Origin of the sequence: Paenibacillus sp. MER 99-2 (genome assembly GCF_023714095.1) — a bacterium.
In the GTDB taxonomy this organism is placed as follows: domain Bacteria; phylum Bacillota; class Bacilli; order Paenibacillales; family Paenibacillaceae; genus Paenibacillus.
This window is the reverse complement of the sequence record NZ_JAMAUZ010000007.1, coordinates 115,343-230,685: the sequence shown is the minus strand read 5'-3', so window position 1 is coordinate 230,685 and position 115,343 is coordinate 115,343. Positions and strand designations below refer to the sequence as shown.

Here is a 115,343-nt window from a genome sequence, read left to right as displayed (position 1 = left end):
TTTGCGCCGCGGCGAAGTGGAGGCAAGAATTATAGGGCGCTGTTGTACATTTTCCACAATAAATGGCTCCTTATGCTACAGCGACATCTGCTCCTCGTATCACAAAAATTGATGTCGTTGGTCTATTTTTTTCGTCATAATCCGTCATTCTCCTACAGTCTGCGGTACAACCACACGGCAAAAATAATGCCAAACAGACTTAGGAGGCTCATTTGAAATTGAAGTGAAATGTCATAACTAAAAATATCTAGATCAGCCTGAGGCGACCAACGGATGGTCGTGGCTTTAGTAAGAAAAGCTACAGCCTTAACGGGCTGTAGTGCCTTGGCGATCCAAGCTCCAGCTAACCAGCCGAGCAATAGGAACAATATTAACATGCCGAAGTTTTTTTTCATCGGTTATCTTCCCTCGCCATTTTTTGACACCCACATTATTATACGGGGTTTTGTACGTCAATACAAACACAAATCCGGCAAGGGGAACTATTTCCAGTTCCTTGCCGGACAGGGATTCCAAGCGACTGTTATAAGAAGAAAATTTATTGTTTCATCATCTCAATCCACTGCTTCTGTTCCAAAACATATTCCATCAAGTTAGCCTGAACCGTCCACATGTGCACATCAGCCGGATTTTTATTATATTCAGTTACAGCCGTAATTGCATTGTGCATTGACTTCTCCATGTTAGCAACGATCGCACTTGCCTCTTGATTAAGCCCTTGAGCCAAGCTGTTGATCCCACTCAACCACGATTGATGCTGGTTCTCCAATACAGTCATTGCTTCAGCAGAAACGGCCTGAGGTGTGGTTTGTCCAAGTTGACTGATCGATAGATTAGATAACTGATCTACCAGCGCAGAGCTGCTCGCAAATAGATTCTCCACATCCTTTTCTAATCCGCCCCATGCAGATAAATTAATAGCAGGTACTGCGATTTCTTTGACATACAATTCAACGCCCTCAGCCTTCAATCTTGTGCTTAGCAATTTGGCTTCTTCCCGATCTGCAGAGATACCTGCATACACCCGATTTCCATCCTCTGGATCAGTACCTGCAGCTATCCCCACCTGAGCCAATTCAAGCTTGGCTTGTTCCGCACGTTCAGGTGAACTGAAGACGCCATATTGCAGAGCATAGTAACTGCCCCCGGTCATTGCCGCCTGATTTACATCTCCTGCCCCCGTTGTTACTTCTTGCTCCGCCACGGTAGACACCGTCTGATTCCCTGGTAAGTTCACAATGGAGTCCGTGCCATCTTTATTAAAAAAGGAAAGGATCACTATTCCGAAAAGTGCCCCGGTTACTAGAGCACCTGTCACTGACCCAATCATTTTCCAACCTCTTGGAGGACGATTGCGCTTGTACGAATACTGATCATGGCTTGCTAACCAATCATGGTCTGTGTATTCCGGGTTGTTCCTTGCAGTTGCTTGGTCATCTTCAGGCAAGTAATCATATGGTTCTGAATACCCATAAGGAGACTCTGTAGCCACAGGCTTGTGATCTTGTCCTCTTTTGGAAATGGAACGAAAATCAGAATCAGGCTCGGGTGGGTTTACGCTAGTTAGAACCGTCTCCCCCCAATCTACCGGGATATCTTCTGGTTCCCATGCTGGTGTTTTCGCTATATGCAAAGGCTCTTGGTTCCGTGAAATCTCCTCTTTTAACACAATAGGTTCCCCTATCATTGACTGTCCCTTGTTTACAGGCTTGTCCGACTCCTTATCCCCAAAACGAAACGTCATTCTAGCATTACTCACCCCGAACCCTCTCCTTTGTCCCATAATAGAGGTTGCTCAAAAAGGATCATCTTACCTTTCCGAATACTGAAACCGGTCTTTTTGAACAAGCATGTATTACAGCTATATGCAGTGAACGGGTAGAATAGAACCTTTTAAAAGGTTGTTCAAAAATTCCATTTTTGATTACGAAAGATGCGCGAGCTGCAGATCAGCATCGAATATGGGATTCAGCCGAAATAAGTGGAGGCTTACGAAGCTTGTTTCCTTCGGAAACATGTAGTTGCTCACGTAGTTTTGCCTACGCTCCGCTACTCCATTTCTATCTTCATCCCATCTTCTCGGTACTGAAAACCGACCTTTTTGACACGCACTTTAAATGCAAAAACCGCCTGCTTCACGAAGAAGACAGACGGCTCTGAACACATATGTTGTTGATGACTTAATTATATTACACAGGAGTTACTTCAAAGATTTGGCCAACGTGTCGCCAACCTTCCAAATATCCCCTGCACCCATTGTAAGTACAAGATCTCCTGGCTGTAAACGGTGCTGCAGATCAGCCACAACATCTTCCTTCGTTGGAAGATATCGCGCAGAAGCATTGCTGTTCTGAACAATCAATTCTACCAATTTCGCAGAATGAACACCTTCGATTTCTTTTTCACCAGCAGGTGAGTAAATATCCGTGATCAGCACCTCATCTGCTTCGGCAAAAGCACGACTGAACGCATCCAGCAAGAAGAACGTCCGTGTGTAACGCTGCGGCTGGAACACGGCAATAATCCGTTTTCCTGTCGCTTTGGCTGCACTAATGGTCGCTTCGATTTCCGTTGGATGGTGGGCATAATCGTCGATAATCAACATATCACGGGCTTCACCCAGCACCTGGAATCTGCGTTTGGCTCCATGAAACTGAATAATCGCAGCCGTAATTTGCTCGAATGGAATACCTGCTTCCAGACAAGTAATGACAGTAGCCATCGCATTATAAACGTTATGTTTACCCGGTACAGACAGTTCGACGGTTCCCATCGCAGCACCCTGGTGATTCATCGTGAATGAAATGCGGCGATCGCCCAGTACAATATCTGTTGCTGTATAATCCGCAGCATGATCGATACCATACGTGGTCACACGTGACTTCAATGCCGGAAGAATGGCTTGCACATTCTCATCGTCAGCACATACAATCGCCGTGCCTTCTGGACGAATCTGACTTAGAAACTGTACATACGCTTTTTTGAGTTCCTCAAAGTCGCTGTTGTAGTTTTCCAAATGGTCAGCTTCAATGTTCGTCACAATACCGAGCCAAGGATGATATTGCAAAAATGAACCATCACTCTCGTCGGCTTCAGCAACGACCCAGTCGCCTTGACCAGCCTTCGCATTGGTGCCCACATTCATGATCTCCCCACCGATAATATACGTTGGGTCTGTATCGCATTTTTCCATAACAAGGGCAATCATGGACGAGGTTGTTGTTTTACCGTGCGCCCCAGCAACAGCTACTCCCTTACGCTCGTTCAACAAACGCGCAAGCATCTGAGCTCTGTGCAAAATTGGGATATTGAGCTGCTCTGCCGCAACCCGTTCCACATTGTCCGCCGGAGCTGCCGTTGAATAAACAACCAAGTCTGCTCCGTTGACGTGCTCTGCCGTATGTCCGATATATATTTTCGCTCCTTTGGCTGCCAACTTCTCGGTCAACTCCTGTGAAGCGACATCCGATCCGGTAACGGTGTATCCCATCTCAAGCATAACTCTGGCGATGGCACTCATACCATATCCGCCAATTCCTATAAAATGAACGTGTTCCGATGTATTTAACAAAACTTTCACCAACCTTTTTCAGAATCGGTTTGATGCAAAAGGGATGCTCGCACATCTGCAATTAAATACAGTGTACCAGACACTACCCCCAGATCCTCCGCTTCCGTCCGTGACTTTAATAAATCAAGTGCCTTCGCCCATTCAGGCTCGACGATGATTTCCAGCTCCGGCTTCGCAATGGCAGGACGTACCCGTTCGACGATCTGCAGCAGATCGGCTGCATCCATTTTGCGGCGGAAGTCTGGTTCAGTCAGGATCAGCGTATCCACTAGTGGCAGTATATGCTGCAAATACGCTTCGTGATGCTTATTCGCCAGCATACCCATCATCAAATTTAACTTGTTGTGGGGATATACGTCGATAATGCTCTTGGCTAGTGATTCGGCACCTTCAGGATTATGTGCTCCGTCCAGAACAATTCGAGGTTCATCGATGACTTTCTCGAACCGTCCTGCCCAGAAGGCATGCTCCATTCCAAGTAGAATATCTTCTTCATCCAACATAAATGCCATGTACTGGCGTAGCAATTCAAGTACCATAAGCGCACCCGCTGCATTGTCACATTGATGGACACCTTGCATACAGATACGTACGTCAAGCTCACGGAAAGGTCCTGTAAAATGGAAAGATTGACCCTTCACGTCGCTATCCAGCCTATGATAAGTAAACTGTCTACCAGCCAAGTACATGGTTGATCGGAGTCGCTCTGCCGTCTCTTCAATAACCCTCACTGCTTCAGGTTGAGTTGCAAGAGTAACGACCGGCACACCCGGTTTAATGATCCCCGCCTTCTCGCTTGCAATCAATTCAATGGTATCGCCGAGTACATCCGTATGATCCATACCAATGTTAGTGATAATCGATACGACAGGTGTAACAATGTTCGTTACGTCCATCCTTCCCCCCAGCCCGGTTTCCCATACCACAACATCGGGGTAACACTCTTCAGCGTAATAAAGGAGGGCAAGTGCCGTCGACACCTCAAACATCGTAGGTGAACCAAGCTCGGTAGCTGCCATATCATGTACCAAAGGATGTAATCGATTAGACAATTTCAACAACGTCTCTTCAGGAATATCTTCCCCGTTATACTGGAAACGGTTCGTAAACTTCGTAATATACGGAGATGTAAATGTGCCAACATCATATCCCGCCTGAAGAAGAACTGACGTCAAAAAAGCGCAAGTCGAACCTTTGCCGTTCGTTCCCGCGACATGAATAAATTTAAGACGTTGATGTGGATTACCGAGCCGGGACATCAGTTCTATGATTCGTTCCAGTCCCGGTCTGATCCCAAAAGGAATAAGGCCATTAATCCAGTCCACAGCCTCATTATACGTTCGTAAAGGCGTATTCACACCTGTCTCATTAAGTTCAGTCATCTGCTTCACCTTCGGTCATGAGTTTGATTGAAAAAAGCGGCCGGATGGCGTCATTCATCTCCACCCGACCCAGTTATTCTTAACCTTTCAGTTCCTTGATCCGGGCAATGACTTTATCCCGTTTATCCGAATAATCCGCTTGTTTGGCACGTTCTTCTTCAATAACTTTGGCCGGAGCCTTAGCAACAAAGCCTTCGTTTGCCAGCTTTTTCTCTACACGGAGTACTTCGCCTTCAAGGTTCTGCAACTCTTTCTCCAGGCGAGCCACTTCCTGCTCAATATCAATAAGTCCTGCCAGTGGCAAATACAGCTCAGCCCCTGTAATGACAGCAGTCATTGCTTTATCGGGTGAATTGAGATCAAGTCCGCTGTCGAACTCAGACGTATTACAGAATCGTTGGATGTAATGGCTATTGCGCTCAATGATGCTATACGCCTCTGGGCTGTTCGCTTTCACCATCAACTCAATCTTCTTACTCATTGGCACGTTCACTTCAGCGCGAATGTTACGAACGGCACGGATTGTGTCCATCAACAGATTCATCTCTGCAACGGCTTCCGGGTTCTCCAATGCTGGATCATATACCGGCCAAGCAGCCAGTGTAATGGTCTCGCCTTCATGCGGTAGATGCTGCCAAATTTCCTCGGAGATATATGGCATAAACGGATGAATCAAGCGCATGGTCTGGTCGAGCACATAAGCCAGTACGGACTGTGTCTTTTTCTTCGCCACAGGATCTTCGCCGTAGAATGACAGTTTGGCAAACTCAATATACCAGTCACAGAGATCATCCCAGATGAAGTTATACAGCAAACGGCCTGTTTCCCCAAATTCGTATGCTTCGATTAGACGCGTAATATCTCGGGAAGTTTCGTTCAGACGGTGCAAAATCCAATAGTCTGCTGTTCCAAGCTCTCCAGAGATGTCGCGATCTTCGAACGTGAAGCCTTCCAGATTCATCAGAGCGAAACGAGAAGCGTTCCAGATTTTGTTCGCAAAGTTACGCGCCTGCTCTACACGTTCCCAGCGGAAACGTAAATCCTGACCCGGTGTGCTGCTCGTTGAGATCATGTAACGCATCGCATCCGCGCCATATTTCTCGATAACATCAAGCGGATCTACACCGTTGCCCAGTGATTTGGACATTTTGCGTCCATCTGCATCACGAACAAGACCGTGCATCAGAACATCCTTAAACGGAATTTCATCCGTGAATTCCAATGCCGTAAAGATCATACGTGATACCCAGAAGTAGATAATGTCATACCCCGTTACAAGTACACTTGTTGGGTAATAACGTTGCAGATCTTCTGTGTCTTCCGGCCATCCGAGTGTGGAGAACGGCCATAGGGCAGAACTGAACCATGTATCCAATACATCCTCATCTTGTCTAAGTTTACGTCCCGCGTTTTCAGGCAAGATTGTTGGATCTTCTGCGGATACGATGATTTCACCTGTCTCTTCGTCATACCATGCAGGGATACGATGTCCCCACCACAACTGACGGGAAATACACCAATCGCGAACATTTTCGATCCAGTTCAGATATGTTTTCTCAAAGCGGTCTGGGACGAAGTTTACGCCATCTCCACCTTTTTGCTTCTGAATAGCTCTTTCTGCAAGAGGTTTCATCTCTACGAACCATTGTGTGGACAAATATGGCTCAACTACAGCTCCAGTCCGTTCACTATGTCCAACTTGGTGTGTATGATCCTCAATGTTAATCAGTACACCGAGTTCCTTCAGATCGGCTACGATCTGCTTACGGCAGTCACTGCGATCAAGTCCTTGATATTTGCCAGCCTCTTCATTCATCGTACCGGTCTCATCCATCACCGTGATCTGAGGCAGATTATGACGCTGACCTACTTCAAAGTCATTCGGATCATGTGCAGGCGTAATTTTAACCGCGCCACTTCCGAACTCTTTATCCACATAATCATCGGCAACAATCGGAATTTCGCGTCCGATAATAGGCAACACGAGCATTTTGCCAACCATATCTGCATAGCGCTCATCCTTCGGATGGACAGCAACCGCTGTATCGCCAAGCATCGTTTCAGGACGTGTTGTTGCTACAGTAACGTAACCACTTCCGTCTTTGAGTGGATAACGCAGATGATACAAGTGACCCTGTACTTCTTTGTATTCAACTTCAATATCGGACAAGGCCGTCCGGTTTACTGGATCCCAGTTAATAATACGTTTGCCTCTGTATATGAGACCTTTCTCATACAATTGAACAAAGACTTTACGTACAGCTTGAGACAACCCTTCATCCAGCGTAAAACGCTCACGGGAATAATCGAGAGAAAGCCCCATTTTACCCCATTGCTGACGAATGGTTGTGGCATACTGATCTTTCCAGTCCCATACTTTATCCAAAAACTTCTCGCGTCCAAGGTCATAACGAGTTAGACCTTCTTCACGTAGTTTCTGCTCAACCTTGGTTTGTGTAGCGATACCGGCATGGTCTGAACCTGGCAACCATAGCGCATCATAACCTTGCATCCGTTTCGTACGAATCAGAATATCCTGTAGTGTAAAATCAAGTGCGTGCCCAATATGCAGCATTCCTGTTACGTTAGGTGGCGGGATTACAATTGTGAAAGGCTCAGCGTCCTTACGTTGTCCTGCCTTGAAATATCCACGCTCCGTCCAAAAGGAGTACCATTTCTGCTCGGCAGCTTTTGGATCATAGGTTGTTGGCATTTCAGGTGTAGCTGAATTTTTTTGTTCAGACATGTGTCATTCCTCCGTTACTTAATCATCATCGCCAAAAAACAAAAAAACCTTTCATCCATCAAAGGACGAAAGGTTAGCTTTCGCGGTACCACCTTTGTTTCACGCAGACCAATAGATACAGATCTCCCTTACGGGTACACGTGACACTTCAAGCAGATAACGGCTGCTACCGGCCTATCCTACCTCACAATGAAATCATCCATCAGATCATTTCGTGAATTCAAATAGGCAACTCCCGGGCGACTTCGAACAGTTGGTTCCTGCGGAATTTCTCAGCGATACAATCCCACTCTCTGAAAGGTCATCCTGTCTACTACTCCCGATCCAAGTTATTCTTCAAAAAAACCTAAACACATCATACCCTGACCATGCGCGATAGTCAACCTGGCAACAGCGGAATAAGGCAAGCACGCTCACACTTAGCACTTAAGACGTCATCAAGAAAGTCTGCTTGAGATTATAAACGATGAATACACAGCACACCAGGTGACATAACCGACGTCCAATATAGGAGTTCAGCTATAATACGAAGGGATTAGGAGAATTGTTCCACTGCCACCTGGGAGCCTTACATGGCTCACATTCTTAACTTCGTTAGTTCGTTTCTAGATTTGCAGCATATCCTTACGAACAACCAGACCGTTGGAGCATACGGTTTCGTTTTTAAAAAAAGCAGCAAAAACCCGCCATCCCTGGGGATAACGGGTTAAGTTAACTTACTAGTTTCAATTACGGTATATATAAGATCTGTCCTTCTTCAACAACCTGTTCAGATAAACGATTGTAGAGCTGAAGCTCCCGTGTGCTTAACTGATACCGATCCGCAATCGTATCCAGTGTCTCTTCTCGCTGAACAATGCATAATTTCACTTTACGGAATGGAGTCTGTTCCACGATCGTACCAAGGAATAGATTTTTCCATTGTCCATCGTCAGACGAGTAAGCCTCGACGGGTACTGTATCTGTGGCTGCTTCATCTTCTCGATCTGTATCTGCCTCACGTACAGCTCTGCCAGAGGATAACAAGGAGGAGATGCCCACCCCATTTTCCTCTCTTAGAGAAGATTCCTTTTTGCTACCAAAAGCCACTTTAAGCTCCGGCTTGTCTTCCGTCTCAGCTACAGGTTCAGGGATCACTGCACTTGCTTCAGCGAACCCTTCCTCATCCGAAGCCTCCTGCAAAGGTCGGTCTGCTCCTGCCGTTTCTAATTCAGAAGGGGCAAACACTTCCTGCCAATTCTCCTGAGCCTCGGCAACTTGGGTATTATCCTGTTCAGGAGCCGATCGAGCAGATTCAAAATGCCACACATTAGGTGTCTCTTCTTGCACTGTCGGCTGATCTAATCCAGCATTCGTATGTAAGGTCTCCACAGAAGGCTCGGACCAAACAGACGATGGTTCTTCAGCCAGCGGCACTAAGGGTTCTGACTCAGGATAAGAGGCTAGACGATCCGCAGTTTCAGCCATAAAGGAAGATACCGGTGATGGTGTATCAGCGACATCATTCTGAGCCGGTTCCTCTCCTTGAAAAATGAAGGAAGTATACGCCTCGTCCACAGCATTTGGTCTGTATGCTTCTTCCTCGGCTTCCGGTTGCTCCGCATAGGTAGGTTCCGTGAATGACTGGGATACAAGCTCTGGGTGCTCTGCGTCTTCGCCGCGAATAGACTCATCCGTCGCTTGCTGTGAATTATCCTCGAACTGACCGGCCAACGCGGCATTGCCTGACTCGATCAATCCTTCCTCTTCACTACGTTGCAGCAGGTATTCTTGTGCGAAGGTATTCAGATTATTTTCCTGTTCTAACTCTGACTCTGTGGAACGCTGACCCTGCTGTGGGTCTGGTGAATGTACAACCGTAAACTCATCAGCTGTCCACACTTGTGGTTCTTCCACCGGGAAACCCTCAATACCTCGAAGGGATAGAACTCCAGTAATGTTCAGACTGCGATTCGTTAACAAGTCGACATCAAAATTTTCGATTTCGATAGAAATGTCCTCAATGGATCTTACTCGATTCAAGGGTACCGTGATTTCAACAGGAATAAAATGTTTCAGTTCCTCTGCCACTGTATCCTCACCGCGGTACGTACCTGTGAGTAGAAGATGGCCTCGCAGTGTGGCATGATCATCCTGACCGATGACTTGAATACGCGGGTATAACTCAATTTCCTCTAACTCTTCAATTGCAGGGACTCCCTCAGACAAATGAACGCGCTCATAAATATCGAACCGTAAACCATAGGGTTGATTCAACAAAGGTGGCGTCCTCCTTTCGGCATATGTTCACCATGATCCTTCTCATGGGACTGATCCATGGTCTAAATCCTTCGTTACCCAATCTATATGCCATGGATGAGATGAGCATGCCACCTTTGTTCAAACCTTCTGTATTTATTAACTATTACTTTTCACGATCAATCAGTTGTTTAAAATCCTCGGGCCAAGGATCTGTAACCTCAATTGTTGCTCCGGTAAGAGGGTGCTTGAACACCAATAGCTCTCCATGGAGAGCTTGACGTCCAATGCGATCCGGATTCCCTCCATACAGTTCATCTCCAATTAGAGCATGTCCCGCATAACTCAGATGAACCCGGATCTGATGTGTACGCCCGGTATCCAACGTAAGTCGAACTAAGGTCGCTTTTGGAAAGACTTCTACAATCTGAACGTGAGTGATCGCCTCCTGTCCATTCGGAGAGACACGTCTACGTTGCTTATGATGTCTGTCCTTGCCAATTGGCGCATTAATCAGCTGTAGCGTCTGGGGTACCTGTCCCCCAGCAATCGCCACGTAATGGCGTCCGATCTCTTTAGTACGCATCGCTTCATCCAGTTTGGAGAGGGCAAAAGCATTTTTGGCATATAACACAGGGCCAGTTGTATCCTCATCTAATCTATGCACATGCCGTACGCTCGCCTCAATACCGTTCATCTCATAATACGAAGCAACCGCATGATCCAGCGTAATTGCAGTATCTGCTCGGCTCCCATCGGGATGCAGCTTCATACCAGCAGGTTTGTGCACAACCAGACAGAAGTCATCCTCATATAACACATCAATCTCTGCCCACCGTGGTTCAACATCAAGTGGGCGAGATGCAAAAAGGGCCAGCCGAAGCCGGTCCCCTGCAAGTTGTATACCCTGATTCGCTTGTAGCTGACGTAGCATCTTCTCCGGGAGCTGGAGTTCAGATTGCAGCCATTGCTCCACAGCCATCTGCTTATCTGAACTACCTGTCACCACTTTGCCAGGCATCAGTTCAAGCCAATCGCCTCGGCGTTTCCAACTTTTGATGCTCATAAGGACAAGAGAGCTTTACGATTAGCTTCGATGGTATCATCGATGTCTTGCTCTGTGTGCACACCAGAGACGAACATTCCTTCATATTGAGAAGGAGCAACACTCACACCCTGATCAACCATTGCAGCAAAGTAACGACGGAATTGATCCAGATTGCTTTCTTTTGCGATATCATAATTTGTTACTGGAACGCTACTGAAGAATGGGCATACCATCGAACCCACTCGGTTAATCGTTATCGCCACACCCGCTTCTGCTGCATTCTTCTCAAATCCAGCCTGCAAACGAGCCGATAATGTCTCCAAACGATCATAAACCTCAGGGGTCAGCAACTTGAGGGTTGTGTAACCTGCTGCCATTGCGAGCGGATTGCCACTGAGTGTACCTGCCTGATAGATCGGTCCAGATGGTGCCATTTGCTCCATTAGATCACGTCGGCCGCCATATGCACCTACAGGTAGTCCACCACCAATGACTTTACCAAGACATGTTAGATCTGGTGTCACACCATAACGCCCCTGTGCACAGTTCAGACCCACACGGAATCCCGTCATCACTTCATCAAAAATAAGCAAGCTGCCATACTTGGTTGTTAAGCTGCGCAGCCCTTCAAGAAAACCTGGAGCCGGAGGAACAACACCCATATTACCTGCAACTGGCTCCACAATTACAGCTGCCAGCTCTTCACCAAAGCGTTCAAAAGCAAGACTCACAGACTCCAAATCGTTGTAAGGTACTGTAATCGTATTAGTAGCCACACCTTCAGGAACACCCGGACTGTCTGGAAGGCCTAACGTTGCAACACCTGAGCCTGCTTTGATGAGCAAGCTGTCCGCATGTCCATGATAAGAGCCTTCAAATTTCAAAATTTTGCTGCGTCCGGTTACACCACGAGCCAATCGAATTGCACTCATCGTTGCTTCCGTACCCGAATTTACCATCCGCACAATATCAATCGATGGTACACGTTCACATACAAGCTTAGCCATCTCGGTTTCAAGCAACGTTGGTGCACCAAAACTTGTTCCTTTGAGCGCTGTTTCCCGGAGGGCTTCTACAACGTCAGGATGTGCATGTCCCATAATGAGCGGACCCCATGAACCTACATAATCAATAAAGACATTGCCATCAATATCGTAAATCTTAGAGCCTTCGCCACGTTCTGCATAAATAGGCGTTAGCCCTACCGATTTGAACGCTCGAACCGGGCTATTCACCCCTCCCGGTATGTACTGCTTCGCTTCTTCAAATGCGCTGCGTGAGCGCTCATCATTTCGACGATTTCCTTGTTGTTGTGTAGTCATGAATATCCTCCTTTATATCCTGTAATCAAACGCAAGCCATTATTTCCCTGCCAACCAGCGAGAAGCATCTTTTCCGTAGTAGGTAATAATCATATCTGCGCCTGCACGCTTCATACTAAGCAGGATCTCCATCGCAACCTTTTTCTCATCAATCCACCCTTGGAGGGCTGCTGCTTTAACCATCGCGTACTCACCACTTACGTTATAGGCTACGAGAGGCAGATCGAACTGATCTCTAATCGTACGCAACACGTCCAAATAGGAAAGTGATGGTTTTACCATAAGCATGTCTGCACCTTCAAGCACATCGGTTTCGGCTTCACGTAGAGCTTCACGTGCGTTGGCGGGATCCATTTGATATGATTTGCGATCTCCAAACTGCGGTGTAGAGTCGGCAGCTTCACGGAATGGGCCATAGAATGCCGAAGCGTATTTTACCGAGTATGACATGATTGGAATATGACTGAATCCATTCTCATCGAGTCCAGCTCGAATGGCTTGTACAAATCCATCCATCATGTTGGAAGGAGCAATAATGTCCGCCCCTGCTTTAGCTTGGGATACTGCTGTCTTCACCAATAGCTCCAATGACTCATCATTTAGAACATCCCCGCAAGTATGACCATCTACCTCAAAAGTGTGCACCATACCGCAATGTCCGTGATCTGTGAATTCGCACAGACAGGTATCTGCGATAACGAGCAGCTCTGGATACCAGGATTTGATCAATCTCGTAGCTTCCTGCACAATACCATCTTCGGCAAAACCCGACGAACCAACACTATCCTTCGTCTCTGGAATACCAAACAGCAGCACAGCCGGAATACCTAGTTCCGCAATCTCGGTCACTTCTTCTTGAAGACGATCTAACGAGAAACGGAATACACCTGGCATCGATTTTATTTCGGATTTTACATTCTCTCCATACGTCACATAGATCGGCTGAATAAAATCATCCACACTCAACTGATTCTCTCTGACCATGTTACGGATACCTACAGATTGACGCAAACGACGATGTCGTACAATTGGAAAACTCATCGTTAAAACCTCCTTCAAAAGTTAAATAGAGCAAAAAGGGAAGCGCGCTGGTTCTTAACGAATTCAGCACGCTTCAGCCATCCGGATCTATGCAAACGCTACGTGAAATCGCAATGCATATCAACTTGCGATTCTGAAGTATTTAATCAATGTGAGGAAGATTCAACCGTCGTCGGTGTCCGCTTCCAATCACACAATACGGAGATCATACTCTCGATTGTTGCCTGTTCTGCCATCAAGGTCACCTTCAACCCAGCAGTTTCTGCCGTCTTGGCCGTGACTGGTCCGATGCAAGCAATCTCCACATTTTCTAATAAAGGTAGTGGATCTTGAATCCCCATACGCTTCAGAATGTTCATAAAGTTCGTAACTGTAGATGAGCTTGTAAATGTTACGGCATGAATACCGCCCTCTTCTAACAGTTTCAGTAATTCATCGTCATCCTCACCAGCAAGAATTGTATCGTAGATGATCGCTTCAGTGACATGAAGCCCTCGTTCCTTCAGTTGCTCTGGCAACCAGGAGCGCGCAAGGTCTCCATGAGGAAGCAACACACGCTGTCCTTCCTTCAACTCGCTTTCGAATGCTTCAAGCATGCCTTCCGCCTGGAACGGCCCTTTTACCATTTCGGCTGCAATGCCATGTTTGCGCAAAGCTTCTGCTGTAGAAGGACCTACAGCTGCAATTCGGGCACGATGGATGGAGCGAATATCTTGGCCTTCTTGTTCCAGATGACGGAAGAAAAATTCAACGCCATTCACACTCGTGAAAAATACCCAGTCAAATGTATTTAACGCATCAAAGGCTTGTTTGACACTTTGCTTGGAAGACTCGCTTGTTGGCATAATCGTCTCAATGACTGGGAACTCGTAAGGTTCGCCGCCAAGCTCCTCAATCCGATCTACTAATTCGCTGGCCTGACTACGAGCCCTCGTCACCAAAATCCGTTTACCAAACAACGGAAGCGCCTCCGCCCACTTCAATTGTTCCCGTTGATTCACCACATCACCAACAACAATGACAGCAGGAGGCTGAAAATTAGCAGCTAGCACTTTAGCTTCTATATTTTCAAGTGTACCCGTAATTGTGTCCTGCTCCGCTCTCGTCCCCCAGCGTACTAATGCCACTGGCGTCTGAGCTGGTCGACCATGGCGAATCAATTGTTCGCTAATATAACCAATTTTGGCGACACCCATCATAAATACAAGTGTGCCCGTTGCATTCGTTACTTTATCCCAATGGATGCTGCGATCCAGCTTGTCCGGGCTCTCATGTCCTGTAATAATAGAAATCGACGAAGCATAGTCGCGGTGGGTCACTGGAATTCCGGCATAAGCAGGCACACTAATCGCTGCTGTTACACCAGGCACGATCTCAAAAGGAACGCCGTTTTTACGTAACAAATCCGCTTCTTCGCCAACGCGTCCAAATATGGTTGGATCCCCTCCCTTGAGTCTCACAACCACTTTTCCTTCTAGCGCAAGATCCACCAACAACTGATTGATCTCTTCCTGTTTCATTGTATGTCGGTCAGGTCGCTTGCCCACGTAAATCTTGACAGCTCCTGGCTTCATTTGTTTCAACAGCCTTGGACTAGCCAAGCGATCATATACCACCGCGTCTGCCTTGCCAATTGACTCCCATCCTTTTACGGTAATCAGCTTAGCATCTCCCGGGCCTGCTCCTACCAAAAAGACCTTTCCCACCATGTCTTCATCCCCTAACTTCTGCCAGTATCTGCTCTGCTCCCCGTTCAATTAGCCTCCACGCGACTTCTTCTCCTAGACGAACCGGATCTTTACCGGTCAGAGCTTCTTTCAGTATCAGTCCGCCATCAGGCGTACCAACCATACCTGTTAATTGTAACTTGTTTTGTCCATTCGGGGAATCTGTATCTTCCTGTGGCACCCAGACGGCATGCGCCCCAATTGGAACCTGACAACCGCCATTCAACACGCTCAAGAAACGACGCTCCGCCAGTACAGGCCCGGCGGTCTCTGGATCATTGTACAACTGCAATAAATGCAACAATTCTGCATCATCTTCACGGCATTCGATACCCAATGCACCTTGACCTACAGCAGGTAGGCAAGCTGTCTCAGACAGATATTCTGTAATGCGATCCTCCCAGCCCATACGGTACAGCCCAGCAGCAGCCAATATAATCGCATCCAAACCTTCTGTCTCCAGCTTGCGTAGACGAGAATCAATGTTGCCACGCAGTGACTCCAGTTGAAGGTCGGGACGATAAGCTTTCAACTGGCTGGAACGACGCAAGCTACTTGTTCCGACTCTAGCACCCTCTGGCAATTGATCCAGTGTGAGACCTCCATTCGAGATCAAGGCATCGCGCGGATCAGCACGACGAGGCACTGCACCGTTAATCAACCCCTCGGGTAATTCGGACGGCATATCCTTCATGCTGTGTACAGCCATATCAATTTTGTGATCTAACATGGCTTGCTCAATTTCTTTTACAAACAGCCCTTTGCCTCCCACTTTGGACAACGTCACATCGAGAATCAGATCTCCCTTAGTCACGATCTTATGTACTTCAAAATCAAATGCTAATCCTTCTCGCTCACAAATCTGGCGCAAATCGTTAATAACATGGCCTGTCTGAGTTAAAGCAAGAGCGCTCTGTCTACTTCCAACTTTAATTGTACGCATGTCTATATTTCCTCCTGATTGCGGGATATCCATTCCCCGATTTGTTCTTCTGTCCACCATTGAAATCGTCCGCTGCGAATATCTTCAAGTACGTTCATTTCCGTCAATTGACGAAGTAAAATGCTGCGCTGACGCGAGGACGAGACACGCGCCTTCACTTCGCCCCTCATCTGATGCAAAAATTCAATATACGTCTCGTATTCATCTCCGAATTGTTCCTCCAGTACGGCACGAATCTCAGCCGCAGCCGCCGGTCCTGCTCCAGCTGTTGAGATGGCTATGCTCAATCTTCCTCGCCTCACGACACTGGGCGTAATAAATGAACTGTTGTAAGAGGAAATGGCGTCATTCACCAGTATGCCCTCATTCTTCGCCTCTTGGACTACAGCCGAGTTAACTTCAACATGGTTCGTCGCCGCATATACGAGAAAGGCCCCCCGCAAATCACCTTTGCGGTAGGACCGGTCTATCCACTCCAATCGGGAATCTTGATGCAGTTGTTTCAGCTCAGCTGTGATGTCCGGACTTATCACTTTGATATGTGCCTCCGCATGGAGCAGACCTTTAATTTTACGTTCAGCGACACGGCCGCCGCCAATGATACAACACATTTTGCCTGAAGTATTCACATATATCGGGGTGTACCGATCCATAGGATTCACTCTCCCGTCCAACGATGAAACGCTGAATACGCATTGGATAAAAAACTGATAATGACTAAGGCATAACCAATCAATGTCCATCTCGCCATAATGATCATGGAAAATTGTTTGCGTTGCTTCGCAACAAAGTATCCTACATATATCGCTATCGCAAGAAATGTCGCAATCACTTTAAGATCCAAAAGTAAACTCCAACGTGTCTCCGCAACAATTGATAATACCGCCAACATCACCGAAACACCTAACAGTGGGGTTCCGATTAACGTTGCTCCGTCCATATATTTGCCGATCACTTCAAGGCTAGGCATACGCCGTACGGTATCATTCCATTTCTTGTTCTTCAGTTTACGATGCAAAAACAGATATAACAGAGCAAATACCGTTCCCACCGTCAAAGCGGCGAAGCCTAGATTCGCTAGTGTAATATGCATGATCAGCAACCCGTGTACGGTCTGCCAATTATGCAAAGAAATCTCTCCGGCAGTAAACCATAACCGGTTCAGCACGGTAACCGAGAACCCAACAACATTCAGTAGCAAAATGGCAAACTCTGAACGCTGCACACGCGTCATCACAAGTGACATCATTACAATACTGAACGAAAATATAAATAAAAAATCAAACGTTGTGTAGATCGGAAAATGCCCTTCTTCCCACATTCGCATAATAACATGCGCGATCTGCAGCAAAAGTACAACTACAAGAAACCCTGTGCCCGTTCGCTTCGCCCCCGCATTGCGTCGAATGCAGTCCGAGAAATAGAACAGAAGGCTCAGGGCATACAAGTAAATTAGAGCTTCGTAAATTTGTTCAGCGAGGGTCAAGCTGCCCACCCGCCTTATACGCCTGCCGGGACATAAGCCGGCATAGCATCTTGCCGGTTGTCGTTAAGATGAACAGCGGCTGGTTTGCGTAAAGCTGAGGCGTCGCTTTGATTTACTTTCTCCGCGGCCGTCTCCACTGCATCCTCCAAGGCAAAAATTTGAGTGAACATGTTCAAAGCTTCATCACCATGCTTCGTACCAGCCATTTCCTTGATTCGATTAATCGGATCTGTCGTCATTTGGTTGACGATGCTCTTGGTCAAACGACGGATCACTTTGCGTTGATGTTCATCAAGCTCTGGCAATTTGTTGAACAGACTTTCCATTGTCTCTTCATGAATCGAGGCACCCTTCTCCTGCAAAGCACGAATGACAGGACGAACACCTAATGTTTTGAGCCAGTGATAGTAATCTTCCATCTCCAGTTCAATCATCTTCTCAATCTTGGCCGCTTCGACCTTGCGCATCTCCAGGTTGCTCTCCACGATTCCCTCCAGATCATCAATATCATAGAGGAAGACATTAGAGATCTCACCAATCGCCGGATCAATGTCACGAGGTACCGCGATATCAATCAAGAACAATGGGCGAGACTGCCGACGCTTCATGCTATCGCGAACAACGGATGCGTCCAATACATAGCGATCAGCCCCAGTGGAACTAATAACAATATCCACTTCATTCAGTCTCTCTAGTGCTCTTTCCATCGTGCAAGGCGTTCCTCGAAACTTCGCTGCAAGCTCCTCTGCCCGTGCAAGTGTACGGTTGGCAACGATCACCTCGGAAGCACCGTTGGCGTACAGATGTTTGACGGTCAATTCACTCATCTTACCAGCTCCCAGAATGAGAACCTTCTTATCCGTGAACATCCCAAAGATCCGCTTGCCTAGCTCCACTGCTGCATAACTGACAGATACCGCACTCTCGCCAATCGACGTCTCAGAATGCGCTCGTTTACCTAAGGTAACCGCCTGCTTGAACAGCATATTAAACCATGTTCCCGTCGCTTTCTCTTGCTGTGCAGTGAGAAAAGCCTGTTTCACCTGTCCGAGAATCTGCGTTTCTCCAATGACCATTGAATCCAATCCGCAAATGACCCGGAACAAATGACGGATCGCTGTATCATCTTCATATATATATAAGTGTTGCGTAAATTCTTCCCGCGGAACATTAAACCATTGTTCCATAAACGTACGAATGAAATAACCACACATGTGCAGACGGTCTACCACAACATACAATTCTGTACGGTTGCATGTGGCCACGATTACACCTTCCAATACACTCTTGGTCAGCTTGAGCTGCTGCAGCGCTTCGGATAAATCCTTTTCTGCAAATGTGAATCGTTCCCTAATCTCTACAGGCGCCGTGCGATAATTCAAACCAACAACAACGATGTGCATTGCAAGTTCACCTGCCTAATAAATTTCCAATCAAAGTGTTTTCTACATATATACATCCATCTATAACGGACATGGTTAATTATATCACACATCATGTCCCCCACCGGGGGATTTTTATGAAATGTTTATGAAATTCACATGTAAATCATCTTATGCATTGTCATTTATTGTAGTGTCTCACCAATCTTCGCCGTTATGCGTTACGATTCTATTTCGTAGATTTCCATATTATAATTCGATACTAAAACAAATAGCCATGGAATGTTTCCATGACTATAGTATGATCGTCCGTTCCCATTAAGCTTCGTTGTTTTCTTCGAGTTCAGAAGCTTCGAGAGCCTCAGGTGCATACTTGCCTACAGCCGCATGACGAGAGATGATCTCCCATAATTCCTCTTTGCCTATTCCTTCTTCTGATGAAAATGCTACAAACAGATCTCCCGAACGAAGACCTAGTCCTTCTTTGATGATCTTGATATGTTTTGGTCGACGAGTTTTGGGGATCTTATCCAGCTTGGTCGCCACAACAACAAGAGGAAGCCCGTGATGGCGCAGCCACTCATTCATCATCTTGTCATCTTTGGATGGCTCATGCCGAATATCTACCATCTGCATAACAAGCTTCAATTCCTTACGTTGTAGCAGGTATTTCTCCATCATTTTTCCCCAAGCAAAACGTTGCTCTTTGGATACCTTCGCGTAACCATACCCCGGGAAATCGACGAAATAGAGATCCTGATTAATTTTATAGTAGTTGAGTTGCTGCGTCTTACCCGGCGTAGAGCTTGTCCGCGCCAGATTTTTACGACTGATCAAACGGTTAATAAGGGATGACTTCCCCACATTGGAACGTCCCGCCAGAGCAATCTCTGGCAACCCGTCATCTGGGTATTGTTCAGGCCGAACGGCACTGATTATAAATTCGGATTGGTTTACTTTCATGATATATCTGTCCTCTCTTGATCTCCTGTAAAACGTACTGAAGGTATTATGCCATGGTTTGTTGTTCTATCATACCAAAAAAACCGTTCGTGCGGACGCCGAAGCCTCCGCAAAACGGTTTATTCTTCATACGCTCCCTTAGATGTTATGGATTACAGGTGAATTCCTGCCTGCTCTACAAGTGCGTGCTCTAACACCTGATCCATATGGGCAACCGGGACAAATTCCACATCTTCCTTGATGCTGTCTGGAATATCCCGTAAGTCCCGTTCATTATCTTTGGGCAATAATATTTTTTTGTAGCCTGCACGGTGAGCTGCGAGTGATTTTTCCTTCAGTCCACCAATCGGCAATACACGACCACGAAGTGTGATTTCTCCAGTCATGGCAATGTCTTTGGATACATGCTTGTTCGTGAGTGCAGAGATCAATGCCGTTGCCATTGTGATCCCCGCAGACGGACCATCCTTCGGAATAGCACCTTCCGGTACATGGATGTGGATATCATTTTTCTCATGGAAGTCAGATGCAATCCCTAGTTGAGCCGCTTTGGAGCGAGTATAACTGAATGCGGCCTGAGCCGATTCCTTCATGACATCTCCCAATTTACCGGTCAGCGTAAGTTTGCCTGATCCAGGCACAACGGTGACTTCAATAACAAGAGTATCTCCGCCTACCTCAGTCCACGCGAGTCCAGTTACGGTACCAATCTGATCTTCCAGTTCAGCCATTCCATAACGGAACTTGCCTGGGCCAAGATAATCCTTCACTTCATCCGCTGAAATATTAATCTGGCCTTCTACGCCAGATACAATATTCTTAGCTGCCTTACGGCATAAAGACGCCATCTGTTGCTCCAGATTCCGCACACCGGATTCACGTGTGTATTCACGAATGACTCGAAGTAAGCTATCGTCTCCTACATTCAGCTGATCCTCTTGCAGACCATGATCTTGCTTCTGCTTCGGCAACAGATAGTTTTTGGCAATCTGTAGCTTCTCCAGTTCAGTGTATCCAGGAATATTCAGCATTTCCATCCGATCCAGAAGCGGACGCGGAATACTGTGCACGGTATTCGCCGTTGTAATAAACATGACGTTGGATAAGTCAAACGGCAATTCTACAAAATGATCACTAAACGTATTGTTCTGTTCCGGGTCAAGCACTTCTAGCAACGCTGCCGAAGGATCACCACGGAAGTCTGAAGCCATTTTGTCAATCTCGTCCAGCAGGAACACAGGATTAAGTGAACCCGCTGTCTTCATCCCTTGAATAATACGTCCCGGCATTGCCCCAACATACGTCCGTCGGTGACCACGAATCTCAGCTTCGTCCCGTACCCCACCGAGTGAGATTCGAACGAATTCTCGTCCCAGCGATCTGGCAATGGAGCGGGCAAGTGATGTTTTACCTACCCCTGGAGGACCCACAAGACATAGAATCGGTCCTTTGAGCTTTTTCACGAGCTTTTGCACAGCCAAGTATTCAAGTACACGTTCTTTAGGCTTTTCCAAACCATAATGATCGGCATTCAGGACATCCTCTGCCTTCTGTATATCGAGGTCATCCTCCGTCATCTGACTCCACGGAAGGGCAAGCAGCCAATCCACGTAGTTGCGGATCACTCCGCCCTCAGCAGAGCTTGCAGGCATTTTCTCTAAGCGATCAATTTCTTTTTCTACCTTTTCCTTCACCTTCTCTGGCAGATCAAGAGCTTCCATCTGATTGCGAAGTTCCTCGACTTCACCAGCACGACCTTCTTTTTCACCCAGTTCTTTCTGGATCGCCTTCATTTGCTCACGCAAATAATATTCCTTCTGGGTTTTCTCCATCTGCTTTTTCACACGTTGACTGATTTTGCGTTCAAGCTCCAGCACTTCACGTTCATTGTTAAGAATATCGAGAAGTTTCTCCAAGCGTTCACGCACGTCCACCGTCTCTAAAATCTCCTGCTTATCCTTAATCTTCAGAGACAAGTGACTTGTAATCACATCAGCTAACCGACCAGGCTCTTCAATATCAGACACGGCTGCCAATGTCTCGGGGGTCACTTTTTTGGACAGATTAATATAATTTTCAAACTGGTTGAGAACAGTCCGCATCAGAGCATCCGTCTCTGGATGGTTATTCTCCTCCTCAGGCAGCTCCTGCGCCAGTACCTCGTAATATTCCTCGTTGTCCATATATTCAATGATTTCAGCCCGTTCCAAGCCTTCTACGAGTACACGAATCGTACCGTTAGGAAGCTTCAGCATCTGTCTGACCTTGGCTACGGTTCCGATTCTGAAAATATCTTCTTGTGTTGGTTCCTCAATATTTACTTCGGCTTGAGAACATAGGAGAATCAAATGTTCCTCTACCATCGCTTTTTCTAAAGCCTTGACCGATTTCTCCCGGCCCACATCGAGATGCAGTACCATACTCGGGTAGACGAGAAGTCCTCTTAAAGGCAGTAAAGGAAAACGACGACCTTTCGCTTTGCTCGGTCCCATCGCTTTCGCACCTCCAATGGCTCTCAGGTTGTAGTCATTCATTATTCTATCAAATGTTCACATAAAAAACCAATGAAGGGAAGCGCTTAGCAGCTTCCCGAATCCGTAACTCGCCCTGGACGAGGCACATCCGCACGTAAAAATGATGCTGAAGCTGGTGGAAAAATCTCGGTTGCTGGAACTGGAGATTCTTCAACAAGCTGTGCCTGCTCCGATGATTGTATATCTGGAACCCACGCGAAAACTTCACGAAATACATCTTCAACCGTATCTACTGCAACGACACGTAAGCCCTCCAAATTTTCAAAAATGGATTGCCAGTTCTCCGCGGGAATGATCACGGTCTTCGCTCCTGCCTGGAAAGCCGCCTCCACTTTAGCCAGTACACCGCCAATAGGCTTCACGCGTCCATGAATACTAACTTCACCCGTCATCGCCGTCTCATGATCAACAGGACGTCCCTGAATCGCTGAGGTAATCGCAGTTGCCATCGCAATCCCTGCAGACGGCCCATCAATCGGCGTGCCTCCCGGGAAGTTGATATGCAAGTCATAATCCGTTGGACGAAGACCCATCGCTTTTAGAACAGTTATGACGTTTTCAACCGAACCTCTGGCCATACTTTTTCGCCGGAGCGTGCGTGAACCGCCTCCAATCTCTTCCTCATCCACAACTCCTGTAATATTAATTACACCTTGATCCTTATGCACAGGCACAGCGGACACTTCAATTTCGAGGAGTGTGCCCATATTCGGTCCATACACAGCCAGCCCATTCACAAAACCAACTTGTGGTCGCGAGGGCACTTTACGATCTGGCCGTGGTTGAATCTGACTACTACCTGCCACCCACTCCACATCAGAAGCTTGAAGCGTTTCACGCTTTTCAGTTAATGCCAGTCCCGCAGCTAACTGTATGATATTAACCGCCTCACGACCATTCGTTGCATACCGCTTAACTACCTCCACGGCTTCCGGACAAGGGCTAAAGCCAATTTTCTGTACCGCATCCTTGGCAATTTCTCCGATCTCTTCTGGCAATAACGAGCGGAAATACACTTCCATACAACGCGAACGCAAAGCTGGTGGTAACTCATGAGGTGAACGGGTTGTCGCTCCAACCAGACGAAAATCGGCCGGTAAACCATTTTGGAAAATATCGTGGATATAAGCAGGAGTATGCGTGTCTTCCGAGTTATAGTACGCACTCTCCAAAAAGACCTTGCGGTCTTCAAGCACTTTCAACAGTTTATTCATCTGAATAGAATGCAATTCACCGATTTCATCAATAAAAAGTATTCCTCCATGCGCCTTCGTTACAGCTCCAGGCTTAGGCTGAGGAATACCGGCCACTCCCATTGCACCTGCACCCTGATAGATCGGATCATGCACCGAGCCAATCAACGGGTCAGCAATACCCCGTTCATCAAAACGGGCTGTTGTCGCATCCAGCTCCGTGAATTTTGCATCTGGTTTAAACGGAGAAGTTGGATTTTTCTTCGCTTCCTCTAAAACCACCCTCGCTGCTGCCGTTTTCCCCACTCCGGGAGGACCGTAAATAATAACATGCTGTGGATTAGCACTGCATAACGCCGCTTTCAGTGCACGTAGTCCATCTTTTTGCCCGACAATATCGTTAATTGTGGTTGGACGTGTCTTCTCCGCAAGCGGCTTGGTTAAGGAGATGGAGCGCAGCTTGCGCAATTTCTCCAGCTCTTTGCGTGACTCACGCTCGACCGCACTGCGGTTCGTTTTCTGTCCCCTTAACAGGTTCCAGAAATATAGACCTATCACCACACCAAAAAATAACTGAATCAACATGAAGACCATTCCAAAATCACCCATGTCTCAACATCCTCCTATTCTGTCTCCTATTCATATGTGATCATGCTAATACTTGGTAGTATGACCTTTTCGCGGAGACGTAAACGGGAAATTCAGAATTTCTGTTGGGAAACACACAAAAAGCCCGTCATGGCTGACGGGCTTTCTCCGTAATATATTAAGGTAAGTTCACAAATCGAGAAGCGATTCTCGAAACAACCTTTGTATAAATTAATTAGTGCGAGCGACCAGGAATGACTCCTGTAGCTTCATAGGATTCCACAATTTTATCGATTTCTTTTTTCAATTCTTCGACCATCGTTTCTTCCGGCACTTTACGAATCATCTTACCATGCCGGAACAACAGACCCTCGCCTCTAGCACCTGCTATGCCGATATCGGCTTCCTTCGCTTCACCTGGACCGTTAACTGCACAACCGAGCACGGATACCTTGATTGGCACCTTAAGCTTGGAGATGTACTCTTCGACTTCGTTAGCGATGGAGAACAAATCGATATCCAAACGACCACAAGTCGGGCAGGAAATCAATGTCGCTGCATTCGAAATCAGTCCAAAGGTTTTGAGCAAATCACGTGCTACTTTAATCTCTTCTACCGGGTCTGCACTCAGAGAGATTCTCATTGTTGAACCAATCCCCATGGATAACAGAGCCCCCATACCTGCGGAGCTTTTGATTGTACCCGAGAACAGTGTACCCGCCTCAGTGATCCCCAGATGCAACGGGTATTGAATAACCTGAGCGGCTTTCGTGTAAGCTTCAATGGCCATTGGCACATCCGATGCCTTGAGGGAAACGATAATATCATGGAAATCAAGCTCTTCCAAAATACCAATGTGATACAATGCACTTTCTACCATAGCATCAGCCGTAGGATAACCGTACTTATCTAGCAAATGGTTCTCTAACGAGCCCGCATTTACACCAATTCGAATAGGAATTCCACGTGCTTTACATGCTTTTACAACTTCTTCGACTTTTGCACGTTTACCGATATTACCCGGATTAATCCGTACTTTATCAATACCGTTCTCAATCGCCAGAAGAGCGAGCTTATAGTTAAAATGAATATCTGCTACCAGCGGAATGTTAATGCGTTTCTTGATCTCTTTGATCGCCGCCGCAGCTTCTTCATTATTTACTGTTACACGAACCACCTGACAGCCTGCTTCCTCAAGTCGCAAAATCTCTGCCACGGTTGCCTCAACGTCTGCCGTTTTCGTTGTACACATACTCTGGATTATGACATCATTATTGCCACCAATCGTTAAGTTCCCAACTTTGACTGGACGTGTATCTTGTCTTAAATACATGAGTGATTTCTCTCCCCACAACGTCAAATCTCCACCCTGACAGAGACATCAAATTCGTCTTCTGCCAAAGTGGAGGACTGACAAGTCTATATTTCAGAGCTTAACGGAATACGTCACCTAAATTAGGCGCTTTCTTCCTGCTTATCGTCCTTAGATTGGCCGAGTTCAGGCACAACTCTTTTCTCAACGACTTCTTCTGTGATCACACAGTTAGTAACATCTTCACGTGAAGGCACTTCATACATAATTTCAAGCATGATACCCTCAATGATTGCACGCAATCCACGCGCGCCTGTGTTACGTTTGATTGCTTCTTTTGCAATGGCGAGCAATGCACCCGGTTCAAATACCAAGTTAACATTGTCCAGCTCAAGCAATTTTTGATATTGCTTCGTAAGTGCGTTTTTTGGTTCGGACAGAATCCGTACCAATGTATCTTCATCCAGCGGCTCCAATGTGGAGATTACTGGCAGACGACCTACAAACTCTGGAATCAGACCGAATTTCAGCAAATCTTCCGGCAATACCATGCCAAGATATTCGCCTGGTTTCAGATCTTTTTGCTCTGCGACTGTATTGAAACCAATGACTTTTTTGCCGATCCGGCGTTTGATCATTTGCTCCAAGCCATCAAATGCACCACCGCAGATGAATAGAATATTCGTAGTATCGATCTGGATGAATTCTTGATGTGGATGCTTACGTCCACCTTGTGGTGGTACTGAAGCAACCGTTCCTTCCAAAATTTTCAGCAATGCTTGCTGAACACCTTCACCTGAAACATCACGTGTGATAGAAGGATTCTCGGATTTACGAGCAACTTTATCAATCTCATCGATATAAATAATGCCGCGCTCTGCTTTTTCAACATCATAGTCAGCAGCTTGGATCAGCTTGAGAAGGATATTCTCAACATCTTCACCAACATAACCTGCTTCCGTTAAGGACGTTGCGTCTGCAATCGCAAATGGAACATTGAGGATTTTCGCCATCGTTTGCGCAAGTAATGTTTTACCGGAACCCGTAGGTCCTAACAGCAAAATGTTACTCTTCGACAACTCAACATCTTCAATTTTGCTTTGGGTGTTGATCCGTTTGTAGTGGTTATATACCGCAACAGACAACGACTTCTTCGCTTGTTCTTGGCCAATAACATATTGATCCAGAATTCCACGAATTTCTTTTGGTTTCGGAATATCTTTCAGGTCGAGTTCTTCATCATGACCCAATTCTTCCTCAACGATCTCGGTGCACAATTCGATACATTCATCACAAATGTAGACGCCTGGTCCTGCAACCAGTTTACGCACCTGTTCCTGAGATTTACCGCAAAAAGAGCATTTCAGCTGCCCTTTCTCATCGTTAAATTTAAACATGAAACCACCCCTTTAGGAATTGATCGGTCTACTGAGCACCTGGTCAATAATGCCGTACGTCTTGGCTTCTTCAGCACTCATGAAAAAGTCACGGTCTGTATCCCGCTCAATTTTCTCAAGGGACTGACCTGTACGATCGACGTATATTTGATTCAGTTTCTGACGTGTTTTAATAATCCATTCTGCGTGTATCTTGATATCCGCAGCCTGTCCTTGAATGCCGCCGAGCGGCTGGTGAATCATTACTTCACTGTTCGTCAGCGCATATCTCTTGCCAGGTGCGCCGGCTGTCAGCAATAACGAACCCATACTTGCTGCCATTCCTACGCAGATGGTAGATACATCCGGCTTGATATATTGCATCGTATCGTATATACCCATCCCCGCAGTAACAGAACCACCAGGTGAGTTAATGTACAAGCTGATGTCCTTTTCAGGATCGTCCGCTGCCAAAAACAAAAGCTGAGCTATGACAAGATTGGCTACATCGTCATCAATCGCACTGGTTAGGAAAATAATGCGATCCTTCAGCAAACGGGAATATATATCGTAAGACCGCTCGCCTCGATTGGTTTGTTCTACAACCATTGGCACCAGACTCATGAGACCAACCTCTTTTCTACATGTAATTAGACATAGGCTATCTGTAAAGCAAACCCAAATTCATTTTATCACGTTCCTGTGCCAATGTCATTTCTCACAGGTCGTGTACAGCATAGGTGAGTTTACTTTATAGCCTGATCATATTTAACCATGTTTTCTATGTATGTGCAAATCGAAGCATTCCTATGCCGTTTAACCATTTTTTATTTGTATTAAGCACATAGGTAAGTATGCCATAAAAACATTATGAATATGTTAACTATCCATTTTATTAATCATTTTTCTATAAAATGGATGTCATAATTTAAAAATAAGGCACGCAATGACTCACGTGCCTTATCGTTTATTCAACTGTTCATTAATAACAGTTTGTCTTATTTTTCAGCAGATTCTGCAGCAGCTTCTTCAGCTGGAGCTTCAACTGGCTCAACTACTGTGCTGTTCTCAACGAGAACATCAATCGTTTTGCGCAGTTTCACTTCATCACGAAGGCTGTCGAGGGAACCATTACCTTCGAGAATGCCACGAATCTCTTCAACAGGACGTTTGTAAGATTCAGCCATTTTCTCGAGCTCTTGATTCACTTCTTCGTCAGATACTTCGATGTTTTCCGCTTTACCTACAGCTTCGAGAACGAGGTTGTTGCGAACACGTTTAGAAGCATCTTCTTGCATTTGTGCTCTCAGATCAGCTTGAGTTTGACCGGAGAAGCTCAGGAACATTTCAAGGTTCATACCTTGGTTGCGAAGACGATTGTCGAAATCGCGCATCATGTTCTGTACTTCGCTGTCAACCATTGCAGAAGGGATGTCCACTTCAGCGTTTTCAGCCACTTTTTCTACAACTGCGTTTTCTTGTGCACCTTTGAACTCATCCGCTTTGCGGGATTCCAATTGTGTTTTAAGATCAGCTTTGTATTCTTCAAGTGTTTCGAATTCGCTCACATCTTTTGCAAACTCATCATCCAATTCTGGAAGCTGTTTGCGTTTGATTTCGTGTACTTTCACTTTGAATACCGCTTGTTTGCCAGCCAGTTCAGCTGCATGGTAGCTCTCTGGGAAAGTTACTTCAACGTCTTTGAAGTCGCCTGTGGACAGACCCACAACTTGCTCTTCAAATCCTGGAATGAATGTGTTGGAACCCAGTTCCAAGGAATAACGCTCTGCTTGTCCACCTTCGAAAGGTACACCATCAACAGAACCGTCGAAGTCGATTACAGCAACATCGCCGTTTTGAGCAGCACCTTCGTCAACTACAGTAAGTTCTGCGTGACGTTGTTGGAGACGCTCAAGCTCTTCTGTTACTTCTTGCTCTGAAACTTCACCTTTAGCTACAGCAACTTCAATACCTTTGTAGTCGCCCAGTGTAACTTCTGGTTTAACTGTTACTTTCGCTTTGAACTTGAATGCTTGTCCTTTAGCGAATTGCTCAATATCTACATCAGGACGATCAACTGGGAAGATATCCGTTTGATCGATAGCTTCTGTGTATGCCTCAGGAAGCAAGATGTCAATCGCTTCTTGATACAAGCTTTCCACACCAAAACGAGCTTCAAAGATTGGACGTGGTACTTTACCTTTACGGAATCCAGGTACATTCGCTTGTTTAACTACTTTATTAAAAGCTTTGTCGAGTGCTTCAGTTACACGATCTGCACCCACTTCAACTTCAAGAACCCCAAGGTTCTTCTCTATCTTTTCCCAAGTTGCTTTCATTGTATACTTTCCCCTCCAAAATTCACATGTTCACGTAGGCGATCACGTACAAAATAACCATTTTAGTATAAACAAGATTACATTCTTTTTCAAGGGGAATCCCTTGATGCTGTTTGAGGAAAACGTTTCCCGCCGTATTTAGCCGTCCAAACCGGCAGAAACAAACTGTTTCATTGAACGATATGCTTGCTCCAAACGGAACCTCATAGATCCCGTCACAGCATACATAGAGCGCGTATCTTCTTCATTATGTGAGCCGCTTAAACTATCCGCAACAGTCATATGTAGTGCTGCAGCCCAAATGTCCGTCATGGAATCATTTTCCTCAAGCATGGAGGCATAATCGCGGGTACCATACACCGCCATGACAAACTGGATCCACAGTTCTTGGGCAAAATAAAAGAGCGTAGGTTCATGAACCTCCGTCTGATCCGCCACCCTTTCCAAAATACGAATAATCTGCAGCGGAAATTCTTCCGGCCTGAGAGGTACTGTGTCAATCTCGACTTCTACCTGCTCCTCATTTCTGCTAAATATCACTTCACCATGAGCACCGCGACGTCGCAAAGTCTGCAATACACGGAACTGTAGCAATGGATGAAGCGCCTTATCCTGCAGCCAACTCGTTAATGCATCGTCAATCTCTGGAAGATCAAGATAGGCAAGTTGTTCTAACGCTAACATGGTTTGTTCAGAGAGCGGCTCCTCCATAACTGTCCGAAGCAGCTTATCTGCATAACCATCATCCTGTTCCAGCTTGGATTTCGCATGATGACGAGCCATATCCTCTTCGCTGATTTCCTCTTCTTCCCGCACCTCACGAATGACCGGTGATTCTTCCCCATAATGAGGGAATGCAGCCTGAAGCCATTCAAGCAAAGCTCGCCATTCATCGTAATGCCGTTCTTCCTGTCCTTGACATTGCAACAAAAAACGAAGCAACGCGATCGCTTCACCGTAGCGTTCGTTTTCCAGCATCACTGTCAATTGAATCTGGTAATAGTCCAACGTTTTGGGAAACAGTACAATGTTGTTGCTGTTCTCGGTTTCCGGGGTTGTGGATTCTTTAATAAGAGCACCTCCTCTATATCCTGAATTTTTAATTGGAAACGATGATAAATAGATGTATCCACGTTTTGCATCATTCGATCGTCCTCTTATCGAGTTCACGGGATTATGCTGTAGATGATTGGGATCACCTTGAACTACACCGTGTTATCGAAAAAATGCTTAGCATGTATTGCAAAAGGCTCGTATATTAAGCAAAAAGGATCTATTTTCTGAGTTCTCCTGATATTCTAACATAACCTGAATTATAATGAAAAAAACACATTGGACGCCAAATATCATATACGAAAATAATACGTAAATAAAATGTTTGATATTCATCATTATTTATGATAAAATCATTTTTGCTTGAAAAATTTCATGTCTCAGTAGCTCAGCAGGATAGAGCAACGGCCTTCTAAGCCGTCGGTCGGGGGTTCGAATCCCTCCTGGGACGTATTAAGAAAAACTTCCTTTGGGAAGTTTTTTTGCGTTCTAGGGGTTTTCTTCCAAATTCATTGTCCTGGATTGACACAGAGTGTTATGCTTAAGGAATGGATATGTAACAATCCATACATATTAATTATCATTCTTTGGAGAAACAGGAGATCTAATTATGTCACCTTCAACACAACAATCCTCGTCAGTACATGACGAAACCAACCATACTTCCGCTACCAAAAGATATGGCTTATTGTTAGCAGGCATCATTGTCATAGCCGCGACTATGCGTTCACCTATTACAGCAACAGGCCCCGTCGTGGAAATGATCCGTGCAGATACGGGAATTGGGCATACGTTGGCTGGTCTTCTGACCTCACTTCCCTTGCTAGCTTTTGCAGCAGTATCACCGTTTGCACCGCGTTTGGCTAAACGACTAGGAATAGAATCTGCGCTATTAATGGCTGTGCTCATTGTAACGATGGGTGTGCTTTTGCGTCTGTTGCCCTCGGTTGTTTCTCTGTATATTGGAACTGGTATTTTGGGGTGTGGCATCGCGTTGAGCAACGTATTGTTGCCGGGTTTAATCAAACGTGACTTTCCACTTCGGGTAGGCATTGTGACCGGGTTATACTCCGTGTCCATGAACATATTTGGTGCAATCTCCTCAGGTGTCAGTGTACCCATCGCCGGAGCAACCTCTATGGGCTGGCGTGCTTCGTTAGGCATATGGGCAGTGTTATCCTTGCTAGCGCTCCTCCTGTGGATACCTCAAGCTACCGCGGGACGTCAACGCCGTCTATACGTTACTTCTTCGAGTGAAAGCACACCTGTGCGTCTACGAACCTCTTCGCTCGCCTGGTTTATTACGTTGTTTATGGGACTACAGTCTTTAATCTTTTATACAACGATTACTTGGCTGCCAGAGATTCTCACCGAGCAAGGTTTCAGTGCGACATCAGCAGGTTGGATACTTTCGCTTATGCAGATGGTGAGCGTACCCGCAACCTTTATCGTTCCAATCCTCGCCGGGCGAACTCAAGATCAACGTATACTGACAACAGTAACGTGTTCGTCGTTAATTATTGGTTACGCCTTATTGTTAACTGGAGTCTCTTCCCTTGTGACTATAGGTGTTATCTTGGCAGGAATAGGCGCTGGAGCTTCGTTTGGATTGGTGACCATGTTCTTCGTCCTTCGTACAAAGGATGCGAGACAAGCCGCCAATCTGTCTGGTATGGCTCAATCCTTCGGATATATGCTCGCAGCTGTTGGCCCATTGCTGTTAGGTATGCTTCATGACTGGACAAAAGGGTGGACTCTGCCTTTATTAGTTCAAGTAGTCCTTGCCGTCGGATTGTTAATCGTAGGCATTCAAGCCAGCAAGAATCGAATGATCGGTTAGTTCCACAAAATTGTATTGTCTGTTCTGTTTAAATAGAACGATAAATAAAACGGCCTCCATCCCGTAAATCCGGAATGGGGGCCGTTATGTTCTAACACTTTCCTTCATTAATACATTCTCAAGAGCAATAAAACTTTACCTTACTTTACTTTAACCGTAATCGTATCCGTGCTGGTCACTCCCGCCGCGTTGATCAGCTCTGCTCGATACGTGTATGTGCCTGATGCCTTACCAGACAATACGCTGACAGCAGTCTGAGCTTGAGGCGTTGCCGCTTTGAGCTCTTGTGTATCGATCAATTGTTCATTTTCATATAGGCGGTATTCCGTGGCATTGGTTCCCCACCACAAGTTCATCGTTACTTTGTAGTTCCCATCCCCATCCCAGTTGTCTTGGGAAAGAACAGCTTTTCCTGGCAATGCATTGGCAACCCGCACAGTCAGTGTCTGACTACGCGTTGTTCCCTTGTCATTCGTTAGCTCAGCTACATACGTATATGTGCCATTCGATTTGCCCGTAATTTTCGTCTGAGCAAATTGTGCGGCAGGAGCATTGTACGTCAGTTTTTGCGTGTCAATTAAAACTCCATCTTCATATAACTTGTAGCTCGTTGCGTTCTCGCCCCACCACAAGTTCATGCTAACTGTGTACGAACCTTCCAGCAGGCCATTGCCACCACCGTTATTGTGAGACAATACAGGTGTTGCCGGCGCTCCTTTTGCAGGAGTTTCCGGTTCAGTCACCGTCGATTGAATGGTCAGCGTAGTGATCGCTGTTCCGGAAAGTCCCTGTTGGTCTTTAACCGTCAATTCAACAGTATATTTACCTGCCGCGCTATCCTCCAACGCAAGATTGAAGTTGCCATCAGGTTGTATTTCGAATGAACCCTCTTTATCAATCGAACCATCTTCCTTTTTCACCACATACGAAGCATCTAAGGAAGCCGCTGGATCAAAATCAATGTTCCAGCCATTCGCGAGTGCATCTGCAACCCGGAAATACAAGTCTTCTACACTACCGTTAATAACAACAGACTCGTCTTGTTTAAATTCCAACGTTTCTGGTGCAGTCACAATAGGAGCTGTTTTCTTCACCAAAAATGGAGGTGTATCTTCTTTGTACGTCTTACCATCAGCACCAAGTGTAGTGATATCCACCGTGTATAAACCATCCGGAATTTCAGTCACTTCGTCGGTAATATAATCGGAATAGTTACCACTCCATGCTAGATTATATCTAGCATTGGCATTGAAGTTGAAATAGTTACCAAAGATAGATCCGATGTATCCATCTTCATAATATCCACCCTCTGGATCAAGACCATCATAGATTTCAATCAGTGCAAACGTCATTGGATTATAAAATTCCATGGCTACATTAAGCGTGTCTAATGTTCCATCAGCCTTCAATGGATAATGGAATGGATTTTTCACATTACCTGTAACTGTTTCAATGTACTTAACCCCACTCAACGTAACGTTGAAATGAGCAACATATGGCACTGTAAAAGTATTCGTTCCATTCGATAATTCAATATATCCTTGCGCCTCTGTTACAGCAGTAACTCCTTGAGGAACGGTAATTGTAACCGCCAGCTCTTCCTCACCATTCAGTGTGAAAGAAGTCTTGTCTACAGCAACGGATACACCTGGAACTGTACGAGTTGGATTAACATTGACTGTGTAATCACCACCACTACCGTTCAGTGCTTCAACTTTAATCGTTTTGGTAACTGTCTTTTCATCTGTTCTCAAGAAGTTACCGTAGTTAATACTTCCGGTGATGTTCTCTTTTTCGACAAGCGAGCCACTCTCTGTATATTGTGTTACATCCAGCACTTTAACCAGTGCTACAGGATCAATCGTATTTACAGCCTGGATACGACCTGCACCTTGATCAAACACATCAAATTTGTTCGTATCAAGCACCTTACCATTGTTCATAAGTGCAACTTTGATATCAAACGGTGTCCAATCTGGATGTTTCTCAATCAGCAATGCAATAAGACCTGCTACATGCGGTGTAGCCATACTTGTACCTGTTTTACGATCATAAGCTTGCGTGTAGTCTGCATCAGGCTCGTCTTTGCCGTAAGCCGGAATTGTAGACAGGATACTTGTACCCGGAGCAACGATATCTGGTTTGATATCCAGAGTTACCTTCGCTGGACCACGGGAACTGGATGAATTCATTTCATCGCCTGGTGTTTGATTACGTTCGAAATCACTAAAGCTTACTTCAACGGGTTGTCCCGCATCGAGTGCTGCCTTGATGACCTCTCCATCTTCCTTCGTCATACTCAGTGTTGGAATAAGCTCAAAATTATCTCCCAGACTTACCCCGATTGGCCCTGGAATATTGTTATATACAATAACAGCTACGGCTCCAGCCGCTTTAGCATTAGCGATCTTCTCAACAAATGCCAGTTCACCACGCTCTATCAATGCTACTTTTCCTGTAAAATCCTTACCTTCAAACTCAGCCGGTTTACCAAGTCCAGCGAATTCCAACTCATATTCGTCTGTCAAAACCGATTCAGGATCCGCTGACAAACTCCAGCCCATCAGATCGAGTCGGTACACTGACTCTGTAACAGCCAGCGGAGCTATTTCCGTTGCAGTCGGAGCAACAACCGACTCCTCTTCTACTGTAACAGCAGCTTCAATAGAAGCTTCTTCTGTGGCAGAAGGCGAAGCTGGTTGAGCATTATTTTCTGTGGCAAGCTCTTCTTCATTTAACTCCTCAACATCAGCAGTTGCTTCTGCTGCACTTCCATCTGTCTCTGAATTGGTAGAAACAGCTTCATCTGAAGTCAATGACTCCTCACTTGCTGTACTTTCTTCAGGGGCAGTCACTGCCACTTCTTCCTCAGGTGTGGATAGCTCTGTGCCTTGATCCTGAACAACAGGTACTTCTGTTTCAGGTGCTGTTCCAAGTTCCGGAGACTGCTCTAACTCAGGTTGTTGCTCTGGTAACGTTCCATCGCCCACTTCACCAATTGCAAAATGAGTATTAGCTGTAATCAGCTGGCTAGGCCCAGTAGAGTTACCCACCGTAATAGCCATAGCTGACGCACCAGGAGAACCAAGTGTGTACCGGTTAGGTCCACTGTTACCACTCGCTACTACCGCTGTAACACCAGACAGCATCGCATTGTTAAGGGCTACCGATGTAACATAACTTGGGTCATTCGCTGCATTTCCCAAAGAGAGGTTAATGACATCCATACCATCTTCAACGGAACGGTCTATTCCCCCAAGTACCCAAGAGGTTTGACCACTGCCGTAAGGCCCAAGAACACGATAAGCATAAACATCAGCTTCAGGAGCAACGCCCACAATACCATAATCTCCTGCTTCACGAGCTGCAATTGTACCCGCTACGTGCGTACCATGAGAGGTATAATAAGCACTTCCATTAGCATTAAACTCAGGTTGACCAGAAACTTTCCATTCTTGATAGGTCGCTTCATAAGGATCATTGTCGTTGTCTACAAAATCCCATCCACCCTTGTAAGCTTCCTGCAAGTTCGGGTGCTCGTAATCAATTCCTGTATCAATCACGCCGACTTTGATGCCATTTCCTTTGTAACCCAGATCCCATACTTCAGGCGCACCAATAAAAGGAGCTGTGTCTTTCATATACGGATTGACTTCATCCGTTTCAGGGCCCAGTGTAACTTCCAGATCCGGATAAATACTGACTACACCAGGTATGCGAAGCAATTGTCCCAATTGGTTTCCCTTCACTTCAATGGCTACACCATTCAGGGCATATGCGTAATTTTCCAATACTTCATGTTTGATTTTTTTCTGAGTGAGGCTATGTACAAATGACTGTTGTTGCTGCTCGACTTGAGTCACAGCCTTTGTTTCCATAGAGGAGGTAAAAGATTTTCCTTCGAGGGTTGATTCACCTTGCGCTACAGCGACGGGTTTATCGGAAAGCTCAACGATGACTCGTGTATTCTCTCCGCCTAGACCTTCCAAGCTTTCATCCAAAAATGGATCTGCTGCAAGCCTAGCCTCTCGCCCTGCAAGAATATCCCTCCACTGTTTCGCTTCGGCCTTGCTTGGCATATTCTCAAGCAGAACAACTGAATCTGCGGGAGCGGCTCCAGCCGCTGGTAGAATAATAGAAAACATCATAAGAACACTTAATAACATGGATATCAATCGTTTACTCAAGGCTATGCCCCTCCTTTATAATGTGAATACCTCACCAAATGATGGGTTCCTGCGCTAACAAGCACTGCAATACCTGCGACAATTTCACCTTCCAATCTGCAAGAGGATTGACCCTTGGTAAATTATTCTACCAAAATACCACATTTTCCTTCTAAATAATAACAAAAATGATATAGAAATTACTTATATGGTTCTTATGTACCTAAAAAACATTAAAATTGCATTTTTTGTCGATATCATTCCATGCCGAGTAGGACCAACCAAATAAAGGATCAAAAACCTCTATGAAAGAGGATTCTGATCCCTGGTCATTGTAATGCACAATCCACACAAAGGTTAGACTTGCTGAGATTATCCCTAATCCATTTTAATTCACATAACAACTTAATTGCCTTTGTTATCTAAATAACAGGTTTCACCGCTTCCACCCGTAAACGTTTATAATCAGCATAGATCGCATCTTCTTTCCAGAGCTGCGGCACAACGCGTTTGCTTGTTTCGAGACATATCTCTTGGATCTGCTTTGTATCTAGCCCTTGAAAATAATCTCCGCCAAATTGGGACAACCACCCCTCGATTCCCCGATCTCCATCGGATAGCTTAGTAGGTCGGTCATAATGATAGGCCTGTCGCACCATAAATCCCTGCTTCTCCAAAAGAGAGCTATATTCTCCGATCGTTGGAAAATACCACGGATTTCTAGCTGATGCATCCATACCTGTGCTACGCTCTATCACTTCTTCCAGTGCATGAACAATAATGTCAACGTTACCTTTCCCGCCAAACTCAGCCACAAAACGACCTCCCGGCTTCAAAGCATTCCATATGCTGCTGACCACAAGCTCGGGATCACGCATCCAATGTAGAGCGGCATTAGAGAAGATGGCATCAAAAAGCCGGTTTGTCTCAAAATAATGACCGTCCCCTGCCTTAAATTCCAGATGGGGATATTTATCACGCGCACGCCGAATCATATCTGAGGACGCATCAATACCAACTATCTCAACCTCGCACAAAGATATCTCATGTGTTAGATCTCCTGTTCCACAGCCCAAGTCTAATATATATTCCCCCTTCTTAGGCTGTAGCCACGAAATGAGATTTTTGCCGTACCCCGAAACAAAAGCCAGTTTATTGTCGTATTCATCTGCCTTCCATTGATTCAATGACTGCATCTGTACCACCTACGCTTTCATCGTTGATACATGTATTGTGGCACAAAACATCTTATTAATAAAATATATAAATATTATATATATGATAGGTAATAACTATAACAAAATCCTAACGAAGCCTATGCTCCGACGAACCGTCGGGGTTCTAATCCCCAGGACGCAAAAAAACTTCCCGAAGGAAGTCTTTTTTCTTACGTCCCAGGAGGGATACTCTCCTTTTAGTCGAGACTGCGAAGTAATCCTAACGAAGCTCATGCTCCGACGAACCATTGGGGTTCTCATCCCTTGAACGCAAAAAAACTTCCCGAAGGAAGTCTTTTTCTTACGTCCCAGGAGGGATTCGAACCCCCGACCGACGGCTTAGAAGGCCGTTGCTCTATCCTGCTGAGCTACTGAGACAAATATGTATTAAAAAATACCGCGTGATCTCTATTATACGCTCATTTCAATATTTTTCAATACTTTTATGAAAAAATTAATAATTTTCATCATTAATGCTTCAAACAACTCGTTTAACACACTACACTTTGTCTTCACAACAAATAACACATGTGCAATTAAACTAGCGAATATGATGGCAAAAAGCGGGCACTATGGATATCAAGCCCCCCATCTAATCAAATAACCGTAAGATCGGTTTGTGACCTGACCTAATGGGTAATCTTTTGCATACATACTTATGAATGAAACGAATAAAGGAGAGATCCGATATGAGACAGTTACTATCCGCATTATCCTACTTTAGCATCTTCTTTGCCCCTTTCCTGTTCCCAATCATTGTGTGGATTGTTGCACGGGATCGTTATATTGAGGGGCACGCCAAGCGAGCTTTATTTTCACACATATTCCCCTTCATCGCGGCAATTCCTTTGATTTACTTTTTCGTGACTGCCCAGAGCGTCGCTTCGGCTTTTGGATTTGTCATTCTGTTCTTTATTATTTACGGCCTGAGCTTTGTGTACAATGTGTTCAAGGGAATTCAAGTACTGCGTGAATATGCCTGAACTACCTATGCCATATGGCTCGTAGATAACACGAAAACCCGCTAAACTCAGCGGGTTTTTTGCTGTATTCCATCCAGATTAAGCTTGACCAACTAAATACCTTTGTAACGTGGGACCGAGCAAGCCAAATGCAAACAACTCACTTTGAAATTTGGCTTTGTCTTCTAACGCAGTCGTCCCTTCACTGTTTTCAAATGCCGTTTCAGTAGCATCTTCAAAGGCAGTATGCATATTATTATTGTACCAATCCAGAACAGCATCTGAGTGGTTACGGACAACTCGTACAATTTCCAATGTATTCGTTGGAGCAGTTGCAGCTACATATACAAGTAAAGAAGGATCTCCTGCGTTTCCAGGTTGCACCTCCACTTCAGCACAAGCCAATCCATCTACTTCGGTTAATCTACGTATTTTAGCATCCTGAATTGCATACATTCCTTATCGCGCTCCTTTGTTCATTCATGTACTTTGTTCAATGACAGAACGGGTTTCCGGTGTTCCTAACTCATAAATTTCCCGATACACTCGCTGTAATGCTTCTTCGTAGGCACGATTCACAGACTCCTCAGGAGTATCAGGCCAAGGGAACACCATTCCCGGAAAGGCCTCTTCTTCTTTTTCCTGCATCAGTTGAAGAAGCCCTCTTAAATGCTCAGCCTCCTGAAGTGTCGCCTGAATGACCCACTCATAGGTTGAAGTGTGCTGATCAGGCAGCACGGAACGCCCAACCACGGATACATAATAGGTGGTACCTTCCATCACAATTCTCTCCTTCACAGCATGCTTGAGGCTGTTATCCCTAGAGGTAGTTTCCGAAGAGGACAGACATTTTATGCCTACTTTCGGCATATATTTGTTACGAACTCTGACGGAAACGAACATATTGGCAGAGCTTAGCTCTGCAAACACCACTCAGATCAACGACTCGACTAAGAAAGGATGAACAACCATGTGCGGTATAACCGGCTTCATACAGTGGAATCGGGATTTGACCCAGGAATCGGAGCTGCTGGTCCGAATGACGGACAGTTTGTCGAACCGAGGACCTGACGCTTCAGGTACATGGATTTCCAATCCTTGTGCTTTTGGACATCGGCGACTCAGCGTAATGGATCCAGAGAACGGAGCTCAGCCGATGCATGCGTTACAAGGAGACAGCTCCTATACCGTTGTGTATAACGGAGAACTATACAATGCTCCCGAACTTAAAAAGGAACTGCTTCAGCGTGGGCATCACTTCCGCACGCAATGTGATACAGAAGTATTGCTCGCCTCTTACATCGAATGGGGACCGGCTTGTGTTGACCGGTTTAACGGCATATTTGCTTTTGCTATCTGGGACGGCGGACGCGAGCAGGTATTTATGGCGAGAGACCGGCTTGGCGTCAAACCTCTTTTTTACAGCAATGAAAAAGATGCTCTCGTGTTCGGCTCTGAGCCCAAATCACTATTGCATCATCCAGATGTAGAAGCTGCTGTAGGGCCGGAAGGGCTGGCAGAAGTATTTATTGTTGGCCCTGCGCGGACACCGGGACACGGCGTGTACTCTTCTCTTCACGAACTGAAACCTGCTCATGCACTTATCTTCAACAGGAACGGAATCCGAACCTACCCTTATTGGAAGCTGGAAAGCGTACCCCATGAGCATGATCTAGACGCAACAGCGGCCGAAGTACGTCGTTTGTTACAAGATACCTTGGAGCGCCAACTCGCCTCTGATGTTCCGGTATGTTCTCTCTTATCCGGAGGTCTCGATTCCAGTGCTCTGTCAGCACTCGCAGTAGACTATTACAATCGGACCGGTCAAGGCCAAGTGAGCACATATTCGGTTGATTATGTCGATAACGCGAAGCACTTTCAGGCTCATTCCTTCCAGCCCGGTGCTGACGGCCCTTGGATACAGCGTATGGTAGACGAACTGAAAACAGATCATCACTGGATTGAGATTGAGAACGGTGAGCTCGTAAAGGCTCTGACTCAAGCAATGCTTGTACGTGATTTACCAGGTATGGCGGATGTGGATTCCTCGCTCTATTTGTTCTGTAAAGAAATCAAGAAAGGAGCCACCGTAGCTATCTCAGGAGAAGCTGCAGATGAAGTTTTTGGAGGATATCCATGGTTCCATCGGGATGAAATGCTTAATTCAGGTACGTTCCCTTGGTCCGTTGCTCCAGATATGCGAGCGGGATTGCTATCCCCAGATGTACGCGAATGGATTCGGCCACTGGACTATCTTGCGGACCGCTATTCCGACGCTGTAGCTGAAGTACCTTTACTCGCTGGTGAAACAGGTAAAGCTGCTCAAATGCGGGTGATGTCCTATCTTAATATCACGCGATTCATGCCTACACTGCTTGATCGTAAAGATCGAATGAGTATGGGCGCAGGACTGGAAGTACGTGTACCTTACTGTGATCATCGCCTGATTCAATACGTATTTAACATTCCCTGGGAAATGAAAATAACCGGTGGTAGAGAAAAGGGAATCCTCCGTAAAGCACTCGAAGGCGTACTGCCAGACGATGTTTTATACCGTAAAAAGAGTCCATATCCCAAAACACATAATCCTGAATATTTGGCTGCAGTCAAACAACAAGTGCTTGAGATTCTGGACGATGCCAGCTCTCCAATATTGCCTTTAATCGACAAAGCGCAAATTCGCAGACTCGCCTCTTCTCCAGATGCAGCTTCGAACCTGCCATGGTTCGGGCAATTAATGTCCGGCCCACAATTATTTGCTTATTTAACTCAGATCAACTCTTGGCTACGGACGTATAACGTGGCGATTCGTTAAAGCAATAAGGATTGCTCATGCGTAAAAAAGGTGCCTGGTGAAACAACAGACTTGTTGTTTACCAGACACCCTTTTACTGTTTTAGAGCTTACTGCTGCTAACGAATGAAGCCAATGAACCTAATCTCGAACGCAAAACGTAGTATCCATTTTCTTTTATAATATCTCATCCATCCCATCACACTTTGAAACGATTAATAGACTGCTGCAATTCTTCCGCCATAGACGATAGGTCATTCGCCGCCGAAGCAATCTCTTGCATCGCGGATAATTGTTCCTCCGAGGTCGCGCTAACCTCTTCCGTTCCTGCAGCCGCATTCTCCGTCACTTCCATAATGGTTTGCATGGACACATTAATCTGCTCCACGCCCGCAGCCATTTGCTCAATAGATGCAGACACCTCCTGAGTTTGACCCGCGACATTACTTACCGCTTCGCGAATCTCCTCAAAGGTACTGCCTGCTTTATGAACAAGCTCTATTCCTTCTTGAACCTCTGTATTCACATTTTCCATAGACTGCGCTGCGTTATCCATCCCCGTACGGATCGCAGCGACAAGTATACTAATCTGTTCAGCAGATTTTGCCGATTGATCCGATAACTTCCGTACCTCGCTAGCAACAACCTCGAACCCACGACCATGCTCACCAGCTCTTGCCGCTTCAATCGCCGCATTGAGGGATAGCAGATTCGTTTGCGCAGAGATTTCGGATATACTCTCCACCATGGTTCCAATCTCCTGAGAATGTTTGCCCAACTCTTCAATGACTGTAGAAAGTGTTCGCACAGTCTCATGTATCGAGTTCATTTGCCCAACAGCAGATTGAACGGCCTCATTACCATGCACTGTTCTGGCTGATGCACGAGTTGCTTCATCCGACATATTCTGTGTGTTCACAGTCATCTGTTGAAAACCGTTCGACAATTCAGTGATCGTCTGGAATCCATCTCCAACCATTTTCACCTGCGTATCCATTCCTGTTGCAATTTCCTCCATCGTTACAGCAACCTGCTCTGTCGCTGAGGCGGTCTGCTCTGTACTAGCTGTTAGCTCTTCGGATGATGCAGCCACCCGATCCGCATTGTTACCTACTTGATGAATTAGAAGACGTAGGTTATCCACCATCTTGTTGAATGATTGAGCCATATCTCCTATTTCGTCCCGGTTACGAACAACAATGGCTTCACCTGTCAGATCTCCATCGGCAATCCGGCTTGCCGCATGGGCTACTTTGGCAACGGGTTTGGAAATCATTCGCCCCATCACCAATGCAACAACTGTCCCCAGTACAATAGAGGCGATCCCGATAATAACGATCAACCGGAGAGTTTGTTGAATGAGTGCATTGGCATTGACAATACCTGTGTTGAGCGAATTCTGCTGATGCGCTTCCATAGCGGTGACGATTTCCTCAAATTCAGCAACGAGTGAAGGCCCCGTTTCCAACATTAAGCTTGTCATCTCGCTAGTTCTACCTTGCTTCTTGGACTCAATCACATCTTGACCAAATGCATAATATTCCTCTGCAGTGCGATCCGAGCGATCCAACAGGTCGATCATCGTTTGAGTGGTGCTATTTGCTCGTAACTCTTCACTTAATTTATGATAATCCTCATAGTATGATGTGAACGCTTGCTCGCTCTGATCATTTTCTTGTGTTATGAAGTTTCTTAATTCTACTTGCTGGGATTTCACATCAATGACCATGTTTTTGACCGTTAACAGTTTGGATGTTCGCTCGTTAATTAAATCCGTAAACGTTCGCTCAACGGAGATAAATTGCATATACGAAATTACAACCACGGCAGCCAATAATGTAAGCACTGTCAAAAAACTCAACAAAAGTTTCACGCTAATGGATATTCTTTTCATGTCTTTTCCCCCGCCTGCTTAAAATGCCTTGCTAGTCTCCATATGTATTAAGCCTGACTAAATCACCCCTATCCCCCTTTCAGTGCAGATCTGGATAAATAAATTTGCGACAATTTAATTTTGTTAGCATACTCACACACAACAATTAGGTCTTAAGTATCAATCTATACTATATTTCATATTTATTGAGACGAATTCGACATTATACTACACAACTTATATCCAAATTTTATAACTTTGAAACTTTAGACCTAAATAAAAAAGACTTTACTCAGCTTGCCCGGCTGAAATAAAGTCTTTAGTCTTATAAATGAGTGCCAATCATGATCTTAACGGTGGATCAACTCTGGATTTCGCTCAAGAAGTCCGGTGCCGAAAATGTCTCTAAACGGTGAATCTTCCATATGAATGTAGCCAATATAACAACCACATTTCTTCATGCTACAAGGACGGTCTGCCGCCAAAGCTTCTAAACCATCGCGATACAAATGTCCAATGATCCGGCGATCTTTGTAACATCTCTTTACATGTCCTGACCCTTGCACATAAAACACATTAGAACCAGCCGCACAACGCTTGCCCAAGCTGTCATAATCCTGCAGATTACCTTCAAAAAGCGGGTCAATCTGCCGCAAAAACTGAATTTCCTCTGGGGTGTAATACTTGGGGCGATCCTTGAAGGCATTGACCCACATATACACATCGCTCGGTAGATGCTCCCTCATCGATTGAATAGCAGGGAAGGCGCTACGTAATCCCACCGTGCCTACACTGAATCCAATGCTCATTTCTCGCAAAGTCATACACTGTTTCACAAAGGAAGACTCTTTCGTTTCACGCGGATGATATGTTGCCCAGAATGCCGCTTTGTGCTTGTTAAGTTCTCGAGCCCAATCCAGTTTGACAGATAGATTGGTCTGCACAGCAATTTTATCTACATGAGGCATATGGGATAGCTCTACCATCGCTTCACGGTACCAACGCCGAACCAATGCTTCTCCATACGGATTAAAGAAAATGGAAAATTGGTCTCCTGTACCCTCCTGTTCTCTCACCCAGTTTACAAATTGACGTAGTTGCTGTTCGTCCAGCGCCAGCGTCTCTTTGGAATCTACCGTTTTACTGAACGGACAATAGGGGCAGTCGTAGTTACAAGATGACAGCTTGCCGCGATAATATAAGGTGGCTCTCATGAGAATACAAACCCTTCCATTTGTTCACGGATTTCGGATGATATTAACCAATCTCCAATGGCATCCGAGTACCCTAGCCCTTCTTCTGTCAAACGTAAGAATTCCACACCCATTTCCGTCTTAAGCTCCGCCATTCCTTCGGTCAGCAATTCACCAAGCCAGCTGTAATCGGACATCACATTTGTTCCAAATCGCTGATCATAATCCTGTAACGCTAAGCCCTCTCGGTGAAGAAGCGCTTTGAGAATGAATCTCCGCTTCTGCTCCTCATGACTCAGCACAATTCCATAGTCAGCCACATCATATCGCTCCGTAGCCACATAATCTGCTATGATGCTCTGCGTCGCTTTGTAACTAACCCCGTACTTCGAAGCATAGTGCACTTCGCTTGTATATGAGCGAGCCCCGCAGCCAAGTCCGACCATGCCTTCCTCCTGACAGCTATAAGGTAAAAGTACCTTCGCTCCCGTAGAGGATTGTTCCTTGGCAAATCTGCGCATGGAATACTGCACATATCCGCGATTCTTCAAGGTCTCCCGTGCCGCTCTGTATAGCTCCATCCGAATGTCCGGCCCCTGGCGCTCTATATCATCCGGTTTCACAATCGTATTCTCTCGCGTATAAAGTGGATATATGAAAATCTCACCCGGTTCATACGCAAGGACACGTTCCAGCGAATACAGCCATGATTCAACGGTCTGTCCAGGTAGACCATAGATTAGATCCAGATTCAATAGTGGAAAATCATATTTTGTTAGCTTTTCGAGAGCTCGCTCCACTTCCTGCGGTTTCTGCGGGCGATAGATCGCCGAAGCCTCTGCTTCAATGAAGCTCTGGATACCCATACTCACACGATCGACACTTCGCCCCTTCATAATGGCAAGCTTGGCATCTGTTACCGTATCGGGAGATGTCTCTACTGAGATGGAGGCTTGTTGTGGGTTAAGACCCATCACATTTTCCGCAATATCAAACAGTCGATTTAACTGTACTTCGTTTAATAGCGTAGGTGTTCCTCCACCGATAGCGAAACGTGAATAGGGTCTACGTGAAGTAATTGGTGCCCATTGTTTCGCTTGACGCTCCAAGGCATCCACATAACGCTCATGCGTATCATCTCGCCGATCTGGTAATGTAAACAGGTTGCAGAATCCACAACGTGCTGCACAAAACGGGATGTGCATATACAAAAAATAAGTATCTGTGTTCTCACGTTCCCATAACGGTGCGAGTGGCATAGGTGGATCTAGCTCACGATAGGCTGTCTTATGAGGATAAGAGTACAAATACGAACGATACGGCGATGTAAGGACTTCTCTAAGACTTGTAGCTGTATTGGACGACCCGGACTTTACGGAATGACCTGTTGTCATTGTGTAATCTTGACTATCCATCGGTTTCCTCCTATCTCCGGTTTATTTTAAGTACGACTTTGATTACAAAGGATGCCAAAAGGCATCCTCAGCATCGAATATGGAATTCAGCCGAAATGTCCGTTGCTCACGTAGTTTCCCTACGCTCCGCTACTCCATTTCTACCTTCATCCCATCTTCTCGGTACTGAAAGTCGTACTTTATTGAATATTCACTATATCTATAACACAAATTCACGATACGGCACGTTCCAGACGACATCATGTGCCAAGCGATGTCCTTGATAGCCATCCTCACCATATGCGGTTCCATGATCGGAAAACGCGAGGCAAAATGTAGGCCTTGAACGTTCCCTCATCGCTTCAAATAACGGTCCGAGCGCTTGATCGACATAACGTAGCGCAGCTCGCTGCGTCTCAATGGAGTCTTCTCTGGCTCCCTCTACAAAATACCGATTCGGACCATGAATAGCCGAGACATTCAGGAATAGAAACAGCTTCTCCTCCGGCGGAATTTGCTTGAGCAGTTTCAATGCATGCTGCACCTGATTCTCGGTTGAACGAGGGTTCGTCACTCCAAAGTTCATACGCCAATAGCTCTGCTGGAAATATCCAGGGAGCACTTTGGCAAGCGGGTTTTTCTTTGTAAAAAAAATAACACCGCCAATGCATACTGTGCGATATCCCTCAGCCGCAAGTCCAGACACGATATCGGGCGTATCAAATAGCCACGTATGAGGATGAGTCTTCAATCCCGTATTCCGGGAATGAAACAACCGCACATGAGAAGCTTTGTCCGTATTGGCAGGCGTTGGCATAAAACCACCAAAAAAAGCATGGTGTGCCGCATAAGTGAAGCTGCCGGGCGTATGCCGTTTCTCCCATGAACCTGTGCCGCACAAGTTGGGACAATTCGATTCTTCCAATTTGGCCACGTCATACCTCAACGTATCGAGCGTAATCATTAATAGATCATGAGAGCCCACGATGGTGTTCATATCAGGCATAGTAATCGGGCTCCTTTCGTAACAGTTCCATTTGCCAATCATATGTACCCAGCCCATGATGCTGTACCCGATATAAGAGATCCCCAAACGGGTTAACATCCAGAACGTAAGCACGTGGTTCAGTTCCACTGAGCATGACATCGATTCCTGCAGACCATGAGTTCGGAAATGCAGACAGTGCCGCTTGGGCAGCGTTCTGAATTAATAACATCTGTTCATCCTTCAATCCCGCCTCCGTAGGCAGCAGACGATCATTCCTTAAATGAAGGTTCGTGATCGGTGTCTTGCTTAGACGAACGATTGCGTGACCCACCTGTCCACCAGCGACAAGCTGACGAACATCAAATACACGTGAGCCTATGGTTGATTTCGCCATCCAGCGTTCAATCTGTGCTCCTTCCGCACATAACCAGTCCAAAAGAATTCTAATCTCTTCCGTACGGGTATATCTGCGCATGCTACCTTCATTATAAAAAATCACTTCTGCCCCATTCCGCTCCATTCCCACAGTTGTTATAGCAATCTCAGCACCCGTTCGTGGGTTGAACTGATATGCTACTACACCTGAAGCGCCTGAGCCACAAGCGAGTTTAACAAATACACGGTGCATCCCTTCAGACTTCATAGCCGTACGTAACTCGCCATAACTCCGAATCGGAACATCAGCTTGAAGCGAAGGCGGTATGGTCACACCGTTAGCATGCAATTGCTGCTGGCATCGCCTTTTATCAAACATGGTTATGATGTCTGTAGGATGATTCAAAAAGCGAGCAGATGGGAAGAATTGCTGAACTTCCTTGTCTATTCGTTCCAAACACGCCTTCCAGCCTTCAAACCATTGAGCAGGAGCGTAGATCCTCCCCCACTCCTGCTCTAGCAACAACGCCTGTTCCTGCGGAACCATCATACGGTGATCTTCCTGATGAAGCGCCGAGTATACGCTCGCACCCAGAGACAAGAGTTCACGTTCCACATTCCAGTTCTCTCCCGGTGCATCCATTCGTATGAAGAATGAATAATCGTCAGCATCTTCTTGGCCTACACCTTGTGAATTCACTTCTGAGACTGCATCCCTGAGTGTCCCTCCTTGCCTCCACGTATGTAGCAAATCAATATAGGACAATACCACTGCAGGTTTCAACCCTTGCCTCAATCTCGCTTGCTGCAAAGCAAATGTACGCCGATTATCCGGATTCCCAATAAGCAGAAAAGGTCGTTCTTCGCTCACCTTTATTCCGTCAAGGACGGATACCGCCAGTCATCCTCATCGCTTTGCTGCTGATCACTCACATCGACAGAAATCCCCGAACGTTTCCATTGAATGAGCATTTCGTCCGTCATATAGTGATAGCTCAGATCCAGATGCTTTAATTTTTTGATCTTGTCGCTAGCTAGAAGAGCCTTAGCTCCTGCATCCGATAAAGTGCCCTGGGAGAGATCCAACACTTCAAGTTGATCCAGAATAGGAGCCTCAGCAATTGCCTGTGCGATCTCATCCTGAATTTCACTATCTTTCAGACCCAGATACACGAGTTTCGGAAATCTTCCCTGTTCAAACAGCGGGCTTACATCCTCTAATGAACCATCGAAGCCATAATCTTCGACACCTAAATATAACTCCAGCTTCCGTAGCTCAGGTAAATTGGCATGAGTAACGGAGGATATTACTTTTTTCGGTAAGCCCCCACAAATAATCACCAGTTCTTCAAGGTTTGCATGCTCCAACGGTTCCAGACTAAGGTCATTGCTTCCTTTAATCCAGAACGATTTTAATTGAGGAAACGTTCTTAATAATGGCGTTAGATCTGTTTGGATAATCCAAGATACTTCACACTCTTCGAAACCCATATCCCCGATAAACAATTTCTTCAGCGACGGAAAATTTGGAGCCAGCTCAACAAGCTTAGCTATGAAATCATCAGGTGAAGTCTCGTAAGCTTGTCCCCAATCTCCAATGACCAAACTTTCGAGTGTGCGACTTTCCGGTTTAGCGGCAAGTTCTTCAAGTAAATTCTCAATTCGAATTCCATTCTCATAGTCATCATAAGATACTGTAAGCTTCACTTCCTGCATAAGCCAATCCCCTCCGTTTGAGTTCAATAATTGGTCGTTATCATGAATGTTACCCCATCCCGTATGAAGCTTGCAACTTCTTCCAACTCTAGTCCCAACTCGATTCTCAAACGTGCAAAACTCCAATTGGTGATCATAGGTATAAGAACTCACGTTCTCATCAAAAGCACAAAAAAAGCACGAATAGCAGAATGGTCATTGCATAAAATGACGTGTCCTACTATTCATGCTTTCATTCTTGCAGAACCGATATAGACTTACCCATAAGTCTGTTCATTGCAAACCAAACGTTTGGATAACCTCTTTAATTCGCCAGTCTGGAAACGAGTGCTCTAAGTGCATGGCCGCGGTGACTGATGGCTTGTTTCTGTTCAAGCGTCAATTCAGCCATAGTCATCTCGTACTCAGGCACATAGAAGAGTGGATCATATCCAAAGCCACCAGCACCTGCTGCTTCAGCCGTAATCCAGCCTTCCGCAGTGCCTTCCGCCTCAAACTTATCTCCGGTTGCTGGATCGTACAACACCAACGCACAGACAAAGCGTGCAGGACTAAGCAACGGTTGCTCTGTATCTTCCCCAGATTTCAACGTTTCAAGCGCATCCAGCAATTTAGCATTGTTCTGCTCATCCGTTGCCCCTTCACCTGCATATCTTGCTGAATATACTCCTGGATCTCCGTCTAATAGATCAACGCATAACCCGGAATCGTCAGCGAGTACCGGAAGACCAAGCGCATCGCCTACGGTTTTGGCTTTCTTCCACGCATTCTCCGCAAACGTTACGCCATCCTCAACGACATCTGGTAGTTCAGGATAATCAAACATGCTCTTGACCTCTTTGCCAAGGGGAGCAAAGGCATGAGCGAACTCTCTTACTTTCCCTTGATTACGGGTAGCAACAATGATAATGGAACTATCCAAGCTCATGCTTAAGCTTCCCCTAAGCCGCGTGCACCAATTTTGAGTGCGATCGGTCCAAGCACTTCTTTTTGCCGCTCAATCATTTCCAGGATCCCTTGCTCACCAAGTTCCAGCATCGTATTCAATTCACGACGGTCGAACGGAGCTTCTTCACCTGTTCCCTGTAATTCTACGTACTTCCCGCTACCTGTCATGACCAAGTTCATATCAACTTTAGCTTTGGAATCCTCATCATAATTCAGATCCAGCACAGGCTGTTCACCTACAACACCCACACTTACCGCTGCAATGAAGTCTGTGATTGGGAATACTTGCAGTTTGTGCTGTTGTGCAATTTTGTTTACAGCGAGCGCCAGAGCAACAAACGAACCGGTGATGGACGTTGTACGCGTGCCTCCATCTGCTTGGATCACATCACAATCCAGCGTAATCGTGCGCTCACCAAGTGCCTGCAAATTAACAACCGAACGCAGTGCCCGGCCAATCAGACGCTGGATTTCCATTGTGCGTCCAGTTAATTTACCACGGTTAGCTTCACGTTGATTCCGAGTGTGTGTTGCACGTGGCAGCATGGAATATTCTGCTGTGACCCAGCCTTTTCCTTGCCCTTTCATAAAGGGTGGAACACGTTCCTCCACTGTAGCTGTACATATCACTTTGGTATCTCCGACTTCTATCAGTACAGAACCTTCGGCGTATTTATTCGTGTTAATTGTTAAATTCATCGGCCGCAGCTGTTCGCTGTTTCGTCCGTTAGATCTCATCATTTCTGCCTCCTACGACTTAAGCATCCTGTAATGTCGAGCTGTATCACACTTTCACTAATCTCTTTTATTTTACCAAAGAGTTCTTGCAAAAGCACCTATATCCGTTGAATGTTACTTCAACGTGTGCCGCTTCAAGGTTAAAAGGACTGTAAATATGCTCATCCCCTAGATTGCTTAAATCGGAATTTCATTGATATGCTCTGGCTTAGATACAGGCGCACTATAATCCTGATTATCATCACTCATGACGGTTTTTTGCCCATTCCATTCGATCTGCACTTTGGTATCTTTGCTTACCGTATTTTCTGCCGTAGTGAGCACCACGGATTGCAATAATTCACTTGGCACGATATCACCCTCGGTAAACATATCATCCTTAAGCGCAACGGTTACTGTCCCGTCTTCTGATGTTTTGACCGATTGCAGTTCCGTACCGCCCGTCATGACCTCTTCCAGCTCGCCGCCTTTTGCTGGGCCTTTGATCAGTTCGTTCAGTGCAGCTTGTACCCGGTCTCCCTCTGGAGTCACGAGACGTGTCACTGGAACGTAATACTGGACTCCTGCTGGTGATGCGGCTGAGAAATAAACGGTGACCGGACTGCTGTTCGTAGTAAAGCTATCGCCCAAATCGAGATTAATACCTACAGCCCGGTTCAACGGCTCTGGCAATGGCGTGCTGTTTACCGGCATTTGTGATAGCTTTTTGCCATCTACCCAGATCTGCACGTTCTCCACATCCGGTGTACCTGTCAACGTCCATGTTACAGCCTCCAGCAATTTGCGCTCATCCTTGGCATCATACTTGGCAAAATTGCCAGAGAACTCAACCACCGCGAGCTTATCCTCTGCATGAATAGTGACATTCTGCACGACAGTTCCCTGAGGAAGCACACCTTGGAACCCTTCAGGAAGCATCCCCGCATATGGGCCACCTGTGACTAATGTATCGAGTGCCGTTTTGGGACTACCTATATCCGTACCGGATGGAAGCGTCAGTGACACTGGAGCGAGTAATCCCTGCTGATTTTGCAAATAAACAGTAGTGAGCGGGAGTGTAGCCAATACACCATTTCCCTCAGCGGCTTGAATCATGGCAGCTTCTTGGATCGGCGGCGGTGGATCTACTGCTTCGGAAGACTGTGCATTAAACATACTACAGCCAGACAACACCATTGGTATGCTCAGTAGTGCAGCTGCTGATGCTTTACGGAAATTACGGATCTTACTCATGATCTCGTTCCCCCTCATCATTTTTACAGTTTGTACTACCATGTATACGAGCCTTCGTTCAAAAAATAACTAAAAAATAATAAAGAAACCTGAAACGGTTAATAACGTATTAGGAGACAAGAATAGTGGCATTGCTAACATCAGAGGAGGAATCGCCCATGGAACATCCTGAGCAAGAAAAAATCCCTTATAGCCTCAATAGCCGCAAAGTCGCAGAAGCAACCCGGGAATGGCTACATAAACGGGGCGTTACGATCCTTGAGATCGCGGAACTCGTCATGTTTCTTCAGAAGAAATATTACCCAGACCTTACCATGGAAGAATGTATTGAAAATGTGGAGATGGTGCTGAAGAAGCGTGAGGTTCAGAACGCTGTACTGACAGGAATTCAACTCGACTTGCTGGCAGAGCAAGGTCAACTCCTTGCGCCTTTGCAAGATATGATCGAAAATGATGAGGGGCTCTATGGAGTCGATGAGATTCTCGCCTTTTCCATCGTGAATGTATACGGCAGCATTGGCTTTACCAATTACGGGTATGTGGACAAGCTAAAGCCAGGGGTGCTTGAACGTCTAAACGATAAGAGCCACGGCCCTGTGCACACGTTCCTTGACGACATTGTAGGTGCAATCGCATCCGCAGCAAGTAGCCGTATTGCCCATCGCAAACAATCCGAGCGTGAAGAAGAGCTTGGTGAGAAGCCCGTAAGCGATGATGCCATTTAAGAGGTTGTCATAAAAACGCTTTTGATTACGATTGATGCCTGAAGGCATCTCAGCGTCCCTTTTTGAACACACCATTTAAGTCATAAACACACATTTCCCACTCAAGCTAATCTATCCTTTCTCTTCGACTAACTAGAGACAGGATGATTAGCTTGTTTGTCATTTTTAAGGAGAGAGACTGATACGTAGTGGGTGCAAAAGATGGGTGCAGGAGATGTACCTGCTACGTGACGGATGATAAGAGCTGTTCAAAACTACGCACAAAACAACAAAAAAGTTGGCTCCGTAGAGCCAACTTTGTCCACAAAACTATTTCAAGTGCTCCTGTCTGCCTACGCCGACTTTTGCCAACTGATATAGCTCATTCCAGTTCCGTTCAACGCTGGATTCAGGTTGTACGGGGTTGCGACCGATCGTAATCTCAGGACCCTTACGCTCCCGCAATAAACCACGCAGCACGGTCATGCCGATAATGCTTAACCCGGTGAATACGTACATCAAACGAATCAATACGTTGCTAGAATCCGAGCCTGTCACAAATCCATGGATGAGTAAACCGATGAACACCGGATAGGACAACATATGGAAGATAAACCACCATTTGCGGCCAAGCTTGTTACGAAGATCACTAGAGAGTAGAACAATGACCAGCCCATAAAAGGATAACGTTCCTAGTCCACTTCCAATCGGATGCACCGAGGCTGTAAAAGGAATTAACAATTCACTCCAGCTAAACGGACTGTAATGATCAATATACAGGATTAACGCATGGGCAATCCCCAGCCCAAAAGCTAGCCATGTGGTTCTCGTATGCCATTTATACATCGCCGCTTTTGGCTTCCCCTTTGCTGCCGGCATGCCTTGAGCAATGCCTAGAAACACTCCTGCAAAGAGCAACAGATAAGCGGCTATACCACTAATTCGAATTAAACTCCAGGTTGGTAGATAATCTACAATCCATTGTGCCATAAGCGGCTCCCCCACATCCGATAGAATTGTTTTTTAAACTGCGAGCTCAAGCGACTTTTTGAGCAACCTCTTAAATCAGGCTAAAACGGTGATCGGGATCAATGCCAGGCCAGCGCTCAGCTAGTTTATCTGTATTTCCTCTGAACCACATACTGCCGTCCCGTGTTACCCATAACACGTCATGACGGTCATAATGCCGATTCAACCAACGAATCGCTTCTTCACTTCCCAGGATGCAAACGGTCTTCGCTATAATCTCGCATTGGGAGGTGTGTTGTCCCAGAACAGTACACTGTACGATATCCGTATTCGCGGACTGCAGCGTTCGAGGGTCGATTAAATGATGAGCCATTTGACCATTACCGCTAGGATGTAGCCATTGTCTCCGTACCAGACTCGACGTCGCGACTGCTCCACGATTTAGCTGAATGCTGCCTGTTAGATTGCTCTTCTCCAAGAACGGGTCAGTGATATAGACCGTCCAGCTGGAGTGAGCAGGGGTGCCCCAGACCTGAATATCGCCACCAGCATTAATCATCCCAGCAGGGATATGAAGTGAACGTTGCAGCCAATCCGCTATACGTTCTACAGCCCATCCTTTGACGATCCCCCCAAGATCGAGCTCAGTCCCAGGATCCAAGTGAACCATTCGACTTCCCTCTCTGTGCATCCAACCCGGACGACAGTAATCGAACCTTTCATCTGATGAGGTAGAAGACAACTGCTGTGCTGTATGGCTATAATCCAGCTGCGTATTAAACTGGTCTGATTGCAACTGCTCAAAGCTTACATCGTATCCTTGCTGACGAAGTGCTTGGGCAATACCTGGCTGAAAGATACCTTCTGTCTGACCAATGTATCCGTAGGCGAGACTCAGCACTTCATCCATCGCAGCCGATACAGGCAACCACCCTGTAGAGCGATTTAGCCGGTTAAGTTCACTATCTGGTACAAAGCGGCTAAAACGTTTCTCCTGTGTTTCAAACCAATTCTGTACTAGGTCTGCAGCATGCTCAGCTTCCTCCTGCCCCGTGACTAAGTGCACCTCAATCACCGTGTTCATCGCGTGGAAGCGAGAAACTAGCGGAAGGACTGCCTGTTGCTGCTCAACCCGGCTCATGATGCACCTGTGCGTGACTGATAACTGCCACTATAGGATCTGGAATCGTTTTGCTGATTTTGTTGGTTGTTTCCGTAATCCTGGTTGTACCGAAGACCCGGATCTGAGCTGTCCGTTCGACATTGTTCCATTCATCCATTACATCATCGCGTGTAGCCACCACATTGTTGGGGGTGTTACTTGTATCTATTCCATTAGCAGATGCATAAGCGACGTCAAAAGCATCCGAAGATCTTACATATTGAAAGAGTGCAGCCACCGCTAATGTTGCTGCGGCCGAGGCTTGCCATTTTCTCCATTGGTTACGTTTTTTCTTCATCATCGATCTTCCCTACCTTCTATGGTGAAGTTCATGTTCCTATCATAGGCAGGCTGGCTTAAAAGTAGATGAATGAACCGTTAAGAAAGGCTAAAGCTTTACAGTTAGATCAAGGAATTTACGATACAGGTTCCGTCACAAAAGGTTCAAAACAAAAAGGCTCTGGTCAGAGATCCTCTCTGGTACCAGAACCTTATGGTTAAGCGCCACGCTAGCAAAATACGTAAACATCATAATCCGCTCACTTTTTGATGTTAAACAAAAACATACCCTCGCTCTGTTCCTGCTGAACAACGATTCCTCGCCGGATCAACTCCTGAAGATGTGCTAACGTTTCACTCATCGCAAATCGCAGCTGATGGGTGCTCAAGCGGTCGCTAAACATAAATATGCAAAGGTCATAAGCACTCACAGGTGCCTCCGCTACTCGCTCAGCCATCTTCTGAAGTCGTTCCTCATGATGCGTGAGCAGGTGGATCGTTCGTTCATTGAAATGAAGAAACGGATTACGATGCCCAGGGTAAGCTCGCTCCACATCCAGAGCCCCAAGACGATGCAAACCCTCCATATAGGATAGTAAGGGCTGCGTATCACTTCCGGGCTGAAGACTGACATTAGGTGAAATCTGTGGCAAAACGGCATCCCCGCACAGGATCTCTCTCGACTCCGGAGAATAAAAGGATAAATGTCCTGGAGCATGTCCTCCTGTTTCCACCGCCAGCCACCGCTGGCTCCCCATCTGCAACCACTCACCATCTTCTATAGGAGTTATCTCTGGAAGAGGGGTAATCTGCGAATCAAAGCTTTCCATGTGCTCATGAATCTGTTTTGTCTTATCTGCTGGCATCCCATGCTGTCCATAATATTCAGGTAGCACGACATTAATGGTGGCGTTCTGCCCCCACATGTACTCCGCTTCTTTCATGGATCGACTAGACATGCGTACAGGAGCACCTGTCTTTTGCTGCAGCCAGCCAGACAAACCCAGATGATCTGGATGGTGGTGCGTTAATACAATTTGGCTAATGGATTGAAAGGATAATCCTAAATTCGATAGCGCTTCCTGCCACTCTAGTTCAGTCTCACTGCTACGCGGCCCTGGATCTACAATCGTAATCGTTCCATCGCTCTCACGTAATACATAACTGTTCACCCAACGCAAAGGAAAAGACATCGTTATCTTGACCCGGTGTATGTATTCCGGCATGGTTATCGCTTCTGATCTCTTCATAAATGATTACTCTCCATTCCTTACTCTTCAGGACGATGACCCACAAAGATCATACGTGACGATTCCTGTTCATCATATTTCTCTTCATCATATCCTCCATGAACCTGATCGACGATCAGACCTGCTTCATGTAACAAATGGTTTAATTGTTCACGGCTGTACAACTTGACCCGTTCATGATACACACGTGCTTTCTGGTCGGGTATGGTCGTGTCGGTAATACGTATTTCCTTTTGTACAAATCCATCCTCTATCTTGCGAAACTCTTCAATGTACTGTCCTTCGTCTTCACGGGTTGATTGGGATACCAGATGACGAGTCACGTAGGCTGTATTCATAAAATCAATGATAAAACTGCCCCCTGGCTTCAGCATTCGGCGAATAACCTGTAGTACCTTGAGCTGCTCTCCGTCTTCCTTAAAATAACCGAAGGATGTAAACAGATTGACTACAGCATCATAGCCACCTTTTAATGGTAGATCTCGCATGTCCGCATGAACCCACTCTACACGGTTGTCTGTATCCATATCTCGCGCTTCGCGCAAAAGTACATCAGATAGATCAATACCTGTCACTTGGAAACCCGCGTGAGCAAGTGCCAATGAATGTCGCCCCATGCCGCAGCACAGATCCAGCACTCTCGAATTAGGCTCAAGCCGTAACCAGTTGATCATTTTATGTACTTCATGAACTGCACCTTGAACATCGCGATGTTTGTACACCAGAAGATAGTCCTCGCCGAAACTCTTTTCATACCATTCCGTCATTGCTTCTCGCCCTCCATATGGTCAATAGCCTTTCTATCTGTCATATGCTGGTACACTTTCATTTTCATGATAAGCTTTTAGCCATTGTATCGTCTTTATCGTTTAAACTCAAAGCTGCCATCGGCGTCCCTCATCCACATTGAACGACCTGAAACGTCACGATATAATGTTAAACATAGTCGAAGCGATTCGAACCGGGTAATTATTCAGATATCCCTGCATTTACACTGGAGGTGAACATCATCATTCGGATTGGACTCACCGGATGGGGAGATCAGGAAGATCTATATGCACATCGTACAAAAGCCAAAGACAAGCTTGCCTTATACGGGCAATTTTTCTCAACCGTTGAGGTCGATAGCACCTTCTACGCCGTGCAACCCAGGGATCGGATGGCACGCTGGGCGGCCGAGACACCAGATTCCTTTGCTTTTATAGTCAAGGCGTATCAGGGAATGACAGGGCACCTGCGGGGCAAGCCCTATTTCAACAGTACATCTGAGATGTATAAAGCTTTCAGGGAGTCACTGGAGCCGATGATGGAGGCTGGTAAAATGCAGGCAGCCCTGTTCCAATTCCCGCCCTGGTTTGACTGCAATCGAGAGAATGTAAATGAACTGCGTGAAGTTAGGTTAAGAATGGAAGGTATTCCATGTGCCATTGAGTTCCGTCACCGCAGTTGGTATGAAGATGCCATGCGTGAACGTACGTTATCTTTCCTGAAGGAACAGGGCTGGATTCACAGTGTATGCGATGAACCCCAGGCAGGACAAGGCTCAATCCCTATTGTACCTCGGGCTACAGATCCAGAGATGACACTGGTTCGTATGCATGGTCGAAACGTCTCAGGCTGGCATCAGAATGGTGCGCCTAATTGGCGCGAGACCCGTTATCTGTATCGATATAATCAGGAAGAACTACAGGAATGGAAAGGTTATCTAGAGCAATTGCAGGAGCAGAGCAAGGATGTATATGTTATTTTCAACAACAACTCTGGTGGTGATGCCGCAACAAATGCACGTATGATGATGGATCTGCTGGATATTCCATTAAAGCCATTTCCCGATAAGACGATTGTCGAATTGGAGCCAGGGCCAGAACAACTCGAATTATTTTGAATAGGTTGTTCAAAAAGTCCGCTTTTGATTACGAAGGATGCACGAGCGGCATCTCAGCATCGAATATGGGATTCAGCCGAAATGTCCGTTGCTCACGTAGGTTTGCCTACGCTCCGCTACTCCATTTCTATCTTCATCCCATCTTCTCGGTACTGAAAACCGACCTTTTTGAACACGCACTTAAATAAGATTCCTTTTGTTCCTCATCAGGATCTTCGTTGTGTTTACACGTAGAAAAGCGGCCAGCTCTTGAGCTAGCCGCTTTTCTCATTTCATAGCATAAATAGTCTACATGCACTGCCATTACACGATATCCTGCTTCATATCACAGGAGGCATGTAGAACGTTTAGCGTTGACCTGCCGTAAGTGAGGTAGTCAAACCAATTTGGCTCAGTTGCTGGTTCATCCTGTGAGCCTCAACCCCAGCAAGCAGCACGATACCAATGCCATGTGTATCATTCAGATTCCAGCCCAGATCATCTCGATAATATAAAGCTGTGAAGGAGTAACCTGATCCACGACATACGCCATACACATTCCCCTGATAATCAATAGAGATACGTGTAATCCCTTCCCAGCCTTTACGCACAGCCTCCAAATATGGTTCAAAGTCTTCTAGCCAACCCTCTCGGATACCACGAGCATAGGCATAGATAAACATCGAAGTACAGGATGTCTCTTCATACGAATCAGGCCGATTCAATACCTGGTGCCAGAGACCATTCTCCCCCTGCAATGACAGGTAGCCTTGACACAAATCACGATAGAACTGAAGCAACTCCGGTCGCTTTTCATGATCATTCGGCAGAATCGTCAGCAACTCGGTTAGCGAAAAGAGCACCCAACCGTTGCCTCGCCCCCAAGGAATACCCGTTGCCCGTCCACGCACAAAATCATACACATGAGACATGATCTGTTGCTGTGGAATATATAGATATTTGCGGAACAGCAAGAATTGATTAATAGCATCGTCCCAATATGATGTTTCTCCCGTGAGCTGACCATAACGCATTAAAAAAGGTGTACTCATATAGAGGTCATCACACCACATCGTTTCATGACGCATCTCTCCGCTACCCCGAACTCGATAGAATGCACCATCCTCCAGCCGTTCCTGTTCATCCGTAATATAACGAGCAATCCGGTGTGCAGTATCGAGTCCGCCGCGAATCTCACCACTTGCCATGGTCGCCAGTAACGTAGAACCGAAGGAGCCACAATCATCAAGACTGTCAATGGCAGACAGCTGATTGTTGATGCCGGCTGCACCATAATGGTCTCGATCCCATAATCCATAACGGTCAAAAGAGGTGCTCAGTTCAATATGCGCTCGTACATACTGCACGTAATCGTCTCGCTTCAGCTCTTGACCTGTCTGAAGCAAACCAAGCAGGGTTACTCCCAGTGGATAATTCCATTTGCCATAATGCGTATTCTCCAAATAAGGACGAACGCTGGTCTCGGGCAGATCTACATGCCAGTAAACTCCGGTACCGCCGTTATCAAACACCCTATCGGTTACAACGATCTCACCCGCAGTGGGTGCAGATTCGAGGGGAAAACTTCCCGTATACAGCCAAACATCCGTGCATCCCGCAACCGGATGTGGAGACGTTAGCCTCCACCCCCTAGAGGATGCAGCTTCAGAGGTAGCACCACCTATTGTGAAGCCCCAGCTGTCCTCTACCACCAAGCATTCGCCTTTGGCAACTAAATGAACAGCCCCATACTTACGTGGAAGTTCAACCTTGAATTCACCACTTGTCTTCCCCGAATATACTTCCTGATCGTTCACAAATAAGGTGAGTCCACCTGTGTGTGTACCTTGCAAAATGACTGGGGTAGTTCCGGGTACCGTAACATCAAGTTTGGTCCATGCATACGCAGCAGCAGGCTCTTCTGTACCAAATATCCGGCCAAAGTTACCAGCGTTCAGCTCTTGCTCTGTCCACTCCCTCTGTGGAAACCATGTAAGTCCTGTCTCCGCTTCGGTCATGCCTTCATGCGGAAGTGAGGTGAGTGGTTCATCCACAGGTTCCGAATACAGCCATCCTTCCTGACCCTGACGGTCAACGCCAGGCGTCAGAAAATGAAGAGGGAAGTTTTTGAACGATGCGGTTCCATATATGCCACCGAAGCCTACTTCGGTTTTTACAAAACATAACAGTACATCATTCCAGCCGTATTTTACATGGATCGGAAATTGAGTTCTACGCTCTGGATACAGCTCCTGAAGCAATTCGGATTTGAAGATCTCTTCTCCATTCAAGTAGACGGTCACTGGACTATAACAGTTCAGACCTGTATTTAATGTGGCGTCCTGCTGGCTCCATAACTTCCCCCACACATATACATATTGTCCTGCACGTGCATCGTTCCATTTCTGATCCAGATTCAGATCGTAACGGTAGTCTGCTAGCCTGCGGAAACCACCGCGGTGATAAGCTCTGAATAAAAAGGAATGCTTGGGATGATCCCCCATATAACGCTGAGCCACTGTCGTCAATACGTCGGGTATTGAATCATGAACCTTGCCTGCAATCGCCTCGTTCTCATGAAAATAACGGATGATTGTCAGCTCCTTTCCCCAAGTTGGATCAGCTCGTTTAACCGCAGCGTCTCTCCGCCTTTCACTTCCACCACTTGTTGATCTGCCGTTAGCCAAACTGAAATCGAAGACGGATTATGAATCATCGAACGATCTGCTGAGCATTCCAGCCGCTTCACTGCTTTCCAGTAGGCAATAATCTCTATATTAGTCGCATACCAAATATCATCTCTGCCACCAATCCGCTCTCCGAACCGCTCGATGATCTCCCAATTATCGTTATCATTGAATTCATAGCTGTGACCCCATACGTAGAAGAGTAGTGGTGTACCTGTCTTTGTATGTTGAATAAATCGTTCAGTAAGAGATTCCAAATCATGGTTATGGTGGCATGTCGGATGCCATTCCAGCGGTCGTTCAGGCAATGTGAATTGTCCATGGGATTCGACAGTTCGTGCATAATCCAGACCTAGCCATTCCAACTTGGTGCTGAGTGAACGATCATATCCACCATTGGGATAGGCCATTCCTCTCACAGGATAATCAACAAGCCGTTCCAATGCTCTTCGATCTTCCATAATTTCTTCGGTGAGCAGTTCATCCGGAACATATGGCAACGTAGGGTGAGTGACAGTATGTACAGCCACTTCATGACCCGCATACAGCTCTGCAACCTCATCTTCACCAATTCGCCCCACTTTACCGAGCACACCGGAATTGAGATTAAATGTTCCACGCAACCCATAACGATTGAAAATATCCACCAGTCTGCGATCATGCACCACACCATCATCGTAACTAAACGTCAACGCTTTCATTACTCCACCCGGATACCGGTCAAACTGGATACGATGTCCCATATGTTTCTCCTGTCTCCCTCCGAATTAGCGGACATTTCACTAATCCCGCTTAAAATTTCACCAAATCATCTATGCGTACAGGCAGCCCTGTACGGATCGCCTTGTTGGCTGCAATACCCGTAAGAATAGAGCGAGCTCCGTCCACATGGTCAGCAGCACGGTTGAATTTGTCTGGTACCGGATCACCAAAAATATCATTCAGCAACACTGGATCACCACCGCCATGACCGCCTTCTCCCTCTTCAACCTCCACCTCGTAAGGTGCATCAAACATTGGGAATACGGTGATACTGCGACCTTTAAGCGCTCCTTCATTAGCACGGTCACCACCCGCATTAACATACGATTGCTCTACAATATTCATTTCGATACGTCCTTTACTACCGTTAAAAGCGATGCGATATCCTTCCCAAGGCATATAAGCATTCAGGGAATATGTTAGAACCGCTTTGTTCTTATAGCGAACAAGTACACCGAGTGTATCTTCAATGCTGATTCCATCGCCAAACACATTCTGATCCCGCTGATAACCATCCTCATGCTCTGCATCCAGATACATTGCCTTCAGTTGCTCACTCTGATCCAAATGTAATGCGAATGGATCGTTCTCTGCCTGCGGATTGCCTGTCGCTCTCGCATAGCTATGTTGCTCTCCGCGGCGCTCAGCGTTCTCTTTGCCATAGAACAGCAGGTCTCCGTATGCAAATACACTTTCCGGCTGTGAGCCGATCCAGAAATTGACCAAGTCGAAATGGTGTGTTGATTTGTGGACAAGCAAGCCACCACTGTTACGTTTATCCCGATGCCATCTACGGAAATAATCTGCACCGTGACGTGTATTCAGCAACCACTCAAAATGCACGGAATGGATATCGCCAATGACTCCGTCCATTATCAACTCGCGTGCTTTTGTATGATGTGGTGCATAACGATAGTTGAACGTCACACGCACATCGCGTCCTGTACGTTGTACCGCATCCAAAATCTCCTGACATTTCTGCTCATCCACCGTCATTGGCTTCTCCGTGATTACATCACAACCAAGCTCCATAGCTCTAATGATGTAATGATGGTGTGTGCGATCCACTGTAGTCACAATCACCGTATCCGGCTTATGCTCTGCGATCATTTCTTCAAAGCGATCTGCGGTATAGGTAGGTAGCTCGTGGTATCCGCAATCCTGCGTCAAAACCTTGTTGGCATAATCCATCCGTGTCTGGTTCGTATCACACAAGGCGAGAAGCTCTGAACGATCCTTATATTCCTTCGCTAACGCGGTATAGAAAAACCCTGCTCTGCCACCTGTTCCTACGAGTACATATGTTTTTTTGCTCATTGTGTATCTCTCCTCATTAAGTTGGATTGGTATGAATGCGACTATATTTAATCCGTATTCGCGTCTTATACTGATCAACAGAACAATGTGCGATAACGGTTATTCCTGAATTTCCTTCACGGCAAAATAACGATACTTACCTTTGCCCTCACTAGGCTCAGACTTCGTATTAATAGCAAACAGTCCCATCTTCGCCCCAACCCATAGTGCAGTCGTTGCAACAAATGTTGTGCCTATCGGTGTATAACTCACGCCATCTTCACTCCAGCTAAACTGTACATGTGCAGGTTCGATAAGGGTAAGACGTAAATGAATAGTCCAACCGGAAGCCGTTGAGCCTTCTCCCTTCCAGTCCAGCCCTTCTTCCTGCCATTCGTCTGCATGCAGATCACTATTCTTTTGCTTCTCCCCACGATTCAGGGATAATCGAATGGCTCCATCCTCAGTCTGCGTTAAGTAAAGATAGGCATAAGCATCTCCAAACAAAAGGAGTCCTGCTTGATCGCCAGCCTGCTTCGGGTGAAAAGTCAATTGAGTTGTGGCTTCAAAGGCTGACGCCGGCAACTTTTGCATCAATAGCTGTGGAACACCAAATAACGATTGAACGCCATCAGGATAAGGAAGTGTATGCAAAATAAGTCCTTGTTCTGGATTCAGATCAGCCCACTCTGGCTGGGCGTTAGCCTGCCATTGCCACTGCAGCCCTAGACGATCCGCCCTAAAATCATCGGATACTTCGGGCACTACTACGGGGTGTGTGCTTCCCACATTGGGCTTCTTATGCAAGATCACTGGCTCACCGGTTCCGTCGCCTTCCTGATCCAAGCCAATGATTGGCCACCCTTGTTCATCCCATTGCATGGGCTGTAAATGAACAATTCGTCCATAAGCATCACGATCTTGAAAATGGATAAACCAGGACTCCCCGGAATCCAGCTCTACATATCCACCCTGATGCGGGCCATTAATGGTGGAAGAGCCCTGGTGCATGACAATTCGATCTTCATATGGGCCAAATACCTGCTTCGACCGTAACACGGTCTGCCATCCCGGTTTCACACCACCTGCAGGAGCAAAGATATAATAGTCTCCATCACGCTTGTAAAACTTGGGACCTTCTATCGTTGGATGGTGCTCTGTACCGTCAAATACGATCCTTCCTTCATCCAAAAGCCGGCTTCCATCCGGTGCCATACGGCACACCTGAATTTTGCTTTTGATGCCACAGCGGCTATTGGCAAATGCATGCACCAGATATGCCTGCCCGTCATCGTCCCATAGTGGGCAAGGATCAATCCACCCCTTAACCTCATGCACCAGATGAAGAGGTGACCATTGTCCCTCAGGGTGTGTCGCCGTTGTCACATAGATGCCTTCGTCCGGTGTACTGAAAAAGATCCAATACTTGTTGTCATGGTAGCGAATGCTTGGTGCCCATACGCCTTTACCATGCAGGGGAACGTCATACCCCGGAATATCCAACCGTTCAATGGCATAATTCACGAGCTTCCAGTTCACCAAATCTTTTGAATGCAAGATCGGTAAGCCTGGTGTATGCGAGAAGCTCGAAGCGGTCATGTAAAAGTCGTCGCCTACACGAATGACATCCGGATCCGAATAATCTGCGTGTAGAATGGGATTACGATAAGTTCCATCCCCCTGATCTGCGACCCAGATCGGTTCAAACTTTTCTAGACTGGATTGAGATGCAGCCATTAGATTGCTCCCTTCCTTTTGACTTCAAAGTAGTGATTACTTCAATTAATGGATCATTGTCATGCAATTTTAAAGCGCTATCATGAATGCATGTTTGACCATCTATCCATCAGCCAATCCCCGACCTGCTTCACGCAGCTGATGACTTAAGGAATCAAAATACGTGCCTTCAAGCAAACCGACTAATGTATTGGTCACACGTACTTCAATCTCATTATCCCCGGCGCGAAGCCACGAAGATTGACCCTTCCAGCGATAAGGAGACCAGCAGCGAACACCCAGACTGTATCCATTGACCAGAACTTCAGTAACATCCTGAACTCGCCAATCACTGAATTCCAGTTCGAAGAACGGAATATCTGGACTCCGTTGATCCAACCAAAAGCTTCGCTTGTAAATCATCTCTCCTGCAAAATGTGGATATAACGCTTGCGGCTCCGGTTGAATCTGCACAGCCGTGTCTGGTTCCCTAACTAAGGAAGCCATACCCTCATGATGAAACTCCACTCCAAATCGTCCTTGTAAGTACAAAGGGTCAACAATTCCATCTTCATCTTTCGTGATCTGAACTGTAACCTTCAGCTCGTTAAGACCACTGTGCAGCCATGGTGTAATGTCATAACCGATATTGTCAAAATCCGTAATCTCGACTGATTCGAACGCATCCGGACGGATAGGATGATCATTAATGATTAACGTCCAGTCACCCGAAATGGCCCTTCGATCCATGAATAACAGACACTCAGATAAGGCTGTTCTTAGTTCAAACGAAGTTGCGTAATGGCACTCCAGTGGATACGCAATGGATGGCTTCTTTGGTGTGCCGAATACTTGATTAAACTGGAGCGGAAGCAAGTTATGTGCTGAACAATCTGCTGCCTGATCAATGAACGGCTTGACCTCAGAATGGCTACCCTCAAAAATTACACCGTTGTAATTTTTCGCCGTAAGGTGGAAATGCCCCATACGCAGTACGTTAGGCTGAACCGTTTCAAGTCGCCAAGGCCCCTCGGAAGGAATGATTATTGAATGAAATTCATGATGACTACCGTCCATATTTTTTACACCAAGAGCAGATTCCTTCTTCTCAGTATCCTCTGTTAACTGTTCTTCTGATGAACCGTGCTCATCATCCCAGGTTAGTCGTATAGCATGTGCTTCATAAGCTGCGAAATGTAGTGAAATATACCCTTCGTCTCCACGATTATGGATGGGGAGTGCATACCGTTGTCCCTGCTCCAAATCTAGTCGATCTACCCGCAAGCCTTGATTAGGTGCGCGTTCAGCAACTGTCCATGATGCATCAACTGAGACCTTCAATTCGCCTTCTAAGCATTGATCTTCCTGATTGGTTAAAAAGACCATATATTCGCCTTCAGACAATTGTCTTGTCTGCATAAGCAGAGAAGATCTTTCCTTCTTCATCACCCAACGAACGGGTTCAGGCAGAACCTCATCCAGAAGCAAGGACATCGACTCAAGTACAGTCCGATTTATCGAATCACTTCCTGCCGTAGGGAGGAAATAAGCCTTTCCTTCTCCACGTCGCCATAGGCATTTACCCTCATCCTGTTCTGGTTCACCATTACCCCAATACGGTATCTCTGGGTGATCGCCAGCTCCGAAAAACTTCGCCGCTTCATCCCCTGCTGGGCTTCCTTCCTGAATAGGTATATACGGAGGCAACCCGACAGAAATAACGATCCCGCCCTGTTGTACCCATTGCTTCACCTGTTTCCACGCCGCTGCTTCCAAATTCAGCATGGGTGGGAGAATCAGAACCTCATAACGAGCTGCACCTATTTCAATCCTGCCATCAACCATCTGGGCTTCCGCCAGCAGTTCCGGATCAAGATGGTCATAATCCCGTCTGCTCTGCAATAAGTGCGTAGTGATCCTCATCCAGTCATTCGTGAGTCGTTCCAGTCTTGCCCGTTCTGCTTCGTCTTCTCCGCTATATTCAAAACCATGTAGTGGATTACCCATTAAACTCCAGAGTGTAGTCGTTGGGTCCAGCACAGCGATACGGATATCGGCTGTCCCGGTGCTCATCAGGTAACCTAATCTTCCGGTGTAGTCACCGAGTTCCCGAAAGTGTTCCCAGTACGGGTTTTGCAGGAACTGTGATGGGGGAGCATCATGCTTCGCCAGCCCGCCAATCGTATAGAAAAAAGCATGAAAGTTGAAAAAGTTCGTGCCCATGGCCGCCATTCGATCAATCATCCATTTGGCATCCTGCAAGGTCATTGACCAGCCTACACTGTGAAAACATTCAATCAGATTTCGTTCCCGTCCCAGTTGTCTAGCTAATGAGCTGACCATTTTGGGATTGTCGCGCATTCTTTTTCCGTAGCGTTCAAGAATCCAAGACAACGAACGTCCGATCTTCTCATGGGCGGAATCTCCACCTGGCATGTGGCTGTATAACTGTGTCGTCATACGCACACCAGGAACCTCTGCCGCATATTGAATTCCAGCCTGCTCGCACCAGTCGTGAACTTGCTTATGATAAGAAGAACGGAGCAATACGTGCAGGGATTGAAAATAGTCATAGCGGATTCGCTCGAAATCCGGAATATCTCCATACAACAGCGCAGGTAGAGATTCAATGAGGCTATAACCACAACGTTCACTGAAGTAACCAGGCAATTGTGGTGACCATGGAATCTTCCCGAGAGGTGCAATCTCATCCGAAAACACACCTTTGATTACGCTTTCAAATTGTTCTCCAAACGCTGACTGATAACGATCATGGGTGAGTTCGATGAAACGACTCATTGCCTCCTGATGGCAAGGGTCAACAAAGTTCCCGTAATATTTAAAATCATCGATCTCTTCTTCTTGAAATACAATAACTTCCCATTCTCCAGCCGGAGCCTCCCACAACAAGCGAAGAGCCGTATGGTATGTAAAAAATCGCTTGCGATTATACGAAGTCAGCCCCGTCTCCTGGTACACCTGATCTGTCTGCACATTACCAATGAATCCTCGCAGATTGATCGATTCATGCCATACGCGCTTCCCTTGGGCATCCTTAGGAACAGCTTTGGCATATAAAACGCGTCCCCAGGGCAGCTCATAATCGAGCAATGTGCCACCTTGTACATTCAGATGATGATGAATAAGCTGACGTTGCTTCGCTTCCGGGAATTCAAGTGTTACCTCGCCTCCGGCCATACCACTCGGATATGGATATTCGTCATACAACCAGACCTGCATGCCAAGTTCATACGCAGCTTGGGTAGCTACTTTTACCTTATCAAACCATGCTTCAGATAAATAAGGAATCTGTAGTCCCTGACGCGGACATATAAAGAACCCGCCCACGCCCTGCTTATGCATTTCTGCGATTTGACGCTTAATCTGGCTCTCTTCCATATCCCCATTCCAAAACCAAAAGGGATGAACCCGGTACTGCGCCTCGGGATTTTCAAAAGCATCCCCGTTCCACATGTCGCCTTCCTCCCTAAAACCATAAGAGTGGTTGTTCATCTTCCATTATCGTTCATTTTAGTTCAAATGGGTTTGTTTCGCTTTGATTATACAACAAAATCGAATACTGGGAAGCCATAATTCACAAAAAAATTGTTAAAATGGATGAATATTGAATAGCCCGGCCGCCTGCACTACGACACTAACGGCAACCGGGCTGTAGTATAAGAGGTTGTTTAAAAAGTCCGCTTTTGATTACGAAGGATGCCTTGAGGCATCTTAGCGTCGAATATGGGATTCAGCCGAAATGTCCGTTGCTCACGTAGTTTTGCCTACGCTCCGCTACTCCATTTCTATCTTTATCCCATCTTCTTGGTACTGAAAACCGACCTTTTTGAACACGCACTATAAAGATTATTTGAGCGCAGCGTAAAGCTCATTTACTTCTTTGACATAGTCGTTACCGCCGCTCTTTCTCCACAATTCAACTGCATCTTGGAAGCCTTTCTCATCGATCTGTCCTACAATAAACTTGATGCGAGCATCATTGATGATGTTATCAAGCTGTGGTCCCTTCTGGGCATATACATCCGAGATCAGTGGTTCGCCCGGATTCGCGATGACAATCTTCTCATTAGCTTTCTGCACTTCAACAACTTTCTGTCGAACAGGGGTTTGTTCTACACGTAACGTTTTGTCCTCGGGAATAAACATCAGAATCTGATTCAAACCCTGTACATCCCGCAGCGCTAGTTTATCTGTTGTAGGGATGATGTAATCGCCTTTTTTCTCATACTGCTTCCCCTCCAATCCGTTGCCAAGTAATGCCTGAAGCTCAGGTTCGTTCAATTGATCCAAGAACGTCAGCACCTTCTTCAGATCCTCCTCGGTTTTCACACTGCTCTTGGAGATGACGACCATCCCAGAGTATCCAGAAGTCGGCATATCACGCAGACCTTTTGGCCCCTCCATCGCTTGCAATACATCCACACGTCCCGTAGCCGCAGGGTCTTTCTCCAAGATTTTCTGATCCATGCGCTGTGCATTATCTGCAACATCCACCATGACACCAGCCTGACCATTTACAAACGGATCTGGAAGTTTCGTTGCGTCCATAACCGCGAAGTCCTTATTCACCAGACCTTCACTATAGATCTTGCGGAAGAACTGCAATGCTTCCATATACTCAGGGGTGTCGTGTGCGGGAATTAATGCCCCGCTGCTGTCCTCTCCCCATTTGTTCGGTGCGCCAAACCACACCTGCATGTTATCCCATGGACCTGTGAATTTACTCGCCACCAGCCCATACGTATCTTGCTTACCGTTTCCGTCCGGATCATCATTGGTGAACGCTTTCAATACATTGTAGAACTCATCAATGGTCTTCGGTTCTTCCAGCCCCAGATTCTCCAGCCAGTCCTTCCGGATCGTTACCCCGTTACGCCCAAGAGCACGAGCACGATATATGCCATACGTTTTGCCATCGATCGAAGCATTGTTCGTAATAATCTCATTCATTTGGCTCAGGTTCGGATAATCCTTCAGGTAAGGCCCAAGCTCCCAGAATGCTCCCGTTCGAGCTGCGTTGATGAAACTCGGCGACTTTCCGAGCACCACCATAATATCCGGCAATTTGCCCGAGGCTAAGGTGATATTGAATTTGTCTTCATACGAGCTGCTGGGCACCCACTGAAAGTTAACATCTATCTTGGTCAGTTCCTCCAGCTTCTGGATAACCGGACTATTCTCCGGTGGATTCTCTGCTTCAAAATTAGGGAGCATGATCGTCAACTGATCTCTGCCACTCGCCGCTTCCCCCGTATTCGATTGTTGTTCCCCGCTACATGCAGCGAGCACTGTGCTTAATAGCATAGATGCACAAAGTACAATAGCCATCTTCTTCAATCCTGTTTTTGGTTGTCCCATACATTCTCCCCCTTGGATTAGCCTTTAATTGAACCGAGCATGACACCTTTGGCAAAATGCTTTTGCAAGAACGGGTACACCAGCAAAATCGGGATCGTACCCACAATAATAACCGCCATTTTTACGGACTGTTCCGGTGGTTTTACAAAGTTGGGATCCATGTTCGCCATATCTCCAACACTGGCCTGCGACAGCAGTACAATTTGCCGTAACATGACTTGCAGCGGCCATTTGGTACTGTCGGAAATGTAGAGCAATGCAGAGAAAAAGTTATTCCAATGTCCCACGGCGTAGAATAATGCAAATGTAGCAATGACCGGTTTGGACAATGGCAAAACAATACGCCACAGCACCCCAAGATCAGAACAGCCGTCGATGCGAGCCGCTTCCTCTAGCCCAGGCGGCATCTGTTGAAAAAAGTTTTTGACAACAATAAGGTTAAAAGCGCTGATCGCGCCAGGAAGCATCAAAGACCAGTAGGAATCAAGCAGTCCAAGACCTCGTATGACGAGATAGGTCGGAATCATGCCTCCCCCAAATAACATGGAGAAAATGACCATATTCATTAGCATATTCCGTCCCCAGAAGTCGCTGCGAGATAGCGGATATGCCATCGTAAGCGTGAAGAATAAGTTAACGAACGTACCTACAACGGTAATGAAGATGGATACACCAATACTTCGAAACATCGTGGAGGATGAAAAAATATACTCATATGCGCTAAGGGAGAACACCTTAGGAATAAGGAAAAAACTACGTTCAGTAATTTCAGCTTCGGTCGCGAATGAATTCCCTATAATATACAAGAAAGGAAGAACGGTTAGTAACCCCAGAACGCCGAGCATGATGTAGTTGAGCACATCAAATACTCTGCCAGCAGGGCTGTTATACAGACGACTGTTCATGAGCGGTTACCTCCTAAAGTCTATTAATAAATACCGGGATGACCAAACTTTTTGGCAAGTTTATTACTACCAAGCACCAATATAATCCCCACAACAGACTTAAAGAGTCCCACGGCTGTACTGTAGCTGAACGCACCTTGCGTAATCCCCACGGTATACACATAGGTATCGAATACATCCGCTACATCCCGGTTCAGTGAGTTCGTCATCAGGTAAATCTGCTCGAATCCTGTGTCCAGAAAGTTCCCGAGTCTTAGAATGAGCAAAATTACAATCGTAGTACGAATCGCTGGCAGGGTAATATGCCACATTCGGCGTAATCGTCCTGCCCCATCAACAATAGATGCTTCATACTGCTCTGTATCTACTCCCGCAAGAGCTGCAAGGAAAATGATGGTCCCCCACCCCATCTCCTTCCACATCATCTGAATAATGATCAGCGGTCGGAACGTATCCGGGCTGGACAGCACATCTATCGGTTTACCTGTGATCATCGCAATCAGCTCATACAGCACTCCGCCTTGAGGTGTCAGAAATACATAAGTGATACTGGCGATAATCACCATGGATACAAAGTGTGGTACATATACGAGCGTCTGAATCGTTCTTTTGAAAAAGGCTGTTCGAATCTCATTTAATAGGAGTGCAATAATGATCGGTGCCGGGAAAAAGAAAATGAGATCGTATAAGGCAAGGAGCAACGTATTCCGTAGCAATCGGAAAAAGTCTGGATTCGAGAAAAAGGTCGTAAAGTTCTCCAACCCTACCCATTCACTATTGCGAATCCCTAGAAAAGGCTGATAATCCTGAAAAGCAATAACGATTCCCCACATGGGCAAGTATTTAAAGATTACAAAATACAGAAAACCGGGAAGTACAAGTACGTATAACCATTTATTTCGCTTGATCTGCCGCTTCCAGTTGGACTCCCGTTTTACGGAGTAACTTGAAATATCCGCCTGCGTTGTTGTAGCGGCACTTCCATTCTTCCCGTTCATGCCCTCTCCCTCCATTCGTGTAAGCGTTATCAATTTATCTGATACTCAGACTATACAGCGCCCTTATTTCCGGCAACCTTCATTTTTTGCTTAGCACTTCTCATACCTGTACAAAGCCCGATATAGCGCCAATAGCGCTCTTGATTTGCAACATTTTGAAGAAGAGGATTGCACATTTTTGCCGTCTTCTCTTTATTTGTATTTGTACCCCAGCCACCTTTATAAAACAAAAAAGAACCGGAATCCCTATATGGAATCCCGGCTAACGAAGCTTCTGAAAATCGATTAAGATGTAAACCACTGATCCCGATACTGGCTCGGTGTTGAACCCTCTTGTTTTTTGAAAATTCGATTAAAATAACTATGCTGGTATCCTACTGCGCTTGCAACATCATTTATTCTCATTGATGTCTCACGTAGTAACTTTTTCGCGTTCTCCATACGTACCTGGGTCAAATAATCAATAAAATTCATTCCGGAAATCTGTTTAAATGCCTTGCTGAGAGCATAAGGTGTCATCTGTTCCAGATCGGCGCACGCTTCCAATGAAATATCGTTGCTGTAGTTGTCATCAATGTACTGCATCGTTCGTTCCACCACCTGTTTAAGCGGCTCTTGAGATCTAAGCTCGATCTCCTGCATATACGGTCTGATGACTTTCTCCTTCATCCACTGCATCATCTGTGCTGGTTCACGAATGCTCGACAGTCGTTCATACATGTTACAGCCGCCGAACAGCTGGTAAGGAATAACGCCCGTTTGCAGCATGACATGCTGAATACTACCCAATAACTGAAGCATCATCTGCTGCACCTGAAATTCCGTGCTATCGGTTCGAGTCACTTCGGTCAGAAATTGTTCCATTCCCCGTTCTGCTTCATCCCGCTTTCCCAGTCTCAGCGCCTGAATAAAATCACGTTCTAGCCCGAGGGGATAGGTTGCTCCTTCCACTTGGCTGAAGCATTGCTCATCATCTAGATCAAGGATTTGGCTGCCTACCTCCACACTGCGATAAACGACAGCTTGCTCCATCTCCACGAATAAACCAGGCAATTCCTGCAACGTTGCGGCTGGGCGACTGACCACTACGGTGACCTGCATTTTCAGCGTTCGGTGAATCACTTCCATAAGCTCCTCTCCCCACAACAACGCCTGCGGCTTCAAGGAATCCTTCTCTGGAGCTATAATTAACATCGCCGAGGATAGATCGTGGAAATTCATCACACTAACTTGGCTAAAATAACCCTTCGCAACCTCTTCTATAATGTTGACTGCGGCAAACGTAATCAGTCCTGTGTCCCTGCTGCCAAATCGTTCTCGTAATGTCACATGTCCTATAAAATACATCTGCAATAACAAAAACTGCTGCCCCTCCACCTCAAATCCAAGGTTTGTCATACGCCGGCGCAGATCCTGCTCGTTGTATGCGTTTAGATGGCCTTGCACCAGTTGTAATACAAAGCTGTCCCGTAGATGAGGAAGTTGTTCTTGTAGCTGGCGGTGAGCTGTCAGACGATCTGAAGTCAGTTCATTCCAGTGCTGTTCCAACAGTTGGAATTCGTCCAACTTCACATCGGTAGACGCTTCGTTTCTTCCAGGTGTCAGCAGATGAACCATCCGTGCAACCGGTGAATAGATTCGGCGTGAAGCAAACCATGACAGCAGCAGCCCTAATACAAGACTGCCTATGCTCGCCATCACAATGATTTTGGATACCAACTTGACGGGTGAAGTAACCGAGGTCAATGGAGCTGCAGACACGTACGTCCAATCCGCATCGATTCGGCTTAACGAGCCGGATGATACGGAATAGGTCTGATCCTCATATTTGAATAGAAAAGAATGGCTATCCTTGTGCAAGGCGACTGCATCTTTTAATTGCTGTTCAAAGGCTGAATCCTTGGCGCCTGCATCCGTATTACCAGTAATCAGTGTATTGCCTTCGGCATCCATCAGAAAGGTTAGCCCTTCATCATATGGAGTAAGCGTTTTCAATAAACTTGCGATTTTTGAGTTATCCAGCGTGATGATTAGGGCGCCGAACGGCTTGACACTTTCCCCCGGAATTTTATGTACAAGAACGAGCGCATCACTTGAACCTGTATGTAACAAGCTGGGATTAGAGGTCAGGGATTGCCCCGTGTCCTGTTGACCGGATATCCAATCCGTCCAATACACATGATTTCCCATGCTCAGGTATCGATCATACGCCTCGATCTGGCTCTCATCCTGCAGTTCGTTATATTCCCGATTGAATACAATCGGCTGTGGCTCTTTCAAATATAGCTGTGCAGATTGAATTAATGGATGCGAGCCCTGTAGAACGTACAATGTCGTAACAATCTCTTGTGTTTCTTTGAAAAAATATACAAAATCCAGCGTCCGGAGTGCATTGCCGAATCTGGGTTCGAACGCCCAGTGCGATAAGGTCATCTCCAAATAGGCGAGCTGATCATCTACATTCCGCGCTCGGTTCTCAATCTGGTTTTGATGCATCTGGTTAAATTCTTTTTCCATCTGATTCACGACCAACCCATACATCACAATTCCTGTAATCAGACCGGGAATGCTCGCGATTAACAAAATAAGCATCAGGCTGTTTCGGTAGAAGCGCCCCTTCTGTCGCCTCGTCCATCTTCCTGGCAAACGAAAAAAACGACCCATGTCCCGTACACGACTAGTTGGCTCCATCAGCGGTCACCTGCCTGCTTGTGAGTAATCTGCCTGTCATGGGAACTGCTTCATCTCCCTGCTGAGTGATTTGTATGATCTGTGAATGACATCCTTTTTTATATTATACTCAACATTTCCCAGTGAATGAAACGAGATTTAATGTAACGTTTTTTAACCAATGTTTTATTAACCCGTAAAAATGGATTACAATAGGATGAAGCAGAACATGAAGGAGGCTTATTAATAATGAAAGAACAAACGTATTTTCAACAAAACAGAGATAAACACTTGGCCGAACTGAATGAATGGTTATCCATTCCAAGTATTTCAGCCATTTCGGAACATAAAGAGGACATTAACCGCGCAGCACAGTGGGCAGCCGATGCACTGACGCGTGCAGGCATGGAGAATGTTGAGGTTATTCAAACAGCAGGACACCCGATTGTGTATGCTGACCATTTGCATGCACCTGGCAAACCAACCGCATTGATCTATGGTCACTATGATGTACAGCCTGTTGATCCACTTAACCTGTGGGACACACCTCCATTCGAGCCTACCGTACGTGACGGGAAGTTGTATGCTCGCGGAGCAACGGATGATAAAGGACAAATTTTCTTACATATCAAAGCGGTAGAAGCTTTGCTCGCAGAGAACAACGAACTTCCCGTTAACGTGAAATTCTGCATCGAAGGCGAAGAAGAGATTTCCAGTCCGAACCTGCCAATCTATCTTAATGATAATACGGACAAGCTGCGTGCTGACATGGTTCTCATCTCCGACACATCCTTGCTCGAAAAAGGCAAACCCGCGATCTCTACAGGACTGCGTGGTCTCTGCTCGCTTCATGTGAATCTGTTCACTGCTAACACGGATCTGCATTCAGGTTCGTTTGGTGGAGGTGTTCCGAATGCACTCCATGCACTCGTTTCCCTGCTCGCTTCATTGCATGACGAACAAGGACGCGTTAGTGTAGATGGCTTCTACGATGGCGTGCTGCCACTGTCCCCTGAGATGAGAGAAGAATTCGTGAAGCAAGGCTTCAACGAAGAACAGCTTCGTCAGGATCTTGGTCTGGAGCAGTTGTATGGTGAAGAAGGTTACTCCTTCGTGGAGCGTGTTGGAGCACGTCCAACACTGGAACTGAATGGCGTATGGGGCGGATTCCAAGGTGAAGGTACCAAAACCGTTATTCCGAAAGAGGCTCATGCCAAAATTACATGCCGCCTTGTGGCCGATCAAGATCCACAGCAAGTATTGGATCGTATCGAAGCACATCTTCGTGCTCACGTTCAACCAGGTGCGACACTACAAGTGAAACAGATTGAGAAAGCTTTTGCCTTCAATACAGATCCATCTAACCCTATCCTGCAAAAAGCAGCAGATGCCTATGAGCAGGTATATGGCGTGCGTGCCCTCTTCACCAAAGATGGCGGCTCCATTCCGATTGTGGAGAAACTCTCACGTGTACTTGAAGTTCCGGCTGTCATGATGGGCTTCGGCTTGCCTGATGAGAACCTGCATGCACCAAATGAGCACTTCAACCTGGAGAACTTTGATAAAGGGTTGCTTACGATTGTTCAGTTTTTGAAAAGTTTGTAGCTCGTTAGTTAAAACCAGATCATTGGGGGCGTGCATCGTAGACGTTCCGGTGACGAATCGTTCTTACGATCGCTGTTATCCCCAGATTTCTTCGATTCCCTTCTCTAAAGGGAGAAATCACGGGGATAAAGGCGAACGCTCCGCTTCTTCAGAATCGATCTCGTCCCCTCCACTACATTGCTGCACCCATGAACTGATTTTAAGAAAAGAGCCCACCTTTAGTGGGGTAGGGTATAGGGATTATAAGCAAACGACCTTCGGGGTCGTTTGCTTTTTTGGTTTAGAAATTGTTTTGATTTTTGGGTTTGGGGTTTGGGGTTTGGGGTTTGGGGTTTGGGGTTTGGGGTTTGGGAGTTAATTTTTGATTTTTGGTTTTAGAGGGTTGGGGTTGGGATCTGACGTTTTGAGTTTTTGAATTTTAGGGGGATTTATTTTGTTTGTTTTTGTTTTATCGTTTCGGTTTTAGTTCTTGAATTCTGCTTATGGGTTCTGTTTCCTTGTTCCTGGTCTTTGTTTGAATCTTAGTTTTGGGTTTTTGGTGCTTTGGATCATGGAATCTGTTGCATATTTGCCTGATAATGAGAGCTAATCCTTACGAAGAGGTGAAATGATATGTCTGCTTCTCACCTAACCAAAAATGCGCTGGCTCGCTCCCTTAAATCACTGATGGAGCATACACCGCTGAACAAGATTACAGTCAAACACCTGGTTGACGATTGTGGTGTGAACCGGCAAACTTTTTATTATCATTTTCAGGATATTTATGCACTGCTTGAGTGGATCTATAAGACCGAAGCGGTAGAAAGTTTAACGGAGTATCGAAGCTACAGTACATGGACGGATGGATTCTATAAAATCTTTTGTTATATCGAGAATAATAAAGCGTTCTGCTTCAATACTCTGGATTCTCTTGGACGCACCCACCTTGATGGATATCTCTATGAGGTAACCCATGATCTGATCATGGGTGTCATCGATGAACTAGCTTGCGGAATTCAGGTGCGAAGTGAGGACAAGGAGTTTGTTGCCAACTTTTACACCCTGGCGTTTACTGGGCTGATCATTCAGTGGATGAGGGGCAACATGTCAGAGCCGCCAAAACAGATCATTGAAAAGCTAAGCGAGCTGATCGAAGGAAATGTACTACGAGCATTACACAGATATGAGAATAAGCTGCCATCCACCTGAGGATGCGCAGCTTATTTCATTTTTTCATCCACTACTTACTAACTAACTAACTTACTTACTTACTCTTTTTTTCAACTTAACCTGCACTCACGACTGATTCCGCCAAATCAAAATTTAGACATTTTTCCAAAAGTGACTAAAAAGTAGACACACTCATTCTTTTGACCATACCTTACTTCACCTGCAAGGTTTACATTAGGGATGTGATTACAGAACCCATTTGGAGGCGAATCATTGTGAAGAACGAATACGGTAATAAACAGGTCTATTTTGTAGGCGGCGGCATTGCTTCATTAGCAGGGGCAGCTTATCTTGTCCGAGACTGCAGCTTCCCCGGAGAGCACATTCACATTATCGAAGAAATGAACATTCTGGGCGGTAGTAACGACGGCGCTGGTAATCCCGATCAAGGTTATATCATCCGCGGTGGACGAATGCTCAATGACGAGGCTTATGAGAATCTCTGGGAGCTATTGGCTTCGATCCCTTCTATCGATCGTCCTGGTTTGTCGGTTAGACAAGAAATTACCGAGTTTGATAATGCTAACCCTACTCACTCCAACGCTCGACTCATTAAGCGTGATGGTGAGGTCGAAGATGTGCTCTCCATGGGCTTTGATATGGCCGACCGACTGGCGATGGGCAAGCTGATTATCACACCTGAAGATACATTAGGTAAATTAAGGATCAATGATTGGTTTGGCCCTCACTTTTTTAAAACAAACTTCTGGTATATGTGGGCTACCACCTTTGCTTTCCAGCCTTGGCACAGTGCTGTAGAATTCAAGCGATATATGCTCCGCTTCTTTCACGAATTCCCAAGAATTCAAACGCTTGAAGGTGTTACACGCACTCCATACAATCAATATGATTCCATCATCTTGCCTCTGCAAAAATATCTTGAACCATTCGGCGTAGATTTCACCTTGAAATGCACCGTTACCGATCTGGACTTCAAAGAAGGCGATGGCATTACAGTGGAGCGGATGCATGTGCGCCGGAACGGTAACGAGGAATCTATCGACATTCAAGAAGGTGATCTGGTCATTGTCACCAACGGTTCGATGACCGAGGGAGCAGACATCGGTTCCATGTCTTCCGCTCCGAAGCTCAACGGCAAGGGCAGCTCTTGGAAGCTATGGGAGAACATTGCCGCCAAGAAACCTTTGCTAGGCAACCCTTCTTCTTTTAACGATCATGTACATGAGTCCAAATGGGAGTCATTTACCGTCACCTTTCAAGATTCGGTGTTCTTCGATCTGATGGAGAAATTCACGCGCAATCGTGCAGGAACCGGTGCTCTGGTCACTTTTAAAGATTCCAGTTGGTTTATGTCCGTCGTGCTTGCCTTCCAGCCGCATTTCCGTGGTCAACCGGAGCATGTCAAAGTATTCTGGGGTTACGGCTTATATCCCGACAACGTAGGTGACTACGTGAAGAAACGCATGTGTGATTGTACAGGAGCGGAAATCATGCAGGAACTTATTGGTCATCTTCATTTCCAGGAACATCAAGAAGCCATTATGGCTACCGCGAACTGCATTCCATGCATGATGCCTTATATTACAGCGCAATTTATGCCACGATTGAACAGTGATCGACCTAAGGTCGTTCCCGAAGGCTCCACCAATCTTGCTTTTATCAGCCAATTCTGTGAGATTCCTGATGACGTGGTGTTCACGGAAGAATATTCGGTTCGGGCGGCACGGATTGCCGTGTATACCCTACTCGGAATAAACCGACCCATTGAGCCAATCCATCAGTTTCAGTATGATGTCCGCACGTTGTTCAGTAGTTTTGTGACCTCGTTTAGATAATAAAATTTACAATATTAAAAGGAGTGCCGTCATGATTTTGACAGCACTCCTTTTTGATAAATACAAACATTAGATGAGGATAGTAAATCCGTTGCCACCTAAATTAATTGAAGGTAAACAACCTGCGCATTAGACGTGTATAGTGCCCTTCGGTGCCTCAATTCCTCAATAGCATGTACTTTCGTGAGGTTACGCCTGTTCCCCTTATGTGCGAAACGTGGTGAACTTCAACATGTGTACTAGTTGGGATAAATGTGCGATGTTCTGCTGTACTTCTGAGGTATCCGTACCTGCCATTGCCTGATTTGCTCGCAACGTTCTCCGGGTATTCAGCATTCCTTCGATCAGTTTCATAACCGTGTTGCGTCCACGATGATCGACAATCATATACTTTTTGCGTGCGTCCAGCTCTACCCATACGATATTGCTGAACGTTGTAAATAGTTGTTTACGATACTGCTCCATATCGGTCTCATTGTAATGCTCGCCATAGAAAGCATAATATCCGTGAATGTGCAGCTTCTCTGCCAACACTGTGATAAAAGGATCATGCTCAAGCATAGCGTTGCGTTCCATATTTCACGCCTCCGTGATGCGTAATCCGTAGATCCCATCTTATTTTGAGATCTATTTTATCATATAATCCAGACCATTTCCTCTCTCGCAATATATGCCGAGACTGTCTATCTTATATAACTCGTAGAACGCCGGAATGATTCAGTTCAGTGATTCAGCGATTCGCCGTCCTTTTACCCACACACCCGCAACGTCCAATCCCTCATTCAGCAAAACGATATCTGCCTGCTTGCCCTGAGCGAAGGAGCCTGTCCGATGATCGATGCCCAGCAAACGAGCTGGAGTCAGACTCGCTGCTCGTGACGCAGCCGTAACACTTAAGCCAACCTCCTGCACAAGATAACGGAAGCCCCGCACCATCGTTAGTGTACTTCCCGCGAGCGCACCACCATCCTTCAGGCGTGCCACACCATGCTCAACAATAACCGGAAGATCACCAATTGCGTATTCCCCATCCTCTAGACCTGCGGCAGACATCGCATCCGTGATCAACACCAGTTGATCTAATGGTTGCTTCAGTTGTGCCAGAATGGAGATGGCTGCTGGATGCACATGAATTCCATCTGCAATGACCTCTGCACTAATCCGCGGATCGCTGAGTACGGCTCCAGCAGCACCGGGAAGCCGATGATGCAGTGGCGTCATGGCGTTGAATGTATGTACGGCATGATGCAGCCCCGCCTCTACTGCACGTTGTACCTCATCATAGCTGGCATCTGTGTGTCCCAGCGCTACCGTAATTCGTTGGCTTCGCAGCCATGCAATCAGCTCCAACGCACCTTCACGCTCTGGCGCCAACGTCACCTGCCGGATCAATCCAGGATATTGTTGTTCCCATTCTTCTAGCCACGACACATTAGGCAGTACAATATGTTCCGGATTTTGCGCTCCAGGCCATTTGGGACTGAAAAACGGTCCTTCCAGATGCACACCTTCGAGTTGTGCAAAAGGCATCGTTTCGGATCGATATTTATGAACCTCATACAGCACCTGATCCAGTCTATCCTTCGGTGCGGTCATCGATGTAGCCAGCATAGCGGTCGTTCCTTGGGTGCAATGGAATGCAGTAATCGTATCTAGTACCTCTTGGCCGGCATCCATAAAGTCTTCGCCATTGCCGCCATGCACATGGATATCAATGAATCCGGGCACAATCATGCCATGTTCAGGCACAGGCAAAAATTGCCCTTGTCGACGAAACGAATCAGGTAGCCCTTCGGGCGAGCCTGCATATATTATTTTTTCATCACGCCAAGCCAAAATTCCATCAGCAATCACACGATCTGGGAGCACAAGCTTACCCTGTAGCATAGATATCTTATCGCTAGCCGCAAGCTGTTGCGTATCATCTGTGCTCATCTAACCAACCTCCTAACCCAACCTCTGATCCATAACGTTCTCAGGATTTATTTATAATTTATTAAACTTATTATCTTACCCATTTCCCCGCAGCTCGGTCTAACAATACAACTACATTGGGGTGACATTGCAGCAGTGAAGCTGGGATTTCAGTCGTGATTGGTCCCATAAACGCTTGCCGAATAATCTCGGCTTTCTCCTCACCACGAGCGATCAGCAGAATCTGCTTCGCTTTCAGGATCGTCCCAACTCCCATGGTAATCGCCTGTGTCGGAACCTGATCGATACTGTCAAAAAAGCGAGCATTGGCTTTTCTCGTCTCTTCCTTCAACGCCACAACATGTGTACGACCCGTCAGTTCTGTGCCAGGCTCATTAAATCCAATATGACCGTTATGTCCGATACCTAGAATTTGCAGATCAACCGGACCACGATCCTCAAGCCGTTGTTCATATGCCTTGCACTCCTGGGCTAAATCCGGTGCGTTACCATCGGGAATATACGTCCTTTCCAGGTCGATATCGATATGATGGAACAACTGTTCATTCATGAAGCTGCGATAACTTTCGCTATGTTCGGCGGGTAAACCTACATATTCATCTAGATTGAAGGAAGATGCTTGTGCGAAGCTAACCAGATCTTTTTGCACCATCGCAATTAATTGTTTATATATCCCCACTGGAGAACTGCCTGTAGCAAGCCCTAGTACCGCTCGCGGTTTCGTCTGTAGCAGACTCGTAATGATCCCGGCACCTGTAACGTTTAAATCTTCTTCATGTTCAAAAATACGAATGTTCATCTCGTTAAGCACCTCCGTTGTTATGAACCCGATAGGACTGTACATTGTGGTACGATTGCTCAAGCTTTGGAATGAATCGGTCAAAATCGGAACTCACCATGCCTGTGAACAAAATGTCGATGACATGTAATAAGGCTATCCGTGAAGCCATATCGCCTCTTCGCATGCCCTTCTCAAGTGAGGAAGTAAATAGAGGAATATCCGACACCGTAGCCAGTTTGTTATTACTGTAGGATGTCAACGAGATCGTTGAGGCTCCGGCTTGTTTGGCACAATGCAGTGCATCAATCGTCTCAGGTGTTTCTCCCGAATATGATACGGCTACTGCAACATCCCCCTCTCCTAACGAAGAAGCGGAGGTAATCTGCATATGGGAATCTGAGAAGGCGGTACAGCTCTTACCGATCCGAACTAGTTTCTGATAGAAATCCTGAGTCACAATGGACGACGTAGCAACACCATAGAGATCGATTCGGCGTGCAGCGCACAATAGTTCAATCGCATTGCCCACCCGCTCCAGATCAAGCAAACGAGTTGTGTCTGCTATGGAAGCCAGATGATTCGCTTCAATAGCTTCAACGATTTTGGACAACGAGTTGCCTGCCACAATATCCTGATATGCCGTTTCTCCTGTTGAGTGTGATAATTCGGCGGCAAGTTTCATTTTGAAATCAGGAAAACCTTTGAAATGAAAGGATTTGCAAAAACGGGTTACCGTCGCCGGGCTCGTCCCGCTTTGCTGCGCAAGATGGTTAATCGTCCAGCCTGGAATGTCTGAGGGCGAACTCAATATCACTTCTGCAATTCGCCGTTCTTGAGCAGGCAGGTCTTGCAATTCTTGCTGCAACGCATGTAATATGGCTGCCATAAGCGCGCTCCTTATGAAAATTATTTTTATATTATTTAATGTATTAAAGAAAATTATTTTTATATCATCATTTTATACAACGATGACCTGTAAATCAAGAAGATTTCCTTCACTTGTTTCATCTCTATAGAACCCTTATATTGGAACAATGAGTTTGCATAAAGGAGTTGATCCTATCATGAATAAACGTCAGCAGCAGAAGATCATCCCGTCCATATGGATCATCGCCGAGAGGCAAAGTGAATATAAACCTTATTACGTGTTATACGCGATCGATTGGAAGCGAGCAGGCCGACTAAGCTGGGAGGGTTGGGATCGTCTGGACGACTTGTTACAATTCCATGTTCCTTTTAGACATAAGATAGGGAGTACAAGAAGCACATCACAACCCTGTGCCAAAATTGCCAAAAAAACGATATTTCTTTCTCTAAATGAAGAACAGTTCGAGACTTTAGAGCAGCTGTTTTATCAGCCTTTTTCCAAGAAACGATGGAAAGAATTTATGAAGCAACACTGTAAACTCCATAAAAAGGTGAGTACATAATGAAGACAGATCATAAGCAGGTTTTGCTTCAAATGATGGCTCCATACTATGAGATGTTGGATCACTTAATGGGTGAAACAGGTGATTTTTCACAGGTCGACTATGTGGAGAAGAAAGATGCTACGTATGGAAAAAGAGATGCGAATTATACCAATCGCTTCAAAGTACTACTGGCTATTTATCATCGGGAAGATCGGCATGCGCCGCATTATGAGTCGATTGTAAGAAGGCTATTAATGAATGAGATCATAGATCGGCAGACAAACAGCTATCAGGGTATAGGCGAAGTATTGTATTACTGTGTTTTCTTGCTGAAGCAGTACAACCGAGATGAAGATCAGAAACTATTTTCCCAAGCAAAAGAGGCCAACTTCGATACTAGCTGTGGATTTGAGCCTAATCGAATTCGAGAGCAACACCTTTTTCATATAGATACTGCTGACCTTTCGGATTGCATTCGCCTGACAGAAGATTTGCTTGAGATGACGTATCATTCAACATTTGTCGATTTATGGATTGCGGAACAGACGTGCTGGAATTCAGAAAACCTGACTGAGCTACTCTATATTGAACGAAACCGGAAACACATTGATGGTGAGATTGAAGTGATGAGAAAACTTGCTGCAATTGAGAAAAATGCCGGAAATGATCATCAATACTGCTACCAGGCATCTAACTTGGCTGAAAAGCTCATCACCGAGGGTCAGTTTGAAGAAGCAACTCTGTCTATGGAATCTGTCATTCCGCTCATTATTAAAGAAGATCGTTGGTGTATGGTTGGATTAGGACGTCAAATTGTTCAAACGTGTATTGATATTATGTATTATTATGGTGCTAATTCTTCCCATTCCCTTACTTTGTGGCAACCCATTGAAGGCTTTCTAGAACAGGCTGTTGAAAATATGAGCTTAAGTCAATATGATCGAGTTACGTCTGCCTGCCAATTCATGGGTAACATTCAGCTAGAGCAGATTTTAATTGAAAACAGAGATAAGCACATAGATCAGTATAACTTTTGAAAATCATTATAGAGGTGTTCCATAGCATGAAAGCCTTGCCCCATTCTTCATGACAAAGAATAGAGAAAGGCTTTCATGCTGCTACTTAACCCTAACTGTAATTCGCAACTAAATCTTCAGTTCTCCGAGCTTAATCAGCTCTACAACTGCTTGCGAACGACCCTTAACATTGAGTTTCTGCATCACATTCGAAATATGGTTACGCACCGTTTTCTCGCTGATGAATAACTGCCCTGCGATGTCACGCGTCGTTTTGTCTTGAACCAATAACTCGAATACTTCGCGTTCACGGTGGGTCAACAGAAATTTACTTTTATGATCGATACCCTTCAATGTTCACCCCTCCTTGCTCGGGTTGTGTTGGTGTAACAAGGTTAAGGGGATACAGTCAACTCATCTTATGTCAGGTCAAGGGCGATGGTTCAGTTTTAGAAGAAAAATGGGCAGTTATTTGCATATATCGCTCGAATACACGGAGTGCATATGTAATATAGGAGATGATGTAGATAACAAACATGCCTTTGCACTAGATGTGAACATCTATACAAAGGCAAATTTGTCTCATTTGTTCTGATTACCGGAAATTATGATTCATAAGACCATCACGGTTGGTGCGGTTCATTGTACCATCACCGAGAATGCCATCACGATGATTCGGATTCATTGCATTGGTTGGGAAAATGCGTTCCACCATCGAAGAGAAGGTATCGATCATGCCGCTGATCGGCTTACCGTTACGAATGTCTGTTGCATACGATTCTGTATGCTCAACAAATTCCGGGTTAGCGGATACATAGACATTTTCGACGTTAGGTGCAAATTGCTTGATTTTGGCTGCGATTTTGCCTTTGATTTCCTCTGGGGTATTATCATCCGAGCTATGCACTCGTTGCCCCTCGCTTTTGGTGCCATAGCGACCTTCATCCGTCGTGCGCGCTTTGCCACTGTTGGTCAATCCACGCATCATTCCAACCGTTCCTGTACCCATCGTACCGTAAAGTCCACGGTCATTCCCCATGTGACTACGATCTGTTGCAGCACCTGTGTTGAGCCCTGGCGCTATACCACTTGTAGTATATGGAGACATCGTTCCATCCCCACCATGAACGCGCAAACCGCCCATATCTTCGCTCATACTTTCAGTGCGCATGGTACTGTTCGGGTGAACGCTCATACCTCTCATATTCCCACGTGTTGACTTACTCTCCAACTTGCCAGCATGTCCATCGGTTAATCGAACGGCAACATAAGCATTGCGATCCGTTAACAACACGTTAGCTGACTTAACTTCCTTCATTTCTGTAATACGTTTAGCTAGTTCATCACTTGATTTTAAACTTGTGACACGATGACTACGATAATTGTTGGTGCGAATACCATCCATCCCGTTGCTTTCCACACCATAACGGTTAAGTCCCTTCACCTCATGGCGCACACTTTGGGAATGCATGTTGTTAGCATCCTTACTTGTACCGCAACCTGTTAATCCCGCCATTACAAAAATCGCACTCGTCAAAGATAAGGTTATTGCTTTCGCCTTTTTGGCTGTTGGCATGTCTCATCCTCCAATGGGTTATGGTTTTGGTCACAGAGATAGGATGCTCCTCTACGCATACAGGTATCCTGAAAGGATATGGAACCTTAACCTATGGTGGGGAATCTAATGCCTGCCTTTGACTTAGCTGGAAAATGTAAAAAAACGGTGCTGCAACTTATGCAGCACCGTTAGATAGATCTATAACATGATTACAAATATTTTTGTATAAGAATGCTTCACCACATTCATTTTTTCAGCGCCTCAGCGGAATTCTCTACATCCTGCAAAGCATCTGCCTGGAGAGCATAAGCCCATTCGCCATCCGGTGTAATCACCCAGATCTGGTCTGGGTCAGAAGCTACCATAAGCCCACGATATACATCTGTAATCGTCTCTCCATTCACATTCTGTTCTACTGTAAATGTAAATCGAGGGACAGTGTTTTTCAGCTCAGAAGCTCGGCGGACATCATCGGCAGTCGTTAAATTTTTTATTTTCCCGATCAAGGAGACCGCATCTGTTGCTTCCAATTCAGCGCCATTAAATGTCCACTGTTTCTCCATCGCACCTTCTTGAGCCGTTGATTTTAATATCCAGGTGGCTGCTTCACCCTCCCAGTCCAGAGACTGCACATTCGACTCATCGAGGTTGAACGGTGTTGTATCCAGCAGCTCACGCCGTGACAACTCGATACCACTAATCGTTTCACTCTTAACTGCGACAATAGCGCCTGAGTCTACACGAACATAACGAGCATCGTCGGCTGGCAGTTGGCCACCAATCGTGAGTTCGATTTTACGTTGATCCTTGAGCTGTATGTCCAGCTTTGCGGCATTGGTACCTAGTCCATACTTCTCAACATTCGTTGGAGTCTCCTCAACGACAAGATCCTGGTTCGCTGCACTTAAAGCATCCAGCAAACTGCTTACGGCATAACCGTTCAGAGGATAAGCTTTTGGTTCAACCATATGCCAGACTCCTTGCTCCAGTTTCAGTTGCGAAGATTCTTGGCTTGCCGCGCTATTTCCTTCAGACGTTGGTTTTTGAATCGTAATTGCCTCAATGTCTCCAGCTTGAATCCCAAGCAATTTTACCTGCTCCGCTGCTTCTTCTCGAAAATAATTTTGACTGGCTGCATACATCCAGCCCACCATCAGAACCAATACGGCAAGTATCGTTGGCATCCATTTTCTCATACACGTCTACGCCTCCACCATAAGAGTACTCCAATGATCACAAAGACGAGCGGGAATGCCACTAGCGCCACAAAGAATATTACTCTGGCTTGTTCACCGTTTAGGTAGGCCACTTGATAACCAGCTTGTATACGAGGTCTGATCGTTAATCCATCCTGCTTCTCACTTAAATAATTCGCCACATTCAGAATAAAATCACGGTTCCCTCCATTGGCAATCTCTGAATCCTGCATGAAGATTGAGGAGCCAAGAATGACCGCTTTTGGTTTACCATCCGTCGTATCTGCTGCATACCCAAGCTCCACAGGACCTTGTACATCTTGCTGCGGATCGTTAGAGGTTTCGTTTTGTAACAGACCCGCAATATCCTTCTCGCCATAACTATCGTTTGACGAATGAATAAGTGGGGACAACGTATATTTGTCCTGCTCTTTACTCGTTAACGCAATGGATAGAGATAACATTGGATATAGCTTACTTTCGGCTAATTTATCCGTTATTGCATGAGATTCATATTCAGGTACAACCCACAAAGGCCCCATCGTACTCGCTTGTTGTTGATCCACCATCACCGCATGCTCATCCACGACACCGTAGTCCGCAGCAAGGGCATCAATGTTCTTCCAACCTGACTCCATATCTTCATGGAATCCGAGGGACAGCAACAATTTACCACCATTACTTAAATAGGTGCGAATGGCTTTCAGCTCCGTATCGCTAATGTCACGCTGTGGACCAATAATGGCAAGTACATCGGCATCCTCAGGAACTTGCCCCGCTTGATTTAGTTGTAACTCCTCTGTTGTGATGTTGCTCTGCTCCAGAGACGAACGAAGTGTTGTCAGCTGATCCAAGCCAAGCTCCTCGTGACCCGTCAGGAAAACCATTTTATGCATCTCCGATGAAGATAGATTCATCAACGCCTGAGTTAGCTTTTCTTCACCTGTAAATTGGTACGATCCATCACTTCCATCACCTGCTGCTGTAAATAGACTCGCAATATCAATAACCTTATGCTGATCTCCCTGCTCCAGAACGATGGAACTACCTGTAATCCCATACTTGGATGCGAGCGTAGGCTCCTGCGTCAGATTATATTGCTCCATCTTCAGCTTGCTGTTACGTTTCGTATATTCTTGTACCATATCTGTCACTTCACGATTAAGGACAGTATTATTCGCATTTTCGACGGTTAACACCAGAATGTTGACGTCCTCTTTTACATTTTTGATGGCGGTAAGCGTCTGATCAGATAAGGTGTATTGTTTGTTGGAAGTTAGATCGAGTTGGAACCCTCCAAGCGAATTCAGAAACAGCGTTAGCAAAATAAAGATGCCAATGACCGCTACTGAAAGTACGGTGCTGTTGGTATGACTTAACCATTTTTTCATCTTCTCACCTCCACCGTTTCCGTTCTACAATTTGAATGCTTAACAGCAGAAATACACCAGAGAGCGTTACATAATACAAAATATCCGGGCCACTGAGCACACCTTTGGTGAAGCTGTCAAACCGATTCGTTAGCGCAAATGGATCGAGCCATTGCTGCAAAGTAGAACCTGTATTGCCTGCAAATGAATCAAGCATCCACAATACGAGCAATATAATAAAACCAGCCACCGCAGACACCATCTGATGTTGAGATAACGTTGAAGCGAACAATCCAATCGCCATCATACTGCTGCCTAAGAAGAATAAACCTAACGCCGACAACCATACCGATGTCAGATCAAGCTCTCCGAAGAAGGACATAATGAATGGATATACCAAGCTACATAAAATAAGCACAACCAGTATGGCTAGTGAAGCCAAGTACTTACCGAAAATAATTTCCGTAACTCGTGCAGGTGAGGTTAGCAGCAATTCATCCGTTCCTTGTCGAAACTCTTCTGCCACAAGTCTCATCGTTAATAATGGCACTACAAATAACAGCATGGATAATGTATCACCAAGCACGAGGCGATAATCCACTATACTGGGTTGATAATATACAAAGCTCGAATAGAACAACAAACTTGTCATCAAGACGTACACCGCAAACGCAAAATACGATGTTGGTGATAGGAAATAGGCCTGAAGCTCCTTATTACAAACTGCCATCATTCGTCTCATTTGGAGTCCTCCTCCTTCCGAGAATGAGGCAACTCATCAGACATCGTTGTTGACTCTTCCGTGGATTGTTGGTCGTCTGTCACTAAATCTTCCTTTGGATCATCGCTTGTTGTCTGATTTACACTCATTTCTGGATCTGTAGTGGACGTAGCAGAATGAATGTCCTCCGCTTCGTGCGATACAACTTCTGCTTGTGTCTCCGTTGTCGTAAGTTTCAGGAAGATCTGCTCCAGACTGAGATTTTCCTTTTTCATCTCCAGGATTGGTAGTCCTGCTCCAGACAATAGATAAAATAACTCTTCTCGGAAATCCTCAGAAGATTCGCCGGTAAGCAACATTTTAACCGTATCTGAATCTGTTCCGCCTTCCGTTCCAGTTGATGCAACAACTTCACTTCGAACCTTCTCCCAAGGAGTAAGCAAGTTATGTAACTGTTCCTCGGTTGCCTTCACCTCAATCGCGACTTTAAATTGATCTCCCATCGCCGAGCCAAAGTGTTGCGGTGAACCATCAAGAACAAGTTGACCCTGATTAATGATTAACATGCGATTACAGAGAGCGCTGACTTCAGGCAAAATATGTGTACTTAGCAGCACAGTATGGTTCTCACCAAGCTCGCGAATAAGATCGCGAATCTCAATAATCTGATTCGGATCGAGTCCAGATGTTGGCTCATCCAACACAAGCAGATCAGGCTTATGGATAATTGCTCCGGCAAGTCCAAGCCGTTGCTTGTACCCTTTGGACAGCCCACGAATCAATTGTTTTTCTCGGCCCTGCAGACCCAGCCTACTAATCATCTCGCTAACGCGCAGCTTCACTTCACGTGGTGCAACATCTCTCAGATTCGCCACGAATTTCAAATACGATTGCACAGTCATATCTGGGTACAAAGGAGGAGTCTCAGGCAGATAACCAATCTTCGAACGCACTCTTCTGCCTTGTTCATGCACAGACACGCCATCTACCGCAATCGATCCTGTCGTTGGTTGCAGATAACCGGTTATCATTCGCATCGTCGTTGTTTTCCCCGCCCCATTAGGCCCTAGAAATCCCACGATCTCTCCGCGCTCCATTGTGAAATCCAGTTGATGTACGCCACGTTGTCCATCATACACTTTACTAACTTGTTTCACTTCGAGCACATCATTCATCCTTTCCCGTTAAAGAGTTTGCTCAAAACGTCCGTTTTTTTGAACTCACACTTAAAATAACCCGTGTGCCATCGTTTGATCTGCTGACGGCTCTACACGGGATGTTTATTCCAGCATAGCTGCAATACCCTAAAGCTAGATTAATGTTCCTTAAAAGAAAGCTTAAAAAAATATGTCCAAAATGTGAATAGGGCTACATTCACCCACACCCTGTGCTTTGGGGAAACGTACCATACCCTAGGAGCAGTTATACCCATTGCCAAGGATATGATAACAATCTGTGCAGATTACAGGAGCCACATGTACAATCCTGCACAATAGTCAGAGGTGAACCTTGTGAAAGTTCTATTCACATTTTTTGTGCCGAGCGGTGGGGTGGACACCTTGAATCGGCTACGCACAGCCGCATTGAAACGTCATGGCATAGACGCACATGTGTTATACCTGTACCCAGGTTCTGGGTTACAGAATGGCACCGGAACTCCCGTATTTACCGCCTCCAATGACGCGGACATTAAGGTATTGGTTGATCAACATCAGTATGATGCCATTATTGTCACTTCGGATATATCCATGCCCGGCAGACTTAGAGGATTAGGATATGAAGGACGAATTATCTTTGAAGCACAAGGACTCGGCACACGGGATCAGGCACTGGAAACGATCCAAATGGCCATTCCCTATCTGCAAGCATACTGCGATGCCGCCGTTATTCCGCCTACCGATCATTTATTAGAAATGTTCATTCACATCTGCCCTTGGTTACATCGATTTGTCATCCCGAATATGCTGGATACGCAGACCTTTAGCCCACTTAAAGTGGATGTGCCTCCTTATCCGGTTATCGCCTGGGTTGGTCGACTGGAACATAATAAAAACTGGCAAGAATATCTGCATATTTCTAGTGAGATTATTCACCAAGTTCCCAACGCCAGAATGTGGATGTTCCATGATCCAACACTTGCCAATCCTGAAGACGAAGTATTATTCAAGCACATGTTGGCTGAAAAAGGACTTGAGGATCGTATTGGAATTTTCGTTAACGTCCCCCATTCGCAAATGCCTACCTTCTACTCTATGACTGCGGAATCAGGTGGGTTGATGTTATCCACTTCCATTCTTGAAGGATTCGGATATGCGGTGGCTGAAGCGATAAGCTGTGGATGTCCTGTGCTTAGCACAGACTCAGATGGCGTGCGTTCATTTATTACGCACAATAAAACAGGCAAGTTTTACCCAATCGGTCATGTGAACACTGCTGTTTCGGAGGCCATAGATCTCATGAATAACAAAAGGCTACGTGAACGTATCCGTAGGCAGGGTCGTCAGCACATGAGCATTTCCTTTTCACCTGATCGCTATGCTGCTTCGTTTCGAGAAATGATGACCGCCTTAAGGATCTTCTTTTAAAGATCCCAAACAATCTCTAGTTCCTCTTGAAAACAGCACAGACTCCTTCAAAGTTAGCCGGAAGATGTGCTGTTTCCTGTTTGTTATAGTTGAGAAACAAATTATTATATTCGGATCATGGTTCCCTTTTCATAAAGACTTAAATGACACCTTTTCAAATGATTGGAAATCGGTTATGCTTGTTTTATATTTTTCTCTCAAGTAATTACATAGGGACGACCAACACCTTAAAGTATAAGGCTATGAATCTACGGATTCGTGGCCTTTTTTTGTTTTTTAAGGGTACATAGGTCTCAGGAAGGGGATTAAAACCTCTGTTGGTTGAATATTTCTGAAAAATAATACCATTGAACTAAATACACATGGTAGAATATTGATTATTATGTCAAATTTAGTATCTGGTAGAAAGAAGTACATACCACAGAACGAAAAACAAAGATTCGAGAGGAGTAGTAAGCATGAAAAAGATGATTGTTGGCGGGATTACGACTTTAGCTTTGTTAACGGGGATTGTCAGCAACATTGGAGGTACTGGGAATCTAATAGAAACTACGCACGCTCAATTACGGTCAGACCTTCAAACAACAAATGTAGTTACACCTCTTAATGCTGAGATCACAGCGAACTCCAATAGCCAAAACGTACAATCTACGCGCAGTCAATCAGATCAAAGCTTTAGAGATATTGTTGGACACTGGGCAGAAAAAAGTATTAATGGCGCACTGACCCGTGGTTATGTAGATGGTTATCCGAATGGTACCTTCCTCCCCAACAACAATGTATCTCGTGCCGAATTCGTCAAAATGCTAGTTTCTGCATTGGATTTAGAGGTCAGTAGTAACGCAAGTGCTTCTTGGTATACACCGTACGTTAACGCTGCGCAAGCAGAAGCAATATATCAATCTGGCGATTTTAAGGATTCCAACTGGACAAAAGCCATTAGCCGTGAAGAAATGTCAAAGGTAGCTGTGCGAGCAATTGGTGTTAGCGATGTGGAAAAAACTCAGTGGATGTATATGGCAACCAAAAACGGCTTAATATCTGGCACATCTCCTGGAGTGATTGCTCCAGAAGGCAGTACAACAAGGGCACAAGCGATCACTGTAATCGAACGTGTTCTCTCTGTTAAACAAGGGACAAAATTACCCGTCGATAAGTATGCCGTATCTGCTGCGGAATTACTCTGGCATGACACCAACATTATGACCATGTTACCAAGATACTTCAGTGATTCTTTCAATGGGAAACCCTTTGATAACAAAGCTATGGTAAGTACATCCCCCAATGGCAAAGCAGTCTGCAGAATCACTAAACTTGTTGCCATTGACCTTGGTGATCCCAAAGATCCCAACCGTAAAATCATTGAAGATACGGAGTATGCATGGGCTGATAACAATAGATATTATAAGCTTCTTGACTCAGATGGTTATGCCGTTATGGGGATTAGTGAAACCAAAATATCTGGCAAAATGAACGTTAAAGAATTATTCCCTTGCAGAATGACATTTCAAAATGACGATTGGTATGAAATACAAAAAAATGCTACCAGTCCTAAACAGCCAAATCGTTCATATGGAATTATGCCGTGGAATCCGAAGTATGAACAATTCCATTCATCTTTAGACATTTCTGAAATTTCGAATGGAACCCTTACTTTTGCTACAGGCACATTGTTTCCTAAAACTAACTTTATATCGGACAAACCTTTCCGATATATGTTTGGTGGCATGGGTAACTGGCAGGGAACTTTTGTTACACTATACCAAGGTAAACTGAATCCAGAATATCATCAGTAGGTGATTATACGTTGAAAAAAATTGTAGTACTCGTGATGGTGGGTTATCTACTTCTCACCATCACAAATTATCTTGGATATACCACAAGGGTATATGCAGCCGTCCCTAGCAACTATGAGTTTATTGGAGACGTTCGGTTATACGGTGACATCGGTAAGGTAGATGCTGAGAAGAATCATTACATTCCCTTGAGTAAATTAGCATATTCAACTGTCAATGTACCAAAGAAAGGTGATTCCGTTGCTACTTCTGTTGCAATATTCGACCTTAATGGTAAATTGGTGAAAAACTTAACCAAAGTAGGCGATACCTCGTGGAACGTTGGGAATATCGAAGGAGATAAGATAAAACTTTCAGCTAAAGCAAATGGTCAATATCGAGGGTATTTTGCATGGTTTCGTGCACCATCAGGAAAGTATTGGATGTATGACTATAAAGGTCAACGATATTTTCTTAAATCCAACAATGACTCCTTTCCTCCTAGTAGTGGCGAGTGGACTTTCGGATCAGCTGGTAATGTACCAAGTTCAGGATGGCAACAAGGTTCAAATACCAATATGGTTTGGTCAGAAAGAACCATCACAGTCGGTTCAAATTTCCAAGAAAAATTCTATAACCCTACGTTACCTGGGATTGATTTTGAGATGTCACAGCTTGCTAAAGTCATTGTAAACAAGGAAGATTTGTCATATTGGGAATGTCCGGAAGACTGCATGCAAATTTCTAAAGTAAATAGTGTTCGTGATTTATCAATTGATGATACAAATAAAACTAATGTTATTCTCAACTTTGAATTTCTGGCCACATTCGACAATGCCACGCCAGGTGGTGAGGTTGTTAGTGATAATGAGAATGGCTTAGTACGAAGATGGTATAACGGCTGGAATGTGATGTTTCATGGTGAGATCTACAAATATCCCGAAATGAAAATTTATGCAAAGTACGATGGCCCTGAAACGCCTCAAAATCCCGGTGGCGGTGGTGGTGCATGTACACCTAATATCGGTCCACCTTCACAGGGAACCACAATGAATAATAGTGACCTCGATCCGAATGCTCGCGGAGTAATCAAGGCAGATAACAGGGACGCTGAGCGATTCGACGTACTCAAAGGCATCCCGACTTCTGAATCATTGTATACCAATGCGATTGCGGATAACTACCTGTTTGACCAATCTTGGGCTCGGATGACGGGTAAGACAACGTACGATTGTAGTATCACTCTCACCTATGAGCGAGAATGGACGATTCCTGGACCAGAAGTTTGCCCGCCAGAAGGCGCTTGTTCACCTGGACCGCCCGTAAAAACAGGGGATACCGTAACCAAACCTTACAACTTCCAGATTACACGAGATTATTCGTACTGGAAAATCAACAAGCTGGAAGTATACAAGATCGCTAGAGCAACCATGGAGAATTACGCTCTCCCAGGTACCTCGGTCACCATGCTGCCTTGGGGCTATACACCGCCAACACTCGAGTCCAGAAATGATGAAGCGGTGGAAAGTCATGTCAAACCCGCACCAACGGCGGCAATCTCCTATACACCACCGAAGCGAACAGGCGGTTTAAACTCGCCACCGGATGTACCGGATGATACTGCACTGTTAAAAGGCATGGCCGAGTCGAACACGCCTCAGAGTAAAGTCAATAATGACCTCGTCAAATTTAACAACACTAAGGTCATGGACGACGTGGAAGCGACCAAAGACGGCCCTACGCCAACGAACATTCCTGATCCGACACCGATTGGTCGGGATGTGCTCTATAAGCCAAACAACATGATTAGCAGTTCACTGCTGAACAAAGCAAATACGACGAGTTCGGGTGAGATCTTTTACGATCTGCTTCCCGGTAATGTGAACGGCGGGGCGAACAAAACATTACCTATCTCGGGGATCAACACCGTCACGGTACATACCCCTGTCGTCAACTACGCGTGGGTGTCGGATGATCAGCCGCACAACCAGAAAACGGTACCTGACCCGAACAGTTCAGCGCTAATCTTAGAGCGTCCCTTTATCGTGCGTATTCCAACGTCTGGACAGCACTTGGACGTAGCCAGTTATCCGGGATATGGCAACCGGGATTATGCTAAGTATTTTCGGATCAAACAGGTTCAGTTTCCCTTTGATGTCTACAATGCTGATCGAAGCCAGTTCATCCCTGCAGAAACGTGGGTAGATATCCCGGTAAACCAATTAGATACCCAGTTCTACCTCCCCGTATGGGTCGATGAGGGACATTACCAAGTGAAATTCCGCAATATCGCGGAAAATGCACCCTCGACGTTTACAACCCAACCGGATGCAAACACCAATCTGGCTCACCATGTGGCTACAGATACGGTACCTGTGGAAGTCATTGGGCGGTTGTATGATTTTCATGTGACGGATATCTCGGACTATAACTGGGAAAATGTATTTCGCAAACAAATGGGAAGTTCAGCAGCTAGTGGCGTCAGCTACTGGACAGGTACCAACGGGATCGATGGTGATCCGCGAGGTAATTTAGCACCATTTGTCCTGCCTATTCGTCCGGGGAGTCATCCTGTACAGGGATTTCGGAATATCGCGGTGAAAACAGGTTATCATGTCAAATTCGACCTGAAAACCAAAGGTAATATGTTCGGCACAACCGATGGCGTTCGTATCACCCCTACTTTTGATTTTGTGAGTAAGGATGGCACTACACGGCAGGCCGTGGATCTCTACTACCACCGTGGACAGGAACGTCTTATCCGGATCGGATCGCCGCAGGATTTGGAGAAACGCTTCGTCGTGCTGAACTCACGACTTCGCAATGTACCCGGTACAGAACTTGGAGATACAGCACGTTACCGCTACACCTATGAACTAACGGCACAGGAACGCAACCAAACGACGCTGGCAGAGTACATGGTTCAACTGGTCGACCAGATCTCACACCAGAAAACATGGGTAGGTCGCTACGATTGGATGATTCTACCCGCTTCCATCCGTACACTTATCGGGCCTAAGACCAACATTCCCACAAGTGTGAATGTAGACCGAGCCATTGCCGCCATTCAGCGGTGGTACGGTGAGTATAGCTTGCCAGCCGATGTGTATGCTGTGCCAAAGGGAACGGATCTCACGCCACTAGCAAGGCAAAATGCACTTGATGAGAAGGCGGATGTATTTTTGAAAAATGGATATATCGTCGTTAATTTCAATCTGGAAACGTTACGCGATGGCAATACAGATGCACCACATCTGCAATACATCCATGCACCACTCATGAATCAGTGGCGACTTGAAGGTTTCAATACGAACCAACTGGATGATCGCGGGAGATCGTTGCCTGTGAAAGATGGAGATGTGGTCTTTTACCACGCTGATCAATCCAGCCGGAATGACTTCCAAGCCCAAGTGCCTCACTAAATGCGGTGACAAGGTTCCTTGATCCAATGTCTATAGGTTAATTCAACATGTTCAACTTCAACATATGTGTACAAAAAAACCGTTCCCTTCTCAATGGTGAATCACTCTCCCATCTGAGAAGGAACGGTTTCTTTTGCTTTTAGATCAAATTTTTAGGTCTTATTTTTAGACCTAATTTTTAGATCTTATTTCCAGATCATATCATTAAGAAATTAGTGACCTATCATCATTGCAGGATCAGGCTGATCTCCTGTCTCAAGCGTCTCTTCTTTCATCTGTTTCGGTTTACGAAGAATTAGACTCAGGATGCATCCAAACAATGCAATACAAGCTGCCAAGAAGAATGTGTCGTTGAAGCCAGCGACCAGTCCATTGGCTGCATTCGCTCCGCCAGTTCCTGTGGTGTGATCAGCAACTCGGGAAGTCAAGAAACCCGTCAGTCCTGCAACTGCAAAGGACACAACGACTTGCTGAGCCGCAGCAGTAAGCGGCGTAACCCGACCTACCAGTTTACGAGGAGCAGCGTTCAATACATGTGTATTCAGTGGCATCATGGACAGACCCATACCAAGTCCCATCATAACCAGACTAAGGATGATCAGTCCAAGACTTGTTTCGGCCGTGATGGAAGACAAGATAAACAGTGCTCCGGAAATGATACCTAAACCTGTGAATGCCAGTGGTCTCGCACCAATCTTGTCAAACAGACGACCGCCGAGTGGCATACCTACGCCAGATGCCAGCGCCTGTGGAAGCAGAATCAGTCCTGTCTCCAGTGCAGTGTATCCTTTGATCTGTTGCAGGTAGAGCGGAATCAGAATCATCGCCCCGAATAGAGCTACTTGTGATACCCAAGCAAGGATAATGCCGCGTGAGAAATCAGATGATTTGAATACCCGCAGCTCCAGCAATGGATGCTTGTGGCGCAGCTCTACAATAATGAACAGAATTAATGCTACCCCACCTACAATCACACCAGTCAGTGTAGTTGCAGACGTCCAGCTCGTCCCGCCTTCACTAACACCATAAGCCAGCATGGAGAATGCAATTGGTGCCAGAATCATACCTAATAGGTCAAGCGCAGGCGTCCGTCCACGATCCGTGTCCGGCAAAAATTTAATGCATAGAATAAGCGCTACAATCCCGATCGGAAGATTAATAAGGAAAATCCAGTGCCAACTGAACGACTCAATGAACCATCCAGATAATACTGGACCTAGTGCTGGAGCTAATAACATCGGAATCCCCAGCATACCCATAATGGAGCCTCTTCTCTCCGGAGGAGCCAAACGGAAAACCATAGCCATACCAATCGGAGCGACCATACCTCCACCAAGCCCTTGGATGATGCGGAAAATAATTAATTGCTCTGGCGATTGTGCAACCGAGCATAGTACAGATCCTAACGTAAACATTGCAATTGTAAATAAAAACACTCTCTTGGAACCGAATCGATCGGTTAACCATCCAGCCAGGGGAATAACAGCAGACAAAGCCAAGGTGTATCCCGTCACAGTCCATTGAATCGTTTTGAGATCCGTCTCGAAATACTGAACGAGATTAGGAATCGCCACATTCACCACCGTGCTGTCCAGAATGACCATAATCATGCCTACAATGATGGCCAGCAGCGGTAGAATAATCGTTTTTATCGAGAACTCCGCTGGATTCTGGGGAATTGCTGTTTGCTCTTTCAAATTCTCACACTCTTTTCCGGCCTGGAGGCATCTCTTGCCTCTCTATCAGCCTTATAATCACAACATGTTTCAAACCTTTGTTTCAAACTGTCGTTTTAAACTTTTGTTTTAATCATAGTATATTTTAACGAAAATACCTTTGCTGTCAAGATATTTTTAATGTCATTAATTATATATGTAAATTTTAACTCATTTTCCGCTAACTGCTTCAATATGTACGAGATATAGATCCAAGCGATCCAACTTGTCTATATCTAGTTACACTAATCCAATTTTGGAAGTTATGTAATCGCCCAATTCCAGACGCCAAAAAAATGAACCAGGCTCCGACCTGCTTCATCCGTTTGGTCACACGTTGTACCCGTTATATCATCGAACTAAACGTTCAGACTGCTTCACTGTTAATCTGCAAGTTTGGTCATCTGGTGCTCTGTGAGCACACCCAAAGTCTGTCCATATGCGCTCCGACAATACAAACGAACTGCAAGATGATAAGGACGGGAATAATTCGTAATAATTCGAAGTTCCCAGCTGGCTGAAGACACATCCAAATTAGGAATAACATAATTACGCATGCACCCATGATGCTCTGATCCAATCTGAAACAGATAACGATAGATCTCTCCACCTACATCGTTCGTTCCACCTATAAATACATCCGCTTCGTCATCCCCTGCCCAACCTACCTCAATGTCTACATATCTGACTGGAACAGCCGTTTGGAGCATACTCTCATGCATCACAAGTAGATATACAGCCACGTACTTGCCCTCCCTCCCATTTCCACCGATCCGTCCTTATGTAGTTTATGCAACCTCTCGTCCAATGCCAGTTGTATTCACCCATTTTTGCACGTAAGCATAGAAATGCCCGACCTCAGGCACCCCATTTTTCATAGAATACAAAGATAGAAGAACGGTCTGCGCAGGCCGCGATAAGGAGGTACCTATGAGAGTTCTGCTCGTGACCTATTGGGAATTAACCCAAATGGGTGGGATATGGACATATCTAAGACAATTGGCCGATCACCTGACATCACTGGGTGTGGAGGTTGATATTATGGGCACTAACGCAGCGAGCAATGAGGTTTATGTCCGTAATCTGAATCAATCCTTCTCCAAAACTAAAGTCTGGCCGATGCTGCAAACGAAGCTTAATCCCACCGACCTGCCTCAATTCACCGCCGACTCCCTTCTCGCTTATTATGAGCTTAATCGTTATGCCTTTGAGATGGCTGCTACGTATCTTGGGGTCAATCATTATGACATCATCCATGCTCAAGATCCAGTAGCCGCTGTAGCCATGAAGCGTATTCTACGCCGTAACACTCCACTCGTAACGAGCTATCATGGAGCGCTGGCACGTGAAACCTTTTATGATGCTCAAAATTCAAATCCACAACTTACGCTCCCTACCTATTTGCAATCCAAAAGAGGTCGGTACTTCCTTTCCTTGGAGAAAAGAAGCGCTGCACAATCCGAGCTGATTCTCGTGTCTAGTCATTGGATCAAGAGCACCCTTACAGAACTGAACGTGCCTGAATCGCAATTCCGTCTTATTCCTTATGCCATCGATCTCCCGTCTTATAAATCTTCAGCAGCAGTCAAATTCCGTCATAGACCTCCGGCAGGTAAAAAAGTAATCGCCTTTACCGGTAGACTGGAGTACATCAAAGGTGTACATGTATTGATTAACGCACTTGCTGGTCTGAAAACGATCCGTTCGGATTGGGTCTGCTGGATTGCGGGAGAGGGTAATCTGATGGAGGAACTACGTGATCAAGCATCCCGTATGGGTGTGGGAGACGACGTTGTCTTTTTTGGAAAACTGGACAATATCCCCTCCTTCCTGCGCCGCGCTGACATCTATGTTCAACCTAGTCTGCAAGACACCCAGCCTTTCTCCGTGACCGAAGCACAGCTTGCAGGCGTTCCTGTCATCGTTAGCGGTACTGCCGGTATGCCTGAGATGGTTGACCCGGCTAACACGGGATGGGTCGTGCCTCCCCAAGATGCCAACTCACTCTGCAGTTTATTACATGCACTATTAGAGGATGATGCTACCCGCCAACGAGTAGGCATGCAGGCCAAAGCATGGGCAGAACAGCATCGCTCACTGGAAGAGATGGGAATGCGCACGTTACAGGTGTACCAAGAAGCCATACACAGAGGAGGACATTCCGTATGACGATCCTTGTTCCCAGTGATTTATATAATCGCTGGTTCTCCACTCCCGTATCCACACCCCATATTGAAGTGGACTACGATGTCATGAATGCATTGATGCAGAAGCTGCCAAAGGGATACACTTTACCTGACCCCGTATCGATGGAGATATTAAACCAGAATGATTAATGACTTGAGTTGCCCCTCTTGCCCAAGAGGGGTTTTATTTGTTTACCATTCACGTTTTACAAGCGAAACCCGTTACACACCTCTGCTTTTAACCATTCAAATTGATAAAAAACCTCAGCAGCCTTTGCTATGTCATTGCTTATGTTCATGACTCTCCAAAGGTCAATAACAGCTAAAAAAAGAGTATTCCATTGTCGCCGTCAACCATACGACACGCTGAATACTCTTATTTCCATATAACTATCTATAACGATTCTCGCACCTCACAGACCTACCTTATTGCCAATACCCGCCTACCTGAAGCAGGTTAAGCAATGTGGGGCGATGCTTTGTCTGAACCCGTTCCATCTCTGCCTTTAGTTCATCAAAATGACGCTTCGTACCCATCTTTTCATGCACCCGATAAGACACTAACGGATCATTGAAATAGAACAGCTCATAGACCGGAAACAGCCTCAACCACATCTCATAATCATGCGTATAACGAAAATCGGTATCGAACATACCGAATTTGCGAAAAGCATCCATCTCCAGCATCACAGTACAGCCGTTAATTGGACAACCTTCCAGAAGTACCTGCAGCACCTCCAAGCGGCTTCCCACCTCAGGACGGATGGTATCCATCCACTCATTGTCTGCATTCACGTAGTGATAGGCTCCATGACAGAACAATGCCTTCACTTCCAGCATAAATTTCAGCTGCTTCTCTACCCGATCCAGCAACATCACATCATCTGAGCTAAGCCATACAAAATAATCACCGGTGGCATGTTTAATGCCTTCATTCAGCGCGGTAGCCGTTCCACCATTTTTTTTGCGAATATAAGTAATCCGATCCATAAACGGCTGTACCCGCTCGACAAACTGCGTAGAACCATCGTCTACAACGATGACTTCAATATGAGGATATGTCTGATGAACGGCACTGTAGATGGCCTGATCAATGTATGCACAGTTGTAAAAAGGAATGACGATTGATACCTTAGGCTCCATCCGGCTCTCCCTCCTCTTGGTTGCAAATCTAAAATATAACTCCTCGTTCCCTAGTATATGAAATGCTTTTCGATGCGTATGGGACATCTGTAGGGATAAGATCACACAAGTTTTTTCTAACCCACCATTTAAATAAAACACTTAGAGAAATATAGACTAATTCCACCTTAAGGTTATTACGGCGTTCACGTGGTAAGGCTCACTAATCCTTAGTTCAAGTTAACTAAGGTACACCTACCTAACTTCAGCACGTTGCAAAGTCAACTCAAGAAAAAAGGGACTACCAGGCTTAAAAGATCCGCCTAATACCCCCTACTTTCTCCAAGCTTTTATCCCCCCATGCCCGCGATTCGCTGCAACAGCGGATCACGATATCTCGACCACACCATGGAGGCTTCTTGCCCAATAACTGTAGCGTGTCTCATGGATCCCATACCCTCATGCCAGCGATAAGCGGTATGAGGCTCGTTCAGATACGGGAAGTGATGTCCGTTCAGCAGAATCCGCAACCAGAGATCCAGATCGTGAGTGTACGGCAAATATTCATCGAAGAGACCTACGGCTCCGAACAGATCTTTACGAATCATTACTGTACAACCATTTACCGGATTACCGTTCACGAACCTGCGCAACCAATCAACAGGAGCCATCGGCTCTGCTCCGCCAAGCAATTTGGTCACAGCAGCATGCTCATTAATATAGTGAAAATTAGTATGAGAAACCAACGCTTGCTGCTCTAGCATAAACTGAACCTGTTGCCGGATTTTGTCTGGATAAAATAGATCATCTGAACTGAGCCAGGCAACATATTCCCCGGATGCATGGCGTATACCGTGGTTCAGCGCAGACGCTGTTCCTCCATTGCTTTTGCCAAGCACATGAATATAAGGAAGATACGGCTGCAACAGATGGGCATATTGCGTTGAGCCATCGTCAACAACAATGATCTCGGTCTCAGCATATGTCTGATTCAAGGCGCTTTGAATGGCCTGAGGTACATAAGGACAATTGTAGAACGGAATGACTATGGACACCTTCGGATTCAAACCGTTCCCCTCCCTTGCCGGATACGAACATCACTTAGAATATCCTGAAGGGATTGTGCAAACGGAATGAGTGGCTGCCAACCCAGTTTGCGCAGCAGCGACAATTGTTCCTCTTCCCCAGCGCCGTCTGGGCCTGAGGTGGCTCCATCCCAGCGCACAGGTACATTCGCACTCGACATCGACAATAACGTATCCGCGATCTCATCCAGACTACGCTCCGTACCAGAGACAACAGGGTACACCGTACCCGTCGTTCCGTGAACTAACAATGTAGCATAGGCTCTCACAGCATCTCGTACATCAAGGAAATCACGGGTGTTCTCCCGACCTGAAAGGCGAAAAGCTTCCGTCTTGCCCTCCTGCTCACAGGCAACAATATGACGTGCGAGCAGTGAGCAGATTCCTGTTGAAGGTCCGGCACCAATCAGATTGCCCGGTTCAGCCATCATAATCTGCTGACCAAAAAGAGACATCCACGACAGGGTCACCATCTCCTCCAGAGCTTTACTAAGGCTATAGGGATGCGGGGGCTGAGGGACTTTACCTGGTTCTGGTGTGTATTTTAATCGTGAGCCTACAATAACCGTTCTTGCAGCAGGACAGCTGCGCAGTGCATCCAGCAAATACAGCACCGCCATGACATTCGTCTCCAGTACAAGCAGCGGATCAGCCCATGAATCTGGCACGGAATTTTTACCTGCGAGATGCAGCACATAATCAGGCTGCACCTCGTCAATTAACTCGCGAACTTGGTCTTTGTCATTCAGGTCACAGACGTGCACATGTGTACCCTTAGTGAACGCATAAACATTCTCACGTCTAACGACTGCGGCGACCTCTGCACCAACGGCTTGAAAAAACGCTACAGCATGTCGTCCGGTAAAACCTGAGGCACCTGTAATGAGCACCTTCTTGCCTGTTAGCTCTGCTCCATCCATAATGCCAGCTCCTTCAGCATTGTAGAATACTCTGGAAGGTCTGTCTTCACATCCACTCGTGTTGATACAAGCGTGCGATCCTGCACCATACGATCATCAGGGACAATGACGACATCCTCCTTGTTCCAGATCTGCTTAAATAATACGAGCAGATCATGCTTGCTTAGTGGATGTGGATGGGCAAGATGGATCAATCCGCTGACAGGTGAAGCGAGATAATGATCTACCCATTTCGCCAGCTCAAGGGTTGTAACCCCGTTCCATAACACACGGGTATATCCACCAACCTCCCCCGTGCTGGACATGAACCAGTTCATTAAACCAATGCCGCCCTTCCGGATTTCGGGACCAATAATAGATGTTCGGATGGTCAGATGTCCTGAATCCTGAATTTCACCCAATGCCTTCGTGATCGCATAAGAAGAGGTGCCATCCGTAACATCCGACTCGGTATAACCTCCACGGTCTCCACTGAACACACAGTCTGTGCTGATATGGATGAGCCGTGCACCAATCGTATCTGCGACCCGGCGCAAACGATGTGGAAGAAAACCATTAATATGATAAGCATTGATTTTGTCTACATCCGCGAAACTGTTCAACACACCCACAGCGTTCACAATTACATCAGGGTGCACAGCTTCCACCAAACGATCCACCATGAAACTATCGTTTACATCCAGTAACAGTCCATTAGGATCAGAAGCATCCCGAGTGGTATAAAACACACTGTGCACACCTTGACGGCGGAAATAGTCGACCATCACATGGCCGGCCATTCCGTTTCCCCCAAGTATCAGCAACTTCATGACAAGAATCCTCCGCGCTTGAGGATTTCACGAATCTCCTCTTTGGTCATCAATTGGTGTTCGGAACTAAAACTACTGAAGGAGACCGGAGGGCAGTCGGTGTAATGCTCCTTGAGCCCTGGAATAACGAGCGTAGGCAGAATAACTAAATACTGCTCGTCGTAGACAACCGTAGTCATACTTTCGAACTCGCTCATCAGAATTTCATGAATCTTCTCGCCTGGGCGGGTGCCACGCTCTACAATGCCAACATTCTCAACACCTGAATCTTCAATCAATACTTCAGCGAGATCCACAATTTTGCAGGTAGGCATCGTCATAACGAATATTTCGCCACCCACGCTTTCCACCGAAGCCTTGAATAATAAAGTGATCGCATCCTTCAGGGTTAAGAAGAAACGTGTCATGTTCATATCGGTAATCGATACCTGGCCCTTTTGACGGATCTGATTCTTGAACAGGTGGACAACGCTCCCATTGGTGCCAAGCACGTTGCCTCCCCGTACCGTGACGAAGCGTGTGTTGCTGTGCAGCAGATTGGCATAAACAATTAATTTTTCACCGATGGCCTTTGTCATTCCATAGAAATTCGATGGGTTGGCTGCCTTGTCGGTTGAAATATAAATGACCTTTTCCACCTTGTTCTCAATGGCCGCTTCAATCACATTCTGGGTACCGATCACATTGGTCTTCAACGCTTCATACGGCTGATCCTCACATACCGGAACATGCTTGAGTGCAGCCAAGTGAAACACATAGTCCACCTGCTGGCATGCCGCAGTTAGTGCTTCTTTGTCACGAATATCACCGATGCGGAAATGCAGACGAGGATCTTCGAAATCACGGCTCATCGCCACTTGGCTTGATTCATTGCGTGAGTACACAATAATTTCTTTGGGTTGCTGAGGCAGCAGTTGAGCTACAAGTTCATAACCCCATGATCCAGTACCGCCAGTCACGAGTATACGCTTATTTTCAAACATGCATTTTCCCTCCAAGCAGAAATTTGACCACTTTACTGGATACATCTGTAGCCTTGTAACCTTGCGGGCACTCCCAATCATTGGATAGCTCCGTCATCACCTTCACACAATCTGCAATGCGCGCAGCATCCAGCCCAGACACCACATTACTGCCACAGTCCACCGTCTCAGGACGTTCTGTTGTCCGTCGCATCGTTACTGTTGGAACCCCCATAATGCAGCACTCCTCTTGCACAGTACCGCTATCCGTAAGTGCGAGGCGGGCATGACGTTCCAGCATCACGAAGTCAAAGAATCCGAACGGCTCATGAAATTCCACTAATGGATTCATCTCCAACTGCAGATGCTCTGCAATCCGGATGGCAGTTCGTGGATGGATGCTACAGATTACCCGGAGGCCATACGTTTCAGCAACATGATTCAAGCCCTTCATAATTTCCAATAAATGCGGTGGATGATCTACGTTCTCAGCCCGGTGTGCTGTAACAAGAAAATATTGTCCGGACTTCAGCTTTAATTTTTTCAAAATTTTACTGGCATCTACCTGCGCTTTATAATGCAGCATCACTTCGTAAATCGGATTGCCTGTCAGTACGATTCGCCGACTGGGCACGCCTTCACTGACCAGATGTTTTTTGCTCTGTTCGGTATAAGGCATATTTATTGTGGATATCGCATCAATGACGCGACGATTTTTCTCCTCTGGTACGTCCAGATCAAAGCAGCGGTTACCTGCTTCCATATGAATGACGGGAATCCCCATACGTTCTGCCAACACAGCACAGAGCGCACTATTGGTGTCACCAAGCAGCAACACTTTATCTGGCTTCTCTTGCAGCAAGATGTCTTCCATCTGAGAGAACATGGAGGATAATTGTCGACCTAAAGAGGCCGCCTCATCCTGAAGCACATAGTCTGGAGCACGCAGACCCATCTCTTTGAAAAAAAGACCACTCAGACTCTCCGTGAAGTTCTGTCCTGTGTGCACCAGAATGTGCTTGGATGCGTACTGATCCAGCTTGGAAATGATCAGGCTGAGCCGAATAATCTCAGGTCTCGTGCCCAGCACAGTCATGATCTTCATCGTAATCCCTGCCTTCATCGTGTATTCGACATGCTACGGCGAACCCGGCTCCCCCTTGCCTTGGCAAGACCACGTTTGCGAACAGCCGATGATTTTTTGTGCGAAAGATGCTTCTTCTGACCGATTTTTCTTTTGCGTTTGCCTGATCCTTTGCTACGCTTGGAGGCATCCCGCACTCTTGAGTGATCTAGAGCCTGTCGTAGACTGCGACCTGTGCGATTCCGGGCTGTTTTCCTTTTTCTCGTTCTTAAGTCTCCAGGCTCCGTAGCTTTCTGCATGGGTTCATGAGATCCAATTGCCAGTGGGGGCAGTGAAGATAGCGGCAAGGTATGGATCACAGAAAGTGGGAATACACATGCTTGAATTGCATCCGGTCTCATCATGAGCACAGTGCGCAGTTCTCCTTCTCCCCATGCGTATACCGGTCCGTTCGGCGGCTGAATGTAGGGGAACCATGCAGGAAAACGAATGAGCCACTGTGTCACCATCGTATGCATCTCAGTCCTATAGGTTGCGATGCCGTACAATCGTTCCGCTTCTGTCCGGTTCCGCCAACCGACATCGGATGCAAGTTCCGAATCATTTAGTAGTGTGGTTGCCAAGACGGCTAGCGCTTTGCTATCTCCAGGCGGAGCCAGAAATTCTCCACTTCCCACCGTTTCTAATAATTCGGAAAGACCACCCTGAGCAAACGCGATAACTGGCTTGGCGAAATACATTCCCTCCAGGGCAGTCATGCCAAAGCCTTCTTTAACCATGCTTGGAATCACTACAATATCCATTGCTGTATAGGCCAGCGATACATTTTCTTCAAATGTGGTGAAGGTAAATCTTCGATAATAGCCTGATTTTTTCACCCGGGTTACGCATTCGTCATAATACTTTTTGTCCGATGGCGTACCGATGATCCAAAATCGGGCACGCGGATGAGTTTCACACAATTGCAACGCCATCTCAACAAAGGGCTTCAGCCCCTTGGCATCATAAATAAAAGAAGAAATGTAGCCAATACAGTTCTGGAAAGGCTTGATCCCCAGTTCCTTCCGCTTCCGCTCACGCAAATGCAGCCAGCGATCAGGATCAGGTAAACCCGGATCCCATGTTGGAGGCAAGATGGTTAGCTTGTCGCCCATTCCCGCTTGTTTAAACGGTGCTCCAGCTGTTTCAGATATACCAATGATCCAGTCCGAATACCGACCAATCATCTGCACAGCCTCATTGATGTGGTCATTGGACTGTATGATTTCGGTGATTTTCCAGATGACCGGAATCTGCAATGATTTGGCAGCGACGGCAGGCATCACATTCACACACGTATTGGTCAGCACCAGGTCAGGCGCGGACTCCCTTAATAGGGAGAGCGCCTCCTGATAAGCAGGGCTTTGACGAAGCAGCTCTGCATCGTTTGCAATGCCGTGATATGGGGTATAGACACCGTGCAGCATGGGAAGAAAACAGACTTTCACCGGAATATCGAACCTCCGTGCGAGCCCTGCAAGCTTCCCTTCCTGAGGGACAACCAGCATACAATCGAAGATCGCACCCATTTCCCTCATAAAATGCAGTAACAGCTTCTCCGCCCCGGTAATACTGCGGGTATTACACACATGGGAAAACAACATTAGTTTAGGTTTAGTTGCCATAGCCGCACGGAGCGCCGTATGCGAGCATACGGGTTCTGTGCACACCTCCTTCCGGCTATAAAGTTAAGGAAAGATAATACTCAGCATTTCATTGATTCTTTTGCCGTAGGTGTGATCCTTGAGCGTACGTTCCAAGCCTCGAAGAGCAATTTCACGCCGCTCTTTCTCATGAGCGAGATAGTACTCTACTTTTTCGAGCAACTCCTGAGGAGAAGAATATGTCTCGATCTCTACACCTGGTTTGTAGAAACGAGCAAGATCGTCACGTGCATCCGTAAGCTGTAGGGTTGCGGATGCCGAAATCTCGAAGGTTCTTGGATTCGGAGAGGCAGGTGGAATTTTGAGATGGTTGTTGTTCACTGAATCATCCTCGTGAGAACGGTGCAGGTTAATTACGATTTTGGTGCCGTTGTATACATCATTGGTTTCCTGCGGAGTCATCCAACGGCCAAGTTCGATTTTCTCGCCATAGGACGTGTAGTCAGGCAGACGATCCCACCAAATTCCGTTAAACACCGTTTGGTGTGTCATCAGCTGTGCCATGATTGGATTGAAGAAGTAGACTCGGTTCCAATATGCCGAGCCAATAAAGCTAACCTCGCGATGTAATGGCGAAGGTGTCGTGATGGGGAAGTAATGATTCGTGAATGCGGCAAAGGGCAGATAATGCACAGAAGCACAGCCGCTTTGTCGGTAAAGGTCAACGCAATTGAGTTCCAGTGTGAATATATGATCAAAATGTTTTACAGACTCAAGCGTCATATCCGTGTAGTAAGGATCATCGGTAAGCCAGATCGCTGTCGGTATTCCTGCTTGACGAATGGCATCAATATGCTCCATTGGAATATCCATTCCATCCAGTACAAGCACCAGATCAGGGCGCGATTGCAGGGCAATCTCAGACACTGGCTGACGTGGGTCGGTTAATGTGACTTGAGACACCATGCTTTGGAGTGTAGCCATGATGGCTTCATCTAATGGTGAATAGGGAAATCCTTTGCCTGAAGATACGTACAGGACATGAATTGGACGAAATGGCAGCGGCTCCTGCGCACAATTGACAATATAGTTGGCACGACCACGCAGGTATCCCTCTTCCTTCCCCGCATCGTATCCGGCATGCTGTCCATTCTTGCGAGCCTGATCTGCCAAACTAAGCACAGGCGCATGAAATTGCTTGTTCTTTCTGTGTTTGATAGACATACCGCCACTCCTTCTCATATAAAATGACTTCACCGTAATAATTCTCCTCGTATGCGTTGCAAACGTTACATAGCAAACTTCTGGAATAAACACTTAGATTGCGTGTTCAAAAAGGTTGGTTTTCAGTACCACAACCTCTTATAGAGGCTGCATTTACAGATGTCCCAGCAATTGTGCCATACGGTGGGTAAACGTATGCTGGTTCAATGTTGTGAGCAGCCCACGCCAGGCGATCGCTTCCCGTTCCTTATGGTGCTGGAGGTAATATCCAATTTTGTGCTGAAGCTCGGCTGCTGTCGTGAAGGTTTCAATGTCATAACCTGGCCGATAATACCTTGAAAGGTCACTCCGTGCATCCGTAATCTGCATCGTGCCACACGCACTGATCTCGTAAGTGCGTGGATTGATCGACCGGCCTTCCAGATGATGTGTATTTCGATTATCCTCGCCGTTCTTGCACGTGCGGTGGACATTGATAACAATTTTGGCACCGTTGTAATAGTCCACTGTTGCTCCAGGATCGAGCCAGCCTTCACGAATGAATCGACCCAGAATATCCAACCGAGTCAGTCGATTCCATTGACTCCCTGCAATAAATACTTTCTTGTCAGCCAAAAATGGAGCGAGTTCATCGAACAAGGCAATTCGATTCCAGAATCCCGTACCAATAAAACAAATGTCGTATTGATGCTGTGGTTCGGTACGTCTTGGCTGAAACATGCCCGGATTTACCCCAAGTGGCAAATAGATGACACTCCGTGCTCCATGAGCTTGATAAAAGGGAATGGCAGCTTCCTCATGGGTAAACACAACATCATAATGCTGACAGATATGAACCGTATCCTCGGTAAAATACGGGTCATCTACGAACCAGATCGCTGTTCGAATGCCAAGTCCGCGTATCCCATCCACTTGCTCCAGATGATCTGGAGGAAATACATGCAATCCATTCATAACCAACACAACATCAGGTCGATGCTCGCTCGCTTGCTGCAGCATCGTTGCCGCCGATCCGACAACACACTCCCGAACAGACTGCTGCAGTGCTTCAATGACGCCACCATCAATGGCATCAAATCCCTGTGGGATATACAGCACCTTCATATCACGCTTCGCTGGCTCAACCGGTTGAACGCGCTCCAACATGGCCTGACAACCGCCGAATCGACGGCCTTCTGCATATCCGCCGCGGTATGCTACCTCCGCTTCGCTGAGCGTGCGGTGTCGTTTCTTCGCCACATTCTTCACCCTGTCTTCCTTCAGGAGATGACTCTTTAGCTTCTCCCCGAGATTGGTGTTCCCTCTAAAGGATATGCCCCGGGGTCAGATGCATCATGGACGGGTGTCCTGCAAGGCGCAAAATTGGCGCTTGCCCTCCACATCCGCCTGTACGGGCATGTCCGCTTATGCGGCCAAGCAAATAGCCCGGGAAGAAAGTTCCTCCCGGGCCAACGTCTTTTATTTTTAGTTCGTTCATGTATTCTGCTTAGGAAGTCGAGCATGCATGATAACAGTATCCGCATCCTATACGCAGCATTTAATTAGGGTACGTAGAGGAATACGTTCAGTTTTCGCAGTTAAGATGACTCTGTTATTGTGCCTTGTAAGCTATCTGATGACCGTCCTCGAATCCCTTGGCGAAACCCGCGTTGAATCCCTCGTTGTACGCCTCGGTGTATCCTTGGCTGTACGCGTTGTCCGGGTTTGGATCGGTAGGGGTAGCCGGGACGAATGGCTGTGCTACTTGTTTCACACTCCGATGCCGGCGTACCACACGTTTCTTTTTTTTAGGCCACGCACTACGTCCTTTGAGGGTGCGTTTATGCAATACACGTTTACTTTTGAGGGCGCGAAGCTTACGAATTCTGCGCAGACGAGCTCCACGAGCCACGAGTGCACGTTTCGTTCTCAATCCTGCTTTTTTCTTCTTCAACATATCATCATTCCTCCTGTAAATCCCGAACGATGCGGATCGCATAGTCTGGGTGTTTGAGCCAAGGTAATCCCGGCTCGCCATACTGAATACGAGCTAATCGAATTCCTGTCACCATGCGAGACATTTCTTCTTGATAGCGACTTAATAGACGGATGTTCTCGGCAAGATTACGGGCAGATACCTCTGAATGAGCAGATACGCTGGCGACGCTATCCAGAATACGAGCCAGCGCCTGCTGACTGTGCGCAATCGATTCAATAAGGGCCAGTTTCGCCTCCTGCTCACGTCGCAACAGACTCATTTTCCGAGATCCCCTAGATCCATACCGCCAAACATGCCACCGTCCATACCGCCGCTGTCTCCACCCTCATCCTGTATCATGACAGCTTTTAAGTTGTTACAGAGTCCCGTTTCCATGCGAGTTAGCCCTTCCAGCATTTCAACCAATTGCTCATGCATCTTCAGCGGCTCTGCAACCTGATCGCCATGGGTCATAAATGTCTCCCCATTCAGATGATTGAGTGTCCAATTTCGCACTTTCTCTGCTTCGATAGCCTTCGCTTCCAAAATCAGCGCGATGTTCCATTGCATTTTGGCTGCAGCATCCAGCATGAGAACAAGGCTTTGCTCTCTACTCATGTTCGTTCACCCGCCTTCCGGGCTTATTCTTCTTCTTGGCCTGCGATCTCCCGCATGACCTGACTCAGCGTTTCCGCCACAGCTTCCTCTAGATCTGCAAGACCTCCCAAGTAAGAGATAATGCTTTTGTTGATCTGTCCTGAACTGTCCAGCATGCCTTCCACACCATCAAGCTCTGGTTCCATATCGGGCAAATGATTAATAATTTCAGACATGCGCACAGCAACCTGACGTTTAGCATCTAATACGCGCGCAAGCTGCTGATGAGAATGTGCAATATGTGTGAGTATTTCATCGACTTTGCTCTGCATACTCCTCCTCCTTGCCGTCACGGCCTGCTTCAACCCATACAAAAACCCGGCCTATCAGCATTTGCCTGCTACAGCATATGCCGGGCCGGGAGTGTCAGTTACTCCAGCTTGCGCCTATATCATCAGATGACATAACTCCAATCAGAGGAATATCGGCTGAGGAATTGTCTCGTTCGTTCCTGCTTAGGTCGCACAAAAATATCTTCTGGCGTGCCTTCTTCGACGATCACGCCTCCATCCATAAATATGACGCGATTCGCCACTTCGCGAGCAAAGCCCATCTCATGGGTGACAACAACCATCGTAATCCCCTGCTGGGCGATGGAGCGTATAACAGAGAGCACCTCACCCACCAATTCGGGATCAAGTGCCGAGGTCGGTTCATCAAATAGAATGACCTCTGGATTCAATGCAAGAGCACGCGCAATGCCTACGCGTTGCTGCTGTCCACCGGACAGCATGCTCGGATATTCATTCACCTTGGCAGCAAGTCCAACTTGTTCCAATACACGTAATGCACGTGCCTTGGCATCAGCTTTGGGAATTTTTTGAGCTACAATCAGCCCTTCCGTCACATTATCGAGCACAGTTTTGTGTTTGAACAGATTATAATGCTGGAAAACCATTGCCGTCTTGCGCCGAAGCTGCACAATATCATGTTTGCGTGCATGCTCACAATCCACAGCCAATCCACTGATCTGAACCTTACCCTCATCCGCTCGCTCTAGAAAATTGACACAGCGCAGCAATGTCGTTTTGCCTGATCCACTAGGGCCCAGAATGGCTACAACATCCCCCTGCTCGACGGTCAGATCAATGCCCTTTAATACTTCCTGTTTACCAAACGTCTTGTGTATATTCGTGAGTGAAATCATGATACGCCTCCTTTGCTGTACACGGCAACCCGACGTTCAAGCAGAGCGGTGATGCGCTCCGCAATGATGGTCAGCCCCCAATAGATCAATGCTGCGGCAATGAAGGCCTCCAGAAATTTCAAGCTAACCGATGCCACAACGTCCGCTTTGCCGAGAATATCCATCTGAGAGACGGTAAAAGCAAGGGTAGACCCATGCAGGAACCCAACAAACATACTACATAGATTCGGCAACACTGCTCCAATCGCCTGGGGAATAATAATGCGTCTCAGTGCCTGGAAAGTACTCATGCCTACAGCATGTGCAGCTTCCATCTGTCCTGGGTCTACAGCCAGAATACCAGAACGAATAATTTCAGACATATACGCCCCAGCGGTCAGCGAGAAAGCAATCAGTACAAATACAAGGATCGGGATCGATGACGATTGAAATGCCCATTGGTAACGTTCAGCCAATTTATCAATAATCATCGGAATCCCATAATAGATGAGGAACAGGTGCATCAGCATTGGCGTTCCACGCAGAAATGAGACGTAAAATGCAGCAATGCGATGAATCCAAGGTACTCGATAAATGCGAATCAGGGCTGTAGCCAGACCAATCCCGAAGCCTGCAATCAACGGAACAACCGTAATGACAAGTGTAAGTGGCAATGCCTTTAGAATTTGGAAAAAGGATGTGTAAATAAAATGAAGGTCAATAGACATCTGCTCACCCCGCTATTCGTTTCAGGCGTTCCGCTCGAACTACCGGTTTGTGTACAACGCTCTTGCGTTCATGGCGCTGTAATCTACGCTCAGCCTGAGCGAAGCCTTTTTCAAGTACAATGACAATAACGTAATACACGATGGATAAACTGATGTACACCTCAAGGGCATGGGAGGTAGCAGAGATTAACGTCTGCCCCCTGCCGACCATATCCATCACACCGATGGAAAACGCCAGCGACGTATCCTTCAATGAACCAATCAACGTATTGGCCATATTCGGAAAAGCAACAATGAGCGCCTGAGGTACAACGATACGGCGAAAAGACTGAAAGGACGTCATCCCCGCTGCATATGCAGCTTCGGTCTGCCCTTTATCCACACTTTTCACAGCACCCCGGAAGATTTCGGCAAAGGATGCTGCATCACTCAAGGCGTACGTGACGATAACAAACAGTAGGGGATCGGTTCTTGATAGGTCGATACCGATCGGTTTGAGCAACTCAGGCAGACCATAATACACCAGAAACAGCTTAATCAGGATCGGTGTGCCCCGCATGAACGAAATGTACAGGGTGGCTACCTGGCTTAATACTGGAATCCGGTATAACCTTGGAACAGCGAGCAATACGCCCCCAACCAACCCCAATACAATAGAACCACCCAGCACAATCAATGTTATATGCAAATATCGTAGCAGTTCCGGGACAAAATCCAGAACCAATGATAGATCGAATGCTTTTCCCATTACCGCCTGCACACCTTTCTCAGACTACTCTTCGACTGTATAGTCAGCGCCCAGCCACTCTGTGCTCAGTTTGGCTAATGTTCCATCTTCCTTGATTGATTTGAGCGCTTCATCCACTTTGGCTTTGAGCTCTTCCTCATCCTTGTTCAAGATGAAGTATACTTTGGAGTTGGACAGTGGGTCTCCTACCGTCTTCAACTGAGCATCCACCGCTTTATTCTGATAATCAATGGCAAACTGTGTGCTGATCGTTGCATCTACCCGTCCTGTCTTGATCTGGGTAATGGTATCCTCACCTGCTCCAGAATAGACAATATCAATGGGACTGCCATTTGCAGCATTCCATTTCTCAGCCAGTACAGCCGCATTACTTGTGGCACCAACGATCAATTTTTTACCTTTGAGGTCATCGATCGATTTAACTTCTTCATTTTTCTGGCTTACAACAATTTTATTAGGGAAAATATTATAGGCTTCATCATTAAATAAGAACTTCGCTTGTCTTTCTTCATTAACTTCCATCTGATGAGCGATAAGGTCGATTTTTTTCGTTTCTAAGCTAAGCAATAGGTTCTTGAAATCCATTGTGCTAAATTCGAATTCATATTCAGGTAAACGTTTATCAATCTCGCGGATCAGCTCCACATCGTACCCTGTTAATTTACCATTTTCATC

Annotated in this window: 95 protein-coding genes, 2 tRNA genes and 1 other annotated feature (2 of these 98 running past the window's edge); of the genes, 16 read left to right on the top strand and 81 right to left on the bottom strand. The window is 46.1% G+C overall.

Annotated elements, in window-relative coordinates; all coding sequences use genetic code 11:
* From M3636_RS23585 to M3636_RS23475, 23 genes are all read right to left on the bottom strand, one after another.
* Window positions 1-57 carry the beginning of a Maf family protein gene (locus M3636_RS23585; RefSeq protein WP_251384230.1) on the bottom strand. The gene continues 555 nt to the left of window position 1, outside the view, so 57 of the gene's 612 nt are visible here — the first part of the coding sequence; its start codon is at window positions 55-57; the stop codon falls past the left edge of the window.
* Window positions 58-152: 95 nt separating this feature from the next.
* On the bottom strand, window positions 153-395 hold the full coding sequence (locus M3636_RS23580; protein WP_056697981.1) for a DUF4321 domain-containing protein: 243 nt from the start codon (window positions 393-395) through the stop codon (window positions 153-155).
* A 143-nt stretch (window positions 396-538) separates the two neighbouring features.
* The gene (locus M3636_RS29830; RefSeq protein ID WP_251384229.1) at window positions 539-1,759 is read right to left on the bottom strand and encodes an SPOR domain-containing protein; all 1,221 of its coding nucleotides are present in this window, start codon (window positions 1,757-1,759) and stop codon (window positions 539-541) included.
* A 441-nt stretch (window positions 1,760-2,200) separates the two neighbouring features.
* On the bottom strand, window positions 2,201-3,520 hold the full coding sequence (gene murC, locus M3636_RS23570; RefSeq protein ID WP_251384244.1) for a UDP-N-acetylmuramate--L-alanine ligase: 1,320 nt from the start codon (window positions 3,518-3,520) through the stop codon (window positions 2,201-2,203).
* Window positions 3,521-3,576: 56 nt separating this feature from the next.
* Complete coding sequence (locus M3636_RS23565; RefSeq protein WP_251384228.1) at window positions 3,577-4,953, bottom strand: bifunctional folylpolyglutamate synthase/dihydrofolate synthase; 1,377 nt, start codon at window positions 4,951-4,953, stop codon at window positions 3,577-3,579.
* Between the two features lie 79 nt (window positions 4,954-5,032).
* Entirely contained in the window at window positions 5,033-7,699 is a 2,667-nt protein-coding gene (locus M3636_RS23560; RefSeq protein WP_251384227.1) for a valine--tRNA ligase, read from the bottom strand.
* 58 nt (window positions 7,700-7,757) lie between these two features.
* Window positions 7,758-8,035: a binding site (T-box leader), on the bottom strand.
* A 393-nt stretch (window positions 8,036-8,428) separates the two neighbouring features.
* Window positions 8,429-9,958: a LysM peptidoglycan-binding domain-containing protein gene (locus tag M3636_RS23555; RefSeq protein ID WP_251384226.1), complete on the bottom strand. Its 1,530-nt coding sequence runs from the start codon at window positions 9,956-9,958 to the stop codon at window positions 8,429-8,431.
* 145 nt (window positions 9,959-10,103) lie between these two features.
* The gene (locus M3636_RS23550; protein ID WP_251384225.1) at window positions 10,104-11,003 is read right to left on the bottom strand and encodes an RluA family pseudouridine synthase; all 900 of its coding nucleotides are present in this window, start codon (window positions 11,001-11,003) and stop codon (window positions 10,104-10,106) included.
* Window positions 11,000-12,307 (bottom strand): glutamate-1-semialdehyde 2,1-aminomutase, encoded by a 1,308-nt coding sequence (gene hemL / locus M3636_RS23545; RefSeq protein WP_251384224.1) that lies wholly within the window; start codon window positions 12,305-12,307, stop codon window positions 11,000-11,002. The genes M3636_RS23550 and hemL overlap by 4 nt, the downstream gene beginning before the upstream one ends.
* Window positions 12,308-12,346: 39 nt before the next feature.
* Window positions 12,347-13,348, bottom strand: a complete 1,002-nt coding sequence (hemB, locus tag M3636_RS23540) for a porphobilinogen synthase (RefSeq protein ID WP_251384223.1) — start codon at window positions 13,346-13,348, stop codon at window positions 12,347-12,349.
* 146 nt (window positions 13,349-13,494) lie between these two features.
* Entirely contained in the window at window positions 13,495-15,057 is a 1,563-nt protein-coding gene (gene cobA / locus M3636_RS23535; RefSeq protein WP_128103310.1) for a uroporphyrinogen-III C-methyltransferase, read from the bottom strand.
* Window positions 15,058-15,061: 4 nt separating this feature from the next.
* A complete protein-coding gene (hemC, locus tag M3636_RS23530; RefSeq protein WP_145049899.1) occupies window positions 15,062-16,018 on the bottom strand; it encodes a hydroxymethylbilane synthase in 957 nt (318 codons plus the stop codon).
* A 2-nt stretch (window positions 16,019-16,020) separates the two neighbouring features.
* Window positions 16,021-16,671, bottom strand: a complete 651-nt coding sequence (locus M3636_RS23525; protein WP_251384222.1) for a precorrin-2 dehydrogenase/sirohydrochlorin ferrochelatase family protein — start codon at window positions 16,669-16,671, stop codon at window positions 16,021-16,023.
* A gap of 5 nt (window positions 16,672-16,676) precedes the next feature.
* Window positions 16,677-17,504, bottom strand: a complete 828-nt coding sequence (gene ccsA, locus M3636_RS23520) for a cytochrome c biogenesis protein CcsA (RefSeq protein ID WP_251384243.1) — start codon at window positions 17,502-17,504, stop codon at window positions 16,677-16,679.
* Window positions 17,505-17,518: 14 nt separating this feature from the next.
* Window positions 17,519-18,907 (bottom strand): glutamyl-tRNA reductase, encoded by a 1,389-nt coding sequence (gene hemA / locus M3636_RS23515; RefSeq protein ID WP_056698023.1) that lies wholly within the window; start codon window positions 18,905-18,907, stop codon window positions 17,519-17,521.
* Window positions 18,908-19,204: 297 nt separating this feature from the next.
* A complete protein-coding gene (gene yihA / locus M3636_RS23510; protein ID WP_128103313.1) occupies window positions 19,205-19,849 on the bottom strand; it encodes a ribosome biogenesis GTP-binding protein YihA/YsxC in 645 nt (214 codons plus the stop codon).
* A gap of 152 nt (window positions 19,850-20,001) precedes the next feature.
* Entirely contained in the window at window positions 20,002-22,341 is a 2,340-nt protein-coding gene (lon, locus tag M3636_RS23505; protein WP_145049893.1) for an endopeptidase La, read from the bottom strand.
* Between the two features lie 86 nt (window positions 22,342-22,427).
* Window positions 22,428-24,185 (bottom strand): ATP-dependent protease LonB, encoded by a 1,758-nt coding sequence (gene lonB, locus M3636_RS23500; protein ID WP_251384221.1) that lies wholly within the window; start codon window positions 24,183-24,185, stop codon window positions 22,428-22,430.
* Between the two features lie 214 nt (window positions 24,186-24,399).
* Entirely contained in the window at window positions 24,400-25,497 is a 1,098-nt protein-coding gene (gene ispG, locus M3636_RS23495) for a flavodoxin-dependent (E)-4-hydroxy-3-methylbut-2-enyl-diphosphate synthase (protein ID WP_128103314.1), read from the bottom strand.
* A 122-nt stretch (window positions 25,498-25,619) separates the two neighbouring features.
* Entirely contained in the window at window positions 25,620-26,873 is a 1,254-nt protein-coding gene (gene clpX, locus M3636_RS23490; protein WP_128103315.1) for an ATP-dependent protease ATP-binding subunit ClpX, read from the bottom strand.
* A gap of 12 nt (window positions 26,874-26,885) precedes the next feature.
* The gene (gene clpP, locus M3636_RS23485; RefSeq protein ID WP_056698043.1) at window positions 26,886-27,476 is read right to left on the bottom strand and encodes an ATP-dependent Clp endopeptidase proteolytic subunit ClpP; all 591 of its coding nucleotides are present in this window, start codon (window positions 27,474-27,476) and stop codon (window positions 26,886-26,888) included.
* Between the two features lie 374 nt (window positions 27,477-27,850).
* Window positions 27,851-29,191 carry a trigger factor gene (gene tig / locus M3636_RS23480; protein WP_128103316.1) on the bottom strand — a complete coding sequence of 447 codons (1,341 nt, stop codon included), beginning with the start codon at window positions 29,189-29,191 and terminating at the stop codon, window positions 27,851-27,853.
* 138 nt (window positions 29,192-29,329) lie between these two features.
* Window positions 29,330-30,262: a hypothetical protein gene (locus M3636_RS23475; protein WP_128104578.1), complete on the bottom strand. Its 933-nt coding sequence runs from the start codon at window positions 30,260-30,262 to the stop codon at window positions 29,330-29,332.
* A 359-nt stretch (window positions 30,263-30,621) separates the two neighbouring features.
* Between M3636_RS23475 and M3636_RS23470 the strand changes: the two genes are divergently transcribed.
* Together M3636_RS23470 and M3636_RS23465 are read left to right on the top strand one after the other, a co-directional pair.
* A tRNA-Arg gene (locus M3636_RS23470) sits at window positions 30,622-30,695 on the top strand.
* Between the two features lie 159 nt (window positions 30,696-30,854).
* A complete protein-coding gene (locus tag M3636_RS23465) occupies window positions 30,855-32,084 on the top strand; it encodes a CynX/NimT family MFS transporter (RefSeq protein WP_251384220.1) in 1,230 nt (409 codons plus the stop codon).
* Window positions 32,085-32,224: 140 nt separating this feature from the next.
* On the opposite strand, the gene M3636_RS23460 is transcribed toward M3636_RS23465, so the two are convergent.
* The 3 genes from M3636_RS23460 to M3636_RS23445 all read right to left on the bottom strand — a co-directional run bounded on the left by M3636_RS23460 (window position 32,225) and on the right by M3636_RS23445 (window position 37,845).
* Window positions 32,225-36,271 carry a S8 family serine peptidase gene (locus M3636_RS23460; protein WP_285859174.1) on the bottom strand — a complete coding sequence of 1,349 codons (4,047 nt, stop codon included), beginning with the start codon at window positions 36,269-36,271 and terminating at the stop codon, window positions 32,225-32,227.
* 401 nt (window positions 36,272-36,672) lie between these two features.
* Window positions 36,673-37,446, bottom strand: a complete 774-nt coding sequence (locus tag M3636_RS23450) for a class I SAM-dependent methyltransferase (protein WP_251384219.1) — start codon at window positions 37,444-37,446, stop codon at window positions 36,673-36,675.
* Window positions 37,447-37,771: 325 nt separating this feature from the next.
* Window positions 37,772-37,845 (bottom strand) — tRNA-Arg (locus M3636_RS23445).
* A 311-nt stretch (window positions 37,846-38,156) separates the two neighbouring features.
* Between M3636_RS23445 and M3636_RS23440 the strand changes: the two genes are divergently transcribed.
* Window positions 38,157-38,450, top strand: a complete 294-nt coding sequence (locus M3636_RS23440) for a magnetosome magnetite crystal formation protein family (protein ID WP_056702834.1) — start codon at window positions 38,157-38,159, stop codon at window positions 38,448-38,450.
* Between the two features lie 78 nt (window positions 38,451-38,528).
* Here M3636_RS23440 and M3636_RS23435 read toward each other — a convergent pair whose 3' ends face one another.
* Window positions 38,529-38,885: a hypothetical protein gene (locus tag M3636_RS23435; protein WP_251384218.1), complete on the bottom strand. Its 357-nt coding sequence runs from the start codon at window positions 38,883-38,885 to the stop codon at window positions 38,529-38,531.
* Window positions 38,886-38,909: 24 nt separating this feature from the next.
* Complete coding sequence (locus M3636_RS23430) at window positions 38,910-39,209, bottom strand: hypothetical protein (protein WP_251384217.1); 300 nt, start codon at window positions 39,207-39,209, stop codon at window positions 38,910-38,912.
* A 190-nt stretch (window positions 39,210-39,399) separates the two neighbouring features.
* Between M3636_RS23430 and asnB the strand changes: the two genes are divergently transcribed.
* Window positions 39,400-41,244, top strand: a complete 1,845-nt coding sequence (gene asnB, locus M3636_RS23425; protein WP_251384216.1) for an asparagine synthase (glutamine-hydrolyzing) — start codon at window positions 39,400-39,402, stop codon at window positions 41,242-41,244.
* A gap of 177 nt (window positions 41,245-41,421) precedes the next feature.
* Here the strand turns inward: asnB and M3636_RS23420 are convergent, their stop codons facing one another.
* The 9 genes from M3636_RS23420 to M3636_RS23380 form a co-directional block, all read right to left on the bottom strand.
* Window positions 41,422-43,116, bottom strand: a complete 1,695-nt coding sequence (locus M3636_RS23420) for a methyl-accepting chemotaxis protein (protein WP_251384215.1) — start codon at window positions 43,114-43,116, stop codon at window positions 41,422-41,424.
* 329 nt (window positions 43,117-43,445) lie between these two features.
* Window positions 43,446-44,309 (bottom strand): STM4011 family radical SAM protein, encoded by an 864-nt coding sequence (locus M3636_RS23415; RefSeq protein ID WP_128103324.1) that lies wholly within the window; start codon window positions 44,307-44,309, stop codon window positions 43,446-43,448.
* Window positions 44,306-45,682, bottom strand: coding sequence for an STM4012 family radical SAM protein (locus tag M3636_RS23410; RefSeq protein WP_128104579.1), 1,377 nt, complete (start codon window positions 45,680-45,682; stop codon window positions 44,306-44,308). Before M3636_RS23410 ends, M3636_RS23415 begins: the two co-directional genes overlap by 4 nt.
* A 220-nt stretch (window positions 45,683-45,902) precedes the next feature.
* Window positions 45,903-46,688 carry an STM4013/SEN3800 family hydrolase gene (locus M3636_RS23405; RefSeq protein ID WP_128103325.1) on the bottom strand — a complete coding sequence of 262 codons (786 nt, stop codon included), beginning with the start codon at window positions 46,686-46,688 and terminating at the stop codon, window positions 45,903-45,905.
* Window positions 46,681-47,916, bottom strand: coding sequence for an STM4014 family protein (locus M3636_RS23400; protein ID WP_251384214.1), 1,236 nt, complete (start codon window positions 47,914-47,916; stop codon window positions 46,681-46,683). The genes M3636_RS23405 and M3636_RS23400 overlap by 8 nt, the downstream gene beginning before the upstream one ends.
* Window positions 47,917-47,918: 2 nt before the next feature.
* Window positions 47,919-48,761 carry an STM4015 family protein gene (locus M3636_RS23395; RefSeq protein ID WP_251384213.1) on the bottom strand — a complete coding sequence of 281 codons (843 nt, stop codon included), beginning with the start codon at window positions 48,759-48,761 and terminating at the stop codon, window positions 47,919-47,921.
* 304 nt (window positions 48,762-49,065) lie between these two features.
* Window positions 49,066-49,689: an XTP/dITP diphosphatase gene (locus M3636_RS23390; RefSeq protein WP_251384212.1), complete on the bottom strand. Its 624-nt coding sequence runs from the start codon at window positions 49,687-49,689 to the stop codon at window positions 49,066-49,068.
* Window positions 49,690-49,691: 2 nt separating this feature from the next.
* A complete protein-coding gene (gene rph / locus M3636_RS23385) occupies window positions 49,692-50,450 on the bottom strand; it encodes a ribonuclease PH (RefSeq protein WP_056702812.1) in 759 nt (252 codons plus the stop codon).
* A gap of 174 nt (window positions 50,451-50,624) precedes the next feature.
* Window positions 50,625-51,680 (bottom strand): GerMN domain-containing protein, encoded by a 1,056-nt coding sequence (locus M3636_RS23380; RefSeq protein WP_251384211.1) that lies wholly within the window; start codon window positions 51,678-51,680, stop codon window positions 50,625-50,627.
* Window positions 51,681-51,838: 158 nt separating this feature from the next.
* On the opposite strand from M3636_RS23380, the gene M3636_RS23375 reads away from it, so the two are divergent.
* Window positions 51,839-52,405, top strand: coding sequence for a phosphatidylglycerophosphatase A family protein (locus M3636_RS23375; RefSeq protein ID WP_145409227.1), 567 nt, complete (start codon window positions 51,839-51,841; stop codon window positions 52,403-52,405).
* Window positions 52,406-52,714: 309 nt separating this feature from the next.
* On the opposite strand, the gene M3636_RS23370 is transcribed toward M3636_RS23375, so the two are convergent.
* The 5 genes from M3636_RS23370 to M3636_RS23350 all read right to left on the bottom strand — a co-directional run bounded on the left by M3636_RS23370 (window position 52,715) and on the right by M3636_RS23350 (window position 56,811).
* The gene (locus M3636_RS23370; RefSeq protein WP_251384210.1) at window positions 52,715-53,374 is read right to left on the bottom strand and encodes a ferric reductase-like transmembrane domain-containing protein; all 660 of its coding nucleotides are present in this window, start codon (window positions 53,372-53,374) and stop codon (window positions 52,715-52,717) included.
* Between the two features lie 70 nt (window positions 53,375-53,444).
* The gene (locus M3636_RS23365; protein ID WP_251384209.1) at window positions 53,445-54,494 is read right to left on the bottom strand and encodes an FAD:protein FMN transferase; all 1,050 of its coding nucleotides are present in this window, start codon (window positions 54,492-54,494) and stop codon (window positions 53,445-53,447) included.
* Entirely contained in the window at window positions 54,481-54,816 is a 336-nt protein-coding gene (locus M3636_RS23360) for a hypothetical protein (RefSeq protein WP_251384208.1), read from the bottom strand. The genes M3636_RS23365 and M3636_RS23360 overlap by 14 nt, the downstream gene beginning before the upstream one ends.
* A 238-nt stretch (window positions 54,817-55,054) precedes the next feature.
* Window positions 55,055-56,044, bottom strand: a complete 990-nt coding sequence (locus tag M3636_RS23355) for an MBL fold metallo-hydrolase (protein ID WP_251384207.1) — start codon at window positions 56,042-56,044, stop codon at window positions 55,055-55,057.
* 20 nt (window positions 56,045-56,064) lie between these two features.
* On the bottom strand, window positions 56,065-56,811 hold the full coding sequence (locus M3636_RS23350) for a class I SAM-dependent methyltransferase (protein WP_251384206.1): 747 nt from the start codon (window positions 56,809-56,811) through the stop codon (window positions 56,065-56,067).
* A 242-nt stretch (window positions 56,812-57,053) separates the two neighbouring features.
* On the opposite strand from M3636_RS23350, the gene M3636_RS23345 reads away from it, so the two are divergent.
* Window positions 57,054-57,929 (top strand): DUF72 domain-containing protein, encoded by an 876-nt coding sequence (locus M3636_RS23345; protein ID WP_251384240.1) that lies wholly within the window; start codon window positions 57,054-57,056, stop codon window positions 57,927-57,929.
* A gap of 347 nt (window positions 57,930-58,276) precedes the next feature.
* Here the strand turns inward: M3636_RS23345 and M3636_RS23340 are convergent, their stop codons facing one another.
* From M3636_RS23340 to M3636_RS23300, 9 genes are all read right to left on the bottom strand, one after another.
* A complete protein-coding gene (locus M3636_RS23340) occupies window positions 58,277-60,595 on the bottom strand; it encodes a glycoside hydrolase family 88/105 protein (protein WP_251384205.1) in 2,319 nt (772 codons plus the stop codon).
* Window positions 60,505-61,338: a polysaccharide deacetylase family protein gene (locus M3636_RS23335; protein ID WP_251384204.1), complete on the bottom strand. Its 834-nt coding sequence runs from the start codon at window positions 61,336-61,338 to the stop codon at window positions 60,505-60,507. The genes M3636_RS23340 and M3636_RS23335 overlap by 91 nt, the downstream gene beginning before the upstream one ends.
* Before the next feature lie 49 nt (window positions 61,339-61,387).
* On the bottom strand, window positions 61,388-62,674 hold the full coding sequence (locus M3636_RS23330) for a Gfo/Idh/MocA family protein (protein ID WP_128103335.1): 1,287 nt from the start codon (window positions 62,672-62,674) through the stop codon (window positions 61,388-61,390).
* 99 nt (window positions 62,675-62,773) lie between these two features.
* Entirely contained in the window at window positions 62,774-64,390 is a 1,617-nt protein-coding gene (locus M3636_RS23325; RefSeq protein ID WP_251384203.1) for a glycoside hydrolase family 43 protein, read from the bottom strand.
* Window positions 64,391-64,492: 102 nt separating this feature from the next.
* Window positions 64,493-67,843 carry a glycosyl hydrolase gene (locus tag M3636_RS23320; protein ID WP_251384202.1) on the bottom strand — a complete coding sequence of 1,117 codons (3,351 nt, stop codon included), beginning with the start codon at window positions 67,841-67,843 and terminating at the stop codon, window positions 64,493-64,495.
* 393 nt (window positions 67,844-68,236) lie between these two features.
* The gene (locus M3636_RS23315; RefSeq protein WP_251384201.1) at window positions 68,237-69,748 is read right to left on the bottom strand and encodes an extracellular solute-binding protein; all 1,512 of its coding nucleotides are present in this window, start codon (window positions 69,746-69,748) and stop codon (window positions 68,237-68,239) included.
* Window positions 69,749-69,765: 17 nt separating this feature from the next.
* Window positions 69,766-70,653: a carbohydrate ABC transporter permease gene (locus tag M3636_RS23310; RefSeq protein ID WP_251384200.1), complete on the bottom strand. Its 888-nt coding sequence runs from the start codon at window positions 70,651-70,653 to the stop codon at window positions 69,766-69,768.
* A 23-nt stretch (window positions 70,654-70,676) separates the two neighbouring features.
* Window positions 70,677-71,651, bottom strand: coding sequence for an ABC transporter permease (locus M3636_RS23305; protein ID WP_145409238.1), 975 nt, complete (start codon window positions 71,649-71,651; stop codon window positions 70,677-70,679).
* A 285-nt stretch (window positions 71,652-71,936) separates the two neighbouring features.
* Window positions 71,937-74,342: an AraC family transcriptional regulator gene (locus M3636_RS23300; protein WP_251384199.1), complete on the bottom strand. Its 2,406-nt coding sequence runs from the start codon at window positions 74,340-74,342 to the stop codon at window positions 71,937-71,939.
* Window positions 74,343-74,570: 228 nt separating this feature from the next.
* On the opposite strand from M3636_RS23300, the gene M3636_RS23295 reads away from it, so the two are divergent.
* The 3 genes from M3636_RS23295 to M3636_RS23285 all read left to right on the top strand — a co-directional run bounded on the left by M3636_RS23295 (window position 74,571) and on the right by M3636_RS23285 (window position 78,931).
* Complete coding sequence (locus tag M3636_RS23295; RefSeq protein WP_251384198.1) at window positions 74,571-75,926, top strand: dipeptidase; 1,356 nt, start codon at window positions 74,571-74,573, stop codon at window positions 75,924-75,926.
* Between the two features lie 612 nt (window positions 75,927-76,538).
* Window positions 76,539-77,114 carry a TetR-like C-terminal domain-containing protein gene (locus M3636_RS23290; protein ID WP_251384197.1) on the top strand — a complete coding sequence of 192 codons (576 nt, stop codon included), beginning with the start codon at window positions 76,539-76,541 and terminating at the stop codon, window positions 77,112-77,114.
* Window positions 77,115-77,350: 236 nt separating this feature from the next.
* A complete protein-coding gene (locus M3636_RS23285) occupies window positions 77,351-78,931 on the top strand; it encodes an oleate hydratase (RefSeq protein ID WP_251384196.1) in 1,581 nt (526 codons plus the stop codon).
* Window positions 78,932-79,135: 204 nt separating this feature from the next.
* Here the strand turns inward: M3636_RS23285 and M3636_RS23280 are convergent, their stop codons facing one another.
* The 4 genes from M3636_RS23280 to M3636_RS23265 form a co-directional block, all read right to left on the bottom strand.
* Window positions 79,136-79,507, bottom strand: coding sequence for a hypothetical protein (locus M3636_RS23280; protein ID WP_251384195.1), 372 nt, complete (start codon window positions 79,505-79,507; stop codon window positions 79,136-79,138).
* Between the two features lie 141 nt (window positions 79,508-79,648).
* Entirely contained in the window at window positions 79,649-80,866 is a 1,218-nt protein-coding gene (gene nagA, locus M3636_RS23275; RefSeq protein ID WP_251384194.1) for an N-acetylglucosamine-6-phosphate deacetylase, read from the bottom strand.
* A gap of 70 nt (window positions 80,867-80,936) precedes the next feature.
* Window positions 80,937-81,665, bottom strand: coding sequence for a glucosamine-6-phosphate deaminase (gene nagB / locus M3636_RS23270; protein ID WP_251384193.1), 729 nt, complete (start codon window positions 81,663-81,665; stop codon window positions 80,937-80,939).
* Window positions 81,666-81,669: 4 nt separating this feature from the next.
* Complete coding sequence (locus tag M3636_RS23265; RefSeq protein ID WP_251384192.1) at window positions 81,670-82,533, bottom strand: MurR/RpiR family transcriptional regulator; 864 nt, start codon at window positions 82,531-82,533, stop codon at window positions 81,670-81,672.
* Window positions 82,534-82,711: 178 nt separating this feature from the next.
* Between M3636_RS23265 and M3636_RS23260 the strand changes: the two genes are divergently transcribed.
* Both M3636_RS23260 and M3636_RS23255 read left to right on the top strand, forming a co-directional pair.
* Complete coding sequence (locus M3636_RS23260; RefSeq protein ID WP_251384191.1) at window positions 82,712-83,077, top strand: hypothetical protein; 366 nt, start codon at window positions 82,712-82,714, stop codon at window positions 83,075-83,077.
* On the top strand, window positions 83,077-84,096 hold the full coding sequence (locus tag M3636_RS23255) for a hypothetical protein (RefSeq protein ID WP_251384190.1): 1,020 nt from the start codon (window positions 83,077-83,079) through the stop codon (window positions 84,094-84,096). The genes M3636_RS23260 and M3636_RS23255 overlap by 1 nt, the downstream gene beginning before the upstream one ends.
* Before the next feature lie 108 nt (window positions 84,097-84,204).
* Here the strand turns inward: M3636_RS23255 and M3636_RS23250 are convergent, their stop codons facing one another.
* The 6 genes from M3636_RS23250 to M3636_RS23225 form a co-directional block, all read right to left on the bottom strand.
* Window positions 84,205-84,429 (bottom strand): helix-turn-helix domain-containing protein, encoded by a 225-nt coding sequence (locus M3636_RS23250; protein ID WP_017692532.1) that lies wholly within the window; start codon window positions 84,427-84,429, stop codon window positions 84,205-84,207.
* Window positions 84,430-84,670: 241 nt separating this feature from the next.
* Window positions 84,671-85,651, bottom strand: a complete 981-nt coding sequence (locus M3636_RS23245; RefSeq protein WP_251384189.1) for a YhcN/YlaJ family sporulation lipoprotein — start codon at window positions 85,649-85,651, stop codon at window positions 84,671-84,673.
* Window positions 85,652-85,878: 227 nt separating this feature from the next.
* Window positions 85,879-86,829: a DUF4340 domain-containing protein gene (locus tag M3636_RS23240; RefSeq protein ID WP_251384188.1), complete on the bottom strand. Its 951-nt coding sequence runs from the start codon at window positions 86,827-86,829 to the stop codon at window positions 85,879-85,881.
* Window positions 86,826-88,220, bottom strand: coding sequence for a GldG family protein (locus M3636_RS23235; protein ID WP_251384187.1), 1,395 nt, complete (start codon window positions 88,218-88,220; stop codon window positions 86,826-86,828). Before M3636_RS23235 ends, M3636_RS23240 begins: the two co-directional genes overlap by 4 nt.
* 4 nt (window positions 88,221-88,224) lie before the next feature.
* Window positions 88,225-88,941: an ABC transporter permease subunit gene (locus tag M3636_RS23230; RefSeq protein WP_128103352.1), complete on the bottom strand. Its 717-nt coding sequence runs from the start codon at window positions 88,939-88,941 to the stop codon at window positions 88,225-88,227.
* Window positions 88,938-90,086: an ABC transporter ATP-binding protein gene (locus M3636_RS23225; protein ID WP_251384186.1), complete on the bottom strand. Its 1,149-nt coding sequence runs from the start codon at window positions 90,084-90,086 to the stop codon at window positions 88,938-88,940. The genes M3636_RS23230 and M3636_RS23225 overlap by 4 nt, the downstream gene beginning before the upstream one ends.
* A gap of 345 nt (window positions 90,087-90,431) precedes the next feature.
* Between M3636_RS23225 and M3636_RS23220 the strand changes: the two genes are divergently transcribed.
* The 3 genes from M3636_RS23220 to M3636_RS23210 all read left to right on the top strand — a co-directional run bounded on the left by M3636_RS23220 (window position 90,432) and on the right by M3636_RS23210 (window position 96,702).
* On the top strand, window positions 90,432-91,505 hold the full coding sequence (locus M3636_RS23220; protein WP_251384185.1) for a glycosyltransferase family 4 protein: 1,074 nt from the start codon (window positions 90,432-90,434) through the stop codon (window positions 91,503-91,505).
* 458 nt (window positions 91,506-91,963) lie between these two features.
* A complete protein-coding gene (locus M3636_RS23215) occupies window positions 91,964-93,301 on the top strand; it encodes an S-layer homology domain-containing protein (protein ID WP_251384184.1) in 1,338 nt (445 codons plus the stop codon).
* Between the two features lie 11 nt (window positions 93,302-93,312).
* The gene (locus M3636_RS23210; RefSeq protein ID WP_251384183.1) at window positions 93,313-96,702 is read left to right on the top strand and encodes a DUF5704 domain-containing protein; all 3,390 of its coding nucleotides are present in this window, start codon (window positions 93,313-93,315) and stop codon (window positions 96,700-96,702) included.
* A gap of 212 nt (window positions 96,703-96,914) precedes the next feature.
* On the opposite strand, the gene M3636_RS23205 is transcribed toward M3636_RS23210, so the two are convergent.
* Together M3636_RS23205 and M3636_RS23200 are read right to left on the bottom strand one after the other, a co-directional pair.
* Window positions 96,915-98,399: a DHA2 family efflux MFS transporter permease subunit gene (locus M3636_RS23205; protein ID WP_145409277.1), complete on the bottom strand. Its 1,485-nt coding sequence runs from the start codon at window positions 98,397-98,399 to the stop codon at window positions 96,915-96,917.
* Window positions 98,400-98,800: 401 nt separating this feature from the next.
* Window positions 98,801-99,160 (bottom strand): hypothetical protein, encoded by a 360-nt coding sequence (locus tag M3636_RS23200; RefSeq protein ID WP_128103358.1) that lies wholly within the window; start codon window positions 99,158-99,160, stop codon window positions 98,801-98,803.
* 187 nt (window positions 99,161-99,347) lie between these two features.
* Here M3636_RS23200 and M3636_RS23195 point away from each other — a divergent pair, with 187 nt between their 5' ends.
* Together M3636_RS23195 and M3636_RS23190 are read left to right on the top strand one after the other, a co-directional pair.
* Window positions 99,348-100,586, top strand: coding sequence for a glycosyltransferase family 4 protein (locus M3636_RS23195; RefSeq protein WP_251384182.1), 1,239 nt, complete (start codon window positions 99,348-99,350; stop codon window positions 100,584-100,586).
* On the top strand, window positions 100,583-100,753 hold the full coding sequence (locus M3636_RS23190; RefSeq protein ID WP_251384181.1) for a hypothetical protein: 171 nt from the start codon (window positions 100,583-100,585) through the stop codon (window positions 100,751-100,753). Before M3636_RS23195 ends, M3636_RS23190 begins: the two co-directional genes overlap by 4 nt.
* Before the next feature lie 276 nt (window positions 100,754-101,029).
* Here the strand turns inward: M3636_RS23190 and M3636_RS23185 are convergent, their stop codons facing one another.
* From M3636_RS23185 to M3636_RS23100, 18 genes are all read right to left on the bottom strand, one after another.
* Window positions 101,030-101,746 (bottom strand): glycosyltransferase, encoded by a 717-nt coding sequence (locus tag M3636_RS23185; protein ID WP_164848781.1) that lies wholly within the window; start codon window positions 101,744-101,746, stop codon window positions 101,030-101,032.
* A gap of 329 nt (window positions 101,747-102,075) precedes the next feature.
* Entirely contained in the window at window positions 102,076-102,792 is a 717-nt protein-coding gene (locus tag M3636_RS23180) for a glycosyltransferase family 2 protein (RefSeq protein WP_145409279.1), read from the bottom strand.
* Window positions 102,789-103,730 carry an NAD-dependent epimerase/dehydratase family protein gene (locus M3636_RS23175; protein ID WP_251384180.1) on the bottom strand — a complete coding sequence of 314 codons (942 nt, stop codon included), beginning with the start codon at window positions 103,728-103,730 and terminating at the stop codon, window positions 102,789-102,791. The genes M3636_RS23180 and M3636_RS23175 overlap by 4 nt, the downstream gene beginning before the upstream one ends.
* The gene (locus M3636_RS23170; RefSeq protein WP_145409280.1) at window positions 103,712-104,539 is read right to left on the bottom strand and encodes a dTDP-4-dehydrorhamnose reductase family protein; all 828 of its coding nucleotides are present in this window, start codon (window positions 104,537-104,539) and stop codon (window positions 103,712-103,714) included. The genes M3636_RS23175 and M3636_RS23170 overlap by 19 nt, the downstream gene beginning before the upstream one ends.
* Entirely contained in the window at window positions 104,536-105,522 is a 987-nt protein-coding gene (locus M3636_RS23165; protein ID WP_251384179.1) for a polysaccharide biosynthesis protein, read from the bottom strand. Before M3636_RS23165 ends, M3636_RS23170 begins: the two co-directional genes overlap by 4 nt.
* On the bottom strand, window positions 105,515-106,606 hold the full coding sequence (wecB, locus tag M3636_RS23160; protein ID WP_251384178.1) for a non-hydrolyzing UDP-N-acetylglucosamine 2-epimerase: 1,092 nt from the start codon (window positions 106,604-106,606) through the stop codon (window positions 105,515-105,517). The genes M3636_RS23165 and wecB overlap by 8 nt, the downstream gene beginning before the upstream one ends.
* 14 nt (window positions 106,607-106,620) lie before the next feature.
* Complete coding sequence (locus M3636_RS23155) at window positions 106,621-108,249, bottom strand: glycosyltransferase (RefSeq protein WP_251384177.1); 1,629 nt, start codon at window positions 108,247-108,249, stop codon at window positions 106,621-106,623.
* Between the two features lie 63 nt (window positions 108,250-108,312).
* A complete protein-coding gene (locus M3636_RS23150; protein WP_251384176.1) occupies window positions 108,313-109,452 on the bottom strand; it encodes a CgeB family protein in 1,140 nt (379 codons plus the stop codon).
* 153 nt (window positions 109,453-109,605) lie between these two features.
* Window positions 109,606-110,700, bottom strand: coding sequence for a CgeB family protein (locus tag M3636_RS23145; RefSeq protein ID WP_251384175.1), 1,095 nt, complete (start codon window positions 110,698-110,700; stop codon window positions 109,606-109,608).
* A 55-nt stretch (window positions 110,701-110,755) separates the two neighbouring features.
* Window positions 110,756-110,929, bottom strand: coding sequence for a hypothetical protein (locus tag M3636_RS23140; RefSeq protein WP_251384174.1), 174 nt, complete (start codon window positions 110,927-110,929; stop codon window positions 110,756-110,758).
* 114 nt (window positions 110,930-111,043) lie between these two features.
* Window positions 111,044-111,388, bottom strand: coding sequence for a hypothetical protein (locus M3636_RS23135; RefSeq protein WP_251384173.1), 345 nt, complete (start codon window positions 111,386-111,388; stop codon window positions 111,044-111,046).
* A gap of 4 nt (window positions 111,389-111,392) precedes the next feature.
* A complete protein-coding gene (locus tag M3636_RS23130) occupies window positions 111,393-111,689 on the bottom strand; it encodes a hypothetical protein (protein ID WP_128103368.1) in 297 nt (98 codons plus the stop codon).
* On the bottom strand, window positions 111,686-112,027 hold the full coding sequence (locus tag M3636_RS23125; protein ID WP_251384172.1) for an alpha-helical endospore appendage domain-containing protein: 342 nt from the start codon (window positions 112,025-112,027) through the stop codon (window positions 111,686-111,688). The genes M3636_RS23130 and M3636_RS23125 overlap by 4 nt, the downstream gene beginning before the upstream one ends.
* Window positions 112,028-112,050: 23 nt before the next feature.
* Entirely contained in the window at window positions 112,051-112,338 is a 288-nt protein-coding gene (locus M3636_RS23120) for a hypothetical protein (protein WP_056702634.1), read from the bottom strand.
* 122 nt (window positions 112,339-112,460) lie between these two features.
* The gene (locus M3636_RS23115; RefSeq protein WP_251384171.1) at window positions 112,461-113,213 is read right to left on the bottom strand and encodes an amino acid ABC transporter ATP-binding protein; all 753 of its coding nucleotides are present in this window, start codon (window positions 113,211-113,213) and stop codon (window positions 112,461-112,463) included.
* The gene (locus tag M3636_RS23110; protein WP_145409283.1) at window positions 113,210-113,920 is read right to left on the bottom strand and encodes an amino acid ABC transporter permease; all 711 of its coding nucleotides are present in this window, start codon (window positions 113,918-113,920) and stop codon (window positions 113,210-113,212) included. Before M3636_RS23110 ends, M3636_RS23115 begins: the two co-directional genes overlap by 4 nt.
* A 4-nt stretch (window positions 113,921-113,924) precedes the next feature.
* On the bottom strand, window positions 113,925-114,668 hold the full coding sequence (locus M3636_RS23105; protein ID WP_145409284.1) for an amino acid ABC transporter permease: 744 nt from the start codon (window positions 114,666-114,668) through the stop codon (window positions 113,925-113,927).
* A 24-nt stretch (window positions 114,669-114,692) separates the two neighbouring features.
* On the bottom strand, window positions 114,693-115,343 hold the 3' portion of the coding sequence (locus M3636_RS23100; RefSeq protein ID WP_145409285.1) for a transporter substrate-binding domain-containing protein. 189 nt of this gene lie beyond the right edge of the window; the window shows 651 of its 840 coding nt (coding positions 190-840); the start codon falls outside the window, past its right edge; the stop codon is at window positions 114,693-114,695.

Bases quoted from the DNA above. Each gene is read 5' to 3' on its own strand.
- M3636_RS23580 (WP_056697981.1), bottom strand. From the start codon at position 395: ATGAAAAAAAACTTCGGCATGTTAATATTGTTCCTATTGCTCGGCTGG.
- murC (WP_251384244.1), bottom strand. From the start codon at position 3,520: ATGAGTGCCATCGCCAGAGTTATGCTTGAGATGGGATACACCGTTACC.
- M3636_RS23565 (WP_251384228.1), bottom strand. From the start codon at position 4,953: ATGACTGAACTTAATGAGACAGGTGTGAATACGCCTTTACGAACGTAT.
- M3636_RS23560 (WP_251384227.1), bottom strand. From the start codon at position 7,699: ATGTCTGAACAAAAAAATTCAGCTACACCTGAAATGCCAACAACCTAT.
- M3636_RS23550 (WP_251384225.1), bottom strand. From the start codon at position 11,003: ATGAGCATCAAAAGTTGGAAACGCCGAGGCGATTGGCTTGAACTGATG.
- hemL (WP_251384224.1), bottom strand. From the start codon at position 12,307: ATGACTACACAACAACAAGGAAATCGTCGAAATGATGAGCGCTCACGC.
- hemB (WP_251384223.1), bottom strand. From the start codon at position 13,348: ATGAGTTTTCCAATTGTACGACATCGTCGTTTGCGTCAATCTGTAGGT.
- cobA (WP_128103310.1), bottom strand. From the start codon at position 15,057: ATGGTGGGAAAGGTCTTTTTGGTAGGAGCAGGCCCGGGAGATGCTAAG.
- hemC (WP_145049899.1), bottom strand. From the start codon at position 16,018: ATGCGTACAATTAAAGTTGGAAGTAGACAGAGCGCTCTTGCTTTAACT.
- M3636_RS23525 (WP_251384222.1), bottom strand. From the start codon at position 16,671: ATGGATCGGTACACCCCGATATATGTGAATACTTCAGGCAAAATGTGT.
- hemA (WP_056698023.1), bottom strand. From the start codon at position 18,907: ATGCACATCGTTGTTGTTGGTTTGAATTATCGCACGGCGCCTGTAGAG.
- yihA (WP_128103313.1), bottom strand. From the start codon at position 19,849: ATGAAAGTAAACCAATCCGAATTTATAATCAGTGCCGTTCGGCCTGAA.
- lon (WP_145049893.1), bottom strand. From the start codon at position 22,341: ATGGGACCGAGCAAAGCGAAAGGTCGTCGTTTTCCTTTACTGCCTTTA.
- lonB (WP_251384221.1), bottom strand. From the start codon at position 24,185: ATGGGTGATTTTGGAATGGTCTTCATGTTGATTCAGTTATTTTTTGGT.
- ispG (WP_128103314.1), bottom strand. From the start codon at position 25,497: ATGTATTTAAGACAAGATACACGTCCAGTCAAAGTTGGGAACTTAACG.
- clpX (WP_128103315.1), bottom strand. From the start codon at position 26,873: ATGTTTAAATTTAACGATGAGAAAGGGCAGCTGAAATGCTCTTTTTGC.
- clpP (WP_056698043.1), bottom strand. From the start codon at position 27,476: ATGAGTCTGGTGCCAATGGTTGTAGAACAAACCAATCGAGGCGAGCGG.
- tig (WP_128103316.1), bottom strand. From the start codon at position 29,191: ATGAAAGCAACTTGGGAAAAGATAGAGAAGAACCTTGGGGTTCTTGAA.
- M3636_RS23465 (WP_251384220.1), top strand. From the start codon at position 30,855: ATGTCACCTTCAACACAACAATCCTCGTCAGTACATGACGAAACCAAC.
- M3636_RS23450 (WP_251384219.1), bottom strand. From the start codon at position 37,446: ATGCAGTCATTGAATCAATGGAAGGCAGATGAATACGACAATAAACTG.
- M3636_RS23440 (WP_056702834.1), top strand. From the start codon at position 38,157: ATGAGACAGTTACTATCCGCATTATCCTACTTTAGCATCTTCTTTGCC.
- M3636_RS23435 (WP_251384218.1), bottom strand. From the start codon at position 38,885: ATGTATGCAATTCAGGATGCTAAAATACGTAGATTAACCGAAGTAGAT.
- M3636_RS23430 (WP_251384217.1), bottom strand. From the start codon at position 39,209: ATGGAAGGTACCACCTATTATGTATCCGTGGTTGGGCGTTCCGTGCTG.
- asnB (WP_251384216.1), top strand. From the start codon at position 39,400: ATGTGCGGTATAACCGGCTTCATACAGTGGAATCGGGATTTGACCCAG.
- M3636_RS23420 (WP_251384215.1), bottom strand. From the start codon at position 43,116: ATGAAAAGAATATCCATTAGCGTGAAACTTTTGTTGAGTTTTTTGACA.
- M3636_RS23415 (WP_128103324.1), bottom strand. From the start codon at position 44,309: ATGAGAGCCACCTTATATTATCGCGGCAAGCTGTCATCTTGTAACTAC.
- M3636_RS23410 (WP_128104579.1), bottom strand. From the start codon at position 45,682: ATGACAACAGGTCATTCCGTAAAGTCCGGGTCGTCCAATACAGCTACA.
- M3636_RS23405 (WP_128103325.1), bottom strand. From the start codon at position 46,688: ATGCCTGATATGAACACCATCGTGGGCTCTCATGATCTATTAATGATT.
- M3636_RS23395 (WP_251384213.1), bottom strand. From the start codon at position 48,761: ATGCAGGAAGTGAAGCTTACAGTATCTTATGATGACTATGAGAATGGA.
- M3636_RS23390 (WP_251384212.1), bottom strand. From the start codon at position 49,689: ATGAGCTTGGATAGTTCCATTATCATTGTTGCTACCCGTAATCAAGGG.
- rph (WP_056702812.1), bottom strand. From the start codon at position 50,450: ATGATGAGATCTAACGGACGAAACAGCGAACAGCTGCGGCCGATGAAT.
- M3636_RS23380 (WP_251384211.1), bottom strand. From the start codon at position 51,680: ATGAGTAAGATCCGTAATTTCCGTAAAGCATCAGCAGCTGCACTACTG.
- M3636_RS23375 (WP_145409227.1), top strand. From the start codon at position 51,839: ATGGAACATCCTGAGCAAGAAAAAATCCCTTATAGCCTCAATAGCCGC.
- M3636_RS23370 (WP_251384210.1), bottom strand. From the start codon at position 53,374: ATGGCACAATGGATTGTAGATTATCTACCAACCTGGAGTTTAATTCGA.
- M3636_RS23365 (WP_251384209.1), bottom strand. From the start codon at position 54,494: ATGAGCCGGGTTGAGCAGCAACAGGCAGTCCTTCCGCTAGTTTCTCGC.
- M3636_RS23360 (WP_251384208.1), bottom strand. From the start codon at position 54,816: ATGATGAAGAAAAAACGTAACCAATGGAGAAAATGGCAAGCCTCGGCC.
- M3636_RS23355 (WP_251384207.1), bottom strand. From the start codon at position 56,044: ATGAAGAGATCAGAAGCGATAACCATGCCGGAATACATACACCGGGTC.
- M3636_RS23350 (WP_251384206.1), bottom strand. From the start codon at position 56,811: ATGACGGAATGGTATGAAAAGAGTTTCGGCGAGGACTATCTTCTGGTG.
- M3636_RS23335 (WP_251384204.1), bottom strand. From the start codon at position 61,338: ATGGGACATCGTATCCAGTTTGACCGGTATCCGGGTGGAGTAATGAAA.
- M3636_RS23330 (WP_128103335.1), bottom strand. From the start codon at position 62,674: ATGAGCAAAAAAACATATGTACTCGTAGGAACAGGTGGCAGAGCAGGG.
- M3636_RS23325 (WP_251384203.1), bottom strand. From the start codon at position 64,390: ATGGCTGCATCTCAATCCAGTCTAGAAAAGTTTGAACCGATCTGGGTC.
- M3636_RS23320 (WP_251384202.1), bottom strand. From the start codon at position 67,843: ATGTGGAACGGGGATGCTTTTGAAAATCCCGAGGCGCAGTACCGGGTT.
- M3636_RS23315 (WP_251384201.1), bottom strand. From the start codon at position 69,748: ATGGGACAACCAAAAACAGGATTGAAGAAGATGGCTATTGTACTTTGT.
- M3636_RS23310 (WP_251384200.1), bottom strand. From the start codon at position 70,653: ATGAACAGTCGTCTGTATAACAGCCCTGCTGGCAGAGTATTTGATGTG.
- M3636_RS23305 (WP_145409238.1), bottom strand. From the start codon at position 71,651: ATGAACGGGAAGAATGGAAGTGCCGCTACAACAACGCAGGCGGATATT.
- M3636_RS23300 (WP_251384199.1), bottom strand. From the start codon at position 74,342: ATGGAGCCAACTAGTCGTGTACGGGACATGGGTCGTTTTTTTCGTTTG.
- M3636_RS23295 (WP_251384198.1), top strand. From the start codon at position 74,571: ATGAAAGAACAAACGTATTTTCAACAAAACAGAGATAAACACTTGGCC.
- M3636_RS23290 (WP_251384197.1), top strand. From the start codon at position 76,539: ATGTCTGCTTCTCACCTAACCAAAAATGCGCTGGCTCGCTCCCTTAAA.
- M3636_RS23280 (WP_251384195.1), bottom strand. From the start codon at position 79,507: ATGGAACGCAACGCTATGCTTGAGCATGATCCTTTTATCACAGTGTTG.
- nagA (WP_251384194.1), bottom strand. From the start codon at position 80,866: ATGAGCACAGATGATACGCAACAGCTTGCGGCTAGCGATAAGATATCT.
- nagB (WP_251384193.1), bottom strand. From the start codon at position 81,665: ATGAACATTCGTATTTTTGAACATGAAGAAGATTTAAACGTTACAGGT.
- M3636_RS23265 (WP_251384192.1), bottom strand. From the start codon at position 82,533: ATGGCAGCCATATTACATGCGTTGCAGCAAGAATTGCAAGACCTGCCT.
- M3636_RS23260 (WP_251384191.1), top strand. From the start codon at position 82,712: ATGAATAAACGTCAGCAGCAGAAGATCATCCCGTCCATATGGATCATC.
- M3636_RS23255 (WP_251384190.1), top strand. From the start codon at position 83,077: ATGAAGACAGATCATAAGCAGGTTTTGCTTCAAATGATGGCTCCATAC.
- M3636_RS23245 (WP_251384189.1), bottom strand. From the start codon at position 85,651: ATGCCAACAGCCAAAAAGGCGAAAGCAATAACCTTATCTTTGACGAGT.
- M3636_RS23240 (WP_251384188.1), bottom strand. From the start codon at position 86,829: ATGAGAAAATGGATGCCAACGATACTTGCCGTATTGGTTCTGATGGTG.
- M3636_RS23235 (WP_251384187.1), bottom strand. From the start codon at position 88,220: ATGAAAAAATGGTTAAGTCATACCAACAGCACCGTACTTTCAGTAGCG.
- M3636_RS23230 (WP_128103352.1), bottom strand. From the start codon at position 88,941: ATGAGACGAATGATGGCAGTTTGTAATAAGGAGCTTCAGGCCTATTTC.
- M3636_RS23215 (WP_251384184.1), top strand. From the start codon at position 91,964: ATGAAAAAGATGATTGTTGGCGGGATTACGACTTTAGCTTTGTTAACG.
- M3636_RS23195 (WP_251384182.1), top strand. From the start codon at position 99,348: ATGAGAGTTCTGCTCGTGACCTATTGGGAATTAACCCAAATGGGTGGG.
- M3636_RS23190 (WP_251384181.1), top strand. From the start codon at position 100,583: ATGACGATCCTTGTTCCCAGTGATTTATATAATCGCTGGTTCTCCACT.
- M3636_RS23185 (WP_164848781.1), bottom strand. From the start codon at position 101,746: ATGGAGCCTAAGGTATCAATCGTCATTCCTTTTTACAACTGTGCATAC.
- M3636_RS23175 (WP_251384180.1), bottom strand. From the start codon at position 103,730: ATGGATGGAGCAGAGCTAACAGGCAAGAAGGTGCTCATTACAGGTGCC.
- M3636_RS23170 (WP_145409280.1), bottom strand. From the start codon at position 104,539: ATGAAGTTGCTGATACTTGGGGGAAACGGAATGGCCGGCCATGTGATG.
- M3636_RS23165 (WP_251384179.1), bottom strand. From the start codon at position 105,522: ATGTTTGAAAATAAGCGTATACTCGTGACTGGCGGTACTGGATCATGG.
- wecB (WP_251384178.1), bottom strand. From the start codon at position 106,606: ATGAAGATCATGACTGTGCTGGGCACGAGACCTGAGATTATTCGGCTC.
- M3636_RS23155 (WP_251384177.1), bottom strand. From the start codon at position 108,249: ATGGCAACTAAACCTAAACTAATGTTGTTTTCCCATGTGTGTAATACC.
- M3636_RS23150 (WP_251384176.1), bottom strand. From the start codon at position 109,452: ATGTCTATCAAACACAGAAAGAACAAGCAATTTCATGCGCCTGTGCTT.
- M3636_RS23140 (WP_251384174.1), bottom strand. From the start codon at position 110,929: ATGAACGAACTAAAAATAAAAGACGTTGGCCCGGGAGGAACTTTCTTC.
- M3636_RS23135 (WP_251384173.1), bottom strand. From the start codon at position 111,388: ATGTTGAAGAAGAAAAAAGCAGGATTGAGAACGAAACGTGCACTCGTG.
- M3636_RS23130 (WP_128103368.1), bottom strand. From the start codon at position 111,689: ATGAGTCTGTTGCGACGTGAGCAGGAGGCGAAACTGGCCCTTATTGAA.
- M3636_RS23125 (WP_251384172.1), bottom strand. From the start codon at position 112,027: ATGAGTAGAGAGCAAAGCCTTGTTCTCATGCTGGATGCTGCAGCCAAA.
- M3636_RS23120 (WP_056702634.1), bottom strand. From the start codon at position 112,338: ATGCAGAGCAAAGTCGATGAAATACTCACACATATTGCACATTCTCAT.
- M3636_RS23115 (WP_251384171.1), bottom strand. From the start codon at position 113,213: ATGATTTCACTCACGAATATACACAAGACGTTTGGTAAACAGGAAGTA.
- M3636_RS23110 (WP_145409283.1), bottom strand. From the start codon at position 113,920: ATGTCTATTGACCTTCATTTTATTTACACATCCTTTTTCCAAATTCTA.
- M3636_RS23105 (WP_145409284.1), bottom strand. From the start codon at position 114,668: ATGGGAAAAGCATTCGATCTATCATTGGTTCTGGATTTTGTCCCGGAA.